This window comes from Cohnella sp. WQ 127256, from assembly GCF_024519285.1.
Taxonomy (GTDB): domain Bacteria; phylum Bacillota; class Bacilli; order Paenibacillales; family Paenibacillaceae; genus Cohnella.
In genome coordinates, this window is record NZ_JAMZCY010000005.1 from 287714 (window position 1) to 403056 (window position 115343).

Annotated in this window: 99 protein-coding genes and 2 tRNA genes (2 of these 101 running past the window's edge); 85 read left to right on the forward strand and 16 right to left on the reverse strand. The window is 45.6% G+C overall.

Annotation, left to right across the window (positions count from 1 at the left end; genetic code table 11):
* The 4 genes from M1K58_RS16365 to M1K58_RS16380 all read left to right on the forward strand — a co-directional run.
* A protein-coding gene (locus M1K58_RS16365; RefSeq protein WP_256759924.1) for an ABC transporter ATP-binding protein crosses the window boundary here: on the forward strand, nt 1-1372 show its 3' portion. 431 nt of this gene lie to the left of the window's left edge; the window shows 1372 of its 1803 coding nt (coding positions 432-1803); its start codon lies off the left edge, out of view; its stop codon occupies nt 1370-1372.
* A 75-nt stretch (nt 1373-1447) separates the two neighbouring features.
* Nucleotides 1448-2188, forward strand: a complete 741-nt coding sequence (locus tag M1K58_RS16370) for a hypothetical protein (RefSeq protein WP_256759925.1) — start codon at nt 1448-1450, stop codon at nt 2186-2188.
* Nucleotides 2189-2324: 136 nt separating this feature from the next.
* Nucleotides 2325-3668, forward strand: coding sequence for a DRTGG domain-containing protein (locus tag M1K58_RS16375; RefSeq protein WP_256759926.1), 1344 nt, complete (start codon nt 2325-2327; stop codon nt 3666-3668).
* Nucleotides 3669-3688: 20 nt separating this feature from the next.
* A complete protein-coding gene (locus M1K58_RS16380) occupies nt 3689-5248 on the forward strand; it encodes a response regulator (protein WP_256759927.1) in 1560 nt (519 codons plus the stop codon).
* Nucleotides 5249-5293: 45 nt separating this feature from the next.
* Here the strand turns inward: M1K58_RS16380 and M1K58_RS16385 are convergent, their stop codons facing one another.
* Together M1K58_RS16385 and M1K58_RS16390 are read right to left on the reverse strand one after the other, a co-directional pair.
* The gene (locus M1K58_RS16385) at nt 5294-8056 is read right to left on the reverse strand and encodes a glycoside hydrolase family 15 protein (RefSeq protein ID WP_256759928.1); all 2763 of its coding nucleotides are present in this window, start codon (nt 8054-8056) and stop codon (nt 5294-5296) included.
* A gap of 23 nt (nt 8057-8079) precedes the next feature.
* Nucleotides 8080-10986 carry a glycoside hydrolase family 66 protein gene (locus tag M1K58_RS16390; protein WP_256759929.1) on the reverse strand — a complete coding sequence of 969 codons (2907 nt, stop codon included), beginning with the start codon at nt 10984-10986 and terminating at the stop codon, nt 8080-8082.
* A gap of 262 nt (nt 10987-11248) precedes the next feature.
* Between M1K58_RS16390 and M1K58_RS16395 the strand changes: the two genes are divergently transcribed.
* The 6 genes from M1K58_RS16395 to M1K58_RS16420 all read left to right on the forward strand — a co-directional run bounded on the left by M1K58_RS16395 (nt 11249) and on the right by M1K58_RS16420 (nt 19499).
* On the forward strand, nt 11249-13063 hold the full coding sequence (locus M1K58_RS16395) for a sensor histidine kinase (RefSeq protein WP_256759930.1): 1815 nt from the start codon (nt 11249-11251) through the stop codon (nt 13061-13063).
* The gene (locus M1K58_RS16400; RefSeq protein ID WP_256759931.1) at nt 13060-14337 is read left to right on the forward strand and encodes an extracellular solute-binding protein; all 1278 of its coding nucleotides are present in this window, start codon (nt 13060-13062) and stop codon (nt 14335-14337) included. Before M1K58_RS16395 ends, M1K58_RS16400 begins: the two co-directional genes overlap by 4 nt.
* 223 nt (nt 14338-14560) lie before the next feature.
* Nucleotides 14561-15895 (forward strand): extracellular solute-binding protein, encoded by a 1335-nt coding sequence (locus tag M1K58_RS16405; RefSeq protein ID WP_256759932.1) that lies wholly within the window; start codon nt 14561-14563, stop codon nt 15893-15895.
* Between the two features lie 88 nt (nt 15896-15983).
* Nucleotides 15984-16880, forward strand: a complete 897-nt coding sequence (locus tag M1K58_RS16410) for a carbohydrate ABC transporter permease (RefSeq protein WP_256759933.1) — start codon at nt 15984-15986, stop codon at nt 16878-16880.
* A 13-nt stretch (nt 16881-16893) separates the two neighbouring features.
* Complete coding sequence (locus M1K58_RS16415) at nt 16894-17721, forward strand: carbohydrate ABC transporter permease (RefSeq protein WP_256759934.1); 828 nt, start codon at nt 16894-16896, stop codon at nt 17719-17721.
* Nucleotides 17718-19499 carry a glycoside hydrolase family 66 protein gene (locus tag M1K58_RS16420; RefSeq protein WP_256759935.1) on the forward strand — a complete coding sequence of 594 codons (1782 nt, stop codon included), beginning with the start codon at nt 17718-17720 and terminating at the stop codon, nt 19497-19499. Before M1K58_RS16415 ends, M1K58_RS16420 begins: the two co-directional genes overlap by 4 nt.
* Before the next feature lie 4 nt (nt 19500-19503).
* Here M1K58_RS16420 and M1K58_RS16425 read toward each other — a convergent pair whose 3' ends face one another.
* The 3 genes from M1K58_RS16425 to M1K58_RS16435 form a co-directional block, all read right to left on the reverse strand.
* On the reverse strand, nt 19504-19800 hold the full coding sequence (locus M1K58_RS16425) for a YtpI family protein (protein WP_256759936.1): 297 nt from the start codon (nt 19798-19800) through the stop codon (nt 19504-19506).
* 94 nt (nt 19801-19894) lie between these two features.
* Entirely contained in the window at nt 19895-20392 is a 498-nt protein-coding gene (locus M1K58_RS16430; RefSeq protein WP_256759937.1) for a sporulation membrane protein YtrI, read from the reverse strand.
* Between the two features lie 6 nt (nt 20393-20398).
* On the reverse strand, nt 20399-20725 hold the full coding sequence (locus M1K58_RS16435) for a YtrH family sporulation protein (protein WP_256759938.1): 327 nt from the start codon (nt 20723-20725) through the stop codon (nt 20399-20401).
* A gap of 114 nt (nt 20726-20839) precedes the next feature.
* Here M1K58_RS16435 and M1K58_RS16440 point away from each other — a divergent pair, with 114 nt between their 5' ends.
* From M1K58_RS16440 to M1K58_RS16490, 11 genes are all read left to right on the forward strand, one after another.
* A complete protein-coding gene (locus M1K58_RS16440; RefSeq protein ID WP_256759939.1) occupies nt 20840-24418 on the forward strand; it encodes a DNA polymerase III subunit alpha in 3579 nt (1192 codons plus the stop codon).
* A gap of 162 nt (nt 24419-24580) precedes the next feature.
* Complete coding sequence (locus tag M1K58_RS16445) at nt 24581-26086, forward strand: spore germination protein (protein ID WP_256759940.1); 1506 nt, start codon at nt 24581-24583, stop codon at nt 26084-26086.
* A complete protein-coding gene (locus M1K58_RS16450; protein ID WP_256759941.1) occupies nt 26083-27291 on the forward strand; it encodes a Ger(x)C family spore germination protein in 1209 nt (402 codons plus the stop codon). Before M1K58_RS16445 ends, M1K58_RS16450 begins: the two co-directional genes overlap by 4 nt.
* Entirely contained in the window at nt 27288-27515 is a 228-nt protein-coding gene (locus M1K58_RS16455) for a hypothetical protein (protein ID WP_256759942.1), read from the forward strand. The genes M1K58_RS16450 and M1K58_RS16455 overlap by 4 nt, the downstream gene beginning before the upstream one ends.
* A 15-nt stretch (nt 27516-27530) precedes the next feature.
* Nucleotides 27531-28622: a GerAB/ArcD/ProY family transporter gene (locus tag M1K58_RS16460; protein WP_256759943.1), complete on the forward strand. Its 1092-nt coding sequence runs from the start codon at nt 27531-27533 to the stop codon at nt 28620-28622.
* Nucleotides 28623-28783: 161 nt separating this feature from the next.
* Nucleotides 28784-28972 carry a glutamate decarboxylase gene (locus M1K58_RS16465; RefSeq protein ID WP_256759944.1) on the forward strand — a complete coding sequence of 63 codons (189 nt, stop codon included), beginning with the start codon at nt 28784-28786 and terminating at the stop codon, nt 28970-28972.
* A 56-nt stretch (nt 28973-29028) separates the two neighbouring features.
* Nucleotides 29029-29895, forward strand: a complete 867-nt coding sequence (gene accD / locus M1K58_RS16470) for an acetyl-CoA carboxylase, carboxyltransferase subunit beta (protein ID WP_256759945.1) — start codon at nt 29029-29031, stop codon at nt 29893-29895.
* A complete protein-coding gene (locus tag M1K58_RS16475) occupies nt 29885-30850 on the forward strand; it encodes an acetyl-CoA carboxylase carboxyltransferase subunit alpha (RefSeq protein WP_256759946.1) in 966 nt (321 codons plus the stop codon). The genes accD and M1K58_RS16475 overlap by 11 nt, the downstream gene beginning before the upstream one ends.
* Before the next feature lie 47 nt (nt 30851-30897).
* Nucleotides 30898-32652: a pyruvate kinase gene (gene pyk, locus M1K58_RS16480; protein WP_256759947.1), complete on the forward strand. Its 1755-nt coding sequence runs from the start codon at nt 30898-30900 to the stop codon at nt 32650-32652.
* Nucleotides 32653-32745: 93 nt separating this feature from the next.
* Entirely contained in the window at nt 32746-33222 is a 477-nt protein-coding gene (locus M1K58_RS16485; RefSeq protein WP_256759948.1) for an acyl-CoA thioesterase, read from the forward strand.
* A gap of 20 nt (nt 33223-33242) precedes the next feature.
* Complete coding sequence (locus M1K58_RS16490) at nt 33243-33647, forward strand: FxsA family protein (protein ID WP_256759949.1); 405 nt, start codon at nt 33243-33245, stop codon at nt 33645-33647.
* Between the two features lie 7 nt (nt 33648-33654).
* Here the strand turns inward: M1K58_RS16490 and ytvI are convergent, their stop codons facing one another.
* Complete coding sequence (gene ytvI / locus M1K58_RS16495) at nt 33655-34770, reverse strand: sporulation integral membrane protein YtvI (protein ID WP_256759950.1); 1116 nt, start codon at nt 34768-34770, stop codon at nt 33655-33657.
* Between the two features lie 157 nt (nt 34771-34927).
* Here ytvI and ppk1 point away from each other — a divergent pair, with 157 nt between their 5' ends.
* Nucleotides 34928-37012 (forward strand): polyphosphate kinase 1, encoded by a 2085-nt coding sequence (ppk1, locus tag M1K58_RS16500; protein ID WP_256759951.1) that lies wholly within the window; start codon nt 34928-34930, stop codon nt 37010-37012.
* Nucleotides 37013-37031: 19 nt separating this feature from the next.
* On the opposite strand, the gene M1K58_RS16505 is transcribed toward ppk1, so the two are convergent.
* Nucleotides 37032-38573, reverse strand: a complete 1542-nt coding sequence (locus M1K58_RS16505; protein ID WP_256759952.1) for a Ppx/GppA phosphatase family protein — start codon at nt 38571-38573, stop codon at nt 37032-37034.
* 339 nt (nt 38574-38912) lie between these two features.
* Between M1K58_RS16505 and citZ the strand changes: the two genes are divergently transcribed.
* From citZ to M1K58_RS16540, 7 genes are all read left to right on the forward strand, one after another.
* On the forward strand, nt 38913-40028 hold the full coding sequence (gene citZ / locus M1K58_RS16510) for a citrate synthase (RefSeq protein ID WP_256759953.1): 1116 nt from the start codon (nt 38913-38915) through the stop codon (nt 40026-40028).
* A 106-nt stretch (nt 40029-40134) separates the two neighbouring features.
* Nucleotides 40135-41427, forward strand: coding sequence for an NADP-dependent isocitrate dehydrogenase (icd, locus tag M1K58_RS16515; protein WP_256759954.1), 1293 nt, complete (start codon nt 40135-40137; stop codon nt 41425-41427).
* 492 nt (nt 41428-41919) lie between these two features.
* On the forward strand, nt 41920-42864 hold the full coding sequence (gene mdh / locus M1K58_RS16520) for a malate dehydrogenase (RefSeq protein ID WP_256759955.1): 945 nt from the start codon (nt 41920-41922) through the stop codon (nt 42862-42864).
* 188 nt (nt 42865-43052) lie between these two features.
* Nucleotides 43053-43481, forward strand: coding sequence for a hypothetical protein (locus M1K58_RS16525; RefSeq protein WP_256759956.1), 429 nt, complete (start codon nt 43053-43055; stop codon nt 43479-43481).
* Nucleotides 43482-43616: 135 nt separating this feature from the next.
* Nucleotides 43617-44834, forward strand: a complete 1218-nt coding sequence (locus M1K58_RS16530; protein ID WP_256759957.1) for an MDR family MFS transporter — start codon at nt 43617-43619, stop codon at nt 44832-44834.
* A 71-nt stretch (nt 44835-44905) separates the two neighbouring features.
* On the forward strand, nt 44906-45544 hold the full coding sequence (locus tag M1K58_RS16535) for a hypothetical protein (RefSeq protein ID WP_256759958.1): 639 nt from the start codon (nt 44906-44908) through the stop codon (nt 45542-45544).
* A gap of 158 nt (nt 45545-45702) precedes the next feature.
* On the forward strand, nt 45703-46476 hold the full coding sequence (locus tag M1K58_RS16540) for a hypothetical protein (RefSeq protein ID WP_256759959.1): 774 nt from the start codon (nt 45703-45705) through the stop codon (nt 46474-46476).
* Nucleotides 46477-46610: 134 nt separating this feature from the next.
* On the opposite strand, the gene yfbR is transcribed toward M1K58_RS16540, so the two are convergent.
* Complete coding sequence (yfbR, locus tag M1K58_RS16545) at nt 46611-47219, reverse strand: 5'-deoxynucleotidase (RefSeq protein WP_256759960.1); 609 nt, start codon at nt 47217-47219, stop codon at nt 46611-46613.
* Nucleotides 47220-47306: 87 nt separating this feature from the next.
* Here yfbR and M1K58_RS16550 point away from each other — a divergent pair, with 87 nt between their 5' ends.
* From M1K58_RS16550 to M1K58_RS16565, 4 genes are all read left to right on the forward strand, one after another.
* Nucleotides 47307-48851, forward strand: coding sequence for a fumarate hydratase (locus tag M1K58_RS16550; RefSeq protein ID WP_306220486.1), 1545 nt, complete (start codon nt 47307-47309; stop codon nt 48849-48851).
* A 24-nt stretch (nt 48852-48875) separates the two neighbouring features.
* On the forward strand, nt 48876-50675 hold the full coding sequence (pnpS, locus tag M1K58_RS16555) for a two-component system histidine kinase PnpS (protein ID WP_256759961.1): 1800 nt from the start codon (nt 48876-48878) through the stop codon (nt 50673-50675).
* Between the two features lie 125 nt (nt 50676-50800).
* Entirely contained in the window at nt 50801-51529 is a 729-nt protein-coding gene (locus tag M1K58_RS16560; protein WP_256759962.1) for a response regulator transcription factor, read from the forward strand.
* Between the two features lie 87 nt (nt 51530-51616).
* The gene (locus M1K58_RS16565) at nt 51617-51892 is read left to right on the forward strand and encodes a hypothetical protein (RefSeq protein WP_256759963.1); all 276 of its coding nucleotides are present in this window, start codon (nt 51617-51619) and stop codon (nt 51890-51892) included.
* Here the strand turns inward: M1K58_RS16565 and M1K58_RS16570 are convergent.
* Nucleotides 51859-52557, reverse strand: a complete 699-nt coding sequence (locus tag M1K58_RS16570; protein WP_256759964.1) for a DNA-binding response regulator — start codon at nt 52555-52557, stop codon at nt 51859-51861. The genes M1K58_RS16565 and M1K58_RS16570 overlap by 34 nt on opposite strands.
* A gap of 149 nt (nt 52558-52706) precedes the next feature.
* Between M1K58_RS16570 and M1K58_RS16575 the strand changes: the two genes are divergently transcribed.
* Nucleotides 52707-53390 (forward strand): hypothetical protein, encoded by a 684-nt coding sequence (locus M1K58_RS16575; protein ID WP_256759965.1) that lies wholly within the window; start codon nt 52707-52709, stop codon nt 53388-53390.
* Here M1K58_RS16575 and M1K58_RS16580 read toward each other — a convergent pair.
* A complete protein-coding gene (locus M1K58_RS16580; RefSeq protein WP_256759966.1) occupies nt 53332-54204 on the reverse strand; it encodes an AraC family transcriptional regulator in 873 nt (290 codons plus the stop codon). The genes M1K58_RS16575 and M1K58_RS16580 overlap by 59 nt on opposite strands.
* A 180-nt stretch (nt 54205-54384) precedes the next feature.
* Between M1K58_RS16580 and M1K58_RS16585 the strand changes: the two genes are divergently transcribed.
* The 23 genes from M1K58_RS16585 to M1K58_RS16695 all read left to right on the forward strand — a co-directional run bounded on the left by M1K58_RS16585 (nt 54385) and on the right by M1K58_RS16695 (nt 80132).
* Nucleotides 54385-55437, forward strand: coding sequence for a Gfo/Idh/MocA family protein (locus M1K58_RS16585; protein WP_372339182.1), 1053 nt, complete (start codon nt 54385-54387; stop codon nt 55435-55437).
* Nucleotides 55438-55580: 143 nt separating this feature from the next.
* Nucleotides 55581-56543, forward strand: a complete 963-nt coding sequence (locus M1K58_RS16590; RefSeq protein WP_256759968.1) for a sugar phosphate isomerase/epimerase family protein — start codon at nt 55581-55583, stop codon at nt 56541-56543.
* 23 nt (nt 56544-56566) lie between these two features.
* Nucleotides 56567-57703, forward strand: coding sequence for a Gfo/Idh/MocA family protein (locus M1K58_RS16595; RefSeq protein ID WP_256760321.1), 1137 nt, complete (start codon nt 56567-56569; stop codon nt 57701-57703).
* 433 nt (nt 57704-58136) lie between these two features.
* On the forward strand, nt 58137-58556 hold the full coding sequence (locus M1K58_RS16600) for a hypothetical protein (protein WP_256759969.1): 420 nt from the start codon (nt 58137-58139) through the stop codon (nt 58554-58556).
* A 183-nt stretch (nt 58557-58739) separates the two neighbouring features.
* Nucleotides 58740-59921, forward strand: a complete 1182-nt coding sequence (locus M1K58_RS16605; RefSeq protein ID WP_256759970.1) for a methyl-accepting chemotaxis protein — start codon at nt 58740-58742, stop codon at nt 59919-59921.
* Nucleotides 59922-60026: 105 nt separating this feature from the next.
* Nucleotides 60027-61439 carry a stalk domain-containing protein gene (locus M1K58_RS16610; RefSeq protein ID WP_256759971.1) on the forward strand — a complete coding sequence of 471 codons (1413 nt, stop codon included), beginning with the start codon at nt 60027-60029 and terminating at the stop codon, nt 61437-61439.
* A gap of 23 nt (nt 61440-61462) precedes the next feature.
* Nucleotides 61463-62320: a phosphate ABC transporter substrate-binding protein gene (locus M1K58_RS16615; protein WP_256759972.1), complete on the forward strand. Its 858-nt coding sequence runs from the start codon at nt 61463-61465 to the stop codon at nt 62318-62320.
* Nucleotides 62321-62412: 92 nt separating this feature from the next.
* Complete coding sequence (gene pstC, locus M1K58_RS16620; protein WP_372339177.1) at nt 62413-63381, forward strand: phosphate ABC transporter permease subunit PstC; 969 nt, start codon at nt 62413-62415, stop codon at nt 63379-63381.
* A complete protein-coding gene (gene pstA / locus M1K58_RS16625; protein WP_372339178.1) occupies nt 63378-64274 on the forward strand; it encodes a phosphate ABC transporter permease PstA in 897 nt (298 codons plus the stop codon). Before pstC (M1K58_RS16620) ends, pstA (M1K58_RS16625) begins: the two co-directional genes overlap by 4 nt.
* Before the next feature lie 208 nt (nt 64275-64482).
* On the forward strand, nt 64483-65397 hold the full coding sequence (locus M1K58_RS16630) for a phosphate ABC transporter substrate-binding protein PstS family protein (protein ID WP_256759973.1): 915 nt from the start codon (nt 64483-64485) through the stop codon (nt 65395-65397).
* Between the two features lie 74 nt (nt 65398-65471).
* Nucleotides 65472-66374, forward strand: a complete 903-nt coding sequence (gene pstC / locus M1K58_RS16635; RefSeq protein ID WP_256759974.1) for a phosphate ABC transporter permease subunit PstC — start codon at nt 65472-65474, stop codon at nt 66372-66374.
* Entirely contained in the window at nt 66371-67258 is an 888-nt protein-coding gene (pstA, locus tag M1K58_RS16640) for a phosphate ABC transporter permease PstA (protein WP_256759975.1), read from the forward strand. The genes pstC (M1K58_RS16635) and pstA (M1K58_RS16640) overlap by 4 nt, the downstream gene beginning before the upstream one ends.
* Nucleotides 67259-67285: 27 nt before the next feature.
* Complete coding sequence (pstB, locus tag M1K58_RS16645) at nt 67286-68029, forward strand: phosphate ABC transporter ATP-binding protein PstB (RefSeq protein WP_256760324.1); 744 nt, start codon at nt 67286-67288, stop codon at nt 68027-68029.
* A 35-nt stretch (nt 68030-68064) separates the two neighbouring features.
* On the forward strand, nt 68065-68820 hold the full coding sequence (pstB, locus tag M1K58_RS16650; RefSeq protein ID WP_256759976.1) for a phosphate ABC transporter ATP-binding protein PstB: 756 nt from the start codon (nt 68065-68067) through the stop codon (nt 68818-68820).
* A gap of 24 nt (nt 68821-68844) precedes the next feature.
* Complete coding sequence (gene phoU / locus M1K58_RS16655; RefSeq protein ID WP_256760325.1) at nt 68845-69504, forward strand: phosphate signaling complex protein PhoU; 660 nt, start codon at nt 68845-68847, stop codon at nt 69502-69504.
* Nucleotides 69505-69760: 256 nt separating this feature from the next.
* Nucleotides 69761-70423 carry a DNA-binding response regulator gene (locus tag M1K58_RS16660; RefSeq protein ID WP_256759977.1) on the forward strand — a complete coding sequence of 221 codons (663 nt, stop codon included), beginning with the start codon at nt 69761-69763 and terminating at the stop codon, nt 70421-70423.
* A gap of 350 nt (nt 70424-70773) precedes the next feature.
* Nucleotides 70774-73065: a GGDEF domain-containing protein gene (locus M1K58_RS16665; RefSeq protein ID WP_256759978.1), complete on the forward strand. Its 2292-nt coding sequence runs from the start codon at nt 70774-70776 to the stop codon at nt 73063-73065.
* Between the two features lie 84 nt (nt 73066-73149).
* Nucleotides 73150-74379: an EAL domain-containing protein gene (locus M1K58_RS16670; RefSeq protein WP_256759979.1), complete on the forward strand. Its 1230-nt coding sequence runs from the start codon at nt 73150-73152 to the stop codon at nt 74377-74379.
* Nucleotides 74380-74545: 166 nt separating this feature from the next.
* The gene (gene polA / locus M1K58_RS16675; protein ID WP_256760326.1) at nt 74546-77206 is read left to right on the forward strand and encodes a DNA polymerase I; all 2661 of its coding nucleotides are present in this window, start codon (nt 74546-74548) and stop codon (nt 77204-77206) included.
* Nucleotides 77207-77220: 14 nt separating this feature from the next.
* Entirely contained in the window at nt 77221-78135 is a 915-nt protein-coding gene (mutM, locus tag M1K58_RS16680) for a DNA-formamidopyrimidine glycosylase (protein WP_256759980.1), read from the forward strand.
* Between the two features lie 123 nt (nt 78136-78258).
* Entirely contained in the window at nt 78259-78957 is a 699-nt protein-coding gene (gene ytaF / locus M1K58_RS16685; RefSeq protein WP_256760327.1) for a sporulation membrane protein YtaF, read from the forward strand.
* 12 nt (nt 78958-78969) lie between these two features.
* Entirely contained in the window at nt 78970-79566 is a 597-nt protein-coding gene (gene coaE, locus M1K58_RS16690; protein ID WP_256759981.1) for a dephospho-CoA kinase, read from the forward strand.
* Nucleotides 79563-80132 carry a lytic transglycosylase domain-containing protein gene (locus M1K58_RS16695; RefSeq protein WP_256759982.1) on the forward strand — a complete coding sequence of 190 codons (570 nt, stop codon included), beginning with the start codon at nt 79563-79565 and terminating at the stop codon, nt 80130-80132. The genes coaE and M1K58_RS16695 overlap by 4 nt, the downstream gene beginning before the upstream one ends.
* 71 nt (nt 80133-80203) lie before the next feature.
* On the opposite strand, the gene M1K58_RS16700 is transcribed toward M1K58_RS16695, so the two are convergent.
* Nucleotides 80204-80422: an alpha/beta-type small acid-soluble spore protein gene (locus M1K58_RS16700; protein WP_256759983.1), complete on the reverse strand. Its 219-nt coding sequence runs from the start codon at nt 80420-80422 to the stop codon at nt 80204-80206.
* Between the two features lie 111 nt (nt 80423-80533).
* On the opposite strand from M1K58_RS16700, the gene nrdR reads away from it, so the two are divergent.
* The 3 genes from nrdR (at nt 80534) to M1K58_RS16715 (ending at nt 81358) form a co-directional block, all read left to right on the forward strand.
* Nucleotides 80534-80995 carry a transcriptional regulator NrdR gene (nrdR, locus tag M1K58_RS16705; protein ID WP_256759984.1) on the forward strand — a complete coding sequence of 154 codons (462 nt, stop codon included), beginning with the start codon at nt 80534-80536 and terminating at the stop codon, nt 80993-80995.
* Nucleotides 80996-81191: 196 nt separating this feature from the next.
* Nucleotides 81192-81267: transfer RNA gene (locus M1K58_RS16710), tRNA-Ala, on the forward strand.
* Nucleotides 81268-81282: 15 nt separating this feature from the next.
* Nucleotides 81283-81358 (forward strand) — tRNA-Lys (locus M1K58_RS16715).
* A gap of 381 nt (nt 81359-81739) precedes the next feature.
* On the opposite strand, the gene M1K58_RS16720 is transcribed toward M1K58_RS16715, so the two are convergent.
* Nucleotides 81740-82630: an AraC family transcriptional regulator gene (locus M1K58_RS16720; RefSeq protein WP_256759985.1), complete on the reverse strand. Its 891-nt coding sequence runs from the start codon at nt 82628-82630 to the stop codon at nt 81740-81742.
* A gap of 135 nt (nt 82631-82765) precedes the next feature.
* Here M1K58_RS16720 and M1K58_RS16725 point away from each other — a divergent pair, with 135 nt between their 5' ends.
* The 8 genes from M1K58_RS16725 (at nt 82766) to M1K58_RS16760 (ending at nt 92364) form a co-directional block, all read left to right on the forward strand.
* A complete protein-coding gene (locus tag M1K58_RS16725) occupies nt 82766-84745 on the forward strand; it encodes a glycoside hydrolase family 127 protein (RefSeq protein WP_256759986.1) in 1980 nt (659 codons plus the stop codon).
* Between the two features lie 169 nt (nt 84746-84914).
* Nucleotides 84915-86333, forward strand: coding sequence for an ABC transporter substrate-binding protein (locus M1K58_RS16730; protein WP_256760328.1), 1419 nt, complete (start codon nt 84915-84917; stop codon nt 86331-86333).
* A 74-nt stretch (nt 86334-86407) separates the two neighbouring features.
* Nucleotides 86408-87331, forward strand: coding sequence for a carbohydrate ABC transporter permease (locus M1K58_RS16735; RefSeq protein ID WP_256759987.1), 924 nt, complete (start codon nt 86408-86410; stop codon nt 87329-87331).
* Nucleotides 87328-88197, forward strand: coding sequence for a carbohydrate ABC transporter permease (locus tag M1K58_RS16740; protein ID WP_256759988.1), 870 nt, complete (start codon nt 87328-87330; stop codon nt 88195-88197). The genes M1K58_RS16735 and M1K58_RS16740 overlap by 4 nt, the downstream gene beginning before the upstream one ends.
* Before the next feature lie 271 nt (nt 88198-88468).
* On the forward strand, nt 88469-89191 hold the full coding sequence (locus tag M1K58_RS16745) for a response regulator transcription factor (protein ID WP_256759989.1): 723 nt from the start codon (nt 88469-88471) through the stop codon (nt 89189-89191).
* Between the two features lie 4 nt (nt 89192-89195).
* On the forward strand, nt 89196-90578 hold the full coding sequence (locus M1K58_RS16750) for a sensor histidine kinase (RefSeq protein WP_256759990.1): 1383 nt from the start codon (nt 89196-89198) through the stop codon (nt 90576-90578).
* Nucleotides 90579-90667: 89 nt separating this feature from the next.
* Nucleotides 90668-91195, forward strand: coding sequence for a hypothetical protein (locus M1K58_RS16755; protein WP_256759991.1), 528 nt, complete (start codon nt 90668-90670; stop codon nt 91193-91195).
* Nucleotides 91196-91236: 41 nt separating this feature from the next.
* A complete protein-coding gene (locus tag M1K58_RS16760; protein WP_256759992.1) occupies nt 91237-92364 on the forward strand; it encodes an FtsW/RodA/SpoVE family cell cycle protein in 1128 nt (375 codons plus the stop codon).
* 132 nt (nt 92365-92496) lie between these two features.
* Here the strand turns inward: M1K58_RS16760 and mbcS are convergent, their stop codons facing one another.
* Nucleotides 92497-94089 carry an acyl-CoA synthetase MbcS gene (mbcS, locus tag M1K58_RS16765; RefSeq protein ID WP_372339179.1) on the reverse strand — a complete coding sequence of 531 codons (1593 nt, stop codon included), beginning with the start codon at nt 94087-94089 and terminating at the stop codon, nt 92497-92499.
* A 235-nt stretch (nt 94090-94324) separates the two neighbouring features.
* Here mbcS and M1K58_RS16770 point away from each other — a divergent pair, with 235 nt between their 5' ends.
* The 8 genes from M1K58_RS16770 (at nt 94325) to M1K58_RS16805 (ending at nt 101139) form a co-directional block, all read left to right on the forward strand.
* Nucleotides 94325-94714 (forward strand): iron chaperone, encoded by a 390-nt coding sequence (locus M1K58_RS16770; RefSeq protein ID WP_256759993.1) that lies wholly within the window; start codon nt 94325-94327, stop codon nt 94712-94714.
* 66 nt (nt 94715-94780) lie between these two features.
* The gene (locus tag M1K58_RS16775; protein WP_256759994.1) at nt 94781-95632 is read left to right on the forward strand and encodes an SDR family NAD(P)-dependent oxidoreductase; all 852 of its coding nucleotides are present in this window, start codon (nt 94781-94783) and stop codon (nt 95630-95632) included.
* A gap of 11 nt (nt 95633-95643) precedes the next feature.
* Nucleotides 95644-97191 (forward strand): AMP-binding protein, encoded by a 1548-nt coding sequence (locus M1K58_RS16780; RefSeq protein ID WP_256760330.1) that lies wholly within the window; start codon nt 95644-95646, stop codon nt 97189-97191.
* A gap of 155 nt (nt 97192-97346) precedes the next feature.
* Entirely contained in the window at nt 97347-98366 is a 1020-nt protein-coding gene (locus M1K58_RS16785; RefSeq protein ID WP_256759995.1) for an ABC transporter substrate-binding protein, read from the forward strand.
* Between the two features lie 19 nt (nt 98367-98385).
* Nucleotides 98386-99372, forward strand: coding sequence for a FecCD family ABC transporter permease (locus M1K58_RS16790; protein ID WP_256759996.1), 987 nt, complete (start codon nt 98386-98388; stop codon nt 99370-99372).
* Nucleotide 99373: 1 nt separating this feature from the next.
* The gene (locus M1K58_RS16795; protein WP_256759997.1) at nt 99374-100153 is read left to right on the forward strand and encodes an ABC transporter ATP-binding protein; all 780 of its coding nucleotides are present in this window, start codon (nt 99374-99376) and stop codon (nt 100151-100153) included.
* 44 nt (nt 100154-100197) lie between these two features.
* Complete coding sequence (locus tag M1K58_RS16800; protein ID WP_256759998.1) at nt 100198-100695, forward strand: HugZ family pyridoxamine 5'-phosphate oxidase; 498 nt, start codon at nt 100198-100200, stop codon at nt 100693-100695.
* A gap of 24 nt (nt 100696-100719) precedes the next feature.
* Nucleotides 100720-101139 carry a DinB family protein gene (locus tag M1K58_RS16805; protein ID WP_256759999.1) on the forward strand — a complete coding sequence of 140 codons (420 nt, stop codon included), beginning with the start codon at nt 100720-100722 and terminating at the stop codon, nt 101137-101139.
* A gap of 66 nt (nt 101140-101205) precedes the next feature.
* On the opposite strand, the gene M1K58_RS16810 is transcribed toward M1K58_RS16805, so the two are convergent.
* The gene (locus M1K58_RS16810; protein WP_256760000.1) at nt 101206-102789 is read right to left on the reverse strand and encodes a catalase; all 1584 of its coding nucleotides are present in this window, start codon (nt 102787-102789) and stop codon (nt 101206-101208) included.
* 243 nt (nt 102790-103032) lie between these two features.
* Between M1K58_RS16810 and M1K58_RS16815 the strand changes: the two genes are divergently transcribed.
* The 4 genes from M1K58_RS16815 (at nt 103033) to M1K58_RS16830 (ending at nt 107802) form a co-directional block, all read left to right on the forward strand.
* A complete protein-coding gene (locus M1K58_RS16815) occupies nt 103033-103512 on the forward strand; it encodes a hypothetical protein (RefSeq protein WP_256760001.1) in 480 nt (159 codons plus the stop codon).
* A gap of 556 nt (nt 103513-104068) precedes the next feature.
* On the forward strand, nt 104069-104959 hold the full coding sequence (gene rarD, locus M1K58_RS16820; RefSeq protein ID WP_256760002.1) for an EamA family transporter RarD: 891 nt from the start codon (nt 104069-104071) through the stop codon (nt 104957-104959).
* 51 nt (nt 104960-105010) lie between these two features.
* Nucleotides 105011-106210: an MFS transporter gene (locus M1K58_RS16825; protein ID WP_256760331.1), complete on the forward strand. Its 1200-nt coding sequence runs from the start codon at nt 105011-105013 to the stop codon at nt 106208-106210.
* A gap of 203 nt (nt 106211-106413) precedes the next feature.
* Entirely contained in the window at nt 106414-107802 is a 1389-nt protein-coding gene (locus tag M1K58_RS16830) for a cobyrinic acid a,c-diamide synthase CobB (RefSeq protein WP_256760003.1), read from the forward strand.
* A gap of 61 nt (nt 107803-107863) precedes the next feature.
* On the opposite strand, the gene M1K58_RS16835 is transcribed toward M1K58_RS16830, so the two are convergent.
* Nucleotides 107864-108811 carry an aldo/keto reductase family protein gene (locus M1K58_RS16835; RefSeq protein ID WP_256760004.1) on the reverse strand — a complete coding sequence of 316 codons (948 nt, stop codon included), beginning with the start codon at nt 108809-108811 and terminating at the stop codon, nt 107864-107866.
* 89 nt (nt 108812-108900) lie between these two features.
* The gene (locus M1K58_RS16840; protein ID WP_256760005.1) at nt 108901-109239 is read right to left on the reverse strand and encodes a L,D-transpeptidase; all 339 of its coding nucleotides are present in this window, start codon (nt 109237-109239) and stop codon (nt 108901-108903) included.
* 78 nt (nt 109240-109317) lie between these two features.
* On the opposite strand from M1K58_RS16840, the gene M1K58_RS16845 reads away from it, so the two are divergent.
* The 5 genes from M1K58_RS16845 to M1K58_RS16865 all read left to right on the forward strand — a co-directional run.
* Nucleotides 109318-110592: a M48 family metallopeptidase gene (locus M1K58_RS16845; protein ID WP_256760006.1), complete on the forward strand. Its 1275-nt coding sequence runs from the start codon at nt 109318-109320 to the stop codon at nt 110590-110592.
* Nucleotides 110558-111343, forward strand: coding sequence for an alpha/beta hydrolase family protein (locus M1K58_RS16850; RefSeq protein WP_256760007.1), 786 nt, complete (start codon nt 110558-110560; stop codon nt 111341-111343). Before M1K58_RS16845 ends, M1K58_RS16850 begins: the two co-directional genes overlap by 35 nt.
* A gap of 55 nt (nt 111344-111398) precedes the next feature.
* Nucleotides 111399-113744, forward strand: a complete 2346-nt coding sequence (locus M1K58_RS16855; RefSeq protein ID WP_256760332.1) for a glycosyl hydrolase family 65 domain-containing protein — start codon at nt 111399-111401, stop codon at nt 113742-113744.
* The gene (gene pgmB / locus M1K58_RS16860) at nt 113737-114369 is read left to right on the forward strand and encodes a beta-phosphoglucomutase (protein WP_372339180.1); all 633 of its coding nucleotides are present in this window, start codon (nt 113737-113739) and stop codon (nt 114367-114369) included. Before M1K58_RS16855 ends, pgmB begins: the two co-directional genes overlap by 8 nt.
* Before the next feature lie 69 nt (nt 114370-114438).
* Nucleotides 114439-115343: the 5' portion of an aldose 1-epimerase gene (locus tag M1K58_RS16865; RefSeq protein WP_256760008.1), read on the forward strand. Its footprint extends 88 nt past the window's final position; 905 of the gene's 993 nt are visible here — the first part of the coding sequence; the start codon lies at nt 114439-114441; the stop codon falls past the right edge of the window.

Here is a 115343-nt window from a genome sequence, read left to right on the forward strand (position 1 = left end):
TCAGGCCAAAGTGCTCCGCGACGTCGAGGCAATTGAATTCCTGTCTAAACAATTCATGTTATCGGTGTTTCCTGCCATTATAAGTGTGATAGTTGCTATCGCGATTACTTCCTCTCGCAACTTGACCGTAATGGGCTTCTTCGTTCTAACGATTCCCACAGCGCTCTGTATTATTTATTTTTTCCGTAAAAAGATCCGTCACACAAATATGGAATTCCGTAAGCAAATCGAGACGATGTCTGGTCAAGTATCTGAGATGGTCGGAATGATGCCCGTCACGAGAGCTCACGGGCTTGAGCAAACGGAAATCAAGAAGATGGATAATACGCTAAGCCATCTGCGAAGCAAGGGATATAAGCTGGACATTGTCGAGGCGTATTTCGGTTCATCTGCGTGGGTCACCTTCCAATTGTTCCAAGTGTTATGTCTGGGTTTCACAGTCTGGCTAGCGCTAAAAGGGAAAATACCGGTTGGAGATATCGTTCTGTATCAATCGTTCTTCGCGATGATCTTGAATTCGATCTCGCAGCTGATCAACGTTTATCCGAATATCGCCAAAGGATTCGAGTCGATCTATTCCGTAACGGAAATATTGCTGTCAAAGGATATGGAGGCTTACCAAGGGAAGAGAAAGATAGAATCCGTGAAGGGTAGCTTCAAGTTCGATAACGTTCGATTCGGTTATGCGAATTCAGACCGGCATGTGCTTTCGAACTTTAACCTTGAGGTTAAGGCAGGTGAGAGTATCGCGCTCGTCGGGGCTTCAGGAGCTGGGAAATCGACGGTGCTTAACCTAGTCATAGGCTTCAATAAGCCGATTAAGGGACAAGTAATCATTGACGGAATTTCTATGGATGAGATGGATATGGCATCTTATCGCAAGCACATTGCGGTTGTCCACCAGAGCACGGTATTGTTCTCCGGTACGATTCGGGAAAATATTACGTATGGTTTACCGACGGTCAGCGACCGGCAGCTGGATGAAGTTGTACGGATGACTTACCTGGAAGATGTAATAGCCCAATTGCCCGAAGGACTGGATACGAAGATCGGTGAGCATGGGGGGAGACTATCTGGGGGTCAACGGCAACGGATTGCTATCGCACGTGCGCTTATTCGGAATCCCAAAGTCATTCTATTGGATGAAGCCACTTCTGCACTAGATAATGAATCTGAGCATCATGTTCAACAAGCGATGAAGAAGCTGATTGAAGGTCGGACGACCTTCATTGTTGCGCATAGACTTTCCACAATCCGTGATGCGGATCGAATTGTCGTTATGAAGATGGGGCAATGTGTGGAAATTGGTACTTATGAAGAGCTGATGGCGATGAAGGGTGAATTTTATCAATTAAAAATGTTACAAAATTAGAGGAAATTAACATTATTCGTCGAACAATTGGGGTGGAGTAAAATATCCTAAGTTGTTTCGAGGAGGAAATTGAAAATGTCCGAACAGGATTCGAATCAGCAGGATCTACATAAGGATGAAGTTCATGAGCAAGTTGAACATCAGACGGCAGCAACGGCTACAGAAGGTACACAAGCTCCACCGTTCTCAACATCGTTAACACAATCGAATGCAGCACCGGCAGCGTCTTCGTCACCGTTAAGCGGTATTGATGTGCAGAAGCTGCTAGGACTCATCAAGAATCCATCATCAGCTTTACAGCTGCAACCCTTAACGGAATGGATTTACGGTGCTATCGGCGCTGCGGTTGGGGTGCTAGGGTTCTTCTTCTGGATTTGGGCCGCTCAGGAGCAGCTTGCGAATGATTTATTTGGTAATATTGGAAATCTCATATTTCTGAGTGTAATCAGCTTTGCATTACCGGGCAAATCCTTAGTTATCGGGATATTTTCTATCGCCTTACTAGTGGGCTCCCTGACCTTAATCGGTAATCGGCTAGGGGCAAGGAAACGTAACTGGATGGAAGCTGTTACGTATCAGGGGAGCACACAGCTACAGTTTGGAGTGGGTTGGATCGTCTGTGGGGTTGTCGCTTTCCTCTCCTTACAGCTCTCCATGCTGATTGGAGTGATCCTACTGCTGATTTGTCTGTTAGTCGTCGTCACACAGGCTGAAGATCTTCATGAAGTTAGCAGGGAGCGCAGATTTTTGTTTATTGTGTACTCTGTCGCGGCTTACTCGTTCCTCCTCTTCCTTGTTTATTCCATCATTACGTAAAGAGACAACAAATAGAGGCAGCTCCGTTTCAAGTGAACGGAGCTGGCCTCTATTTTTTATGGAAATGGAGAGTCTAGTGTACTGATTTTTGGTATGCTATGGAATAGAGAAGAACACAGAGAGGGTGGGTAGGGACATGCCGGGTAAGGATATTAACGCGAACGAATTGACGAAACATGAACAGCTTCTCCAATACATTCGCGAGTTGCCTATTGGGACGAAAGTGCCAGTACGTCAAATGGCCAAAGACCGCGGAGTGTCCGACGGAACCGCTTATCGAGCACTTAAGGATGCCGAGCAGTTAGGCTTGGTTAGCACGAAGGAGCGGATCGGAACCGTCCGAGTCGATAAAAAGCGGCGAAGCCACCCGGAGCAATTAACTTTCGCGGAATTGCTTGAGATCGTGCAAGGGAGCTTACTGGGTGGAGAAGAAGGCTTAGATAAGACGCTGCATAAATTAGTAATCGGAGCGATGGAGCTTGGGGAGATGAGCGCATACATCGATCCAGGAAGCTTGCTAATTGTAGGTAACCGAGAAAATGCTCATCGCATTGCAATAGAGCAAGGCGCAGGGGTTCTCATTACTGGGGGATTCGGAACAAGCGAGGAAGTTCGTGAATTGGCCAATGTGAGAGCACTTCCGATCCTAACCTGCCGTCACGATACCTTTACGGTTGCCTCTATGATTAACCGTGCGATCTATGATCGACTGATCAAACGGAAGATAATGATTATTGCAGATCTTCTTGAACCTTCTACACGTGAAGGGTTATTGAAGCAATCTTCAGAGGTTGCCGATTTTATTAAATTAAGTGAAGTGACAGGGAATAGTCGATTTCCAGTTACTGACGAGTGGAATCGTGTTGTGGGGATGATTACCTCTAAGGATGTGATGGGGTCGTCTCCGAGCCAAACATTGGATAAGCTAATGACTCGACGGCCGATGACGGTAACGTTGAATACTCCTGTCGCCTCTGCGGCCCATCGCATGGTATCGGAAGGGATCGAGTTGCTACCGGTAGTTGATCGTCAACGTAAGCTTGTAGGTGCGATTAGTAGAGGGGAAGTTCTTCGGGCGATGCAATTTGCCAATCGGCCTGCACATTTAGGAGAAACCTTCGACGCTCTCATGTGGGGAGGGTTTACAGAGCAGCGTGACTCCGAAGGGCGATTATTTTTTTCAGGCTTAGCAACACCACAGATGTCGGGGCCATTAGGGACGATTTCCGAAGGCGTACTTACATCATTAATGCAGCAAGCGGCGAGCAGAGCGGTAGAGGATCTACGGAGGAGAGAGCATGTGCTAGATAATATGACCACGTATTTTTTACGTACGGTTCCCGTGGACGCTAGCATTTCCATTGTTCCTCATGTTATAGAAGCAAGTAGAAGGTACGTAAAGGTTGAAGTTCAAGCGATACAAGAAGGAGACGTTGTCGCGAAGGCGATGCTGACAGCTCAGACGATTGACCCATCCTAAGAGGAAAGGGGAAGAATCCAATGAGGTACAAAGTATTAATCGTTGACGATGAGCCTATGATACGGCTTGGTATATCCTCCTGCATCCGTTGGGAGGAAGAGGGGCTTGAGCTAGTTGGGGAAGCATCTAATGGGGAAGCTGCCATGTTGATGGTGAAGCAGCAAGAGATTCATATTCTCATTACTGATATCAAAATGCCATTGATGGATGGATTAGAATTAACACGACAAGTGAGTCAGCGATACCCAGATATTAAAGTCATTCTGATTAGTAGCTACAGTGACTTTGAATTTGCAAGAGAAGCGGTGAAGCTTGGAGTCGTCGTTGATTATTTACTAAAGCCGACGATGGAGCCGGAGCAGCTGCAGCGTATTCTTAAAGAGTGTCAGAGGCGTCTCGATCAATCGCTTGTTCGTGAGAATGAAGCTCTTATGTACCAGCAAGAAATAGAGAAGACGAAACAGATCGACTTGGAGATCAGTCTTAGAAAGCTTATGAATGGCGACAAGGTTGTAATGCCATGGGTTCCTGATTGGCTCAAGCAGCCTCTTGTTGTGGCCATATGGAAACGCGATAACTCATCTATTCAGATCGACTCGGCAAGAGAGAGTCTAAAGCAGTGGTGTTCGATAGCGATTAACTTTAACACGCAGGATGACGAATTTGTTCTTATAGTCGCAGATAACAAGGGAAGCGGATCAACGGCTATGGTAACCTATCAACGTCGATTGTTGTTAGAAGGAGCATCATTCACGGTTGGTTTAAGTCCACCATTTCATCAAATCCAGGAGCTTACGAACGCATATCAATGGGCGATCCTAGCGTTGGAAAAATCATTTTTCGATGGCAAAGGGAACTGTTATATTGGGAAAATTCCGGTGAAGGAAATTAAAACTTCAGGATTACACGACCTTATTGAACAGCAGAGCTGGATGGATCTACGTGAGCGATTCTCTCAATGCTTAGCAGTTGCTAACCATGGGGAGAGCAGAGAGGCCTTGGAGAAAATCATTTCAATATGGGGTACCAGAACGGTGTCCAAGCAGGAGATTATGTTACAGGCAGAGGGCATATTAATGATGATGTGGTCTTGGAATTTCAAACAAAATAAAGAAGAAATGATTAGTGTCATGCTTGATAAACTTCAGGAAGTCAGGCGAATATCGACATTAATGGAGTTAGGCAGGTTTATTGTGAAAGAATTCGGATACCTTGAGGAAGCCAATAAACTGCCTATTGTCGTTTCAGATTCGGGGAGTACACATGCGATTCAATTGGCCATCTCGTATATTCAGCAACATTATAGGGTAGAAATCTCTCTTCAGGACGTGGCAGATCACGTTCACATGAGCAAAAATTATTTCAGCGAACAGTTTAAGCGACTCACCGGGTTAAATTTTATCGATTTCGTTATTCAGCTTCGCATTCATTACGCGAAACAATTATTGAAGACCACGAGCTTACGGGTATACGATATTGGGGCACAAGCCGGATTTAACAGCTCGAAGCATTTCTTAAAGCAGTTTAAACGGGAAGTTGGCTGTACACCAGCGGATTATCGCCAAGAAAAAAGGGATTGAACAGAGCGCATGCTCCTGAACAATCCCTTTTTCTTGATTCGACTTCTATTCTACGTTGCCATAATACCAGGCGTCACCGGAAGTCATCACCCGATAATTCACTTTAATGGAGTCGTCTTCCGTCCAAGCGAGCGTGGTAGGATTCTGACGAGTAAGGGCGATTTCTAAGTTCGCCCAGTCTCCAGTTGCGATGCTGCTGCTTGCCAAAGCACTTAATGGAATGACCATCTCCATATCACCTGTAGCCGTATCCCATTGGGGAATGGTGACTCCGGTAATATTGTTCGTCCATGTCCAAGTGCCACTCTGGACATCAAATCTTGATAGATTCGTGCCATCGCTCCAACGCCCAACTAAATATTGGAATGGACGGTCGAGCGTTGATCCATACATTGCAGTGGATTTTGTTGGCGATGCTCCGTTCTTGAAATCCTCAGCATATACCATCATTCCGAATCGTGGTGCTGTATTGTAAGCAGGGAGACTGCCACCGCGATTTTTGATTCGGATATATAAGTTGGTGGCGTCGTTGCTCAAGTACACCTTATCAATATCCGTCTCAGCGGAAGATGACACGCTGTCATTCAACTGGTCGTGGTAGTAAGGAACATTGCTCCATTGGGTTAAGTCGCTAGAAACCGTTGTTGTGACGTTGATCGTCTTGTAAACACCGGCATTGAATAAGGGAGGTATGATGCGAACATCGGCCTTCCCTTCGTACTGTAAAGCCCCAAGGATGAGCCAAGCCGCTGTCACAGGTTCAACCATGGTGCTCGGAAGTGGCTTTAAGCTGATTCGCGACACGGATTCTCCTTGTGCCATATAACCTACCGCTGTACGAGAGACAATCCATTGGAGGTAATTGAGCGCCGACGCGTTTTCTCCTCGGTACAGATGATGCAATGCTGCATAAGTGCTCATCTGCGGCCAAGTGGGCTCATCGCTTAACGCTTCATTTCCAGCCGGACTGAAGGGTGCAGTGTAGTAAAACGTATCTCCGTTATAACGGGCGATTCCATAGCTGTCATGCTCCAACTCTGTTTTAATTTTGGCAATATGACTGCTTGCACGGGAAGATTTGGAATCGATAACCCCGTAGAGCATAAGAGCGGCCGATGAGCCATCGACTAGCGTTCTTGCAGCTCCTGTAGTGGTCACGGCACGATTGTAGTAATTATTAGTTGCGTTCCATAATCCTTTAGGATTCCAAGAGTCATCTCTTTGAATGCTGGACCTTATTTTGCTGGCCGCACCATTGTAGTCATCTGCAAGACTATTTAACCCTTTTGCCCGAGCCATATGCTGCGCCGCATCCAAGCCTGCAACATATAACGCTTGTGTGAACGCATTATATTCGATGTCCTCCTCCCAGATGCTGGCATCCTCCTCACCGAATTCATAGGGATCGGAGCCTAGATTAGACCAAACGAAGTCAGCGGACTTTTTATACTTCGCCCATATATTGTTTAAGAAGGTTGTGCTTCCTGTCTTCTTGTAGTGCAAATAGGCGCCGATCAGGAATATGCCAATGGAATCATGCTCCGGCTCCACGAAAGAAACATAGTTATTGGTCCACAAATCGAAGGTTGTTTTGAAGCTGCCGTCCGATTGCTGACGGTCCTGCAGCCAATACCAATATTTCTCCCCTTCATCGACGAACCCCGCTTGGTCGAGAATCATGGCGGTTACTGCAGAATCGCGTGCCCATACTTTATAGCCGTAGGCGATCGGGTTCGTTGTTGCAGGCATAGCGCCAGAAGTAGGCTGAATGGAATTCTTAATCGTGATTAACCCACGTTTGTAAGTCGCATCGATCCCGTCGTCAGCGAAGTTTACGGTTTGCTTACCGGTTCCGGTCAGCCAATTGCTATATGCAGTTGCCGTCTCAGTGAACCAATAAGCTGCCGTTTGCGCGCGAGCCGTATCGATGGCACTTTGGGCGTTCAATAGCGTGTCGCGAACGGTTGCGACGAAGGAGCGCGTTACAGAACTATTGGCGGGTATGATGAATTTGTCCTGGAAAGCGACGCTCAAATCGACAGCGGTCTTACTACCATTACTTTTGACCGTACCATTGTTATCGAACGTGTACCATGAAGCTACGTCTGTTTCTGTGAGTACGGACTCCGTATCGTCAGCGACCTGATAGCCATCCATTGCTTGGAGGGCCCCAAGAGCGATATGGTATTGTCCAGAATTACTCATGTTGACGAACAGCGTGTTCCGTCCGGAATCATACGAGCCGGTAATCGTCTGATTGGTACCGCCTTTGGTTTTGTTGTTGACGTGAATTTGTTCAAGCAGGTTGTATTCGATAGGGGAGCCAGAAGGATTCGTAAACGTGAATGTGGCAATCGTGAAATTCTGATTCGGAACCATGGCGAAGTCTTTGGTTACGGTGACAGGCATGCTCGTACCGCTATAATCCAAATACTTAGTCCGCAATATCCCGTCATCGTCGTAATAAGCTTCCGAGTTAAAATGATGGGGTTGATTGTATTTCGTTGAACTGGTCTCATTTCGGAAAAAGCTAGAGTAATCAACGATCTGGTTCGTTGCATAATCGTTGCTGATTCGCATTTCTCCGATACGAGGGCCATAGGTGCCCGTATCGTTCTGAGACAGCTTGCTTGCCATCCAAATATTAACGGCGTTCATCCAGTTGTTCATATATAGACTCGTTACCGACTGACTTGTAGGCGAGGTAGCAGTGGCGGACGCGGGCACTGCACCGACAATGAGGCCAAACAGCAGGATAAAGGTGATGAATAACGAGACTCGGGCTTGCGTTTTAGAATGAATACTCATTATAAAAACCTCCTCGGATTGGGTTAACTTATAGTTATCTCAAAATCAGTGCCTTCCCAGCGATCAGTACCGGTTTCCATTATGCCATTGTTGTTGTCGTCCCATAGGAAGGTGAAATCAACGGTTCCTGATGTAAACGGACCAACGGAAATTTCATAATCTAGATTAGCGTTGCTAGAGCCGTTATGAACGAGCATGGTATCGGACAAGCTAGTCCAGCCGTTCACTCCCCAGTGAACCCAACCCTGCTGTCCTGCCCGGAATACGATCCGGTAGCCCGCAGGGACGGAAGTGATCTGGCGATCGAATTGCCAGATGTACGCCTTGTCCAAATCCAGATGGTCCAGATTTATAGCTCCTGTATTGCTCGCATTTTGCCAAAGGACGACACTATGGGAGCCTTGCTTCAGATTGACAGTCAACTCAGCATAAGCCCAGGTTGCCCATCCTCCAGTGGCCTTAAATTGTACAGTTGCCGCAAATTTTCCATCGACATAGACGTCTCGGGTAGCGTTGCTGCCGCCATTTGCATAACGGAAACGCAACACTTGATCGTCGTTGCTAGTCGTCTTGACGATGAAAGAAACGCCGTCGTTTGTGCTAGAGAACTGATCAACAAATCCAGTTCCAGTATAGCCGGCATGATCGTTGTTAGTGGATACGTTTGATTTGATAGCCGTTTCTGCTTCATAGATGTCGTTGGTGGGAAGGGTGGACGTCTTCTTCATATAGATCATATCCCAGTATTTCAAATCCGGAATCGTGAAGGAAACATATTTCCCTTTACTGTCCGTGCCAGATGTGAAGGTAAGCTCCTGTGTGCTGCCGTGATTTAGATCGGGAGAAGCAACATAAACATTGGAGATAGACTCTTCGTTCGCGATATAAACCTTAGTCGCCAGATTGGTCTTGAAGGTTGGCTGAGAGGCACTGTTACGCCATTGGTTATCATTGTTTAGCAAGTTAATTAAATGGACGATATTGTAGTCGGGTGTCCGTTTCTGAATTTGCCATACGCTATTTCCGGTTCCATCCCCACTTGTCGTGACACCGGTTATGTCGAGGAATTGACTTCCGGCATCGTTAGAGATGACATTGGAATCAAAGAGTAGATTCTCGTAAGCCGTAATAAAGTTGTAGTGATCCTTCATCGCGGTTTTGAGTGAGCTACGCAAGCTCTTGCTGCGGTTAGGATAGTATTCGTGAGCAAGCATCTGACTATCTTCACCAAGCTCAAGATGTGTTGCTCCGCTTGCCGCCATCATCGCGTCTGCGATTCGAATCGAGTGATCGTCAAACGTACCAAGCGTTAAGCTATCTAGGTTGATACTCCCTGTATTTCCACTATCGTAGCTGAGCTTCACCGAATGGGTACCTTGGGTTAGATAGACTTGGTGCCAAATATCATGCGACCAGGTGTCCCAATTAGCTAAAGTGGGAAAGTTCAGTTCTGTGTTTAAGACGCTATCTACATAGAGATTTCGTTTGGCGGCGCTACCCGTCGCGTTGGAATATCGGAAGGCGAGGGAATAGTAACCATCCTCCGGGGCGTTGATACTGAAGGTAACCGCGTCGCCCGAAGCCGTGAACTGATCGACGAAGCCAGAACCGGTATAACCAGTATGGTTCGTGTTCGTAGACACGCTCGTTAAGGTGCCACCTTCCGCCTCGTAACGGGGCCCAATATTTTCCCCATAATTCATGTAGGCTGCAAGCACTACTGCTTTGCCACCGCTATTAGTGCGAAGGCTATCAATGTAATCCTTTAATTGCATATAACTATTCGACAAATACCAGAGCTCGCTGTAAACAAAATCTACATCAGCATTTGTACTAACATCATTGACTCCCCAGCCGTTAACGGTTCCATCTACGATGTTGTAGGTCAAGTAATCGCGGTTCGCGTTGTTAGCTGTTAAGGTGCTCTTAGCAGAATCGATGAATGGCGTGAAGCGACTATCCAGACTGATTGCATTACCGTTGTAATCGTAAACATTATTGCGTTGGCCCATCTGATCCACATGAATACCGTCAAATGAGGCAGTATTGATTGCATCCATATATTCGTTGAAAATATAGCTTTGCCAGTTGGCATTCTGAGGATCAAATAAATAAAGATACGTGCTACCGTTGCCGAAATCGACATCATATTGGTTGCTATGAAGGTTATCCTCATAGATTCCCCAGTTGGGGTTTATGCCGTAAGTTGAATAGTTCTCTCTTGAAGCATAGATCATGGCATAAGCCATCGCTTTAGCGTTCTGATTATGAACAGCGGAAATCTGATTCTGAATCGTTGACCAGGAGATTTGTCTGTTAAACAAATCCTGCCATGAGGCATCCACTGTTCCACCCGTACGCTTAAACAGCTTGTCGTGTCTCCACATCCAGTCATAAAATTGCCAGGAATTAATATGGTAATCTTGGGCGAGTTCATTGACCTTAGCCGTGCTTGCCCCTGAGGATTCAGAGGAGGTCATCTCGCTAATAAATCCATATCTCGGATATTTGGTGAAATCGCTAGATACATCGATCGCAGTGGCACCCGATCCAGCGGCTCCAGCGTCGACTCGGACGAAATATCCGCGGAAATCGGTAGAAGGAGCCGTCCAAGTAAAGTTCACGTTGCTAGATTGGCCATTAATCAGTGTGATAGATTGCGAGGCTGTATGGACCTGGGTTTCAAGAGAGAAGATGGTTAGAACCACATTGCCACTCCAAGAGGATCCCGTTACATTGTTCATCGCTGCTGTAATGGTTACCGTATTGCCGGTGTTATAGATGGATTTGTCCGTATAAACTCGTGCTACGATTCCGCTTGAAGCCGCATGAACATGACTGATTAACCCATTAATCGGTAATATACTAATCATCATTACGGATAAAAACAGCAAGCTAGTACGATAGAGTATTCGGTTGTTTGTCATCATTACACCTTCCTTTTCGGATTTTAACTGCAGTCGAAGATATGACCCAGTGCGGCGTGAGATCCTATCGCCTTCTCTCTCAATTATTAATGTAAGCACTTTCATTCTACTGCGATTAATCATTTACGTAGATGTCTTTTATTCAGATTTGGTGCAACATTTTCCTTTTATTTGCAACCTATGAAAATGTTTGCTAGGACTGTGTTATACTAAATCCAATTCTACGATATTGCATATTATTTGGATTGTGCGGTGAGCGAATAACATGAGGAATATCCGAACGTTATTTTTCCGTCATTTGTCCGTGAAATTAATTATGACGATATTACTGTTGCTCGTTTTTTCCATATCATTAACAAGCTCGTTCTACTACTGGTCTTCATCCGCGATTATTGCCAAAAACGTACGAATATCTACGAAACAATCGGCCAAACAATCAGCCGATTATTTGTCATTGATTCTGAGGGTAGGCAACGATATCGGACAGCAAATTTTCCTGGATGCGAAAATACAGGAAGCGATCCAAGCAGAGTTAAGGGGTAATCTAGGTGTTAAGCAGAAGTTCGCGATGAACGAAACGGTGAATCAAATTCTGAACAACATTATGTATACGAGCTCATTCATACGTAGCATCTATCTATTGAAGGAAGAGGGAAGTAGCTGGGGGAGTGGATTACTGAATTTCTCCAAAGTTAAACGATATACATTAAATGAACATAAGTGGTATATGGACGTTGTAAATGATCGAGTAGGAAATTACTGGCAAGCCTTGCATTACGACCCCTTCAGTGGGGGCGGGGAAAATACGGAGCTCGTGCTTACTCTAGTCAAGCCTCTGCGAAATCTTGAGACACGGGAAACGTTAGGTGTAATTATGATTAATATGAACGGGAATCTATTGCTAGAGGCCATTCAAAGAATAAAGCTCGGGAAAACCGGGACATTTTTCGTCATCAATCCCGAAGGTAACATCATGATGGATTCCGAGTCGGACAATTGGGATCGGCCTATTGCTGATTCGATGCGTAATCGCTTATTATCTGCCTCGGGTTCCGAGGAGCAGGAATTTGAAACAGATATTGCGGGGGTACGAAGCTATGTCATCGCAAGGAAAATAGACAATGAGTGGATAATCGTCGGTACCGTCCCCTTGCAAGAGGTCGTGAGTGATATCCAGCAAATTCAAAATAAAATATGGCTTTACTCCACTTTGTTCCTCATCGTCGCAATTCTGATTGGTTGGCTCTTTTCCAGTCGCATCACCTCTCCCTTGAAGCATCTCATGAGACAGATGAGTCAGATCGAGAAAAGTAACTTCAAGGCTCGTACTCATGTCCGTTCACAGGATGAGATTGGGCAGCTGAGTCACCGTTTCAACAAGATGGCTGGGGAAATTGAAACGCTTATCGAACGAGTAAATATCGAAGAGTCACAGAAAAGAGAAGCAGAGATAAGAGCGCTTCGCCACCAGATCAACCCCCATTTTCTATATAACACGCTGTCTAGCATTCGCTGGATGGTGAAGTTCGGTAAGAGTGAGGAAGCCTACGAAGGTATTTCTTCTCTCGTCAAGCTAATGGAGGCGAGTATGGAGAAGAAAGGGGTCTTCAGCACAATTGGAGACGAATTATCTCTTCTTGATAAATACATCACCATCCAGCAGTTTCGTTACGGTTCCCACATTAGACTATTTGTGCATTGTGACGAAGGCCTGCTTGAGATGAAAATTCCGCGAATGCTCATGCAGCCTATCGTGGAAAATGCAATCTTTCACGGCATTTCTCCAAAGGAAAATGGGGGTGAAATTCATTTGCGTATCCAACTGAAGGAATATCCGCTGCATACATTGGAAATCTCGATTGAAGACGATGGATTAGGTATTCCACCGGATAAGATAAACAGCTTATTGCAATCCTCTCCGGATCCGAAGTCAGGGATGTTCGGTATTGGCTTAAACCACGTACATGAAATGATCCAGCTCTATTATGGTCTGCAAAGCGGGGTAACATTAGAGAGCGAATGGGGTGCAGGTACGAAAGTGAGGATGAAATTAGTGATGAAGGAGCCGATGCAACGATGAAGAAATTAATCGTGCTTCTACTAGTTATTCTACTTGCGAGCTCCTGTACAAAAACGACCCTGTTGACTAACGGCGATGAGGCTGCAAAGTCTGACACAAAGGCTGACTCGAAGATCACATTACAAATTTGGCACACCTATAGCGATATGGAAACGGAGGTGTTCGAGAACAAGGTGATCCCCTTGTTTGAATCGACTCATCCTAGAATTAAGATTCAAGCCGTCCGCAAGGATTACACACCGCAGCTGAAGGATCATATCTTTGCATCGGTGGCGGATAATAAGCAGCCCGATATGATGCGTATGGACATCATATGGGTTCCCGAGTTCGCTAGAAATGGATCGCTCGCGGATCTATCAGAAATGAATGGATTTTCCGATATCCGTGATAGCTTCATAGGCGCATTGATCAAAACAAATCTATACCGTAACAAGTATTATGGTCTTCCCGTGAATGCCAACACGAAAGTAGCGATCTATAATAAACGGCTGCTTAAGGAAGCTGGTTTGACCCATCCACCGAACACATTTGATGAGCTTATACGCGCTTTAGATCGTCTGCATGAGAAAAATAAAGACATCAAGGGCATTGGAATTTGCTGCTCCAGCGGATGGGGGACGCTCCCTTATTTCTGGACCTTCGGCGGCAAGCTTATGGATGATAACTATACGCGCGCTAGCGGATATCTGGATCATCCGGATAGTCTGGCTGCAATCGCCAAGATCCAGAGGTTGTATCGCGATGGGGTGATTAGTCCTTCCATTACGGGAGGGGAGCCAGGAAGCTGGGACGGCGTATTGCAGGGAAAAATCCTCATGATTGAGGAGGCACATTGGTTCTATACTGTAAATTCCATTGGTGCGAATAAGGATTTACTAAACGATATGGTCATTGGATTGTTTCCTGATGATGTCCATACCGGAACATCCATCATTGGGGGGGAGAACCTGGTATTATTTAAGAATTCGAAGCACGTGCAGGAATCTTGGGAATTTATGAAATGGATGGTGTCGGAGGAGCCTCAGCAGCTCATGGCTGAAACCGGATTGATTCCTACGATTAAGCACATGCAGGATGCGAATCAAAATCCATTGTTTACTTCTTATCTGCAGCAATTAGATCGTGCCCAGCCCCGTCCTCCGGTATCGACCTGGACAGATATTGATAACAGCTATGCTCGGATGATTGAGCAAATCTTAACCGAGGAATTACCTTTAGAAGACGCTGTGCGTGAGGCAGTTGTAGAAATTGACAAATTGCTTATGAATCAATGACTCTCCTCTGGAGGGTCGTTTTTTTTCGGCGAATACCGGAACAAATGCGACCTCTGTGCAGCTAACCGAACAACCCATTGTTGTTTCGGGTAAAAGAGATACCAAACCCGTAAATCGGGTTATCGGGAAATGACTATTCCTCCTGTAAAATCAGCGTTGATAAATCATCTATCGCGCATGCACAACTACCGCTTGCAGCGCAAACCTTAAGGGGGAAAGCCGATTGAAAAACTCATGGGCACCAAGATTATTTATTTTCTTGTTAATTGTAACCGTTTTCTTCACGGCCTGTAGCAACTCCAACTCCAATGGCAATGCGGCCGAGACGACAACGACGAAGCCTTCCGCTTCTCCTTCAAAGTCCAGCACCGAGCCGGAGCCGGAGCCAGCCAAGCAGGTGACAATTGAATTCTGGCACGCGTACGGTGAAGGTGAAGAGAAAGTACTACTGGACGAAGTCATTCCTTCATTTACGGAGAAATACCCCAATATCAAAATTAATCCGACGAGAATGCCTACTGAAAACCTGAAGCAACAGGTAATCACGGCGGTTGTTGGCGGAGTGGCACCAGACGTTATGCGTATGGACTTAATCTGGGTTGCTGAATTTGCGGATCAGAAGGCTTTGCTCCCGCTCGATAAGATGTTTGAGTTCGATACGATCAAAGCTGAGCTGTTCCCTGGGCCGATGCAAACCAATTATTACGATGGTCAGTATTATGGTGTTCCTTTAGATACAAATACGAAGGTCAATATCTATAACAAGGCTGAAATGAATGCACTTGGCACTACGGAGCCTCCACGGACGATCGATGAATTCGTGGAGCTGGCAAGAAAAGCTAAAGCAGCAGAAAAAACCCTAATCACGATAGGGGGTACGAACAACTGGGATATGCTACCGTGGTTCTGGACTCTAGGTGGACGGATTACAGATGATACGTTCCAGAATGCAGAAGGCTTCTTTAACAGCGAGGCAAGTGTGAAGGCAATGGAAACCGTTCTATCTTGGTACGATGAAGGCTTAATTTCTCCGCCGATATTAGGAGGAGAGCCAGGAACGTGGGAAGGGCTTGAGCAGGGTAAATACGTGAGCATTAATGACGGACCGTGGTTTTTTGGAATAAAAGGTGAGGCGGTCAAGGACGTAATGATACCTGCCAAGATGCCTTATGGACCGGATGGCGAAAGTCACTCCATTGTCGGTGGGCAGGATATGGTCATGTTCGCGGGGGCCAAAAATCCGGATGAGGCGTGGACGTTCACCCAATTCATGCTGTCTGAAGAAATTCAAACGCTAATGGCGGTTAAAGCGGGGGTCATGCCAACGAATATGAAATCCGCTAAGTCCGAGCAATTACAAGGCGTTTATTATTTGCCGGCATACGTGGCGGAATTGGAAACCGCGTTTGCTAGGACACCTTCTGCTCAGTGGGGACAAATCGAAGTGTTGATCGGAGATGCTTTCGAGAAAATCATTCGTAAGGCCAGTCCTGTCAAAGAGGCGCTAGATCAAGCGGCCAAGGAAATTGATGTCCTGCTGAAGCAGAAAAACCTCTAGCACCAGATGATCTATGGTGTGACAGCCGTCGCATACGCGGCGGCTGGTCTTAGTTCTGAGGATCAGAAAGTTTCAAAGGAGTGTTCGCGTGAAGAAGGCATTGAAGCAATATGTGGAAGTGTCGCCCTATTTATTAGCTGGATTCGTGCTTACGATCGTGTTCGTCTTTTATCCGATCCTGCGCGGGGTGTACATGAGCTTCTTTGATTATGCACTCTTGCATCCCGCTGATAGTCGTTTTATTGGGCTAGATAACTATGTGAAGGCATTCCACGATCCGAAATTTTATTTGGCATTGCGTAATACGTTGATTTTCTCCTTAGTGACGGTACCAGGACAATGGTTGTTCGGGATCGTGGCGGCAATGTTAATCAATTTACGATTTCTTCGGTTTAAGGTCGTTTTCCGTCTTGTGTACTACATTCCCGTTATTACATCTTGGGTTGTTGTTGCGTATTTGTTCAAATACTTGTTCGCGGATGGAGCGGGCGGTTTAATCAATTATTTATTAGTGGAGAAATTGCATCTGGTGTCGAGTCCGATTAATTGGCTCTCTCATACGTGGACGGCAAGCGCAGTGATCTGGTTGCTCAGCATCTGGAAGGGTGTTGGCTATGTGATGGTGTTATATTTGGCCGCACTTCAATCCATTCCCAAATCCTTATACGAAGCTGCAGAGATTGATGGGGCTAAGAGCGTTCAGAACTTTATCCATATTACGCTGCCTCTAATGAAGCCGATGACACTCTTCGTACTTGTAAACCTCATTATCGGATCATTTAACGTTTTTATTCAGGTGTATTTAATTACTGACGGGGGACCTCTTGGTTCGACGGAAGTATTCACTAGCTATCTGTTCAAGCATGCCTTTAAGTTTCTGGATTTCGGATATGCTTCGGCTTTAGGATTGATTCTTGGTCTGCTGATCTTGGCCTTCACTTGGGGGTTCCAGCGCAATCTCGGACAGGAAAAAGTAGAGTACTAAAGGAGAATACAAGATGAAGCTGCTGACTAGATCAATTGCTTATTTGCTGCTGCTGTCTGGAATCGTCATCGTCATAACCCCATTTGTGTATATGGTTTTGACCTCATTGTTTCTAGAAATATATGAGTTACCTAAGCCTGAGAAATTGCTGACAGCTACCAAGAGCTTCGCTAACTACGAAATGGTATGGAACCTGAACCATTTTCAACAATATTTTCTCAATAGCTTCTTTATCGCCTCAGTGACGACAGTATTATCTATTTCTCTGACAGCAATTACGGCGTACGCCTTTGCTCGCTTTCTTTTCCCAGGAAAGGAACTCATTTTCAAAATTTTCATCTTCTCGATGTTTGTTCCTGGCATTCTCAACATTATTCCGCAGTTTCTCGTCATTAAAGGGCTCGCATTGGTCGATACGTATAGCGGTCTAATCCTGTTATATATCGGTTCTGGTGTCGTTGGAGGAGCCTTCTTCCTGCGAGGCTTCTTTGAGAGGATTCCGCAGGAGCTGGAGGAGTCCATAGTTATCGATGGTGGTGGTAGGTGGACAATTTTCCGAGCGATTTATTTGCCGCTTTCGTTACCTGCATTGGGGACATTAGCCATATTCTCCTTCTCGGGGACATGGGATGAGTTTGTTGTGGCATTGACCCTCATCAAGACAGAAGCACACCGGACATTGCCTATTGCCCTGCAATTATTCAGAGGGCAGTATGCTACGCATTACGGCAAATTTTTCGCTGCATCCATTATTGCGATCGTCCCGATCCTCATCATCTTCTTTGTTTTTCAAAAACAGTTTGTGCAGCCTGATCTGTCGGAAGGAGGAGTGAAAGGGTGAGAAATCATACGCTAGAAGCCATCCCCACCAAAGCCCAATTTAGACCAGGTGAATCGATAGCGGTACAAGTACGGCTCTGCGGTGAACCGGTGCATGAAGAGGTATGCTATCGCTGGGTTGTCTATGAAGAACATCGGCTTATTCGCGAGGGGGCAGGTAGGTTACAGCGGAGGAATGATCTTGAATCGGAAGCCTTGATCGAATTGTCGCCAATATCCGAGGGCTCTGGGGCTTATGGTTTATTCGTCATGTTAACGATGGATAATGGGTCGGTCGTCAGAGCGGAAACGGCATTCGACGTTGCGGAGCATTGGCGCGAAGCACCGCGTTATGGCTTTCTAACTGACTTTGAACCGGAGGAAGCCGGACAACTGGAAGATGTGACCTTCATGAATCGGCATCATATTAACCTTGTTCAATTTTATGATTGGATGTATCGGCATGACCGTTTACTGGCAGATGAGGACATATTCGTCGATCCGCTTGGTAGGTCTATTTCTTTTGCCGTAGTAAAGGAGAAAATATTGGCTCTGCGTGAGCATGGAATTGCTTCAATGGCTTATGCAGCAGTGTATGGAAGTTTACCTGACTATGCGGAGAATCACCCAGATCAGCTACTCTATCAAAATGACGGCGAGCCGTATTCTTTGGGTAAATATTTCTACATCATGGATATTTCCGAGCGTTCGGATTGGACGAAGCATATTATTGACCAGTTTGTGAAAGCGGTTGAAGGGATGGGCTTCGACGGGCTTCAACTTGATCAGTACGGTTTCCCGAAAAAGGCGATTCGTCGAAAAGGGGAGCATACGGATGTTGTCGCGCTAAAGGAGCTATACCCACGGTTCATCGATCTTGTACGAGAAGCTGTGACGAAACAATTCGGTGAGGATCAGGTTGGGGTTGTTTTCAATAATGTGAGCCATTATCCGACGCATACAACGGCTACGTCCAGTCAAGATGTCATGTATATCGAGGTATGGGACCCCGCATATCGGTTTTGTGATCTTAAGAGAATAATTGATGAAGCAAGAAAATGGTCTGGCAAGCAGGTCGTTCTGGCTGCTTATTTGCCTGCATTTCATCCCGATCATCCAAGTGAGTCCGAGCATGCAGAAATAGGTGCGATATTCACTCTTGCAACTATTTTTGCGAGCGGAGGCTATCAGATCTTATTGGGTGAACATAACAAGCTACTGGCAGATTCGTATTTCCCGAAGTATGGAACAATGTCGGATCGGTTTAAGGTCACAATGACGAAATACTATAATTTTATCGTGATGTACCGTAATCTGCTCTATGATCTTGCGCTAGATGATGTTTCTATGGCTTATTCCTGTGGCATTAATACAGAAGTGGTGTTTGCTAAGGAGGGGGTTACTTGCTCTCCGCATGGAGAGCAAGGGACAATCTGGACAATCATTAAGGAGAAGCCAGGTTATCTCATTGTTCATCTCATTAACTTAGTTGAGCTTAGTCATAACTGCTGGCATCAAGCACAAACGCAGTTACCGTCTTTGGTGTCAGATGTAGAAATTAAAGTGGAATATTGGGAAGAAATCGAGAGCGTCTTCTGGGCAACCCCGGACGAGGATACCATTAAGCCGACGAGGCTTAACTACGAGGTGGTTCCGAAGGAGGAAGGGTGCGGCATGTATGCGCAATTTACCCTTCCGCATGTGAGTTGTTGGACGATGGTCGTTATGAAGCTCAAGCAAGGCGTTCCAGCGGCTACGTTCTACTCGAATGTGAATTCGGTCTTGAGTGATGAGAAATGAGAATTTAACGTAGTAGACGAGTGAAATGCGAGTGATTGCGAATACCAGCGAACAGGTTAAACAAACCGAGTAAGAAAAATAAGGCGCCAACAATAATCTTTACGGTTGAACCCGTGAATACGATCAACAGGATACCTGCAGCGAAAATCAGCATCAGCCCCATACTAATGTTCATTCGCGAGGCGTACAATCCGCGTAACTTACCGTCACTTGAGCGGCGGGAGCGAAAGCTATTCAGGGCCGATAGACAGCAGGTTACGATAACTAGGGCGCCGAATATCCATAGCAGTGTATTAATCATGCCAATAAGCAGCTCCTTCTGTAAAGTTCATAATGCCACTTATTGTACCATAAATGAAGGGGGACGCGCTCGCTCGGAGGAGCTTGCGTTTCTCTTACTTTCGCAGATGATTTTTGGCTTCCACCCAAACCTGAAGCACGCCGTCGACGACAAGCATTGTTCTTAATGTGACTGTATAATCTTTGCCCTCGATACGGTCATAGATTTTCGTTTCCAGAAGCTTTCTCGCAAACTCGGCATCCGTGTTGATCAAATAAATGCTTTGTCCTAAGAACGTGTTTAAATCCTTCTTAAGCCTCTTCTTCAGTTCCTTTTCCGTCAAAATGTCGATATTCTCGGATTCTCCTTGTTTATAATAGAAGATTGTTACGATACTACTAATGACGTTCTCTTTGCGTACTTGCTGGGCAAGCTCTAAGTCCTTTTTCACAGTCTCGATTTGATCTTGGAGCTTATAGTTCTCAAGAATGACCTGATTCACGATGTTATTTTCTAAAGCGTGATAGACAGCGCTACCTACGATCATTCCGCATACAAAAAAAGCAGTCAGCTGCATAAACTTCTGAAATCGTTGGAATGAAGGCAATCGCATCGTAACTCAACCTCCGTTTCGACACATCCATTGGATCAGCTCCGTACCCATATGAGCGCCTAAGAAAGCAAATAGAATGTAACCAATTTGTTGAATGGCAGGGGATAGAACGCCTTCTAAGATATGCGACTCAATGACCCGAATCGGGTCGATGGTTCCGCCAACCGCAGCGACTAGCGCCCATATCTTCAGGTTGCCTGCGACCTGAAGCATTTTCACTTTAGGTGGGGTCATGAGGAATACCGAACCCATACCTGCCAGCAGTGCACCGCCGAGCACGACACCAAATGCGATGAAGAAGCAAAAAGCCGCCTTCGTATAAAATTCGTCCATCTTCATTCCCCCACTGTGCGATTTGTTCGCTTCACTATCATATCTATGGGACTGGCATATCCCCTTATGATACAATTAATAAAAGAGAGTTTTAGCGGAAAAGAAGGGATAACCATGTGCGACTTCGTTCATCTTCATGTTCATAGTGAATACAGCCTGCTAGACGGCGCAGCTCGCATTAAGGAGATGGCAGCTAAAGCGGCGGAGCTTGGCATGACATCGCTTGCCCTTACGGATCACGGTGTCATGTATGGTGCTATTCCTTTCTATAAAGCGTGCCTGGAGCACGGGATTAAACCGATTATTGGAATGGAAGCTTATATTACTGCAGGGTCCCGTCACGATAAGCAATCTCGCAAGGAGCAACCTACCTACCATTTGACGTTGCTTGCCAAAAATGAGACAGGCTATCGAAACTTAATGAAGCTAACCTCAATTGGACATTTGGAAGGGTTCTATTATCGTCCCCGAATTGATTTTGAGTCTTTAACGGCTCATTCAGAGGGGCTCATCTGCTTAAGTGGATGTATGAGTAGTGAATTATCCCGTCAGCTTATGGATGACAATTATGTCGAGGCGAAGGCGACGGCTACACGGTATCGTGATTTGTTCGGTGCGGACTATTATTTGGAAATTCAGGATCACGGCATTCTGGAACAGAAGAAGATTACAGCAAGCGTTATTCAACTGTCGGAAGAGCTAGGAATCCCACTAGCAGCAACGAATGATTCGCATTACATTTGCGAGGATGATCATTCCTTACAAGATGTGCTTCTATGTATTGGAACCGGCAAGACGGTTGACGATCCAGATCGGTTTAAGATTTCTACGAACCAGTTGTTCCTGAAGAGCGGAGAAGAGATGGCCGCCTTGTTCCGCCATGTGCCTGAGGCGATTGCGAATACGGTGAAAATCGCCGACAGCTGCAAACTAGAGCTTGAATTTGGAAAGCATATCTTGCCGTCATTCTCACCCTTACCCGAGAAAAGCTCAGCCGCGCAATATTTGAGTGAGCTATGCGATAAGGGTTTACAGGAACGATTTGCAGGGCTTCTGGAGTGGCAAGATGATCGTTTCCGTCAAGCCGCAGAGGATCGGCTTCAATATGAGCTTCAGGTTATCGGACAGATGGGGTTCAACGATTATTTTCTCATCGTCTGGGACTTTATTCGCTTTGCTCATGAGAACAGTATCGTTACCGGACCTGGACGGGGGTCAGCTGCGGGGAGCTTAGTCGCCTATGTGTTGAAAATAACTGATGTTGATCCCCTTAAGCATAAGCTTTTGTTCGAACGGTTTCTGAATCCGGAGCGGGTGAGCATGCCCGATATCGATATCGATTTCAGCGATGAGCGTCGAGATGAGGTCATCCGTTATGTTGTAGAGAAGTATGGCTCAGAGCATGTCGCGCAGATCATTACGTTCGGAACACTCGCGGCACGCGCAGCGATTCGTGACGTGGGTAGAGTGATGAACCTACCTTACGGGGAAGTGGACAAGACTGCTAAGCTTATTCCAGGAATGCCAGGAATGTCGATCGAACGGGCGATGAGGGAAAGCTCAGAGTTCAAAGCGTTAGCGGAAGGCACATCTGGAGCAGCTGAGCTTATTGCCATGGCTAGAAGGGTTGAGGGCATGCCTCGGCATGCGTCTACACATGCTGCTGGTGTTGTCATTTCATCCGACCCGCTTACAGATTACGTCCCCTTGCAGGAAGGGACGGATGGTGTACCTTTAACTCAATATTCCATGGAAAATCTAGAAGCCGTAGGGCTACTCAAGATGGACTTTCTTGGATTACGCACATTGTCTATTATTGAACGTTCGTTAGCCACGATTAAGGAACAGACTGGAAGTGGTCTTCGTTGGGAGGAAGTGTCTTACGAAGACAGCGCGACCTATGAGCTGATGGGACGAGGAGATACGACTGGGATATTCCAGCTAGAGTCTTCGGGTATGCGGCGGGTGCTCAAGGAGCTGAAGCCGTCCTCGTTCGAAGATATCGTCTCAGCTGTTGCGTTATATCGGCCAGGACCGATGGAGTTTATCCCGCAATTCATTCGGGCAAAGCACGGCTTGGTTGAAGTGGAATATCCGCACAGTAACCTCGAGCCGATTTTATCCGATACGTACGGGATTATCGTCTATCAGGAGCAGATCATGCAGATCGCATCCACAATGGCAGGTTTTACGTTAGGACAAGCTGATCTATTACGGCGAGCAGTGAGTAAGAAGAAACGGGAAGTGCTTGATGAGCAACGGAAGTTTTTCGTTGCGGGGAGCTTGATGCAAGGTTATTCAGAAGAAGAAGCGAATAGCGTGTATGACCTGATCGTGCGGTTCGCTGATTATGGCTTTTGTCGGGCGCATGCTGCAGCTTATGCGGTATTGGCCTTCCAAACGGCATATCTCAAAGCGCATTATCCGGTAGCTTTCATGGCTTCGATGCTTACGGCAGTTGTCGGTAACCAACGTAAAACAGCGGAATACGTGGACGAGTGCCGACGGATGGGAATAGCGGTAATGAAGCCGGATGTTAACGAGAGCGGGGTATTATTTACTCCCATTCAGGTTGCTAGCGAGGGGATCCCGGGTGCTATACGTTTCGGTCTTGCTGGCGTAAAGAACGTAGGTACGCAAGCGATCGATAGCGTGTTACGGGAACGGCAAGGGAGTCCCTTCGAGAGCTTGAGTGATTTCTGTAGACGAGTTGATCCACGAGTATGTAACAAGCGGGTCATTGAATCCCTTGTGCAGGCGGGGGCGCTGGAATCGATGCCAGGACACCGTTCTCAGCAGCTTGCTGCATTGGAGCCAACGCTTGCGGCTGCAGCGATATGGCGCAAGGAGAGAGAAGAGCTACAGATCGAGCTATTCGACTTCGCGGAATCACCGAATTGGAATGTGGACTTGCCGACCGTGCCTCCGTACACGCAGACCCAGATGCTAGAGCTTGAAAGGGAGCTAATGGGGCTCTACTTGTCCGGTCATCCACTCGATGCTTTCGATGAGCTGATGGACGAATTGAGGCTGGATAGACTAGTCGATATTGCTGATGCAGTAGAAGGAGCGACCGTATTCACAGCAGGGATGGTCGTATCCCTTAAGCCTTTCGTCACGCGTAAAGGACAATCAATGGCTTTTCTGGAGATTGAGGATCGAATTATGGGGACGGAGCTAGTCGCATTCCCGACAGTGTGGGCAAAGGCAGCAGCTATCGCTAAGAAAGGCTCATTAGTTTTCGTTCGGGCTAAGGTTCAGCAAGGGGACGAGGATTACAAGCTGCTTGCGGACGATATTTTGCCGCTCGATGCGACTGACTTAAAGCTACAAGTGGAGCGACTTCGTCGCTTGGGCCAAACGACTCGTTCTAGTGGAGGCTATGCTAGTCGGACAGGGGCTGGAGCCTCAACGTTAAAGGAACCGTCGCCTCCTACATTGCCACCAACGCCGCAAAGTAGTAGCATACAGCGAGTCTATATTCGCATCGATGCTCCTCATGAGAAGCCAGCTACCCTTATCCGACTAAAGCTTCTTCTCAAGACATACCCTGGCGAGCTTGTCACCGTTCTTCATTATGAGCGAGAACGCCGAACTGTCGCACTGAGCGACGAATACAAGGTTAACCCTGCACCGGAACTAATCACCGAGCTAGAGAAGCTACTAGGCACGGGAAGCGTCCGACTTAAGTGAAATCCAATTCCTATAACCCCACACTAAAGAGTTCGTTCCAGCGATGGACGCTCTGGAGTGTGGGGTATTTTCATATTAAAGCCTATCTTGATTAAATAATTCCAAATTGTAAAAAATGAGTGGTAATGATCGTGCTAAAACATTCATTGGAAGGAAAACGAAATGTCTACAATAAACGCAACCGAGCAGCTCAATGAACGTCTTGACTGGTTAAATCAACAACTGGCTACTAGCTCCGATTTAGTGGTTCAGCCATTCGCCGCAGCTCCTGATCAACAATGTGCGATTATTTATTTCCGAGGCATGATTGATCAGAAAACCGTTCAGGAAGAGATCCTTGGTGGCATTTTATCCTTAGATGCTTCGGATGCTTTACATTTTCGTACGCAAATCTTTGATCTGAAACAGCTATCCGTTGTCGAGTTGAAAGTCATTCATGATATCCATATAGGCTTGACCGCGATACTGGATGGACATGTTCTGCTCTTAGTAGATGGGGATAAGAGAATGATTGATTTTCCGATCACCTCCTATGAGAACAGACCGATCGAGGAAGCGCCGAATGAGGCGGTTTTACGAGGACCGCGCGAGTCTTTCATAGAGAATATTGAGATTAATATGACCATGGTCCGCAGATTGCTCAAAACCAAATCCTTCAAGACTGAAGCGATGAGAATCGGGAAGGTCACGCAAACAAAGGTCGTGATTGGTTACATTGAAGGAATTTGCAAGCAAGAGCTAATTGACGAAGTGAAATTGCGATTATCAAGTATCCAGATCGACAGCATTTTGGGGAGTAGTTATTTGGAGGAGTTTATTGAGGATTCCCCTTACTCTCCTTTTCCTCAGCTTCAATATACGGAACGGCCTGATGTGGTTGCAGCTTCGTTATTAGAAGGTAGGATAGTTATCCTTGTGGATGGAACACCGATTTCGTTGCTGGCACCAGTTACGTTATTTATGCTACTGCAAGCAGCGGAAGATTATTATCAACGGTATGTCGCTGCAACCTGGATTCGTTGGATCCGCTATGTTTTTCTCTTTATTTCCTTATTACTGCCTTCGACTTATATTGCTGTCACGACATTTCATCCCGAGATGATTCCGCCTAGCTTACTCATTAGTATTGCTTCCTCACGGGAAGTGGTGCCTCTTCCGGCACTTATCGAAGCTTTTATGATGGAGATTGCCTTCGAAGCCCTAAGGGAGGCAGCGGTGAGAATTCCAAAAGCGATTGGTCAAGCGGTCTCGATTATTGGAGCACTTATTATTGGGACTGCAGCGGTTGAAGCGGGAATCGTATCCGCGTTTATGGTTATTATTGTGTCGTTAACAGGGATTGCCTCTTTCATTGTCCCCCACTACGACCTTGGATTGGCTTTAAGGCTACTCAGGTTTCCGATCATGGTATTAGCTGGCGTATTTGGATTGTTTGGAATTGCGTGTGGCTTGATATTGGTTTACTTACACTTGATCAACTTGCGTTCCTTCGGAACACCGTATTTAAGTCCGATTGCTCCCCTAAATAAAAGCGACCTGAAGGACGTTTTCTGGAGAGCTCCTTGGTGGAAAATGAACAAACGACCGGGCGTAGCAAGTAACAATCTGAAGAGGCAAGGAACGGATAATCGTAAATGGGCTCAAGCTAAAGAGGGGGAGCAGGATTGAAGTTCGGTTACATTGTACGTAGATGTCTGCTCCTAACGCTCGCTCTAGCTTCTTTTTTCGCGATATCAGGATGTTGGTCGTCAGTTGAAATCAATAAGCGCTTCTTTGTAAATATGATAATTCTGGATAAAGCAGAGCAGGGTATTGAATTGACGCTAGCGATTCCGCTGACGAACCGATTAATTCCAGGTATGGTGGGGGGAGCAGGCTCGGGCACAGGAAATAAGGAGGCACACATGTTTATTGCCAAGAAAGCCAGGAATATTGGTGAAGCTTATCGAAAGATTCAATCTGACATCTCTCGGAAAATCAGCTTCGGGCAAGTACGCGTCATCGTGGTTGGGCATGAGCTGGCTGCTGAGGGGATGAGTTCAGTCCTGGATTTTCTGGCTCGCGATCCAACGATTCATATTAATGTAGATCTGTTTGTCACACAAGGAAAGGCAAAAGAGATTACTGCTGTTGTCCCTATGTCTGAGAGATTTACGACCGACATCTTGGCATCATTCGTTGAAAAAAACATAGTCATTACAACGACAGCTGCGGACTTCTTAAAGTCCAATTACGTTGGGGGCGATATTGTCGTCCCTATGCTGGTATTTAAGAAGCCTCAAGCGGAGATGCAGAAGGAGAAAGTACCCATCTGGATGGGAACAGGTGGAGCAGCTATTTTTAAGCAGGGGAAGATGGTAGGACAACTAAGCACCAAAGAAATGCGTGGAGGATTATGGATTCTTGGTCAGCTAACAGATTCTGAAATCTCGGTTGATTCACCAACGGATGGAAAGAGTATTAGTTTAATTATTCATCATTTACATACCCGAATCAATCCAAGGAGGTCAGGTGAAGCCTTTACCTTCACTGTTCGAGTGAAAGCAGAAGCTGAAGTGATATCGTCGGAGTCAGATATTGATCTTATTGATTTGGAAAAGCTGAAAACCGTACAACAAATCCTAAATGCTAAGGTGGAGGAAAGGATCTCACAGGCTATTGAGAAGACGAAACAATTCAAATCGGATGCTTTTGGGTTTGGGAAATACATGGACTGGCAATATCCTCGGGAATGGAAGCAAATGAAGCCTCAATGGCGTGATCTCTATAGCAGTGTAAAGATTGAGGTCCAATCGGACGTTATGGTTAAACGTTTGGGCACGACTCAACAGCCTGCTCGAATAATCCTTCCGAATAGGGAGGGTAACAAATGAGTGTTATCGGCATTCTATTCGGCTGTATCGTTTACCTCGAAGTCCGATACTTACGACAGAAGCACCGCAAGCGGCGCACTTATGTCATTGTAGTCAGCACGGCAGTTATCCTGTTTTTTGGCTTGGAGCTCTTATTTTATATGAGAGAGCAATGGACAATCACCATTGCGATTGAACGATTGTTTGGTCCTATCGATCGGATGATCATGCGAGTTGAGAAGTGAAAGGAGGGGGGATGTATGAAGGGGAAGGTGTCGCAATCACAGGTATATATGTTATTTACTCAATATTTGTTTACGACCACGATTGGCTTTCATATGTCGCCCCTAATTCAAATGTCACAATATAATGCCTGGGTCTCGATATTATTAGGCGCGGCTGTAGGGCTTGCCATGACATACGGTTCATTCCGGTTAGCGATGAGAAGACCCGATCGATTTTTAGGAGAATATGGAAAGGGCATCGTGGGGAGGTGGCTACATTTCCCTCTGATCCTCTTTATGATCTTCGTATTTTTGTTCCTTGCAGCTTATATTTTGCGGCAATTATTGGATCTCATTATTCAAGTGTATTTACCGAATACCCCGATTTGGGCTGCTGCCACGCTATTCGGGATTTGTTTGGTGTATGCGGTTCACTCCGGGATTGAAACCATTTTTCGTGCTGCACAAGGGATGTTCTTTTTAAGCATCGTGTCTATCCTATTAGTCCCTCTTTTTATTCATAAGCAAATCGATAAGGACATGGCCATTGCTTTAATCACTCATTTCGATCTCCGGCAAGTCATGAGTGGAGGCTATATTATGGCATCCCTATTTGGAGAGTTAACCTTCATTGCTTTTCTCTTCCCTTATTTTGCAAGCAAGAAGAAGACAATGAAATCGATTGGAGGGGCAACTCTCACCTCTATCATTATCATTTTGGCGAACCTGATTCCGACAATTCTAATCTTCGGATCCGATTTGACAGCCAACTTAACGTATCCAGAGCTTGAACTACTGCGATATGCCAACCCGCGTTCTTTCCTTGCACATTTTGATCCTGCACTCATCGCGGTTTGGATCACGAGTATATTTATTAAAATCAGTTTGTTTATATTTGTAGCGATTAGCGCTTTAACACAATCCTTTGCATTGAAGGATCATAAGCCTTTCGCTTTTTCTATGACTGCTGCAGTCACAATCTGGTCTGTGATCATAGTTGAATCGACTCCTGAGCTTAATCGAATATTTGTGAACGGAGAAATAACCCTCATTTTGGCGGCTGGTGCCATACCGTTGCTCTATTTACTCGTAGATGTATTTCGATCTTTTGGTAAGAAACAAGCGTGAGTAGTGATGTTAAATCAGCAGGTAAAACGTAAATAGGAGCATAGGTTGATAGGGAAACTGATGTTGTTTTGTTGCTAGTCTTGCGACATCTGTGCTATGATTTCTTTATTGCTTTAATTATCAATTCCATCGTATGACTACGAAATTGGGGGTACCGCTTCATGTGGACGGTCATCTACATCGCACCGACCGCTAAGATCGCCGAACGAATTCAGAAGCGTCTAACTGATGAAGGATTTCTCGTACAGGTACGCCCCATTAACCTTACCAAACCGCAGTACGAAATATTGGTCCCATCCGGCGAAGTGCGGGAAGTGCAAGAGGTACTAGGTAGCATATTGCACCCGTAATTCAGAACGATACCCATAGCTTGTCGGTCGTCATTTATTGCTTGTGAGGTGTCGCTGTGTTTAAGGATTTATTTCAGAAGAAAAAATATGCCGTCGTTCCTTCGGAGCGTACCAAAAGGGAAATTCCAGAAGGTCTAATGAATCGTTGCCCGAAATGCGGACAAATTCAGTTCAGCAAAGAACTGGAGAAGAACTTGAAAGTTTGTTCTAGCTGTGGGCACCATTTCCGTCTAAACGCCTGGGAGCGCATCGCAATGACGCTCGATGAGGGGCGTCTTTTTGAGATTGATGAAAATATGATTGCCGAAGATCCACTAAAGTTTCCAGGATACGAATCAAAGCTGGAGCAGCAGAAGGCTAATTCCGGATTAAAGGATGCTGTCATTACCGGAGAAGGCGAAATCGGTGGATTTCCTGTCGTTATCGGAGTGATGAGCTTTGACTTTTTCAGTGGAAGCATGGGTTCTGTTGTCGGTGAGAAGGTCACACGGGCAATCGAGCTGGCAACAGAGAAACAATTGCCATTGATCCTTTTCTCGACATCGGGTGGAGCTAGAATGCAAGAGAGTATTCTTAGCTTAATGCAGATGGCCAAAACTAGTGCAGCGCTTGCCAGGTTCAATGAACAGGGAGGGTTATATATCTCCATATTTACTGATCCTACACTAGGTGGCGTATCCGCGAGTTTTGCCAGCCTCGGAGATTTTATTTTAGCTGAACCAGGAGCGATTGTTGGTTTCGCAGGGCGTATCGTAATCGAGCAGACGATTCGTCAGAAGCTTCCCGACAATTTCCAAACGGCTGAATTTAACATGAAGCATGGCCAATTGGATAAAGTTGTGCATCGTAAGGACATGAAAACGTTGCTAACTAAGCTGCTTGACATGCATGCTGGGAAAGGAGAGCCGGTCGATGTCCAGTGAACTACCCTTTGAGAAGCCGCTCACCGAACTACGTAAGAAGATAGATGAGCTCAAACATTTCGGAGAAGAGAAGGAAATTGATTTTACGGACGAAATCGGTCGGCTTGAAGAACGTTTTAAGCAGCTTGAAGTAGAGATTTATGACAATATGAGCGCGCCGCAGATTATGAACATGGCCCGTCATCATCAACGTCCGACTTCTCTTGAATACATAAATTTGATCTTTTCAGATTTTATCGAGCTGCACGGAGACCGGGTATTCGCCGATGACTTGGCGATCGTCGGAGGATTGGCCAAGCTGAACGGCATACCGGTTACGGTAGTCGGTCATCAGCGCGGCAAGGATACGAAGGACAACATTCAACGGTTTTTCGGAAGCCCCCATCCGGAGGGCTTCCGCAAGGCGTTGCGTTTCATGAAGCAAGCGAATAAGTTCGGACGCCCGATCATTACGTTCATCGACACAAAGGGTGCTTATCCCGGCAATACGGCCGAAGAACGAAACCAATCGGAAGCAATCGCCCGCAATCTAATGGAGATGGCAAACTTCGGCGTTCCGATCATCTGCGTCGTCATCGGAGAGGGCGGCAGCGGCGGCGCGTTGGCGCTTGGCGTTGGAAACCGCGTGCTGATGCTGGAAAATGCGATCTATTCGGCGATTTCACCCAACGGAGCCGCTTCTATTCTGTGGAAGGACGCCTCTAAGGCGGACGAAGCAGCGGAAGCGATGAAGATCACCGCGAAGGACTTGCTAGAGTTCGGCATTATCGAGGATATTATCTCTGAGCCGCAAGGTGGTGCTCATCGTGATAAGGCGATGCAAGCGGATGGGATCAAAGAAGCATTATGGCGCCATTTACAGCAATTGCTAGAGATGACTCCAGACCAACTGCGGGAAGATCGGTACCAAAAGTTCCGTAAAGTCGGACGTTTCGGTACCGCAGAGCTTGAATAGCTCTTTATAAATAAGATCATGGATGGATAAACGGAGGAAATGAAATTATGCGTAAAACAAAAATTGTTTGTACGATCGGTCCGGCAAGTGAATCACTAGAAAACACGAAAAAATTAATTGAGGCAGGAATGAACGTTGCTCGTCTGAACTTCTCTCATGGAGATTTCGAAGAGCATGGCAATCGTATCAAAACAATTCGCCAAGCTTGCCAAGAATTGAACAAAACAGTAGCGATTCTCCTCGATACTAAAGGTCCGGAAATCCGCCTAGGTAAATTGGCAGAAGAGCCTTTGGAGCTTATTCAAGGGGAATATGTCACCTTGACTACGGAAGAAATTCTAGGTGATATTAATCGCGTTCCAATCACTTATAAAGAATTGCCTGATGATGTTGAAATCGGTTCGACAATTCTAATCGATGATGGTTTGATCGGTCTGACGGTTGTTGACATTCAAGGTACCGAAATCAAATGTCTTATCGTTAACAATGGTCAGATCAAAACGAAAAAAGGCGTTAACGTTCCTGGCGTTGCGATCTCCATGCCTGGACTTACAGAAAAAGATATCGGCGACATCAAATTCGGTATCGAAGTCGGCGTAGATTTCATTGCCGCTTCTTTCGTTCGTCGCGCTAGCGATGTGCTTGAGATTCGTGAGCTTCTTGAACGCTACGATGCACGTCACATCCAAATCATCTCTAAAATCGAGAATCAACAAGGTGTTGATAACCTGGATGAAATCCTTGAGGTTTCTGACGGACTTATGGTTGCACGTGGTGACCTCGGCGTAGAAATTCCAGCTGAAGAAGTCCCACTTGTACAAAAGCTTATGATCGAAAAATGTAATCGTGCGGGTAAGCCTGTCATTACCGCTACGCAAATGCTTGATTCGATGCAACGTAATCCGCGTCCAACTCGCGCTGAAGCTTCAGACGTAGCGAACGCGATTTTCGACGGTACGGATGCGATCATGCTATCGGGTGAGACAGCTGCTGGTAAATACCCTACGGAATCTGTACTAACGATGGCTCGTATCGCAGAACGTGCAGAATCAGCACTTCACTATCGCGAGATTTTCACGAAACAAGCGAACGCTCAACAAACATCCGTTACAGAAGCAATCAGCCAAGCAGTTGCTAATTCCGCATTGGATTTGGAAGCGAAAGCTATCGTTACTTCCACCGAGAGCGGTTATACTGCGCGTATGATCTCTAAATATAAACCGAAATCCCAAATTATCGCGGTAACACCAGTCGATCAAGTGTTGCGTCGTTTGCAGCTTGTATGGGGTGTCCACCCTGTTAAAGGTGTGACTGCTACAACAACAGACGAAATGTTCGAAATTGCTGTTAAAGGCGCAATGGACTCCGGTCTTGTTCGTCTTGGCGATACGATCATTATTACTGCAGGTGTTCCGGTTGGTCGTTCGGGTACGACAAACCTAATCAAGATTCACAATGTCGGTGAGTTGATCGCTCAAGGACAAGGAATCGGTTCACAAAGCGCGACGGGTAAAGTTGTTATCGCGACTAGCCCAGAAGAAGCCATTCGTAAGATGACTCCAGGAGCAATCTTGGTTGCACCATCGACAGATAAAGATTATATGCCTGCTATCGAGAAAGCAGCGGCAGTCATTACTGAATGTGGCGGCATTACATGCCATACTGCTGTTGTTGGTCTTAACCTAGGTATTCCGGTTATTATCGGTGTTAACGATGCTCTTAAATTGATCGAAGACGACATGGAAGTAACGCTTTATGCCGAGCATGGCGTTATCTACTCAGGACAAGCTAAAGTAATGTAATGATAAGACCATCTGATGGATAAGAAGGAATTCCCTGCAGCTTTGCTGTGGGGAATTTTTGTATCTGTTCATTAGGAGAATGGAGGGAATAGGATGGGAAAATGGTTTATGCATCCCTTACGGGTAAGGTACCAGGAGACAGACCAGATGGGAGTCGTCTACCACGCGAATTATTTGAATTGGTTTGAGATTGGAAGGACGGAATGGGTACGGCAAGCGGGAATTACGTACAAAGAGATGGAGGCTAGGGGTTTGATGCTGCCGGTCACGGACGTGGAAGCTTCATTCAAACAGCCAGCACTTTATGATGATTGGATTACGATATGCACGCAAGTGGCGGAGATGACGAGTGTTCGCGTTCGTTTCGATTCAAGAGTGATTAGCGGTAATTTGACGGAGAGTTTGGGATACAGCTACGAAGGGGATATCCCGCCGGGGATTTTACTTGTGCAAGGCGGGACTAGGCATGTATGGGTGAATAAGGAATGGAAGCCGGTTCGTTTCGCGCGAGAAGCTCCAGACTGGTATGATAAGATGGTACAACTCGCAGGTCCATCTTCAACGAACTGATTTGAGTAGGAGGGATAACTATGCAAAGAAAGTTGTTTCCTATGCTGATCATTGTGATGCTTATCGAGATATGGGGCATCTATATGGTGGGGAAGTGGATTGGTGGCTTATTAACATTCGGCATACTGATCGCAACAGGCGTGCTGGGTACTTGGTTTATTAAGACGGAAGGCCGAAGAGTATGGCAGCAAGCACAACAGCAGATGCAAGCTGGACAAGTCCCAGGGCACACCTTGCTGGAGGGCTTATGCGTACTCATCGGTGGGATATTGCTTATTGTACCGGGATTTATTTCGGATATCTTAGGAATCACGTTGCTTCTCCCCATCACTCGACCCTTATATCGCATTTATATGTATCGTTGGCTCGAACGTAAAGTTCGCAGTGGCAAATTCACGATTCGCCGAGGACCAAACGGACATTAGGACGAAGTTATCGCCTGCCGTATTTAATGTATTTTCCAATATCGCGAAATACATTAGCACGCTGGCAGGCGGTAATAACGACAAGAGTAATGGGGCCAAGGATAAGACCAAAAATTCCGAATAGTTTAAGCCCAACGAACATCGCAATTAGGGTAGGCAGCGGATCCAATCCTACACTCGAGGCAAGCACCTTAGGCTCGATGAATTGCCTAGCAATCAATATGATCCCGTATAAGATCGCAAGTCCGGTCCCAAGCTGCCAATCCCCGCTAAGAAAGGTATATGCGATCCAAGGGACCATGGCCGCACCTACACCTAAGTAAGGTAATAAGTCTATGAAGCCTATGAAAAGACCGATCGATAAGGCATTTTCCACTCGGAGTATTAATAATCCAAGGATGACTACAACTGTCGTAATAGAGATCATGATGAATTGTGCCCTCAAGTAACCAAATAGGGCGTATTGCAAACCTTTCCACACCGACCCTGCTCTTCGTACCATCGTGTTTGGAAACCATGCCTGCAAACGGAGCATATAGCGGTTCCAATCCTTGCTAATGAAGAAGGATGCAAGTAAAACAACGATTGTAATCGTAGCGACGAAGGGCAATGAATAGAGAATGCTCACGATTCCGTTAAAGAAGAGACTAATTAGACCGGTACCTGCATGCGTAATCGCTTGCGCTGTGTCTGAGAGGCTGTTGTTAATGGTCTCTTTATAGTTGGGATTTTGGATATAGAATTCATTGATCCGATCAATCAAATTTTGAATATCCGGTCTGGACAATAGATTGTTAAATGACTGTTCCACCCATATCACTATGTTCTGCAACGAGCCAGAAAGATTCATTATTTCTTCAACTAATCGCATCACCAGTGCCGATAGGATTGTGATCATGATGGAAGTGAACAGCAATAGGGTAAAGCTGACCGCTAGCCATCGTGGAAAGCGCGCACGACGGTGTAACAAGTTCACAAGTGGATTTAGGGCATAAGCAAGCAGCCAACCTAGTAGGAATGGATAAATAAGTGGGAAAGATAACCACAACAATATAACGACACCGAATAAAAATGCTGAGATGAGAAGAAGACGCATGATTTGACCGCCGATTTTCCGATCCACAACAATCAACCTCTTTTCAGTGCGGCTTTCATTTAACATCAATTTAACGTTTCGTTAACGTCTAGTTTACAATTGACCAACATAATGGAAGAGACAAGTTCTACAAGTCGATTATTGTAAGTTCCAGTCGCTTGCATGAGGAATAGGGGGAAGCAAAGTGTCTAGCGCCAAAAAGTACATTAATCGGGATTTAAGTTGGTTAGAGTTCAATAGACGTGTGCTTGAGGAAGCCGAGGATGCGGGAACACCTCTGCTAGAGCGATTCCAGTTTCTGTCCATTGTGCAAAGCAACCTAGATGAGTTTATGAGCGTTAGGGTCGCAGGATTACAAGCTCAGAGTAAAACTGGTTATTTAAAAACAGATTTTACGGGCTATACCCCTCAAGGCTTAATTAAACGTCTGATGAAACGGACAACACGAATGGTTCGGGATCAGTATCGGACGTACCGTGAGCTCTTGCGTTTACTTACGAAGGAAGGTGTTACACTTACGACCTTTCGTGATTTAAACGAGGAGCAGCAAGCGTCGATGACGGATTATTTTAAGCGAATTATATATCCTGTACTTACTCCGATGGCGGTTGATCAGAGCCGTCCTTTTCCTTTATTGCATAGTAAAGAGCTTTATTTAGCTGTAATACTGAAGCAAGAGGAGATGAGCTTGGAAGAGGATGAGAAGAAAACCTTCTGCGCCATTGTTCAAGTGCCCTCCATTCTTGCCCGTACAGTTGTTGTTCCAGGACGCAGAAACAGCAGAAAGCTGTCTTACTTACTGTTGGAAGACCTAATTAAGGAGCACATTGGCCTGTTGTTTAGCGGATATCGGAATGAGGCCGTTCATGCTTTCCGTGTTACACGTAATTCAGATTTGGCATTAAACGAAGAAGGCGTGGAGGATTTACTTCAGGAAATTGAGAAGGAGCTGCGCCGACGTCGGCGTGGTCTGCCAGTCAGACTTGAAGTGGAGAAAGGGATCCATCCGGACGCGTTAGAGCTCTTGAGTGAAGAGCTGGAGCTTGAGGATGATATGTTCGATGAAATTGATGGACCCTTGGATCTTGGGTTTCTTTCGAAATTCGTGGGAATGCTGCCGAATTATGATCATCTCAGATACGCTAAGTACGAGCCTGTCTATCCTGCTGAATTCGACGAAGCGGAGGATATGCTATCTGTTCTTCGAGAGAAGGATGTTCTAGTCTATCATCCTTATGAATCATTCGAGGTCGTTAATGATTTTATCTTGGAGGCTGCGGCGGATCCGAACGTCATGGCAATCAAAATGACGTTATATCGAGTGAGCGTTAACTCGGTGCTCATTCAAGCGTTGGCGAGTGCCGCTGAGTCGGGTAAGCAAGTTACCGTAGTTGTAGAGATCAAGGCTCGGTTCGATGAAGCTCGTAACATTGCGTGGGCACGTCAGCTTGAGAAAGCGGGCTGTCACGTCGTATACGGCTTAGTTGGCCTAAAGACGCATGCTAAGATCACATTAGTCGTGCGCAGAGAAGCAGACACATTACGAAGGTACGTTCATGTTGGAACGGGGAATTATAATGAAAATACAGCTCGCTTATATACGGATGTAGGGTTGTTTACTAGCCATCCGGATATTGGAGCGGACGCTACCGCTTTATTCAATGAGATGACAGGTTATTCGACTCCCCATCAATGGTCCTCGTTTGCTGTTGCACCCATTGGCTTAAAGCCGAAGCTATTCGAGTTGATAGATAGAGAAATTGGGCATGCATTAGCAGGACGTCAGGCTAGAATAGTAGCGAAGATGAATTCGCTATCGAATCAATCGATGATCGATAAGCTTTACGAAGCTTCACAAGCGGGAGTAACGATCGAGCTGATCGTACGAGGAGTATGCTGCTTACGGCCAGGAGTGCCAGGATTGAGTGATAATATTAGGGTCATTAGTATCGTGGACCGTTATCTTGAGCATGCGAGAATACTTTCTGTAGCTGGAGGTGGAGAGGCTGAGGTTTATCTTTCAAGCGCAGATTGGATGACACGTAATTTAAGTCGGCGTGTAGAATTAATGTGTCCCGTGTATGATCAGGGACTTCGCCTCATGCTAATGAATGTGCTGCACATGAACTTACAAGATAATGTTAAAGCGCATGAGCTGCAATCGACCGGCACCTATCAGCGGGTCACAAACCAGAACCTTCCGCTGCGCAGTCAATTTGAAGCAGCGGATATTCCGCTCTGGAAATCGATTGCAACAGCGATAAAGTAAGGTGAAAAAGAATTGGGACTTATCTTATTCGGACAGAAAGTTCGGGGGTAACGCCCCAATTCTTTTTGATTTCTTTGGCTATATTCTCTACTTCCATCTGCTCAACGGGAAGCGGATGTCCGACGTCAGCAATCAATTGTAGCTTATTCCCGATCATGGATAGCTCTAGTGAGGTTATCGCTTGGGATTCACTTCTATCCAATGCGGCTGCAAGCTGTAATAAAGAGCCGAGCTTGGTAATAATCTCGAAGTCGCCTTCAAGGAGCATGGACCGATAAGGAGCAATTTTTCGTCTTAAAGGATTCACTCCACGATAGGAGGCAATAGCTGCGGTCAAAACCATATCTCGGTGGGATAATCCGTTCCAATTCGTATGTAACAGCATGTAAAAGGTGTGATCTGCGCTGTCATTGAAGTCTATGACAGACCCAATTCTAAACAATCGTGCAGCAGCTTCCAATAAGCGGCGAGAATTCCCTACCATCTTGGTGTTGGAAGAAAGCTGGTCGTATAAGGTTAAGGCTAATCGGCGTACTTGCAGAAGGTGCTCATCAGGCGCAACTGGATATAAAGCGGTTAGATTGCGTATGCTTTCTTCCAGTACTCCATCTTCAGAGCTCGATTGGAGATTAGGAAGACAGGTTTCGTAGAACAGTCCGTCACGTAAGCCTGTACCACATACAACTAACCTGGAGGTCTGACTTTGTTGCATCACTCCGAGGAGTACGGCTAGTCCTGGGACGATAACGTCACCACGGTCTTTAGATAACCCAGGGAGCTTTCGTCTTTGGTCAACGGGAATGTCAGCCAAGCTACTGAGCGTTGAAGAGAGCTCAGGAATTTCTAGCTCATATCCGTGCAGATGAGGGAAGGGGTAATTCGATTCACGTTGCCGCAGCTTGGCTAATGCGCGAACCGTACCGCCTAAGCCAATCAGAGGCAATCCTGGAAAATCGGAAATCCACTTTTCTTTACTTAGTAGACGGCAAACCTCTGATTGAATATCCAATTGAACAGACGGTAATACAGGTCCATCACCGAGCGCATATTTCGTGGAAATATTGACGCAACCGATAGGGAAGGAGACGGCGGATACGATCTTCCTATTTTGGATTAAGGTGATTTCAGTGCTTCCTCCACCGATATCGACGATATAACAGTCCGCAAGAGTAAGGCTATTGAGCATGGCTAAACTGCCAATGCGAGCCTCATCTTCGCCAGACAATATTTCTACAGTTATTCCGGTAGAGGTAAATAGTCGATCAATAATGCTGTCTCGGTTTATAGCTTGCCGAATCGCTGCAGTTGCAACTGCGCGAATGCTCCCAGCTCCATGCTTTTGGCAGATGTGCTTAAAGTGATTAAGCACTTCAACGAGCTCATCGACGGCTTCTGCCGGCAATGCACCTTCTGCATTCATTCGTTGACTTAGTCGAGCCGGCCAGCGACCTTGATCGACAACACGATAAGCTCCGTTATCCGACATCTGGTACACAGAAAGTCTCACGGTGTTGGATCCAATATCGATAATTCCTGTCATTTGATTTAATCTTGTGGGCATGAAGTTAACCTCCAGCAGTGCGAACGTTTCGTATCATTGTATCACAAAATACTTCTTCGAATAATTAAGACGTTCAAGCAAATGTATAATGTTACCAAAGTTATCAAGAACGAAATGTTATGGTGTCGATAAAACAATTTAATACCCCAATCGGTTCCATTCCCCTTAAAAATCGATTATCATTAGAAAAGGTCAAAAATAGTTAAGTTATTCGTGGTTTGCGATCATTTCTGAGCCGAGAGAGCTTAATGCTCTTGCGCAGACTTATCTTGACATCATTCGGTAGCTCGTCAGACAAGCCGATTGATCTGAATTTTTCGGACAAAGGAGAGAGAAAATATGACAGCAACTAAAGGTCTTGAAGGTATCGTAGCGGCGAAATCGTCGATTAGCTCCATTATTGACGGAATCTTGACATACCAAGGCATCAACATCGATGAGCTAGCGGAGCAAGCATCATTCGAAGAAGTCGCATACTTACTATGGCATGGTAAGCTTCCTACTCAGGCGGAGTTGGACGGGCTTATTGCTGAATTTGGACAATATGCTTCTATACCTGAGGAAGTTATCGCAGGCTTGCGTTTATATCCGAAAGGAAGCAATTCAATGGCTGCGCTGCGTACAGCAGTATCCAGTCTTGCGTTGTATGATAGTGAAGCTAATGATATGAGCAACGAAGCGAATTACCGTAAAGCCGTTCGACTGCAGGCACAATTGCCAACAGTAGTCGCTGCTTTTGCACGTATTCGTGAAGGTAAAGAGCCGATTGCACCGAAAAAGGGTGTAGGCATCGCTCAAAACTTCCTATACATGTTAACTGGTGAAGAGCCAGCACAAGTCGCTATCGAAGCGATGGACAAGGCACTCGTACTACATGCTGACCATGAGCTTAACGCTTCAACGTTCGCGGCTCGTGTAACGATTGCAACTCTTTCTGATATTTATTCCGGTGTAACATCGGCGATCGGTGCTTTGAAAGGCCCATTGCACGGTGGTGCAAATGAAGCGGTAATGGTTATGCTTGATGAAATCGGTTCGTTAGCAAATGTAGAGCCGTACATTCAAAACAAGCTAAACAATAAAGAAAAAGTAATGGGCTTTGGTCACCGCGTATATAAAAATGGTGATCCTCGTGCGAAGCATTTGATGCAAATGTCCCGTCAGCTTGGTGAGTTGAAGGGTGACATGACATTGTATGAGATGTCCATCAAGATCGACGATCTCATTACTAGTCAAAAGGGTTTGAAGCCGAACGTAGATTTCTACTCTGCTTCTTGCTATACCATGCTCGGAATTCCGCGCGATCTGTTCACGCCAATCTTCGCGATTAGCCGCGTATCCGGCTGGACTGCACATATATTGGAGCAATATCAAGATAATCGTTTAATCCGTCCACGTGCTGAGTACGTTGGACCATTAGACCAGCATTACGTACCAATCGGCAAGCGCGGCTAAATGAAAAGTTGTTGCCGGCGGATTGACTCCATTGCCATGTTGCAGGGGCGATTCGCCGGTTCTTTGCGAGAAAAAAACAAATATAAATCTAAAGGAGTCAACAAAAATGAAACTCGAAAAATTCGCAGCACCTACTTCCGGTGAAAAAATTACAGTAGAAAACGGTATTCTTAACGTTCCTAACAACCCGATCATCCCTTTTATCGAAGGTGACGGTACTGGCCGTGATATCTGGAAAGCTTCCAAGCGCGTTCTTGACGCAGCTGTTGAGAAAGCTTATAAAGGCGAAAAGAAAATCGAATGGTACGAAGTATTTGCTGGCGAAAAAGCATTCAACGAATACGGCGAGTGGTTGCCTGCTGATACTTTGACTGCTATCCGTGAAATGATTATTGCAATTAAAGGACCTTTGACAACGCCTATCGGCGGCGGTATCCGTTCATTGAATGTAGCGCTTCGTCAAGAGCTTGATCTATATGTTTGCTTGCGTCCTGTACGTTACTTCGATGGCGTGCCATCCCCGGTTAAACGCCCTGAGCTTGTAGATATGGTTATTTTCCGTGAAAATACAGAAGATATCTATGCAGGTATCGAGTATCAATCCGGTTCAGCTGAAGTTAAAAAAGTACTTGAGTTCCTTCAGAAGGAAATGGGCGTTAACAAAATCCGTTTCCCTGAAACTTCTGGTATCGGTATTAAACCCGTTTCCGAAGAGGGTTCCAAACGTCTCGTTCGCGCGGCTATCGAATATGCAATCAAACACGGCCGTAAGTCCGTTACACTCGTTCATAAAGGTAACATCATGAAATATACAGAAGGCGCGTTCAAAAACTGGGGTTATGAAGTGGCTGAACAAGAATTCGGAGATAAAGTATTCACATGGTCCGAATACGACATCATTAAAGCAGAAAAAGGCGAAGAAGCAGCTAATGCAGCTCAAAAAGCAGCTCTTGATTCCGGTAAAATCCTTGTTAAAGACGCTATCGCTGATATCGCATTGCAACAAGTTCTTACTCGCCCAACTGACTTCGATGTAATCGCAACATTGAACCTGAACGGTGACTACCTGTCTGATGCACTAGCTGCACAAGTTGGTGGTATCGGTATCGCTCCAGGCGCTAACATCAACTACTTGACTGGACATGCTATCTTCGAAGCTACTCATGGTACTGCTCCTAAATACGCTGACAAAGACGTTGTAAACCCAGGTTCCGTAATCTTGTCTGGTGTTATGATGCTTGAGCACCTTGGCTGGTTGGAAGCTGCAAATCTTATCTACAGCGGTTTGGAAAAATCCATCAACAAAAAAGTTGTAACTTACGACTTTGCTCGTTTGATGGAAGGCGCTACTGAAGTTAAGTGTTCTGCGTTTGCTGACGAACTCATTAAGAACTTCTAGAAATTCTTACTTCCCCTCGCCGGGGAGGCTTAATATTTAACCTCTTTGTCCCCGTCGCGGGGAGGGCTCAATCCCCCTAAGTCCCCCTTTGCTAAAGGGGGATCCCAAGGGCCTGCTGCCCTCTGGACACCCGCCTTCGTGGAGGGAGGGGCCGACGAGCGGTAGGAGAGGGGCTTGTGCGTGGTGGGCGCACGAATTTCCGATTGATGGAGCCGCCACTTCGTTAGGCGATTCCATCCCCGGAAATTCGACTGCTTGCTGCGAGGGTTTGGCTGGCGAGCTTGCTCCGCGCTCTTAGGCGATAGTGAGGAAGATCAAGAGCCGAGCTGCTCCGCGCTCTTTAAGGTCAAGGGCCGAGCTGCTCCGCGCTCTAAGGTCGAGGGCCGAGCTGCTTCGCGCTCTGTTTGAAAGCTGGAACGCTTGAATAGGTCATAATTGATGTTAAACCCAGCGGCGAATAGCGCTGGGTTTAGTACAAGGAGGATGTATATAATGGCGATTAAACGTGCGAAAATTACGGTTGTCGGTGCAGGATTTACTGGTGCGACTACAGCGCTGATGTTAGCTCAGAAGGAATTGGGAGATGTCGTTCTACTGGACATTCCTCAATTGGAGAACCCTACTAAGGGTAAAGCGCTTGATATGATGGAATCTACGCCTGTACAAGGAATTGATTCTAACATTGTAGGCACTTCTGATTATGCGGATTCTGCTCATTCGGATGTTGTTATCATTACTGCAGGTATCGCGCGTAAGCCTGGTATGAGCCGTGATGATCTTGTGAACACGAATGCTGGAATTGTAAAATCCGTATGTGAGAACATCAAGGCAACTAGCCCGAATTGCTATGTTATCATCCTCTCCAATCCAGTTGATGCGATGACTTATGTAGCGAATAAAGTACTTGGATTCCCGAAAAACCGTGTCATCGGTCAATCTGGGGTTCTAGATACTGCTCGTTACAATACGTTCCTCGCGCAAGAGCTTAACGTATCTGTTGAAGATGTACGAGGTGTTGTTATGGGTGGTCATGGTGACGATATGGTTCCACTAGTTCGTTACACTTCGATCGGGGGTATTCCCGTTGAGAAGCTTCTTCCTAAAGAGCGTATCGATGCAATCGTACAACGCGCACGTGTTGGTGGTGGCGAGATCGTTAACTTGCTAGGAAACGGTAGTGCTTACTATGCACCTGCTGCATCCCTCGTTCAAATGACAGAAGCGATTCTTAAAGATAAGAAACGTATTCTTCCTGTTATTGCGCTTCTTGAAGGCGAATATGGCTATAACAACTTGTTTATGGGCGTTCTTGCTGTATTGGGTGGCGATGGAATTGAGAAGGTTCTCGAAATCGACCTGACGGCCGATGAGAAAGCTGCACTTGAGAAATCTGCTCAATCCGTACGCAATGTGATTCAAATCGTTGAGAACGCATAGTTTTAGTTTTCAACTTACAGGAGAGCCTGAGGGCTCTCTTTTTTTTGCGCTAGCTGAAATGTGACATTTCACACAGCAAAATCATGAAGGATCGGTGTTAATTGGTTCTTTAATGTTTTGTTCGTCCCTTATTTTGTGTATACTGATGAGGGTTGTCATAGTTCGAATATTATTGGAGGGAACGTTAAATGTTAAAAGTGATGTTGTTTTTGCACATAGTCGGTGCGGTTGGCATGGGGATATATGCGATCTTGCCGTTTGTTGTCGGTAAATTCAAACAATTATCAGGTAGTGCGCAAGAAGGATTGGCAAGTGGTCTCATTGCAGGAGGAAGAATTGGTCAATATGCTTTAGTTCTACAGCTTCTTTCTGGTGGATATTTGATTTCCAATATGGGAGACTATTCGGTTGCTTGGATGATAACAATTATTATTATTTTCTTGGCTCTTGGAGCTTTGTCAGGAATCATTCAAGCTCCGCTTAAACGGATTGCTGCTGCATCTGCTAAGGGAGAGAACGCTAGCGCTTCGATTTCCAAGGTACAGACGATGAGCGCGATCATCTTCATCTTGTTTCTTGTCATCATCTGGTTAATGGCAGCACCTTGGTATAAATAATTCGATTCATTGAAAAATATTAAGCAAAAGCCCTTGCCCACAATAATGTGGCAAGGGCTTTTGCTTAATATTTTACGACAGACATGTGCTATAATTCATAAATTACATTTCAAATTGTGCGCTTAGAGGAATAATATGAAAAATAAAGCTCTAGATTTACTAAACCGATATGATAGTGGAATTTGGATTCGTGTACTCGGTTCAGCACTAACGACCATTACCAGCTTCATGATCCGTCCTTTTCTTGTACTTTATCTTTACGATCAACTGGAAGGGTCAATTATCCTGCCGATGATTATCGTAGGTTTGCAGCCCCTTTGTGGCTTGTTCGTAAGCTGGTTCGGTGGGGGCTGGAGTGATCGCTATGGAAGGAAACCGTTAATTTTAATCGCGTTATTTCTCCAAATGTTGTGTATGGTTGGTTATATTTTCGCCGATCAGGTGTGGCAGTATGCCTTGATCTCGATTATTAACGGAATTGGATTTGCATTGTATATGCCGGCAGCCAATGCCCAAATTACGGATATGGTAACCGAAGAGAAACGAGCTGAAGTGTTTGCATTGATGCATACAGCGTTTAATGTCGGGGCTGCTGTGGGACCCGTTCTTGGCTTACTTATGTTTAGCTGGAATCCGTCCGCTGTATTTCTTATTTCCGCTATATCCTTTATACTCTATGGTCTACTAGTCTGGTTTAAACTTCCAGAAACCGCACCGTTGATTAAGGGGGATAAGCAATCCGCATTATCTTCAGCTCATCCAAAACCTAAGTTTTCGTGGGCAAAGCATAAAACGCTAGTATTAATGACTCTATTAAGCCTGCCAGTGGGGCTGTTATACGCACAAGTGGAATCAACCTTTCCGCTGCATCTCCAAACGAATTTTGAACAGTATCGCACGGTACTTGCTGCGCTTCTTACCTTTAATGGAATCATGGTGATCGCTTTGCAAATCTGGATCGCCAAGCGTACGGAAATGATGCCGTCGTATAGGATCATAGGTGGTTCGTATATATTGTTTGCTATCGTTTCCATGGGCTATGGTTATTCGAGTATTATTTTGTGGCTGTTTGTTGCTGAATTTATTTTTACGATCGGAGAGATGATCTTTGGTCCACATATGCAGAAGGCCGTTTCCGTCATGGCACCAAAGGAGCAACGGGGTTTTTATTTTTCTGTGTATGGGACTAGCCAGTTACTATCTCGCGGTCTTGGTCCTATCTTAGGAGGATTGCTGCTCAATTGGAGTAATGGGGAAGTATTGTTTACGGTTTTAGCGGTGTTAATGGCTATTGCTGGGTTTGCCCAGTATCGTGTCGTAAGGAGTTATTCAGCTAAGGCATTAATTGATTAAAATGAAAAACAGAAAGATAAGAAGTGGAACATTTTAGGACTGGAGTACGTTTCAAGGTGGGGGGGATTTTTGTGTTAAAACGTTTTACGATGATTCTTATGAGCTGTATGTTTATTTTGGGTACGTGGATGATTGTAAAACCTGAGAAAGCTTATGCCTGTTCTTGTGCGATGCCTGCTTCTGTGAGTGACGAGATGGACCGGAAAACGGCAATATTTTCTGGGAAAGTCTTGAGTGTGGTTAATCCTGAACAAAAGGAAATTATGTCTAGCGCAGATCCCGTTACGATCACATTTGAAGTGGATACCGTGTGGAAGGGTCAATTAGAGGAGAACACAATCGTGCAAACGGCTGAAAGCTCAGCAAGTTGTGGTTATGATGGATTTGCTGAGAGCTCGGAATACATTGTGTATGCTTATGGGGAGCCAGATAAGCTAGAAACGGGTATGTGTGAAAGAACAAAGCTATTAGACGATGCTAGTGAAGATCTAACAGCACTCGGTAAAGGATATGCACCTAACAAGACGACAGGGAGTCAAGGAAGCTCGGAACCAAGTGAAACAGACGGTTCAAGCGGCACTCCAGTCGCTGGGGATAACAGCAATTCAATCGTGAGTTCTGAAAGTTCATACATCATTCCGCTAGTGGGCCTTGTTATTATTATAGCTTTTGTGTTCATGTTATTTACCTTCAGAAGAAGGAAGTCATAACAATTCTCGAAAAGGTTATGTTTTTACATTGACAGTAAATGTAAATCCTGATAATCTCGTGGTAAGAACATAAAGGCAATGTAACCTTCGGGTTCAACCTCGCTGAGAAGTGAGGTTGGGCCCTTTTTTGCATTTCCTAAAATCAGAGGAGGATTCTTATGTCGAGGAAAGATTTGTTGCTTCAGAGGCTCGATGAAATTGGCTTGTCGCTCGAACGAAATGGTGGAGCTCATTTATTGTTAGGGCTAGGTTCTGTTGGCGTAGAGATGGATAGGATTGATGAGTACTCAGATTTGGATTTCTATGTCATTGTGATGCCGGGTCAGAAATCACGATATTTGGATCAGTTGGATTGGCTTGAGGAGGTGCATCCTTTAGCTTATTCTTTTAGAAATGCGAGTGTAGGTTATAAAATTTTATTCGAGGATGGCATTTACGGGGAATATGCGATATTCGAGGAAAGTGAGATGGCGAGTAGCTCGTATTCAGAAGGTAGAATCGTATGGAAGGAACCCTCATACACGAATGTGGGTATTTCGAAATCATCGAAACAGGAACCTAGCTTAAGAAAGGCTTCCTTGGAACATCCTCTGAATGAAGCTTTAACAAATCTATATGTGGGACTTGGTCGTTATGCTAGGGGAGAAAAGTTATCTGGGATGCGTTTTGTGCAAGGGTATGCAGTGGACAGTATCCTATCTGTGCTCCACCTTCTGGAGCAAGAGGTGGAATACTTTCCAGATCAATTCGGGAATGAGAGGCGATTAGAGAAGAGGCATCCACAGTTTGCAGAGAGAATTGGAGATATGCTTCAGGGATACGATCATGTTCCCGAATCTGCGCTTTGTATTTTGAACTACTTGGAAGACGTTTATCCTGTAAATAAAAGACTAAGTGACGAGATACGGACCTTGGTTAATCAATTCCAGTAGTCGAAATTTGATTTCCCCGGAAATGTGGCCTTGTTCGGACTGACTAATAAGGCCACATTTCCTTAACACAACTACATGCGATGGACAGAGTATTTGTATGTTTCAATTCCCTTAGCTTTATTTTGCTTACAGCTTCAAAGTGGCAAGTCTTCTTGCTCGATTTCGGCTAGCTCGTCAATCGTTCTCTCGAAACCAGGAGCCAGATGAGTGAGGAACCATTCGACCTCAGGCATGTCCAGCTTTCTTAGCTTTTCTTCGCTTTGGCGACGTGCGGTTGCGAATTCACGATTTCCTGCTGACATTTCACTTATGCATTTCAAATAAGCATCGAGTAGATCGGCAGCTTTCAATATTTTATCCAACTCAGGATTTACAGGTTTGCGATTCAGTAATGGGCGATAGCTTTCTCTAAGCTCTAAAGGTACGGTCGCCAGTAGTCGTTCGGCAGCAAGAGCCTCAATTTCGCGGAAATTAGCTAAAATATGTGGATTATGATGTTTGACGGGTGTCGGAATATCTCCCGTAAACACTTCTGTGGCATCATGGAATAAAGCATAGGTAACTACTTCATCCGGATTGATATCGCGCTTGAATATTTCCCGTGCAATACTACCTAGAGCATGGGCGATGAGTGCGACATGATACGAGTGCTCTGCAACATTTTCCGGAGTGGTGCTCCGCATAAGACTCCATCGTTCGATATATTGTAACCGATACAAGTATGCTAAATAATGATTTGCCATGAATAGGACTCCTTTTCTCTCACCGCTTGCCTATATGATATTATATAATGGATAAGGAACAACGAACAGAGAGGGGATTTAGCATTCATGATATCAGCATTTGAACAGAGCATGTACAAACTTATAGTAGAAACCTCTACTAATCTTCCCGCGGATGTACGCCGTACAATAGCCGCTGCACGTGAGGCGGAAGATCGCGCTACACGCGCTGGACTATCCCTATCCACTATAGCCTTGAATATCGAGATGGCGGAGAGTAACGTTTCCCCCATTTGCCAAGATACCGGTATGCCGACTTTCGTCGTACATACTCCTGTAGGTGCTAATCAAATCATTATGAAACAAGAGATTAAGAATGCAATTGCTAGAGCGACCAAAGATGGCAAGCTCCGGACGAATTCAGTAGATTCTTTGACAGGGTCCAACACGGGCGACAATCTTGGGCCTGGAACACCGGTCATTCACTTTGAGCAGTGGGAACGTGATGAAATCGATGTTCGTTTAATTCTCAAGGGCGGTGGATGTGAAAATAAAAACATTCAATATAGCTTGCCATGTGAGATTGAAGGCTTAGGTAAAGCGGGTCGAGATCTCGATGGAATCCGCAAATGCGTTCTTCATTCGGTATATCAAGCCCAAGGACAAGGCTGTAGTGCAGGCTTCATTGGTGTTGGAATCGGCGGAGACAGAACGACAGGTTATGAGCTGGCTAAACAGCAGCTGTTCCGCCAGGTTGAAGATGTTAATCCCATTCCGGAGCTTCAGCAGCTTGAGGAATATATTTTGGATAAGGCGAATCAGCTTGGCATTGGCACAATGGGATTCGGTGGTAATGTGACGCTTCTCGGTTGTAAAGTGGGCGTTAATAATCGCTTGCCAGCTAGCTTCTTTGTTTCTGTTGCTTACAATTGCTGGGCATACCGTCGTCAAGGTGTGTTATTAGATGGTTCCACGCACGAGATTGAAAGCTGGATTTATGAGGGTGGCTCAGCAGTTTCAATGGCGGAAGCCGCAGTAGATTCATCTGAAGAAGCTGCTGAAGTTGCCAAGCCTAAAGAAATTGTTCTTCAAATGCCATTGTCAGAGGAAGACGTTCGTGCATTGAAGGTTGGAGACGTCGTTATCCTTAATGGTGAAATGCATACCGGACGTGATGCTCTTCATAAGCATTTGATGGACCACGATGCTCCGATTGATTTGAATGGCGGGGTTATCTACCATTGCGGACCAGTTATGCTTAAAGATGATGCGGGCTGGCATGTTAAAGGAGCAGGACCAACAACAAGCATCCGTGAAGAGCCTTACCAAGGTGACATTATGAAAAAGTTCGGTCTTCGTGCAGTTATCGGTAAAGGTGGCATGGGTCCGAAAACACTTGCTGCTCTGCAAGAACATGGCGGCGTCTATTTGAATGCAGTAGGTGGAGCAGCCCAATACTATGCGGAGTGCATCAAGAACGTTAATGGAGTGGACTTCTCGGAGTTCGGAATTCCGGAAGCGATGTGGCATTTGCAGGTTGAAGGCTTTGCGGCGATTGTAACGATGGATTCGCATGGTAACAGCTTGCATGCCGACGTAGATAAGGATTCCAAAGAAAAGCTTGCGCAGTTCAAAGATCCTGTATTTGTATAGAACTAAAGGAGCCATTATCCATCCATGTCTAAATTCCGCTTAAAATTAACTGGCCTGTTCATGATAATGATTGGTATTTCCGTGCTTGCTGCCGGATTATTGATGGGCAATTCCTATCAGAAAAATCATCAAGAAGCTTTACGTGATCATATGATTCGGGAATTGCATGTCTTGAACGCTGCGGCACCTTGGCCACATATGGATGATGAAGCTGAGCAAAGCTCATATTTACAAAGGCAAGCGAAACGATTTAATGAAATCGCAGGCATGCGAGTGACCTATATTAATTTAGATGGCCGGGTCATGGGAGACTCCGATCATGATCCAGCGACGATGGACAATCATCATGATCGCAAGGAAATACAGCAAGCACTTCTTGAAGGTACGGGAAGTAGTATTCGTCATAGTGATACTTTGATGCAAAATATGATGTATGTGGCGATTAAGGTAAACTCGGAGACGAATGATGCGAAGCAAGGCATCATTCGATTAGCCATGAGTTTAGGTGATATTGAGAGTAGCTTGAACAATATGTGGCTCGCCTTAATATTCGGGTTATTCCTGTTGTTCGCAGTTGCTGGAGTTGTGAGTTATCGCGTTGCGCTTAGTGTTACTCGTCCGTTGGAGCGAATGACGTCTGCTGCTAAAAGGATGGCCAACATGGATTATGCCATTCGTGTTCCTGAAGGCGGCAGGGACGAAATGGGCGAGCTTGCACGCGCACTTAATGCAATGGCTGGGAGCCTTCAAGAGCAGCTGGATGAAATTCGTCAAAATGGGACAAGGCTACAAAGTGTCGTGGATAATATCTTAAGTGGAGTTGTTATGATTTCCCACGATGGAATTATTACTTTGTACAATCGCGAGGCAGAGCAGTTGCTCGGAAGTACTGTTCGAGAGCGAGTTGGGCGGAGCTATACGGAAATTCGTCAGCATTTCGAGCTCGTCGCGCTTATACGGGAAGCTATAAATAATCCAGTATCCGTTCATGAAGAGCTAACGGTTTATTATCCAGAAGAGCGTCTACTCGAAATCAACATTGTTCCAATGACAATGAGTGGGGAAGATGAGCTCGGAATACTGCTTGTTCTTCAGGACGTGTCTGCTATTCGCCGATTAGAGCGAATGCGGAGTGAGTTCGTCGCCAACGTGTCGCATGAGCTCAAGACGCCGGTTGCTGCTGTCAAAGGCTTTGCAGAAACATTGTTGGCAGGAGCCATGAATGATCCTGAAACGGCGAAATCCTTCCTTACGATTATCCAAGACGAGAGTGATCGGTTAAATCGTTTGATTGGAGATATTCTAGAGTTATCCAAAATTGAATCAAGACGCTCGCCCCTACAATTCACGCCTATTGATTTGCCGATGTTCTTGGGGCGGATGACGGAATTGCTATCTGCTGAAGCAGCCAAAAAAGAAATTTTATTGGACGTTCAGGTGGATGAAGGTTTATTCCTTGAAGCGGATGAGGATCGTCTTGGTCAAATATTGATGAATCTCATTCAAAACGGGATTAATTATACCCCTGAAGGTGGTAAGGTCAAAGTTCGAGCGGAAATCATTGAGGCGGATGATGATGAGGAAGAACTTGTGAGGATTATCGTATCCGATACGGGGATTGGTATTCCGAAGAAAGATATTCCACGGGTGTTCGAGCGGTTCTATCGAGTGGATAAGGCTCGTTCACGTAGTTCAGGCGGTACAGGTTTAGGATTGTCTATTGTTAAACATTTGACCGAGCTGCATCATGGGACAATCAGAGTAGAAAGCACGGTAGGCGTAGGTTCGCAGTTTATTTTGGAGTTACCGCTGCTGCAGCCGTAAGGTGTGAATTGACGATTTTACGCTGCGTTAACAATTACATGATGTTGCGTTTACAGTGGTATGATAAAACTAACAAGAAGAGCCAAATAGGCAGGACTGTCTGCTAGACCGGAGGAACTCATGTCATGTCGGACAAAGTACTGATTATCGAAGATGAACCGACACTTGCTCGTCTCGTAACATATAATCTCTCACAAGAGGGGTATGAGACGGAAGTTGTGGGGAACGGTGCGGAAGGACTTCATAAGGCGATCCATGATCATTACGCCATTATTTTTCTGGATTTGATGCTGCCTGGTATGAATGGATTTGAAGTACTGCAAAAGCTGCGTCAAAATGGAGTCAAAACGCCTGTCATAATTCTGACTGCGAGAAATGCAGAGGAAGAAGTGGTGCAGGGGCTTAAGCTCGGTGCAGACGATTATATTACAAAGCCTTTCGGGGTGGCAGAATTGCTTGCCCGAACATCTGCTGTTCTCAGGCGGTCGCGCAATGAAGAGAGTATGCCTTCTAAAGCTTCAGCTGGAGATAAAGTCATTACAATCGGTGATCTTCAGATTTTCCCTGACAAATATGAGGTGTTTTCCAACGGGCAATGGATCACGTTACGCCCTAAGGAGTTTGAGGTGCTACTCTATTTAGCGGAAAGACCGGGGATTGTGATCACTCGGGATGATCTGATGAACGTCGTATGGGGCTTCGATTATATTGGGGGCCAACGTACGGTAGATGTACATGTTAGCTCACTTCGTAAGAAGCTTGAGCTTAACCAACAAACGGTACAAATCGACTCGATTCGCGGAGTCGGCTACAAGTTATTCATTAACCGTAAGACAAGCTCACCTAGCCGATAGGACTTATAACAGCTCACCCAGCAAATTGTTGGGTGAGCTGTTGTTTGTGTAGTGATATATTGCGAGGGCAGTGAACTGGCGAACCCAGTGACCCCGGCGAGCTCGGCAAACCCAGCGTACCCAGCGTACCCAGCGTACCCAGCGTACCCAGCGTACCCAGCGTACCCAGCAGACCCAGCAGACCCAGCAGACCCAGCAGACCCAGCAGACCCAGCAGACCCAGCAGATCCAGCAGACCCAGCAGGCCCAGCAGACCCAGCAGACCCAGCGTACTGGCGGACGAACCCGGTGAACTGTCGAATCCAGCGTGCTCAGCGAACTGACGGAACCTATTCGATGAAGAAGTCCGATTGGTTTACTTGATATCTTACAATTCTTGATGTGCCAGTTTGAAGAGGCGTCATTAATCCTTTGAGTACTAGGGAACGGAGGTGCTTTGCAGCGGTTTTCCTATGTATTCCTAAAGTAGTAGAAGTGAGTGAAGGGGTTAAAGGTTGTTCTATCATGCAGCCCAATCTATAGATTGTTTTCTCGATTGAAGATGTTTGGATGCTCTGTATAGGTTGAGACCCGCTTAATTTCCCGAGAAGTTGTTGTATGATTTGTTGGCAGCGACGCGGCTTTTCCATAATATCATCAAATGAAAACCGTAGAACGATCCAACCATCAATGACAAGATGATTTTGACGCATGAGGTGATCTGCGAACTGTGAGCGGTTTACATCACGCCAATGTGTTCCATAGCTATCGATTTCAATACAGATTCTATAGCCCTCGGTAATAAAGGCAAAATCGAGGTATCTCCATCCATCTTTGAAATCTTTGACTTCAAATTCAGCATGCAAACTTGTGAAATGACCAAAGGATGGCCACCACACATTTGAAATAAACATTTTCTCAGCATGATTGGATACTTCCGTTAATCTTCTCTTACGTTCACCTTTACTCGATTTCCTCTGATTGTCCATCCATGCTGTATATGACGTTTCGAAACCCTCATTACCTCTAACTGATTCATATGCATTCATTAACTGTTCCACCTTATCAATAGGATAAAATACAAAAGCCGCCCAATCCGGAATTGCTTCCAGAGAGAGCGGCGTGTGCTTCACGACCGATGATTAATTTGTTTATATGGAGAAATTAGCATAGTTTTTCGAGAATTACAAGAAAAAAATTGAAAAAAAACCAGTATTACAGATTTATTGTGCTTGGTGAAGGCCAAAAAAGTGCCTTGGCGGAGCGAGAAGTTGAGTTTGTTGGGAGCGAAGGCCAAAAAAGTGCCTTGGCGGAGCGGGAAGTTGAGTTTGGCGGGAGCGAAGGCCAAAAAAGTGCCTTGGCGGAGCGGGAAGTTGAGTTTGTTGGGAGCGAAGGCCAAAAAAGTGCCTTGTCGGAGCGGGAAGTTGGGTTTGGCGGGAGCGAAGGCCAAAAAAGTGCCTTGGCGGAGCGGGAAGTTGGGTTTGGCGGGAGCGAAGGCCAAAAAAGTGCCTTGGCGGAGCGGGAAGTTGGTTTGTGCGGAAGCGAAGGCCAAAAAAGTGCCTTGGCGGAGCGGGAAGTTGAGTTTGTTGGGAGCGAAGGCCAAAAAAGTGCCTTGGCGGAGCGGGAAGTTAAGTTTGTTGGGAGCGAAGGCCAAAAAAGTGCCTTGGAGGAGCGGGAAGTTGAGTTTGTTGGGAGCGAAGGCCAAAAAAGTGCCTTGGCGGAGAGGAAGTTGAGTTTGTTGGGAGCGGAGGCTAAAAAAGTGCCTCCGCCTTCGCGCGTAGCTGCTACCGCGTCAGAGAGAGGGGGAGTTGGCTTCCCTCTCCTTAATTGCGTCCCCAGGCAAGCATCTTGCGTTGGAATTCTTTTGGCGAGCAGCCATTGAAGCGTTTGAACATTTTGTAGAAGTGGGCCATGTTCGCCATACCGATCTGGTCGCCGATTTCGGTGACGCTCATGTCACGGGTGAGTAGGAGCTGCTCCGCTCGTTTGATTTTGCGAAAATTAACATATTCTGTAAAGGAAAGACCCATAATTTTTTTGAAAAATTTTACGAAGTAGTAGTAGCTCATGTTGGCAAGCCCGCATGCATCCTCTACCGTAATCCGATCTTCAATATGAGACTCGACAAAGTCTAATACTGGCTTAAGTCGAATTCGTTCTACTCGATCTTGGTCGGCTAACAAACCGCGGTTGTCGTTACGAATAAGAATGAGCAGCAGCTTCTTAATCAGCATATTAACTGCTAGCTCGTAACCGCTTTCCTTATTAATAGCTTCTTGATGAATTTCACGAATGCATTCTGAAGCCGCATCACGGGCTTCCATGTTCTCACGAAAAATATAGTTCATAGCGCTGAGAGGTACTTTAGTTTCATTAAAATATTGCAGATAAGGAATAGTGCTTTGATCGAAGTAAGTTTTGAGATCAAATTGTAGAACGATATAGTTTAATAGGCCGCCTGGGTTATGATCACGATGTAGCTGCGAGTTGCCAAGAATAACGATATCTCCAGCTTGCATCGAGTAAGTCTCATCGCTAAGATCTACATTTAGCTGTCCGCTCTGAACAAGTAGCAATTCGCACTCGGGGTGATAGTGCCAACCAATATTACTACCTGAGCCACCTCGCGTCGTCTGCCAGATTTTCAGAGACAGCAGCGGATTCTCGTACTCAATCATTTCTCTGACTGCTTGCATGGGTGGACCCCCCTTAGCTAAGAACCTATGTTAATAATTTCTCAAATGAATGACAAAATCGCATACTATCCTTGCACCTGAGCGAATGGGAATTCTGACAAAGTATGATAAACTTAATTGTAGAATGAATACTGAAAACCTGCAAGGAGGACAAGCATTTTGGCAAATGTTAATGTAGGAATGATCGGATGTGGCGGGATTGCAATGGGTAAACATTTACCAGCACTCGCCAAAATCCAAGAAGCGCAAGTGGTAGCTTTCTTCGATGTAGCACCAGACCGAGCACATGACGCCAAAAATAAATTCGGCACTCATGATGCTAGGGTTTACCACGATGTATATGATCTATTGCGTGACCAGGATGTTCATGTCGTTCATGTTTGTACGCCTAATGATACTCATGCCGAAATCTCTATTGCTGCGCTCGAAGCAGGTAAACATGTACTCTGTGAAAAACCAATGGCCAAGACGGCAGACGATGCCCGACGTATGCTTGAAGCATCCGAAAGAACGGGGAAAAAGCTGAGTATTGCTTATCAGAACCGATTCCGTGCGGATAGTCGCTGGCTTCATCAAGCTTGTCGTGCAGGTGATTTGGGTGAAATCTATATCGCCAAAGCTCATGCGGTTCGTCGTCGTGCAGTTCCGACATGGGGTGTGTTTCTTGATTTGGAGAAGCAAGGCGGAGGTCCACTGATCGACATCGGTACTCATGCGTTGGATTTAGCTCTTTGGATGATGGATAACTACGAGCCGAGAACGGTTCTTGGAACGTCATACCGCAAACTTGCGGAGCAAGGAAGCCAAGCGAATTTGTGGGGACCATGGGATCCATCCAATTTCACCGTCGAGGACTCTGCATTTGCCATGATTACAATGAAGAGTGGGGCAACGGTGTGGTTAGAGTCCAGCTGGGCACTTAACACGCTGGATGTAGATGAGGCTAAAGTATCTTTATGCGGGACGAAAGCAGGCGCAGATATGAAGAGGGGCTTGCGTATGAATGGCGAAGAGCATGGTCGCCTATATACACAGGAAATCCAAATGTCTGGTGATTTTGGCGGAAGTCCACCTACGGATGATGCAGCAGAGCAGGAAGCTCGCGCTTGGATTGAAGCGATCTTGCATGATCGGGAGCCTGTCGTTACAGCCAAGCAAGCTTTAGTTGTTCAAGAAATCCTAGAAGCGATATACGAATCTGCAAACAAAGGGCAAGCCATAAGCTTCGTATAATTGTAGTAAATTGTTCGTATATTTGGAGTTAGTAAATGGATACGTTTTCATGTAAAATAGATAAGGAACTTTAATGAACGCGTGTACATGTCACGTGTGTCCAGTAATCATATGATCCCATGGAAAGGTTTGGTGGATAACAAGTGAAATCAGGAGTATTTATCGTATTGTTTAGCCAGCAATCATTCGAAGAGGCATTGGATACCGCAAAAGCGGCAGGGCTGCAGTCCGTAGAAATAGGAACAGGTGCTTTTCCTGGAACAGCGCATGTCAATGCGAAGGAAATAGTGAACGACGATGCTGCAATCCGTCGTATTCGCGATGCAGTTGATTCTCGTGGTTTATCCATTAGTGCACTAAGCTGTCACGGTAATCCGCTTCACCCAGATGCTGCAGTAGCTAAGTCAGATCATGATGACTTCGTGGCTACTGTACAATTGGCGGAGAAGCTTGGTGTAGATACTGTTATCACTTTCTCAGGCTGCCCTGGAGAGTCTCCAAACTCCAAGTACCCATCCTGGGTAACCTGCCCATGGCCACCTGATTTCATTACCGTGCTAGAATGGCAATGGAATGAAATCGCGATTCCTTATTGGAAGGAACAATCTGCATTCCTTCGAAAGCATAACGTTAGAGTTGCGATTGAAGCGCATCCTGGCTTCCTCGTCTACAATACGGAAACAGCATTGCGCCTTCGCGAAGAAGCTGGAGACAATATCGGAGTGAACTTCGATCCGTCCCACTTGTTCTGGCAAGGTATGGATCCGATCGAGTGCGTTAAAGCACTTGGTAAGACCATTTATCATGTTCATGCGAAGGATACGAAGATCGACAAACGTAATACGGCTATTAACGGTGTTCTCGATAATAAGAATTATGGCGATATTCTAAATCGTTCATGGGTATTCCGTACGGTTGGCTATGGCCATGATGACGAGTTCTGGAAAGATCTTGTAAGTACGCTTCGTCTTGTAGGCTATGATGGAACGATCAGCATAGAGCATGAGGATGGCTTAATGAGCGTTAATGAAGGTTTTACTAAAGCTGCTAACTTCCTCAACTCCCTCATATTGAAGGAGAGCGCGGGTGAAATGTGGTGGGCTTAAGTAATAAAAAGGTAAATGTTGGTATGGTTGGGTACAAGTTTATGGGTAAAGCTCACAGCCATGCATATAAAGATGTAGGCATGTTTTTCGATCTGGATGCGGATGTCGTTATGAAGGCAATATGTGGTCGTGACGAGAATGGCGTCAAGGAAGCGGCGGATAAGTTTGGTTGGGAATCATATGAAACCGACTGGCGGAAAATGATCGCACGCGAAGATATCGATTTCGTAGATATCAATGCCCCAAGTGATGCTCATAAAGAGATTGCTCTCGCCGCTATCGCTGCAGGAAAACATGTTTTCTGTGAAAAGCCGTTAGCACTGAGTTTGGCTGACGGTCGAGAAATGCTGGCTGCTGCCGAGAAAGCAGGAGTTAAGCATGCGGTCTGTTTTAACTACCGCTTCTTACCCGCAGTACAATTAGCCAAACAAATTATTGATGAAGGCCGATTAGGTGAAATTCATCATTATCGTGCCACTTACTTACAGGATTGGTTAGTTGATCCGAATACGCCGCTTGCTTGGCGACTGAAGAAAGAAGTTGCAGGCTCGGGCGCACATGGTGATATCAATGCACACAGTATTGACCTTGCACGGTTCTTAATCGGGGAATTTGATCGTGTAGTTGGACATAACCGCACGTTCGTTAAGGAGCGTCCATTGGCCACACATTCGTCGGGACTGTCAGGCTCCGGATCAGCGACGGAGAAGGGGGAGGTTTCAGTTGATGATGCAACGGGCTTCCTTGCGGATTTCAAGAATGGGGCAATGGGGATGTTCATCGCTTCCCGATTCGCTGCTGGTCGCAAAAACCATAACACTTTCGAAATCCACGGCAGTAAAGGCTCGATTCGCTGGGATCTAGAGAAGCTTAACGAGCTAGAAGTATACTTCCGCGAGGACGAGCCTAATTTGGCGGGCTTCCGTCGTATCCTTGCTACGGAGCCGACACACAAGTATGCCGGAAACTGGTGGCCAACGGGTCATATTATCGGCTACGAGCATGCTTTCGTTCACATTATTTATGAATTTATTCAGCATATGACGACTGACTCTCCCTTCACGCCAACGTTCCTCGACGGTGTGAAATGCCAAGAGGTGCTTGAAGCGGTTGACTTGTCAATCGAACGGGGCGCTTGGGTAAATGTTGACGAAGTTTAGCTTAGTAACAAAAAAGTAATATCTCAAGGGTGCTGTATTTGAAGGTCTACGTAGACTTTCTGATACAACACCCTTTTTTCGATTCGGAGCCTTAAGCAACTTTGTTTGCAGCATTTTCGTCTTAATTGTAATCCATATTTCAGAAATGAGGACAGGATGTGGCGAAGCAAAGAGTACTTATCATAGGTGGAGCACTCATGCTCATTGTTGTTATTGTATTCATTGCGACGAAAGACAAATCGGTATGAATATGGATTCAAATTATCGTATAACGATAGTTATGGTATAGCAGTTGGGAGAGTCGTATTTTACCGTATAGCTTTAAATCACCGAAGTTAATAGGGGATAACTGGCTGATGAGCGGTGGGTTTTCTTATGTGGATCTAACCCAATTATTTGCTAGCTGATCATCCATTAGAGAGAAGGCATAATTGTGAAAATAAAAAGACGTCCAGCAATTATCGTGCTAGTCGCCGCAATAGCCCTAAGCATAATCGTGCTTGTAGGTGTAAATGTAGTAAAGAATACAATAAGTATATTTAACCTCAGTCAATTTCAAAGCTTTACTGTAACGATTTCTAATGAATCCGATTATGATATTGTTTCAGTGGAGACGGGGATTATTAATGGGACCTCCAAAGATACTCGCCTAGAGAAAATAAAGAGCGGTAATAAGAAGAAAATCAAGCCGAATTTAAGTTTAAGTGGTGAGGGTGCAATTTATATGGAATATACGGATTCAAGAGGAAGCACCACACAGAAAACAGTATGCGGCTACACAGAATATTTGTCGGGAAATTCTAAAGTAACCATACATAATAGTAAAGTCACCGTAAAAGAAAATTGTATGTGACTAGAGCAACAAATGCGGAATATCGAACCTCTTTCTGATTTTTGGAAAGAGGTTTGTTGTTGTCGCGGTAAACATCTTCAAAGTTTACATTGCATTAATAAATGTCGAACAAATAGATAACATAAATTTGGTATTTTCAATAGAGTAATATATTTCCTATTTTATATAGAACGAGGTGCTCCTATGGTAAGCGTTCCTGTTCTAAGTAGGCCCGGCATTGATCTTCCTCAGGAAGTCAAGAAGACGGAATCCCCGTTTTCACGTCATGTAGGTCATTTAATAACGGATATCTTCCAACCTATAGTCGTCAAAGATTGGATGAAGAGCTGTCCGGTCATTACTCCGAATCAGCAAAGTGATGAGCTATTAAAACGATTTCGCGAAAAAAACGAGCTCGAATGTATTGTCGTATGCGATGAACAACATCGTCCATTAGGGTTAATTATGAAAAGTCGGTTTTTTAGATTAGTGGGCTCCTTGTATGGGGCATCCTTATTCGGACACAAGCCTGCTTCAAATTTGATGGATTCGCAGCCCTTATGCGCGGAAATCACGATTGACCCGCAGGAGCTCATTGACCGTGCTTTATCTCGTGCAGAAGAAACTTTCTACGATGCTGTTCTTCTAACGGATAACGGAAAGTTCGTGGGTGTTCTCACTATGAATGACCTATTAAATGTGTCCCGGTTACTGCAACGTGAAGCTGTGAACCGTCAAATACGCACCATTCGAGATACGGAGAACATGATTACGAATATGCATGAATCGATTGCGAATGTGACGGATGCAACGAAAGAAACGCAATCTTGCAGCGAACGAATTGCTGAAATTACGGATCAAGGCAGAGATGAACTGGGAGATATGCTGCGTCTATTTACGCTTTGGTCTTCTAATGCATCTAAGCAAGAGGAAGCCGTTCTTCAGTTAAAGGAACGTACTACAGCAGTAGATGGAATTAGTCGGTTAATTTCTGATCTGGCGGAACAATGTAATCTGTTAGCCGTGAACGCGACGATTGAAGCCGCTAGAGCAGGAGAGCAAGGGAAAGGCTTCGGTGTCGTTGCCAATGAAATTCGTATCCTTGCGGATCAAACGAAGCGATCAACGACTCAAATCTCCAGCTTGATCAAATCGATGGCAGAAGCGGTGAATGGCGCAGTTAACCTTGTAGGAGAAGGCAAGAAGGGAGCGGACAAGGGATTCTCCCAAGTGAAGAAGACAGAGGATACTTTTGCACAGCTATGGAGTTCATCTGAACTTAATCATGATGCAACGTCGAGACTCATGGACGCTTCCCGCGAAGCCAAGGATATATCGGATGAGGTCCGGAAGGAGTTTCATAAGCTCGTCAATCAAATGGGCTAATATTTAACATTTTGATAATAAATCTAGAACAGCTGCTTTACAAAAGAATAATATACTCAGTTTAGGAAGAAGAATTTACCACAATTAGAAGGGTGATCATAATCGATGTTGCTAAAAAAAGCGTCTATTGTTTCTGTGTTAGCGTTAGCAGTTGGAGTTTCTGCCGTGGGTGCGGCATCCGCAGCAACCGTAACGAAAGCGAGCGCTGTACAGGTTTCAGATTCGACTTACATCGTCAATGGAATATCGGTTAACCTCAAAACATTTTTTGAAAAAAACAAAACGATTGTATCTGTTCGGGACTTAGGAGTTAGCCTGGGTGCAAGTTTTCAAGTGACTAAGGATACGATTCAATTGAAGTTGAACAGTCACACGGTTGAACTTAAGCTAAACAGTAATGTGATCAACGTTGACGGAGCTGAGCAACAATTGACGGTTCCAGTTAAGAGTGTTGCAGGCACTACATATGTGGAATTAAAAGCAAGCGTCGAGGCATTAGGTGCACATTTTGCTAAGGATGCGTCTGGCACAACTTGGATTGATGCGAACTTACTTGCTAATGTAGATCAAATCCAATGGGTAGATGCGACTAGATTCATAGCGTCTCAAGAAAATGAATCAGGCCGTGCAGACTTTCTAGTCGATGCTCAAACGGGTAAATATAAGCAGCTTCGGATTTCGGAAGGCGCATCAGAGTTGGTTGTTGCTCCAAATGGAGAAAAAGCAGCTTACACTAGCGCTAGCGGAGAAATCTATGTCATTAGCTTCGGTGCTTATAATGCAGCTCAAGTAAGCGAAGATAACAGCATCAAAACAGAATTAGTCTGGTCGGCAGATAGCTCTAGCATTTATTTCCTACAAGGAGATAAAGGTAGCGTAATCGCTAAGCTGGATCCGAGAACTAAAGGGATTACAAAAATCGTTGACGATAAAGTGGATTACAAAGCAAATCTTGAAGTATCTACGGACGGGAAGTCGTTCACTTATACGGTTACGAAGCCAGGAGCAGTTGTTGCAGATAGCTCGAAGCCGGTAGAAAGCGACGATGTTGCAATAGACATGAAGGGTACGGAGCCACAAATCTACCTATTCACAGTTGATCCTTCCGTTAAGGACAATAAGGCTGTTAAGCTGACGTCAACTGCGGATGATAAAGTGTTCATTCATGCTTCCCCGGATACATCGAGTGTTTCATACGTGAGCATTAGCAATGATGATGACGCTAAATCCATTCTTAACACTGTGGGTAAAGACGCTGTTGTCAAAACGTTGTTCAAAGAGAAGGACGTTTATCAAGCTACTCTTTCCGGCGGAAAATGGTATTTGTTAACGGAAGGTAGCGGGACGAATAACTTCGTCTACTCCCTTGATCCAGCAACAGGAGCTGCTGTACAACTGTACACATTATCCGATAGTGTAACTGAAATTGTGGTTAAAGAAGGCGCACCTTTCGCTGTTATTAACAACGGTCGCGTATTCCTAGATATTAACGGTCATTGGAAGCCAACATCCCTATAAGAGATTTGAGAGGAGAAATAAGTATGAAATTATTCAAAACATTATCAGTGGCAGCTATGGCGATCGCACTAGTTGCAACTTCCATTACAGGATCCACGGCAAGTGCTGCAAGCTCTCTAAAGGGTAAAATTGTCGTAAACGGATCATCCGCACTTCTTCCATTAACGCTACAAGCAGCCAATGAATTTAAGAAGCTGAACCCGAAGGTAAAAATTTCAGCCTCAGCTGCTGGTTCCATTACGGGTCCTCAATCTGTACGTAAAGGGATTGCGGACATCGGCGCAGTAGATTGGGACGCTTCCCAGGATGTACCAGGCTTCAAAAAATTCGATGGTCAAGTGGCACACAAAGTAGCGGTTATTCCTTTCGCGGCTGTCGTAAACAAGAATGTAACTGCCGACAACTTAACTACAAAGCAACTGCAAGACATTTTCTCCGGTAAAGTGAAGAACTGGAAAGATGTTGGCGGCGAGGATGCGGATATTATCGTTGTCAACCGTGCATTTGGCTCGGGTACTCGTGTTAACTTTCAAATGAAGGCTTTACAAGGCACGGACTTCATTAGCAAAGGCGACAATTACAAAGAAGTAAAATCAAGCGGTGACATGAAAACAGCTGTTGAAACAACACCGAATGCGATCGGATATATGGATCTGGTCTATGTAACGAGCAAGATGAAAGCTGTAAAAATCAACAACATCGCACCAACAGAAGCGAATGTGATTAACGGAACTTATAAAGTATGGGGCTATGGATACTACATGACTAAAGGCGAGCCGGATGGTGCGGTTAAAGCGTTCATCGAGTATATCCAAAGCAGTAAGTTTCAAAATGGTTCATTGAAAAAGCTGAAATTCATCCCGATTTCTGCAATTAAGTAAGCAAACGGACTCCAATAACAAAACATGGGGAAGAAACCAGCATAGCGAATACCACGCGAAGCTGGTTTCTTCATGGGAGGAATAATACCCTTATGCAACTGGAAACTTCAGTTCAAAGTCTGAAAATGGGTACAGAGGAAAGTGAGCTCGGAGGCAGTATCAAAGCCGGCTCGGGAAGAATGCTTGATCGTAAAAACAGACTTTTGTTTTACAACCGTTCTTTCAAAATCGCATGTATCGCCAGTGCTTCATTTGTCTGCCTTGTATTGTTTAGCATCCTCTTCTTTATGTTCCGTACGGGGGTATTAACATTCAGGGATGTTCCGATGGCGACCTTCTTCTTTTCCACGGATTGGTCACCTGAGAATGAGAGCTACGGCGCTTTCGTGTTTATCTTTGGCACGTTTGCTCTTACCCTTCTGACTCTATTAATCTCTGTACCGCTATCCATTATTATCGCAGTGTTTATGGCTGAAGTCGCTCCGAAGTGGATGAGAAACCTACTACGTCCTGTACTTGACCTGCTTGTCGGAATTCCTTCGGTCGTATACGGATTCCTTGGATTAACGATCTTGATTCCATTACTTAGGAATATTACGGGTACGAATATGGGAGACGGAATATTAGCAGCAGCTATCGTTCTGACGATAATGGTACTCCCGACGATAAGCCGAATCAGTGATGATGCGATTAGCGTAGTCCCGAGAAAATATAGGGATGCTTCCTATGCGCTTGGGGCGACCAGATTCCAGACCATATTCAAGGTAACGATACCAGCAGCCCGTAGTGGAATTATGTATGGAGTTATCCTAGGCATGGCTCGTGCGATAGGTGAGACGATGGCCGTTGTTATGGTTATTGGGAATACACCGCAATTAGCAGATGCCCTATTCAAACCGACATCGGTATTAACGAGTAACATCGTTATGCAAATATCGAACGTTCCATTCGATTCAACTTGGAATAACGCGCTTTATATGATGGGCTTCCTATTACTTGTGATTTCACTCCTTATGATCGTGCTCGTACGCTTGCTACAACAGAAAGGAGCACATCGATGAAATCGGCTACTACTGGAACCCGAGGAATGTTCACCTCGGATAGAGGAATGAATAACTTCAACAATAGGATGTTTACCTTCTTCGTATGGGGCATATCGGCTTGTATTATTTTATTTATTTGTGCGTTGCTTTATTTAATCCTGCAAAAAGGATTGCCTAGCCTCACCTGGGATTTCATTATGGGATTGCCGAGCGAGATGGAAGAAGGAGGGGGAATCGGACCCGCATTATTCAACTCCTTCTATATGTTACTGATCTCTCTTCTGATCGCGGTACCTTTAGGGATGATGGCAGGGATCTATTTGGCTGAATTTGCACCGGAAAATAAAGTGATCAGCTTCGTAAGAATTTGTGTAGAAGGCTTAGCATCCGTGCCATCGATTATTTTCGGTTTGTTCGGAATCGCCTTGTTCGTCGAAATGTTCCAGGTCGGTCTTACGATTATTGGGGGAGCTGTAAGCTTAGCCTTCCTTAATCTGCCCGTTATGACTCGTGTGACGGAAGAAGCCATCCGGGCTGTTCCTCAAGATATGAAGCAGGCTTCATTCGCGTTAGGAGCGACTCATCTGCAGACGATTCGCCGTGCGTTAATTCCTACTGCTGTAAGTGGAATTGTAACAGGAATTTGTTTGGTAGCGGGACGTGCATTCGGGGAAAGTGCTGTTATTATTCTTACCGCCGGTGTTACAACCTCCGGTGAAATGTGGGATTTCAATCTGCTATCGCCAGGTGAAACCCTAGCCGTACATCTGTGGTACGTACAATCAGAAGCTATAGTGCCGGATGCGGTATCGATATCGGATAAGTCGGCCGCTGTTCTCGTATTTATTATTCTGATGTTTAATATTCTGTTCCGCATTCCTCTGTGGATCAAGGAACGTAAAAGTCGTTAATCACATCCTCTTGTGAAACAAAATGAAGAAAGAATGCTGCAGCGAGCTATCCTCGTTGTGGTATTTTTCTGTTTTCTGTTATGAAAATTAACAGATAGCTTGATATTTTACACTGCGTTAACAAAAGTAGAACATTGGTTTAACATCAACCTTCTACAATATGAACTGTAAGCAAAAAAAAACGAGGCTTGGAAGGGGATCTACAAAAATGAAGAAGATGTTATTAACTACGATGGTGTTGGTACTCGCGTTTGCTCTGGCCGCGTGCGGTCAAAAAAATAATGATGGGAATAATGCTTCAAGCGGTGCACCAAGTGGAGGCGCAGCAGCTGAATTGAAAGGTTCAATTCTGGCATCTGGCTCATCCGCATTGCTACCACTTGTTGAACAGGCTTCTAAGAAATTCATGGATAGTAACAAAGGTGTTTCCATTCAAGTACAAGCTGGCGGAAGCGGAACAGGCTTAACTCAAGTATCTGAAGGACAATCAGATATCGGCAACTCCGATGTATTCGCGGAAGAGAAGCTGGATGCAGATAAAGCAGCTGCACTTGTTGATCACCAGGTAGCGGTTGTTGGAATGGCAGCAGTTGTTAACCCAGATGTCACAATTGATAATCTTACAAAACAACAATTAGTTGATATTTTCACAGGCAAAGTTACGAACTGGAAAGACTTTGGTGGCGGCGATCAAAAAATTCAAATCATTAACCGTCCATCCAGCTCCGGTACTCGTGCAACTTTCGAAAAATATGCACTAGGTGAAAAATCGGTAGATTTGCCAGGTGCGATTCAAGAGGATTCATCCGGTACGGTTAGGAAGCTTGTTGGCGAAACACCAGGAGCGATTGGCTACTTGGCACTGTCTTACCTAGACGATTCCGTCAAAACTGTGAAATACGAAGGTGTAGATGCAAGCGTAGATAATGTTGCTAACGGAACCTATCCAGTATGGGCATATGAGCACATGTATACAAAAGGTGAGCCTAACGAAGTATCTAAAGCATTCCTTGAGTTCATGTTGAGCGATGAAGTTCAAAATGGAGACGTTGTTGAGCTTGGATACATCCCAGCTAGTAAAATGGAAGTTAAGCGTGACGTTAACGGCAATATTACAAAATAATTAGGTTCCATATCCTACGCCAATCGAGAGGCAGAAACCTTGCCTCTTGATTGACTGTGTAAAGGGAGAGAGTTATGGCACAGTCGCTAGAACGCCAAAAAGCAAAGCCGCATCTGGTCGAGGAATGGGTAGGTAAGATATATACCCTTATCTGTATTTTGTTCCTCATTATTACTATCGTTTCCCTTGTCTATTTTGTTGCTTCTAAAGGGCTCAGTACCTTTTTCGTAAATCACGTTAACGTGGCCGATCTATTAACAGGGTTGAAATGGTCTCCTGACGGAGAGCCAGCACTTTATGGGGCGTTGCCTTTCATATTTGGTTCATTTAGTACTTCTTTACTAGCTGCGCTGATTGCAGCTCCGCTTAGTTTTTGTGCAGCAGTATTTATGATCGAAATTGCTCCCAAATTCGGACGCAAATTTTTACAGCCAGTCATTGAATTGCTGGCAGGTATTCCTTCTGTTGTGTATGGGTTTGTGGGCTTAAGTGTTATTGTTCCCTTTTTCCGAGATGTATTTCCCGGTCAAGGAGTCGGTATCGCAGCCGGAGCCCTCGTTCTATCGATTATGATTCTCCCTACGATTACGACAATAGCTACCGACGCGTTAGCCGCACTACCTAAAGGTCTGAAAGAAGGATCTTATGCGTTAGGTGCAACTCGTTGGCAGACCATATATCGAATTGTCCTACCTACTACACTGCCTGCACTAATGACAGGTATTGTACTCGGTATTGCACGTGCATTCGGTGAAGCATTAGCCGTGCAAATGGTTATCGGTAATGCACCTCATATTCCACGGTCCCTGTTCGAATCGGCTTCAACCTTGACAAGTGCGATTACGTTGAACATGGGGAACACGGCTACGGGAACGGTGGCCAATAATGCACTATGGTCTCTAGCTCTTATTCTCATGCTGATGACGTTCGTCTTTGTCTTCATTGTACGTTGGCTGGAAGGGAGATCGAAAATATGAAAGCAAAAACGGCGGATAAATTGGCAACCTCGATCATCGTCGCTGTCGCAGCCTTTATTGTCTTAATATTAGCAGGTTTGCTTGGTTACATTCTCTTCAGGGGATTAGGACATATCAGCTTCGATTTTCTTACTTCTGCTCCGGAGACTATCCGCAAGGGTGGGGGAATCGGGCCGCAGTTATTTAACTCGATCTTCCTACTTGTCTTGACCATGATCATTACGATCCCGATTGGCTTAGGCGCTGGGATTTACATGAGCGAGTATGCTCCACCGAATCGGATAACGAATTCCATTCGATTAATCGTTGAGGTGTTATCATCCGTTCCTTCCATTATTGTGGGTTTATTCGGACTTCTTATCCTCGTTAATATGTTTGGACTTGGCTTCTCGTTATTCTCAGGTGCTCTAGCGCTTACTGTATTTAACCTTCCTTTGATGGTTCGAATTACGGAGCAAGCCCTCAAGGGTGTTCCTCGGGAACAGAAGGAAGCAAGCCTTGCATTAGGACTTTCCAAGTGGAAAACAATTACATCAGTCATGCTGCCGATCGCTCTACCGGTCATACTTACAGGTACGATTCTTGCTGCAGGACGGGTTTTCGGCGAAGCAGCTGCGCTCTTATTCACAGCTGGGATGAGCTCTCCGCGGCTTGATTTTACGGATTGGAATCCATTCAGCCCCTTCTCACCATTAAATCCGTTCCGCCCAGCGGAAACGTTAGCCGTTCATATTTGGAAAATCAACTCGGAAGGGTTGGCGCCGGACGCAGCACAAATTGCTGCAGGAGCATCAGCAGTTCTCGTCATTACCGTGTTGCTATTTAATTTTGCGGCGAGATGGCTTGGTCGTTATATGCATCGTAAATTTACTGCAATCAAATAGGGGGAATATCACGTGCAACCTATCGCAATGTCTGCTAAAGACCTGAGTGTTTCGTACGGCGATAGCCCAGCCGTTAGGAAGGTTTCACTCGATTTTGCTGCTAAGCAGGTAACAGCCTTAATTGGTCCTTCTGGTTGTGGGAAATCTACTTTCCTACGGAGTCTGAATCGAATGAACGATCTCATACCTAACTGTGTAGTTACGGGAGAAATCTGGATCCGGGATCAGGATGTGAACAGTCCGTCGACAGACGTTGTATCACTGCGTCAGAAAATCGGTATGGTCTGGCAACGCCCGAATCCTTTTCATAAATCGATATATGAGAATATTGCGTTTGGCCCGCGTTATCATGGAGTAAAAAATAAGAAGAAGCTAGATGAGATCGTCGAGGAGTCCTTAAAGAAGGCTGCGCTATGGGAAGAGACCAAAGATCGACTCCATAACTCGGCACTAGCGCTCTCCGGCGGACAGCAGCAACGCTTATGCATTGCCAGGTCGATTGCTGTTAAGCCAGAACTTATCCTTATGGATGAGCCCGCTTCGGCATTAGATCCCGTCTCCACCTCTAAGATTGAGGAACTGATCGCAGAGCTGAAGCAAGATTATTGTATCGTCATCGTAACTCATAACATGCATCAAGCCGCTCGCGTCTCCGATAAGACAGCATTTTTCCTTAACGGAGAAGTTGTTGAGCATGACTTAACCCATAACATTTTTACCAACCCGCAAAAACCGGCGACGAACGATTACATCACAGGGCGGTTCGGATAATAACAAGACATTCATTAGAAGAGGGAGATATGGCCATGAACTCCATTATCGAGATCAATGATTTGGACTTATTTTATGGAGAATTTCACGCGTTAAAGCATGTGAGTATGGAAATTCCACAGAAGGCGATAACGGCGTTCATTGGTCCTTCAGGATGCGGAAAGTCTACATTGTTAAGAACGTTTAACCGGATGAATGATATGATCCCTGGCACACGTATTGAAGGAACTGTAGCGATAGCCGGAACGGATATTTATTCTAACGAAGTTGATGTTGAAACCTTGCGTAAACGTGTAGGAATGGTTTTCCAGCAGCCCAACCCGTTTCCCAAATCGATCTATGATAACATTGCTTATGGCCCTCGCTTACATGGAATTTCCGATCGCAAGAAGCTGGATGAAATCGTAGAAACAAGTCTCCGCTCTGCGGCCTTGTGGAATGAAGTGAAGGATCACCTGAAGCGTTCCGCATTCAGTATTTCGGGTGGACAGCAGCAACGCTTGTGTATTGCTCGCGCCTTAGCCGTTGAGCCTGATATTTTACTTATGGACGAGGCGACATCTGCACTTGATCCGATTTCTACATTGAAAATTGAAGAGCTGGCACAAGAGCTTAAAGATCGTTACACGATTGTTATGGTCACGCACAATATGCATCAAGCCGCTCGGGTATCTCAACAAACCGTCTTCTTCCTTAACGGAGAAGTCGTAGAATATTCGGAGACGGAGCAGTTGTTCTCCAATCCGACTGACCAGCGTACAGAAGATTACATTAGTGGACGGTTCGGTTGATTCCGGGGGAGGATGAATAGAATGATGGTTAAACGGCTAGAGTTCGATCATGGCTTAGAAGAGATGACAGATCTGCTTGTAGAAATGGGTAATAGGGTAGAAAAAGCACTTGTGGAGTCTATGAATGCATTGAAGAACGGCGATGTAGAAACGAGTAAGAAGATTGTAAAGTCGGATACTGAGCTGAACGAGATGGAATACAAAATAAGTGAAATCGGTGCTAAGCTGATCGCCACGCAGCAGCCCGTTGCGAAAGATTTGCGTCGCATTCTTATTGCTTTCAAAATCTCTTCCGACTTGGAACGCATGGGCGACTTGTCCGTGGATATTGCCAAAGTCGTGATCCGTTTGGATGGACAGCCATTGATCAAGCCTCTGCTCGATTTGCCGAGGATGGCTGAGCTTGTTGCGCTCATGATTCAAGAGTCGTTGCAATCTTATGTGGACGAAAATGTTGATCTCGCTTATAAGAGTGCCAAAGACGATGATCAGGTGGATGCCCTTTATTCTCAAATTCTTCGTGAGCTATTTTCAATTATGGTGGAGAATCCGAAGACGGTCGGCCAAGCCATGCTCCTTAGCTTCGTAGGTCGTTATATTGAACGGATTGCGGATCACGCAACTAACATCGCAGAAAGCGTTGTTTACTTGATGACGGGCAAGCGTCCGGATTTGAATCAGTAAGTAAATCTTAATGGCAGTGTCAGAAGAGAGTATTGTGTGGTAGAGCTCTCGGAGGATATAACGAGTGTTAAAAGTGAGATTGGAATAGTGTACGATAGCGTGGGGAATTGAATTTTCGTGACAAATCATCCTGCCTGCTGTATTTTATACGTAAGTAAATATGTAATTGGCGAGTGAAGCACACCGCGTTTTCCCTGAAAGGGGAGATCGCGGTTTTTTTTGTTTTCAGTCGCAGTGGAGGAGAGAGGATGAGGATATGTTCGAGGATAAATATGAGATGTGGATGCACAAGCAAAGAAAGTTACGGCAAGGTGAGTCGCTCCGAAAATTAAACGAAGACCACGGGCACAATGGGAAGCTATTCATTCAAGAAATAGGGTGGCCGGCAGTAGGGAATTTAGATTGTCTTCAAGCTGAGTATGAAATTCCTAACACTCGTAATAGCTCTTATTACCTTGACTTCGCCTACATCAGGGCACCGTACCTTATTAATTGGGAAGTAGATGATTTCAGCTCACATGCTAAGAATATCACTCGTCGTGGCTTCGATTATGATAGGGATCGGCAAAATCAACTTGTTCATGACGAATGGAGGGTATACCGTTTCACGCTGGATGCCATTAAGGAACGACCTCTTCAATGTAGGCAATTCATACTACAGATCTTAGGGAAGTTGTATGGCGGCATACTTCAGGACACACAGCCCTTAACTCTGAAGCAGAGGGAGATCATGCGATTAGCAATTCGACTACAGAGACCATTCACTCCATTGGACGTATGTGTTCAGTTGGGGATACAAGGGCAGCATGCCCGTAAATTACTGCATGAATTAGTCGGGATGCAGTTCCTTGCTGCTGAATCTGGAAGCATTCGTATTCGAAAATTCTCTCTTGGACCGAAAGTTCCTACCTGGATATAAAATAGTGTTGTGGCATCACTCTATTGGGTGGATAGTGACACGTTTGCACCCGAATAGCGCTACGCCATAACGCTATCGGTTCACGAATCGTGTTTTGGGGAGGAAACTGGAGGAATAGCGTTATGACATCATCTTATTTACTTTTGACTAGTGGGAGGATGGCTTAATTCTCGCGGGGATGAGGTCGGATACGTAAACGGGATGTCCCATTTTAACACCCAACGCTATTTTACATTCCACTAACAAAAGTAACCATTAGAGAATATGTAACCGTGTTACTGTGATAGAAATGGAATATCTTTTTCCAAGCAAACACTTCCGGAATTCATCGGTTGGGGGCAAATGGGCAAATGATAATGAAGAGGACCAACGGGTGGCTAAATCCTGATCTTGTAGCCAAATGGATGAGCTATGAGGACTTTCCACGACGGTGCGGTTTATTCATAGTTCGGTGGGAGGGTGATCAAGCCGCGGAGGTAACACCCGCAGTTGTTAATGCTCCTCATCGAATCCGTCGTTCCTTACAAGCTATTGCTTTACGATTTGCCAAGCTGTCAAATAGTGTTCGAGGTTGGACATTGTCTGGTTCGAGCCTTGTTATTCTTGTGTCTTTTGCCAAACAAGATGCAAGAGACGGCTATGATGAGGACGAGATATTAGCGGGAAGAATGTTGTTTATGCTACGGGATTTGTCGACAAGGGTGTTAACCGATATGCGGCACTCGACAAGCTTAGAGTTTGGGAGCAGCATTCGTACTGGGTTTGGATGGATTACGGATCATTCCGATAATCGTCCGATGCAAGGGAGCATGCAATCGCCAGCTACTATACCTATGGAAAATGCGCTCCTTAGTGCTTACGAAAAGGCTTGGCAGCATATGTTCATGGTTAGTAATCCGACTATTCGATTGCCATTATCAGATTTTCCAACGATTCCCGTGGAAAATGATTTCAATGTACGGTATTTACCGATTGTCTCCTTGCAGGACGGCTCACTGTACGGTTATGAAGCTATTCCCGTAGATTCCCATAATGGAAAACGTATTAATCTAAAAACTTTTTATGATAATGCAGATCAAGCAGGGAAACTATTTGAGTCCGATCGGCGCTTCCGTGAAGCAGCTATTCGTGGTTTTCCATCGCGTAATGGGGACGTGAAGCTGTTTTTACCTGTTCCCGCCAAAATCATTTTCGACCCTAGATTGTATCCGGGTAGCACGTTACGGAGAATAGAAGCGGCAAACCTGAGACCGGAGCATGTTGTACTTGTGATGGTAGGCGGCGAGGAAGAAGAGAGAACAACAATTAAAGCAGCACTTGGCCATTATCGTAATCAAGGCTTCCATATTGCGCTTTCGGGTATTACTCCAAATCTTCCATCGTTACGTCGAATGGTAGACATGCATCCAGATTATGCCCAAATGAATGTGGATTGGGTGAGCAAGGAAGGAATCGATCCCGTTGAAGAGAGCCTGCTACAAGCTTTAATCAACCTCACTCGTAAAGAGCAAATCGTATTGATCGCAAACAGCTTGAACAGTGAAGAGGCTCTTCCAGCGCTAGTAGCATGCGGAATAAATTATGCGCAAGGCGAGTGGATAGGCAACGCGAATGAGGATTCGGCTCCGTTAGCTCCACATGTTCAAAACGTAATTCGAACCCAAGTGAATAAACGTTATAAGGGTGCGTCCGGAACATTGGCAGAATTAATTGTTTCGGTGAAGCAATTTGACAGAGATACCCCGGTCTCAGAAGTATCTCGATACTTCGAACTGCATCGGGAAGCACAAGGTACAGTTATCGAGGACAATGGGAAGCCAATTGGCCTAGTGATGAAAGAGAAGCTCCATCAATTGCTTTCCGGCCAATTCGGATTACCTCTGTATTGGAATCGACCTGTAGGCAAAATCATGGACACTCACCCTATGGTTCTAGAGGAGTCCATTACGATAGATCAAGCTTCACATATGGCCATTGCACGTGAGCCAGATAAGCTATACGATGCGGTCATTATTACCCGGAATGGACTTGTGGCAGGGATTACGTTTATTCGTTCGATGCTGGAATGGATAACGCAAACCCGCATGACCGATGCACAGTGGGCCAATCCGTTGTCCGGATTACCAGGTAACGAGCCTATCCGCCGTGAGCTCAACCGGAGGCTTACGGAGGGGAGATCCTTCGCGGTGATTTATGCGGATTTGGACCATTTCAAGTGGTATAACGATCAGTTTGGATTTCATAGGGGAGACGATGTGATCCGCTTCACGGGGGAGATCCTGCTAGAAACCGTTGGAGCGCAGTCGAATGTGGAAAATTTCGTAGGTCATATTGGCGGTGATGATTTTATCGTCATTTCCTTTGATGACGACCCTATAGTGATGGCTCAAGAGATTATTAAGCGGTTCGAGGAAGGGATCACAGCCTACAGAGGGAAACATAGGGGGCCTGTACTTGATCGATCCGGTCAACCCCTGGAAGCTGCAGGGCTGTCTATTTCCTTATCCGTACTGCTTTGTCATTCAAGTGTGGGGTGGACACCGGAAACCTTATCGGAAAGAGCAGCTCTGCTCAAGAAGCAGGCCAAGCAGGTGAATGGCAACTCGCTTGTCTGGGAAACCATCTCCGATAACAATCCATGACACGCCTCTATGGTGGGGTTAACTACTTCCTAACATAAAAATGAAACAATATCGAAGATCCTGTGGAAGATGGTGTTCAATCAAATGAGAACTTCTTGGTTTGGGATGGAGCTAATGATCGAGCGAAGCGAACATCATAAATATTTCGGAATTATTGGGATTGATCTGTCCGAGTGTAGGAGTGGGTTCTCATCTGAATTCCAAGATGAGGGCTTTAGTTGGACGAACTGGATTAACCTGTCAATGGGACGCGACGATCTTTGGTTTGGAGATGTCGTTGGGGATCATCTGTGGCTATATGCGGGAATACCGACGGCGCTTGGCGAAGCTGGGAGTGAAACTTACTTACGTGGCTTAGCTAAGCGAGTTAAGGAAGCTATGATTACACAGACTGGTGTAACAGGCAATTTGTCGCTTCATTCCACTAGACATCGGGAAAGAGGAATTGGTTATGCTCCGTTAGGGTGCTTGAAAACGAGGCCAATTAAAGACGTTATCTACGAGGGCGTACTTACAGCAACAGGCCAAATTAAAGAATCACTATCGGGGGATTTGGACTGGGAGTTACGCTTCGAGCTAGATCGATTATTATCTGAAAGCAGCATTAAGAGCGTATATCAACCGATAATGCGGCTCGGGGACGGAAAAGTGTTCGGGTATGAATCACTTACGAGATGTCCGGAAGGTAGCTTGTTCGACGGCCCACTATCCTTGTTTCAATTTGCTGAAAGAAACAATATGGCTTATGCTCTGGATCGCCTAGCAAGAGAAAAGGCGATTCGTCATTGTCCTTCATTAAGTATGGTTCAGAAAATATTTATTAACGTTACAATGGGCATTATTAATGATCCTCACTTCGTGTCTGGTCAGACAGTGCAGTGGTTGAATGAACGAGGAATAAATCCGGGTCAAGTCGTATTCGAGTTAACAGAGCGAAGCTCAATCGACGACTTTGATGCGGCGAAGAAAATATTAGCGCATTATCGCAGTCAAGGCTATGAGATTGCGATTGACGATGCTGGAGCGGGATATTCATCGCTACAATCGATCGTTGAATTAAGTCCTGATTACATTAAAGTGGATCGTTCACTCGTGCGGATGGCAGATAAAGACGAGATGAAGAAACATATGCTCAGAACCTTCGTCAGATTCGCCAAGAAAATGAATATTCGCACAGTTGCGGAAGGGATCGAGAGACCTGAGGAGCTTCGCCTCCTTCGCGCTATGGGATTTGATTTCGCACAAGGCTATTTGATTGGTCGACCAAGCGAGTTTCCTGCGGCCGCATTGATGGGAGCTTTTCCTAAAGCTTAACAGCTTAGGGAAGGCTCTTTTTTCTGACCTATCAGGAAACAATAAAATTTTCGATACTAATTGAATATGACCGGAGATCACGATGAGATGCGACACAAATAGCAGTATGTTATGATGATCGTATGAATAATGTCGGTGAGGTGAGTGCACGTATATGAGTAATGAAATGGACAAGCTGGTCTTAATTGACGGCAATAGTATTATTAATCGCGCTTTCTATGCGATACCCCCATTGACGAGTAGCAACGGACTACATACGAATGCAGTGCTTGGATTTACAACGATGCTGCTTAGAGTGTTAGAGGAAGAGAAACCAAGCCATGTGCTCGTCGCATTCGACGCAGGGAAGATCACTTTTCGACATGAAGGTTACGCAGAATATAAGGGAGGGCGCCAGAAAACACCATCTGAGCTCTCAGAACAATTCCCACTTCTTAAGGAGCTTCTTCAAGCATTCTCCATTTCGCAATTCGAGCTTGCTGGCTACGAAGCTGATGATATCATCGGAACGATGGCTAGGCTTGCGGATGAGCAGGGGAAGTCTGCTATTGTCATCTCTGGAGACAAGGATATGCTTCAACTGACTTCAGAACAGGTAAGTGTATGGATTACTCGTAAAGGGGTTAGCGAGGTAGAGCGCTATACTCCGGGTGAGATTGGCGAGAAGTATGGACTCACTCCTGCACAGATTATTGACCTTAAAGGACTTATGGGAGATGCAAGCGATAATATCCCCGGCGTTCCTGGTGTAGGTGAGAAAACAGCACTAAAGCTGCTGCACGAATACGGTACTGTAGAAAATGTGTTGGAGCATATCGGCGATATTAAAGGTAAGCTTCAAGAAAATATTCAAGCCCACATGGACGATGCCCGGATGAGCAAGAAGCTAGCAACGATCTTTCGTGAGGTTCCACTTGAGCATTCCCTAAACGATGTCGCGTGGAACGGGTACGACTCCTCGACACTTGCGGCAGCGATGCGCAAGCTGGAATTTAAAAGCCTCGCAGAAAGATTAAATCTGGACGGGGTAGACGAAGCGGCTGAAGCAGAAAGTGCAGAGACGGCTTCCCACTATGATGTCATTAGAGTGGAGAAGGATGGCTGGGATCGCTTAAACGGAGCGTTAGCCCAAGCTGAAGCCGTACTTGTAGAAGCCTCCGGCGAAAATCCACATCATGGGGAAGGCATCGGACTCGCAATTGTTGCAGGTACCGATTGTTATGTCATCCCCTATCGTTTATTGTCCTCGCAAGAAGCAGCCCCACTCAGAGCATGGCTCGAAAATGGGGAAGCTCCAAAGATTAGCTATGACTTACATCGCGTAGAGCTTGTGTTAGCTCGAGCTGGCTATTCGCTGAATGGGCCATCCTTTGATGTGCAGCTCGCAGCCTATTTACTTGATCCAACAGAAGCGGATCCCTCTCTTCATGGGCTACTTCAGCGCTATCATTTGGCTCCGATATTATCGGATGAGGCCGTATATGGCAGAGGTGCCAAATTCAATGTCCCAGAAGATGAAGTGCTGGCGAAGCATCTAGCGGCTAAAGCCGACGCTATTCGCAGACTAAAGCCCTATCTTGCGGAGCAGCTTGAGAATCTCGGAATGCATCGCCTATATTATGAGCTGGAACAGCCTCTCTCAGGTGTGCTAGCGGGTATGGAGAAGCAAGGGATCTCAGTTAACGCGGATACGCTCAAGGAGCTTGGAACAGAGTTCCAGCGCCGGATCGAAGAGATAACGAAAGCCGTTTATGATTCAGCGGGCTTCGAGTTCAATATTGGCTCTCCCAAGCAATTAGGAGAGGTTTTATTCGACAGACTGGATCTCCCGGTTATTAAGAAAACGAAAACCGGTTATTCAACCGATGCGGAGGTATTAGAGAAGCTAGAACCGTATCACGAAATTGTTCGCTTGATCCTGCATTATCGTCAATTGACGAAATTGCAATCGACATACATTGAAGGCTTACTGAAGGAAATTCGGTCAGAGAACGGAAAGATCCATACGTATTACAGGCAAACCATTGCAGCAACGGGGAGGCTTTCGAGTCAATTCCCGAACCTTCAGAATATCCCGATCCGCATGGAAGAAGGTCGCCAAATTCGTAAAGCCTTCGTTCCTTCTGAGCCGGGTTGGAGTATTCTTGCTGCCGATTACTCGCAGATCGAATTACGAGTGCTCGCGCATATTTCCGGGGATGAAGGGTTAAAGGAAGCTTTCCTAAACAATATGGACATTCATACGAAAACAGCGATGGACGTCTTCGGCGTACAGGCTGATCAAGTGGATAGCAATATGCGTCGTCAAGCCAAAGCGGTTAATTTCGGAATCGTGTACGGGATTAGCGACTATGGCCTATCACAAAATTTGAACATTACACGTAAGGAAGCAGCCGAGTTTATCGAGCAATATTTTCATGCGTTTCCGGGTGTACGTCGTTACATGGTTACGATTGTTGAACAAGCGAAGAAGGATGGGTACGTGACAACGCTTCTTGAACGCCGTCGTTACTTACCTGAAATCACCCATTCCAACTTTAATCTTCGTTCCTTCGCCGAACGTACAGCAATGAATACACCGATTCAGGGAACGGCAGCTGATATTATTAAGCTCGCTATGATGCGGATGAACGAAGCACTACTAGAGCGCGGACTGCGAAGCAGAATGCTGCTACAGGTACACGATGAATTGGTATTCGAGGTGCCGAATGAGGAACTGGAGCTCATGAAGAGCTTGGTACCGGAAGTGATGAAAACTGCGCTTGAGCTTGATGTCCCATTGCTCGCGGAAGTGAGTATCGGCAGCAACTGGTACGAAGCCAAGTAGGAAGAGGGATTGTCATGCCAGAATTACCAGAGGTTGAAACCGTCCGTCGGACGCTAAAACAGCTCATTACGGGGAAGATAATAAAACATGTTACGGTGAATTTGCCGCGTATTTTGCAGAAGCCAGATGATCCGCTTGCATTTGCTGCGGAGCTCGAGGGTAGAACTTTTCAAACGGTTGAACGCCGAGGCAAGTTTTTAAGGCTTGTGATGGATGGGCTTATTCTCGTGTCACATTTGCGGATGGAAGGTCGTTATGGGTTATTTGATAAGGATGAGCCGGTAGAGATTCATACGCATGTTATTTTCCATTTCACAGATGGAACGGAATTGCGCTACAAGGATGTCCGTCAGTTTGGGACGATGCACCTATTTTCCCCTGGTGAAGAATTTCAGGTTGCACCGCTGAATAAACTAGGATTGGAGCCTCTGGAGGAAGGATTCACGCTAGAAACCTTCCGACATGCGCTCGGTAAACGGTCGACGAAGATTAAACCTCTGCTGCTCAATCAGGAAGTCGTCGTCGGATTAGGTAACATCTATGTGGATGAAGCGCTACATACAGCGGGCATACATCCAGAGACAGCGGCGAATGATCTAAAGAAGAAGGATCAAGAGCTTCTTCACCAGGCGATCGTTGCCACTTTGTCTGCTGCCGTGGAAGCTGGAGGTTCCTCCATTAAGTCGTATGTGAACGGCCAAGGAGAGATGGGGCTGTTCCAGCATAGCTTGAAGGCATATGGTAGAACCGGTGAGCCTTGCTTGAAATGCGGAACTCTAATTGAGAAATCAGTTGTAGGTGGACGAGGTACGCATGTTTGTCCGAAGTGCCAGAAGCAACCTCGCAATGGGGGAGCTTCTAGTACGGGCAACACGACCAAATCGCGAAATCATACCGTCAAGCAGCGGCTAGATGGAGCTAATAAATAGGCATTCGCACATAAAAAATCGAGTGAGCGGGGCATTCAAGCCACTCCTTGCATAGGATGAACAGAACCCGACTTCCGGAAACGGGGTAGGGAAAGCATCCATGCAGGGGGAAATTTGCTTATGATGGCACCTGTCGCTTCGCTCCTCTTATTATCTTTTGCGGTGAGCCTCGACGGTTTTGGCGTTGGCATTACTTATGGTGTTAGAAAAATTAAAATTCCGGTGTCCTCAATCTTCATTATTTCATTATGCTCAGGATTAATTATTCTACTATCTATGATGGTAGGTGTTGCTTTATCAGGCTGGATCCCCCCTCAGGGTGCATCGGCTGTAGGCTCCATCATACTTATCGGAATAGGCACGGTTGCTCTTATCCAATTTATGCGTAGCGGTGAACAAGAAGGTCGAGACCGCCTCTCACCTGATGGTGAAAGCGGGACAATACAGACGATGGAAGAGGAAGAGTCGCATTCTGCAGTTCCTGTTGTTAAAATGGAACTTAAGGTGTTCGGGTTTATTATCCAAATCCTTCGTACCCCTTCGGCAGCCGATAGGGATCGATCGGGAACAATTAGCGCGGGAGAGGCATTTTTCCTAGGTGCGGCTTTATCTCTTGATGCATTTGGTGCAGGAATCGGCGCAGCATTAGTAGGCTTTCCACCTTTGCTAACAGCACTCCTTATTGCAGCTTCCAGCGGATTGTTTCTCTGGTCAGGAACTCGGGTTGGATTCTTGGCATCGGGTTGGCGCTGGGTTAGGCAGTTATCTATGCTACCTGGTATTATTTTAATCGCAATGGGTATTTTCAAATTGTTTCTATAAGGAAGATGTTTCATGAATATGGGCTTAACAGGCGGTATCGCCACAGGCAAGAGCACGATCGCCAAGCTGCTAGCGGAGCGCGGCGCGATATTGATTGATTTGGACGCGATTGCCCGGGAAGTTGTTGAACCTGGGCAGCCGTCTTTGCTCGCCATTGCTGAGCGATTCGGACAAGCCATTCTTCAAAGCGATGGTACGCTAGACCGCAAGAAGCTAGGATCAATCGTCTTTACGGATCCCATGGAGCGTAAGGCGTTGGAAGCCATTACGCATCCAGCAATCAGAGCAGTGATGAAAGAACGAATGGCCTATCACGAAAGTAACACACCACACAAACTCGTCGTTGTTGATGTTCCTCTCTTGTATGAGTCAAAGCTGGAGTCCTATTTTGAGCAGGTTATGGTCGTCTATGTTCCTCGTGAGGTTCAGCTGCAACGCTTGCTGGAGCGGGACAAGCTTACGGTTGAAGAAGCTCTTAAGCGTCTAGAAGCGCAAATGAACATCGAGGATAAGAAGACAAGGGCGGACATATGTATTGATAATAGCGGCAGCCTCGTGCAAACAGAAGAGCAAATCGATCGCTATTGGCGGGGAAAGGGACTTGAATGAGAAAGCGGCTGAAACGCAAAAGAATAATTCTTCCTCTGGTAGTCATCATTCTTGGTGCTCTATTCGTACAATCGGAATGGCTCGGGCGATGGATTTATCCCATTTCGTTCACAGATGAGATCAAGCAGAATGCCTTGAATTACGAGTTGGACCCTCTTCTAATCGCAGCTGTTATCAGAGTCGAGTCGAATTATAGATTGAATGCGGTATCACCCAAAGGTGCTGTAGGGATTATGCAAATCATGCCGGACACTGCAGCTTGGATATTGAAGCAGGGCGATTTCGGCAGCATAACGGTTAGTGATGCAGGTCAGAAGGCACATGCAGGAATAGCGCTAGGATCATGGTATATTAAGGAGCTTAATCGTCAATTCGATGGCGATATGATTAAGTCTCTAGCGGCTTATAATGCAGGTCCTGGAAAGGTGCGTCAGTGGTTGGATAAAGGGGTTTGGAACGGAGAGGAACAAACTTTACGCGATATTCCTTATGGAGAGACTAGACATTACGTCCAACGTGTGATGTATTATTATAAGAAGTATCAAAGTATTTATGAAACTCTGTAACGCGATAAGGGGAAGCCTTGAAGCTTAACGCTTCAAAGCTTCCCGAAATGGAGTGCCTTCGTTATGTTTAGTTATTTACCGGCTAATTGTTGTTCAGCCAATTGTACTAAACGACGAGTGATGTTACCACCGATTGAACCGTTATCCTTTGTAGTCATGTTTCCCTGATATCCATCTTGTGGGATGGCGATACCAAGCTCTTGTGCTGCTTCATACTTCAGTTGATCAAGTGCGTTAGTTGCTTGGGGGACGAGCAATTGATTGCTTCTGCTACCTTGTCCTTGTGCCATTTGTTGTTCACCTCCTTGCGGTTGGTAAATGTATTATGTGCTTAATTCTGCAGTTCATGTAAGGTAAGGTTTGGAAATATAAAAAAATTTCAAAGGAGCTGATCTAACGCCATGAAATGCCCATATTGCGACTATAGCGGAACCAAGGTATTGGATTCACGACCGGCCAATGACAATAAATCGATCCGTCGGCGTAGAGAATGCGAGAAGTGTAGTCGTAGATTCACAACCTTCGAGACCGTTGAGGAAACCCCACTGATGGTCATTAAGAAGGATGGAAGTCGTGAGGAATTCAGCCGGGATAAAGTTCTTCGCGGTTTGCTTCGTTCATGCGAGAAGCGTCCAGTATCAGTTGCACAGCTTGAAGTGATTGTCTCTGATGTAGAAAGAGAAATCCGTAACACAGCACAAGCAGAGGTGGAGAGCCGAATTATCGGTGAGGTGCTTATGGAGCACATCTATACCGTTGATGAGGTCGCCTATGTTCGTTTTGCGTCGGTTTATCGGCAATTCAAGGACATTAATATGTTTCTGAAAGAGCTTAATACGCTTATGAGCAAGCATGGGATTTAGTGAGAGGCGGCTTGGGGAGGCGAGGGAAGTTATTTTCCGTCTAGACGATCAGGCTGACGAGCCGTACGTTGTTCTCCCTATGACGTATAGACAAGGGGAAAGTTATAGGGTCATAAGGTGATTTCAATACGCTATTTCGTGGAATGCGTTGACATCATTGGTGTAACTGTGATAAACTCATTATTGTCGTCTTCTTGGGCCTTTAGCTCAGCTGGGAGAGCGCTTCGCTGGCAGCGAAGAGGTCAGCGGTTCGATCCCGCTAAGGTCCACCAATATTGTCTTCATTCGGGTTCTTAGCTCAGCTGGCAGAGCAGTTGACTCTTAATCATCTGGTCGAGGGTTCGAATCCCTCAGAACCCACCATATTTTAATTTCATGGAACGGCAGAGATGCCGTTTTTTTTGTTTTTAGCGCGCCTAGACAGTTGATGAAAGATCAATCGAGGTAAGAGCCAAGTCGCCTCGTAGCTGACGGGTAACTGGAGGAGAGATTCTAAGGTTATGAGGAAATATATTCAATAGGTAGATTGTTGAATCTAGAACAGATTGAGAATAAGTTCCAACACTCCTCATTTGCTGACCCGCTAGGGTCCACCATACTTAACCTTCAGAACGGCAGAGATGCCGTTTTTTGTTATGCGTGCCCAGGAGCACGCATCTTCTAGCCAGTGAAAGTCCGGTCGTGGGATGCGAGCATGTTGGAGGAAGAATTCAGAATCATTTCGAATCGGCTAAGATTGGTTCTTTAGACGTGCCCCATAATCTTCTTGCGGAAGTTCAGCGGCGATATTCCTTCCTTGCCGGAGAAGCAGAATGTGAAGTAAGAGCCATGCTGAAACCCTACCTCCTCTGCGATGCGCGTAATCGACCACTGCGTGTGAGCTAACAGCTTTTTCGCTTGCTCAAGTCGATATTGAAGCAAGTAATCCATCGGAGTCATTCCATACACCTTCAACATGCATTTGGCCAAGTAATTGGGATGGTAGTTCAATTCCTTCTGGAGAAAAGCGTTCGTCACCTTGCCCGTATAATTCTGCCTGATGCACAGCTCGACCTTCTCCGCCAGTTGGAATGCGGTGCCGTCGGACGCCTGGGCCAACTCGCGATCGAGATGCTGGATGAACAGCTGGAACAAGCTCTGCCGTTTCCAGTTGCGCAGCGACCTCGCCTCGTCTTCCAATTGGAAGAATTGTCCCAGTATATCCATCGCCTTAGCAGTGAGCTTCGCATGCTTCGGAATGAAGACGGAGCATACCTCGCTATGATTCAGATAGGCGTTCTGCTTATGCGTCGCGATCAGCGCGGCTTGATTATCCAAGCATTTGCCCATGCTACCGCATTCTTCCCATGCCCCGAAAGTGTTGAAATGAATCCAGATGATCTCCGTATCGGTCTTGCAGGGTTCGGTACCGTAATGGCTGGCGTCCGGCCTAAGAACGAACGATTCTCCGGTCTCGATCGTCCACTCTCCAGCCCCCTCTCCGAGATGCAGCGCCCCCTTCGTAACGACGACCAAATCGAATGCTCCGATGTTATTCCGATTAATATGCCTCTCTCCTTCACCGAAGAAAGCACGGCCGCAATCGATGAAATAGGGAATAGGTGGAGAGATAAAATGCAAGATGGGAGAGCTCATTTGGGCTACCTCCTATTGGTTGTAATTTCTAAAAAAGTGGTTGTAAATCATTATATTAATGCCATGATATCACATGTATTATGATTAATATAGCGCTTTCATCGAAGGTTGGATTTATAAAATAAAGGGGCATACATGATGAGTAATATATCCATCTCAACACCCGTTCAGTTGAAGAACGTGATAATCCAGGATGAGTTCTGGTCCCCTTATATTTCATTGGTTCGCGATGTCGTCGTACCTTACCAGTGGAAGGCGCTTAATGACCGAATCGAAGGCACTGAGCCGAGTCACGCCATCCGGAATTTCAAAATCGCGGCCGGATTGGAGCAGGGCGAATTCTACGGCATGGTGTTCCAAGACAGCGACGTGGCCAAGTGGCTGGAAGCCGTCGGTTATCTTTTGGAGCGAATGCCTGATCCCGATCTGGAAAAGGTAGCGGACGAAGTCGTCGATCTGATCGCTCAGGCGCAACATGCGGACGGATACTTGAATACTTATTTTACGCTCAAAGAGCCAGCAGGCAGATGGACGAACCTCGCGGAGTGCCACGAGCTCTACTGCGCGGGTCATCTAATTGAAGCGGCGGTCGCCTATGAGAAGGCAACGGGGAAGGGCAAGATTCTGGAAGTGGCATGCAAGCTGGCCGACTGCATTGATGCGGCGTTCGGGCCGGAGGATGGGAAGATCAAAGGTTACGATGGGCACCAAGAGGTCGAGCTGGCGCTAATGAAGCTCTACAGAGCCACCTTGAACGATCGATATATGAATCTGGCGAAATTCTTCTTGGACGAGAGAGGGCAGAGTCCCCACTTCTACGACTTAGAGTTCGATCGCCGGAATGGCGAGATTCATTTCGAAGCGCTGAAGATGGCCAAGGACAAAGCTTACAGCCAAGCGCACGTCCCGATTCGAATGCAGCAGACGGCCGAAGGTCACGCGGTGCGGGTCGTATATATGTGCACGGGTATGGCCGACGTCGCTGCCGCGACCGAAGACGAGGAGCTGCTGAAGGCTTGTCGGGCGCTCTGGAATAACATCGTGAACAAGCGGATGTACATTACAGGATCGATCGGCTCGATGGCTTACGGTGAGTCGTTCACGCTCGATTACGATTTGCCGAACGATACGGCTTACTCCGAGACGTGCGCATCGATCGGTCTCATCTTCTTCGCCCAACGCATGCTTCAGATCGAGCCGAGAAGTGAATACGCGGACGTCATGGAGAGAGCGCTCTATAACACCGTTATCGGCGGAATGTCTCGCGACGGACAGCACTTCTTCTACGTGAATCCGTTGGAAGTTTGGCCTGAAGCGAGCGGTAAGAATCGGAATTTCGATCACGTGAAGATGGAACGACAGCGATGGTTCGGTTGCGCTTGCTGCCCGCCTAATATCGCTAGGCTGCTCGCCTCTCTCGGCAGCTATATTTACTCGATCCAAGGGTATATCCTTTATGCTCACTTATATATCGGGAGTCAAGTCACGTTGGAGGTGGATGGCAGCTCCGTTCAACTCATCCAGCAATCCGAGCTGCCTTGGAACGGTAACATCAGATTCGAGCTGAAGATGGATCAACCCAAAATCTTCGCCTTAGCTCTGCGAATACCTAGCTGGTGCGGGTCCTGGGAGGTCAGGGTTAACGGACATCCGGTAGCGGAATCCGCTATGCACCTGATTAACGGTTATCTTCATCTCGAACGGGAATGGAACGCCAGCGATATCGTCCATCTGGTTCTGCCGATGAACGTTAATTTGATGAAAGGCAATCCAGATATTCGAGAGACCGTAGGCATGGTCGCCATTCAGCGAGGGCCGATGGTGTACTGTCTGGAGGAAGCCGACAATGGTAAAGGGCTGCATAAGCTACTCATCCGTCCTGGCTTCGAAGATCAAGCTAGCTTCGATTCAAGCTTGTTAGGCGGACTGCTTACCATCGACGTGTCCGCTTATCGGATCCAAGACGAGGGCTGGACAAATCGACTGTATCGCGTGAATGTCGAGGATCGTTTGGAACCGACGACCGCCCGATTCATCCCTTACTTTGCTTGGGCGAACCGGGGAATCGGTGAGATGAGAGTGTGGATTAGGGAAAATACGGTTTTACCCTCATGAGGTGCAAGTATAGATTATCATTGCTGACTCTGGTCAGGGAGGGAAGGGAATGGAGCAAGCGTTCCTCAGTTTTACCGTCTCATAGACAGATGAAATATTCCCCGTCAGCGAGGGAGGAATTAAGGAAAGACGACGAATTATATATGATGGAGGGGTTAATGTGAAAGCAATGAAAAAGGGAATGATGCTTAGCGTGGTTATGATCTTGATCTTAGCCATGATCGTTGGATGCGGTTCCAATAATAACAAGAATACGAACGCGTCGCCATCGGAAGGAAAAGCTTCAACAGCACCGGAGACGACGACTGAACCAGAAAAGACTTCAAAAACGGAGAAGGTTAAGATTACTTATTCGATGTGGGGAAGTGCGGAAGAAGGAAGTAAAACCCAGGAGGCGGCAGACAAGTTTAATGCCACCCAAGACAGAATCGAAGTCGAAGTACAAGCGATTCCTTGGGAGAACTACATGACCAAGTTGAATACGCAGGCAACGGCAGGACAATTGCCGGATACAGGGATATTAAAGGAAGACGGCGTCATTCAGTGGTCTTCCGACGGCATGCTGAACGATGTAAGTTCCATGTATGAGGGAAGCGACAGCAAGCCGCTGGATAGCCTGGCCTACAAATATCAAGGCAAAACCGTAGCTTATGCTGCGGCCAATGAAATTCTCCTCTTATACTACAACAAAGACATGTTCGACAAAGCGAACGTTCCCTATCCTCCATCCGTGCTTGAAAAAGCTTGGACGTGGGACGAATTCGTAGCAGCAGCTAAGAAGCTGACGAATGACAAGAACGGCAAACATCCTGGCGAAGATGGCTTTGATTCGCAGGGTATCGTTCAGTATGGCGCATCCGTTGAGAATCTGGCATGGCAATTGGAAACTTGGGCGCTCAGTAATGGCGGCGGTTTTTATAATAATGACGGTACAGAGGTAAGAATTGGGGAAGATGCCAGTACGGAAGCGATTCAGAAAGTCGCTGATCTGTACTTGAAAGATCATGTTGCCCCGTTGTCCGTCGGACAGACCGATGACGGCATTCAGCGCACCATCATTGCGGGAACGGTTGCCATGGCCACCAACGGCCAGTGGAACGTAGGAACGAGCTTGAATGCGGCGAAGGAAGCAGGCCTGAAATACGGCGTAGCCGTATTGCCTTACATGAAGGAAAAGGTAACCCTCAATACGGGCGGTGCCAATGTCGTGTTCTCCCAAACCAAGCATCCGCAAGAAGCGATGGAATGGCTCAAATGGTACACGGCCGAAGAAAACAACTGGGGACTCATTTCATCGGGCATTTGGATGCCAATTCTGGAGAAGTGGTATACGGATGAAACTCTCACCCATAAATGGGTCGACAATCCGAACTTCCCTCCGTATGACGAATACAAGTCTGCGGTAGTCGATTATGCGCAATCCTCCGCGGCGAGACCCGCTTCCTGGTTCTTTACGAATAATACGACGGACTTTAACACCCTACTCGGATCGAGTCTGGGGGATGTGTGGACCGGAAAGACGACCGCCAAGGACGCCATTGCCAAAAATCTCGAAGCTCTGAAAGCAGCTAATAAAGGCGACAAGTAACGGATGAGAAGGATGACCGCTAAGAAAAGCGCAAGCGGCGGTCATCCTTCAAACAATGAGGTGGGGAGCGAGATATGGAAACCTATAATAAACCGCCGCAACGCCGTTCCCGATTTCTTTCAAGCGAGGCAAGCGTTGCTTATATATGCTTGATTCCGGCCTTCTTCGGACTGATCTTCCTGACCTATCTGCCTCTTGCGGGAGTGCTGGGAATCAGCATGACGAATTGGACAGGCTTAAAAAACCCCGAGTTCGTCGGCTTCAGTAATTATATCAAGCTATTCACTACCGATCCTTATATTAAAGATTCTATTATAGCGACAATCTATTTCGCCTTTTTATCCGTAGCCGGAAGCATGATTTATTCGCTTTTCATCGCGATGCTGTTGAACCGTAAAATTCCGGCAAGAGGGTTTTTCAGAGCCGTATTTTATGTGCCGTTCGTTTTGCCGGCTGTCGCCATATATGTAGGATGGTCCTGGCTATACGAGGCGAATTTCGGTTTCTTCAACTATCTACTCTCCAAAGTGGGATTGAACAAAATTCTCTTTATCGCGGATTCCAGTTACGTAGTTCCTTCCCTTTCCTTGATTGCGGTCTGGCTTTCGGGGAACTTGATCGTTATTTTTTTGGCCGGGCTTCAGAACGTTCCGAGCATCTATCATGAAGCGGCCGAGATGGATGGCGCAAGCGGATGGAATCGCTTCTGGCATATCACCCTGCCAAGTATGACGCCGATCATCTTTTACAACCTGTTGCTGAGCCTGATCGCCAACCTCCAAGTCGTAACGCCGGCCCTTGCTCTGACCAATGGCGGCCCGGGTAACTCTTCCCGATTCATGACTTATCTGATGTATGATCAAGCTTTCGTCAATTACAAGCTGGGCTATGCCTGTGCGACGACCTTTATTATTTTCGCCATTCTTGCCGTCTTCACCGTCGTTTTGTTCAAGACGTCGAATCGGTGGATCTTTTCCGAAGGGGGCGACGACAAATGAGCGAACTAACTTACGTCAGGCTAAAGAGCAAGAAACGCAGCGAACGAACGATGAACGTGATTACGCTTCTGGTCGTCCTTTTATTTGCTTTTATCGTGCTCTTTCCGATTTGGTGGATATTCCGAACGTCATTGATGACGAATCCCGAGATCTACAAATATCCGCCTTCTCTAATACCGGAAAATTGGTTGTTTTCCAATTATGAAAAAACTTTAAAGATATTCAAGTTTTGGAAATATCTATGGAATACGATGGTAATTATCGTTCCTTCCTGTTTGGCGGGAACCTTCACGGCCACCTTGTGCGGATATGCCTTCGCAAGGTTGCGGTTTCGGGGCAAACAGCTGATCTGGACCCTTTGCGTCGGTTCTATGCTCTTGCCTGTCATGGTTACTCTCATTCCGCTGTACATCGGATGGACGCGGGGTCTGGGGCTCCATGACAGCTATCTGCCATTGATACTGCCTTATTTCTGCGGCGGCGGCGCTTTTAATATCTTTTTAATCCGACAATTCATCCTCTCCATACCGAGAGAACTTGACCAGGCGGCAACAATCGACGGCGCCGGATATTTCCGCATCTTGTTCAGCATTATTATGCCGGCGATCAAGCCTGCCATGATCGTCGTCGCTTTGTTCATCTTCATCGGCTTATGGAACGATTTGCTCCAACAGATGATTTACATTAATTCGAGCGACAAATACACCATCGCGTTAGGGCTTACCAATTTCAGAGGTCAATTAAAGTCGGATTGGTCGCTGACGATGGCAGCCACATGCCTGTCCTTTGCTCCGGGCGTCCTATTTTACCTGATCGGTCAAAAGTATTTCGTAGAGGGAATCACGATGACCGGAATAAAAAATTAGCTGGTCGAGGGTTTGAATCCCTTAGAATCCACCCTATTTTAATTTCATGAACGGCAGAGATGCCGTTTTTTAAATAGCGCATTGCGCTAACGGATACGATTGCTTAATAAAACAGCGGTAGTCTAGGACTTCATTTTCTGGTCCATAGCTACCGCTGTTTCTATTATGGGGTGAGTCTAAATGTATTGGGAACGGTATTTCAACCCGTTCAGACAAACGGGTTATAATAGATGCACTTAGAAGATGAACTAAAGCTTTAAGGAGGCATCGAATGAATCCTGCGCAACGTAATCATGTCCTCATCGTCGAAGACGACGATCATATAAGGCGTTTTGTGGCGATTAATTTGCGTACAAACGGATTTCAAGTTACCGAAGCTGCTTTAGGGGAAGCGGCTTTGAAGAGCTTTATAAACAACCGTCCAGATGTTGTCGTACTGGATATCATGCTCCCCGATATGGACGGATTCGAAATATGCAAGAAACTTAGAGACGTCGATACTAACATCGTCATTATATTTCTAACCGCGCGAGGCCAGGATGTGGAAAAAATTAGAGGGCTCGAGCTTGGCGCCGACGACTATATTGTCAAACCCTTTAATCCGCTGGAACTCGTAGCAAGAATAAAGACCGTTTTACGGCGCACGAATAATGCAGCGAAGCCAGAGAACCTAGAAAAAATGCAGAGAAATGAACTCCTTTCTGGGACAATCCGGATCGATCTTGATTCTAATAAAGTATTTAAGGCGGGCAACTGCATTGAGTTGACGCCTAAAGAATATCAAATGATCAAAGTGTTTCTGGAAAACCCCGATAAAGCATTATCAAGAAACGATCTCTTGAACCTTGTATGGGGCGAGGATTTCGTCGGTGATACGAAAACGGTGGACGTCCACGTTCGCAGATTGAGGGAAAAGTTCGAAGACAATAGCTCTAAGCCACAACTGATCGAAACCGTGTGGGGGCTGGGATATCGTTGGAGGAAGGACGGTTGACGGATTGGGAATCCAGAAAAGATTAGTAGGAAGCTATCTGGCGGTCATTGCTATTACCGTTGCGATATTGGAGATATTTCTTATTTTTTCGGTGAGGTCCTATTACTATAGCAACGTTGAACGAGCGTTGATAAGCCAAGCGGAGTTATCCGCGTCCTTTTTCCATCAATATTTTGACGCGGAAGACTTAGAGAAGCAATCCGAACGGTTATTAAGGGGGTTTTCTCAACATTCCGCGGCACAAGTCCAGATCATTAGTGCAACTGGTCAACTTCTTCAAGATTCTACAGGTATGCGGGTCGGTTATGTTATGACGGATTATCCGGACGTGCAAGAAGCCAGCAATGGAGAAGTCGGAATCTGGCAGGGGCATGAGCCTTCCACCGAAGAGTCCGTTTTAGCTGTATCTTATCCTTTGCAAAGCATAGATAGCAACGTGGGCGTAGTGAGGTACGTAACTTCTCTGACGGAAACGAAGAAAACCGTCGACCATATTTCAGAGCTCTTGATTGCTGTTGGTATTCTCGTCGTTGTCATTGTAACTGTTGTTGGCGTCCTCCTATCAAGAACCATTACGGGTCCAGTATCGGATCTTAAATATGCGGCTCGGAAAATGGCGGAGGGAGACTTCTCTGCGCGAGCCAAAAAACGATATCAGGATGAGCTTGGTACGTTAGCGGATACATTAAACGCGATGGCGACCAAAATCCAGCGAGATGAAGCGCTTAAAAACGATTTTATATCATCGGTGTCGCATGAACTTCGAACTCCATTAACCTCGATCAAAGGATGGGCCGTAACGTTACATTCGAATCACGGAGAAGATCAAACCATGCTCGAAGACGGATTACGGATTATCGAGATGGAAACTGATAGGTTAACCCGACTGGTTGATGAATTGCTCGATTTCTCGAAATGGGATAACGGACAAATCGAGTTATACCGGGTTTCACTCTATTTGCCGGATTTTCTTCTGAACATAGGCAAGCAATTGGCGCCTAGAGCTGCCCGGTTAAATATTTCGTTAGAAGTAAACATCGGGGATAAGCTGCCATCCATTCATGCCGACGAAAACCGAATGAGACAAGTGTTAATAAACCTCATTGACAATGCGCTTAAGTTTACCAGCGATAATGGAACCGTAAAAATCATTGCCCGATCGGTTGAAGATGGGGTCATGATTATCGTCGAAGATACGGGGTCTGGGATTGCTGCGCATGACATCGATCATGTCTTTCAAAAGTCATACAAGGGTAATGTCGGCGCCCATGGGAGCGGCTTGGGGTTATCCATTTCGGAGCAAATCATTAAACGGCATGGCGGGTCTTTATCGATAGAAAGCCGCATAGGGGTAGGGACGAAAGTGGTGATCCATCTCCCTACGTGACCAAGCCATTATTTTAACCTTTTCATAACCCTTTAGGATTCATTTATCGATAGAATATAAGGATGAGTCGAAGAGACGAGGAGCAGATCATGAGAACGATAAGTAAGCACGCAAGAGCTGGATTACTTGTAGCTGCGTTATTGTGCCTTAGCGGGTGTAGAGTTCCTGTCACTCCAAATGATTTAATTAATCCGCCTTCCTCTGAAATAGGTTTGTCCGAGAAAAATTGGGACGCAATTCAGAATTTGCTGCCGGAAGGAGCTCAGTTGGTTCCTCAAACGATCGGACAAGGAAACGGCATTGCATTCGGTGACCTAGATGGTGACGGTATAGATGAAGCATTGATTGTCTATAAAGAGAATCCCCTCCACGGAAAAATGCATAAGGCTGCTCTACTCAAGCAGAAGAGTGCTCAGTGGCAAATCGTTTGGGATGCCAAGGGCTTCGGTTACGGTCTGGATTATTCAAAAATTACCGATATCAACCAGGATGGCTTGCCAGAGGTTGTTCTTGGTTGGTCATTAGGCAATGCGGGGACGGGAATGGATGTCTACGCTTGGCGTGAGGGTACTTTAATGCTGCAATCGAAAGAGGAATATCGCGGCAATCCTAATTAGGAATTGCCTACAATTTAAAGAATGATTTTAGAGGGAACAGCATGACCTTAATTCGAAAATTCAATAAGCTGGATAAATTAACGCTATTTTTCTTGGCATGTCTGATCACCATTGGCACGGTTGCGATTTATGAAGCAACTTACGGAACAAAGCTAGAGGGTTTGCACAAAAGCAATCTTTTGCTATTCGCTGCTTTTAGCGTTCCGCTGCTGCTTTTAGCGTTTTTCGATTATCGCTTTCTAGTGAACAAATTATCTTATCTGTTGTATGGAATCGGGATCGTTTCACTCGTTTACGTTAACTTTAAGGGAGAGAATCTAAATGGCTCGACTCGTTGGTTAAGCATTGGTTCTTTTCAATTTCAACCCTCCGAATTAGCCAAGTTGTTCACGATCTTGTTAGTTGCCCATATGCTTCATAAGCGAGCGGGAAAGAAGCTTCGCTTGATCAAGGATGTTTTACCCGTTACGGTTACTGTTCTTGTTCCATTTTTTCTAATCCTTAAGCAGCCTGATTTAGGAACTGCGCTAGTGTTTGTGGGCATTTTGCTTGGGATGTTGTGGATGGGAAATATCCGCGCTATGTATATGATTTTGCTCGTGGGCATTGTCGGTGTACTGGTTGGTTTAATCATTTATTTCTATCATGCGGATTATGATCTGCTTACCCGATTCGTGAAGCCTCATCAATTAGCGAGAATACAGACCTTTCTGGATCCAGCTAGCGATCCCGATAAATCATGGCATGTCATTAATGCAATTAACGCGGTCGGTGCAGGCGGGTTGAGCGGAGGCTCTGGCTATTTTTCAGAGCATGGATTTATTCCTTACGTCTATTCCGATTCCATTTACGTAATCATTGGCGAAAGATATGGATTTTTGGGATCCGCAGTGCTTTTATTGCTTTATTTTCTATTGATTTATCGAATGGTTATAACGATCATGGAGTGTAAGAGGCATGCGGGGTGTTATGTTGTTGTTGGAGTTATTAGCATGCTTGTGTTTCAAATCTTCGTAAATATCGGAATGCATATCGGCTTGCTTCCATTGACCGGAATTTCTTTACCGTTCATCAGTTATGGAGGCAGCTCACTTCTTATCAATATGGTTGCGATCGGATTGGTTTTAAGCGTAAAAATTCATATTAATGTTGAAGATCATACGGAATGAAATAATGCGCGAAGGAAACGCATTCTCTCCGCTGAACTGGATCACGAAAGAGGGTCACTTTGAAAAAAGTGATCTCTCTCGGGTCACAATTCATGCTGGAAAGTGTATGGGCGCTTTTTTATGACGATATGCTTATTTTTGTGCCGTACGATCCTCCTGCTCCCGTAGCTCTATTCTCCGTATTTTACCGGAGGATGTTTTCGGGAGATCCGTGATAAATTCAATTTTTCGTGGATATTTATACGGGGCAGTCCATTGCTTCACATGAGATTGGAGCTCCTTAACAAGCTCTGGAGAACCCGTTGATTCATCCTTAAGTACGATAAAAGCTTTAACGATATGACCGCGAATTTCATCAGGGCTTGCAACGACAGCACATTCTTTGACGGAGGGATGCTTCATAAGCGCATCTTCTACTTCAAAGGGACCTATCGTATAGCCTGAGCTGATAATGATATCGTCTCCGCGGCCCTCGAACCAGAAATAGCCATCCTCATCCTTCCGAGCCCGGTCACCAGTTATGAAGTAATTCCCGTGTGTGCTTTGTTCTTTACGACCGGGATCCTTGTAATAGGTCTGGAACAATGCAGGCATGCTCAAATGAACAGCAATATCACCAACGACACCTGCAGGTAGCGGGCTACCTTCATCATCTATGACCTCTACAACGCCCGAAGCAATGGGCTTACCCATGGAGCCAGCCCGAAACGGAGTATCCTTGAGTGTTCCGATAATCAGTGTGCTCTCTGTTTGTCCATAGCCGTCACGGATAGTGATATTAAAGTTGCGCTGGAAGGTGTTGATAACTTCTTGATTTAAGGGCTCCCCTGCAGATACTGCACAGCGTATTCGAGACAAGTCATACTGATGCAATTGTTCGCTCTTCGCCATTAATCGATATTCCGTTGGGGTGCAGCACAACACTTGGATACGATGATCCTGTAGCAGTTGCAAATATCTATCCGGCTGGAACGATCCATTGTACACGAAGCCTGTTGCTCCATTCCCAAGCACGGTTAAGAACGGGCTCCAGATCCATTTTTGCCAGCCTGGTGCTGCAGTGGCCCAGATCGTGTCCGATTCGCGAATATCTAGCCAGAGGGAAGTAACGATGCGTAAGTGAGCAAACGCCCAGCCATGAGTATGAGCGACAGCCTTAGGGTTGCCGGTTGTCCCAGAGGTATAGGCTAAAATTGCGATATCGTCACTCCGGCTGTTTACTGCAGTGAAGGTAGCGGGCTGATCTAACATTAATTTCTCAAGATTAAGCCACTCCGAATGGGGATTGTCTACACTTCCAGTAACGGAAAGACGGAAGTCCAAAGCAGGCATTTCTTCCGTAATGTTATCTACTTCATGCGTGCCTCCGGACCAAGCAATAACTGCTCTTGCCTCGGCATGTCGGAGACGGTAGGACAAATCCTTAGCTCTGAGCATTTCTGAAGAGGGGATAACGGCAAGTCCCAGCTTCAGACAAGCTAGATAGATGACATAAGTGGTTATGCTCCGTGGAACCATAACGAGTACACGGTCCCCCTGACGAAGACCAAGTCCCGATAAGCCTCCAGCGAGCTGATTAGCCTGTTTGCGTAACTCTCCGTATGTAATCTCCGTACAGCTTCCTTGTTCATTTAACCATTTAAGTGCAACCTTATCGGAAGGATGCGGTTCCATTTCCGAGGTGATATTGTAGTATTCTGGTGCGATCCATTGCTGACTGACCAAGATGAACATCTCCTAAATACCGTTTGATGGATATATCGTTAAGATAAGTATAGCATGACTCCTAGTACCAGCTTCTAACGAGGCCTTTTCACTTAGAGAATGTTCTGTGCCAATTTTGCTAGTCAATAGTATTTTGTGCATAAGTTAACGGAGTTATTTTTTATTGTTTGTTGTTTGTCAGGAAAGTAATATGATGATTAAAGATAACAATTTAGGTCATTAAAGGAGATCTCTCATGGAAGAAAACAAAGTCACTTATGAATCCATCGATGATTATATCTCAGGCTTTCCCCTAAAGATTCAGGAAACGCTTCAAATGTTAAGAAAAGTAATCAAAGAGTCAGCCCCTGACGCCAAGGAAAAGATTAGTTATCAAATGCCAACTTTTGCGATGAAAAGAAATCTAGTACATTTTGCGGCATACAACAAGCATATTGGATTTTATCCGGGTGCGAGTGGAATTGCTGCATTTCAACAGGAGTTAAGTGCATACAAAGGGGCAAAAGGGTCCGTACAATTTCCAATTGATAAGCCGCTGCCGTTTGAATTAATAAGCAGTATCGTTAAATTCAGAGTGGCTGAGGATTTAGAAAAAGCAAAAGGCAAATTGAAAAAGAAGAAATAGTATAGCTACATCCTATGGTCATAATCGGCTTCAGGCTTCATGTCTTTGGATAGGAAGGAGTTATACATGAATATGCATACCTATGGCTTGTTGGAAAAGATATTATTTCCCCCTACGTCTATTAATGTGAAGAAGCTTAGAAGACAAATAGAAGGAAAGGTAATACTCATAACCGGAGCAAGCTCAGGGATTGGGGAACAAGCAGCTTATCTACTGGCAGATTTCAATGTGCATCTCATTCTAGTGGCTCGAACAGAGGATAAGCTGAAATCGCTGAAGCAGGAAATAGAACAAAAAGCTGCCCAAGTCAGTATTGTTCGAGCGGACCTTAGGATTATCGAAGATATGGAGAGGGTAATTGCCTTTATACAGCAGTTGCCAACTGGGTTGGATATTATCGTAAGTAATGCGGGTCTTTCGATTAGTCGCTCGATTCACGATTCCTTAGACCGTTATCACGATTTTACTAGGACGATGGCGATTAATTATTTTGCTCCGGTTCAATTGTTACTCTCCGCTATTCCCCTACTGCAAAAAAATCAAGGACATGTGATCAACATCTCTACGGTAAATGTCTTATTATTACCGATTCCCCACTGGGCAGCGTATCAGGCATCTAAGTCCGCATTCGACACCTGGTTTCGTTCTACTGCGCCTGAGCTCAATGAAATGGGGATAACGACCACTTCGATCTACCTTCCTTTAGTCAAAACACCAATGATCCTACCGACACCAGCTTATCAAGATCTACCAGCCATGAGTTCTAGTCATGTTGCCCAAATCATCTGTAAATCCATGTACACACAAAAGCGAATCCATAAGCCGTGGTGGATCATTTTTGGACAATGGACATCTATAATGTTCAGAGGGATATGGGAGTTATGGACTCCGGTACGGTTGCGAAAAAGGAGGAAATAACATTGAATATCATGAGCACGTTGGCTGTCTTATACAAAATCAAATTGCTGTCTCCCGTCGGCTTAGTTCGATTCCTGCACGCAGTATGGAAATATGGTATCAATGTAATGGCCTTGCTAAGCTTTGCAGCCAAAACCTATCGCAATGAGGTCGCTATAGTAGATGAGCATGAGACATTAAGTTATTCCCAATTGCAGTCGCAATCGGAAAAGCTGGCATTTCTGTTACAGCAGCAATATGGTGTTCGAAGCGGTTACAAAGTAGGCTTTATGTGTAAAAATCATGCGAATTTGGTGAAATCCATATTTGCAGCCTCTTTGCTCGGAGCCGATATCTATTTGCTTAATGCTGAAATGAGCAACAGTCAATTGGACAGTCTATTAGGTCGCTACGATTTTCATTTCATTGTTTATGATGGACAATTATCTTCGCTGATCGAGCAATCCTCCTATTCGAAGCTTAAGCTCCTTAGTTATCATGATCATTTGCCTTCTATCAGTAGCTTAGTGGCCTCCAAAGTGGAGGTCAATTTGAAGTTACAGCGGACCTCATCAAGCAAGTTGATCCTATTAACAGGGGGGACGACTGGCAAGTCTAAAGCAGCTGCACATAAACCATCGATGTTCAGATATGTAAACCCGTTTATCGCTATGATCACTCGGTTGAATCTTTTACACTATCGTACGGCCTATATTGCGACACCTATTTATCATGGTTACGGTGTGGCTGTATGCTTGTTATTTATCGCCATGGGAAAAAAAATAGTCGTACGCGAAGGGTTCGATGCAGCAAAAGCATGTGATTTCATTCATAAGCACCAAGTTGAGGTCGTAACCGTAGTACCGTTAATGATTCATAAAATGCTGGAGCATGATGCGGAGTGTTTAACCTCTCTGACCTGCATCGCCTCAGGTAGCGCAGAACTAAATCCGAAATTAGTGGAGAAGACGAGAAGTAAGTTAGGGGATATTATTTACAATCTATATGGCACCTCGGAAGCCGGGTTGAATATGATCGCAACACCCCAAGACTTGAAAATGGCAGAGAATACAATCGGTAAGAAAATAACAGGAGTCCGATTAAAAATTGTCGATGATCACAAAAATGAGGTTGAGCTCGGTAAAGTCGGTCAATTTTGCATCAAAAATAAAGGGCTCCGTAAAAATAGTCACCATGCATGGATCGAGGTAGGGGATTTGGGTTACCGAGATCATCAAGGCTATTATTATTTGTGTGGAAGAGTAGATGACATGGTTGTTTCGGCCGGAGTCAATGTTTATCCGATTGAAGTTGAACAGGCGCTCATCAAGCACCCAGAGGTTGAAGATGTAGCGGTGATAGGAGTCAGGGACGAACATTTCGGGCAACGGTTGAAGGCATTCGTTCTTCTAGCTAACCATGCAAGCGCAACACAAGAGGAGCTATTGGATTGGTTGCGCAATAGAGTTGCGAGATTTCAGATGCCTAGAGAAATCATCTTTGTTGAGAATATGCCTTATACTTCTCTAGGTAAGCACGATAAAAAGTACTTGAGAGAGTCCCAAAGCGGCACGTTATAAGCTGTTTAGAAGCGCATAGTATCCTTACAAGAAGAAATTAAGGGTTGTAGTTAGGATATAGGTGTGATAATATCTTCAAAGCGAATGATAATGATTATCAACTTCAATATAATGATAATCGTTATCGGACATACATAACCTCGGGGGGATTTAGCTTGAAAAAGTTTTCAGCACTACTAATTATTGGGGCACTTCTAGTTATGACAGCATGTTCATCCAATTCAGAGAAAAACAACTCTAGTTCTTCACCAGTCGCTAGTAACTCGAATAGCACTGAGTCACCTACACCTACTAGCAGCGATGCAGACAATGCATCAACCGAGTATAGCTTAGAAAATGACGGAGTCGATCAAGCAGCCTTCACTGAAGCATTAAGCCAATTCCCAGCAGAGGTGCCGGAGAAAATCGTTACAACATCTGTACCTTTGACTGAAATGCTCCACTTACTAGGAATCACACCGGTTGGCGTTCCTACTTCAACTAACCCGATTCCAGCAGACTTTGATTCCATTCCTAAGATCGGATCACCGATGGCACCGGATTTGGAAGTTGTAACGAATCTTGAGCCAGATTTGCTTCTAGGTTCAGAAGCACTTCGTAGTACACTGGACAAAAACCTAGAAGGCATCAAGGTGGAAAAAGCGTACTTACGTACAGACTCATTTGAGGATCTGAAGCTTAGCTTTAAAGTGCTAGGCACTTATTTTAAGAAGACAGATGAGATGAATAAGGTATTGAGCACTATCCTGGATAAAGAAAATGCACTGGCGAAACAAGCTGAAGGTAAGAAATTGCCGACTGTTATGTTGATGATCGGAACATCGGATTCTTTCATGGTTATGAGTGAGACCTCTTACCTAGGAAGTCTGGTTAAGAAGCTAAATGCGGATAATATCGCTACATCCGTGCTAAAGGTCAAAGACACGTATTCTCCGATTAACATGGAGAACGTTGTAGCTGCAGACCCAGATATCATTCTTGTACTTGCTTCAGGCGATCATGGCGCATCCCAAGACAAGTTTGAGAAAGAAGTAGCAAAGGATGCTGCATGGAAAAATCTATCCGCATATAAAAACAATAAAATTCAAATTTTAGACTATAGTATCTTTGGTGTAACTTCAATTAGCAATGTAGACAAAGCATTAACACAAATTGCAGAATATTTCTACGAATAATTAAAGGCGGTAACAGGATATGAGTACACATCGAAGCCGATCCATTGTCATCATCACGTTTATACTTGTAACTGTTGCCGCGTTGATCGCAATTGGATTAGGCAGTGTGTTCATCTCGATTCCTGAAATCTTCCAAACCATTTTCGGGTCGTCGACGAAAGCCGTGCATTCCACGATTATTTTCGATATTCGATTACCACGGGTGCTACTGGCACTAATTATCGGGGCAAATATTGCGATTTCAGGTGCGCTACTGCAAGCTGTAATGGGTAATCCGTTGGCAGATCCGGGTTTGACAGGGGTAACGAGTGGGGCGGCTGCTTGCGTACTTCTCATTATGCTGGCAATGCCAGAGTATACTCAGTTCATACCGGCTGCTGCTTTTATCGGGGGATTAATCGCTGCTTTCATTGTTTACGCGTTAGCCTGGAGACGTTCAGGAATATCACCAATCACCATCATTCTATCTGGCGTCGCTGTGAATGCGTTGTGCGGAGGGGTTATCGGATTCCTAACGATCATGTACAGTGATAGACTCCCAGCAGCAGTCCAATGGCTAAATGGGAGTCTGGCGTCCAAAGGAATGAACGCATTAACGATGGTGTATCCGTATGCGATCGTGGGTTGGATTTTGGCGTTCTTCGCCATCCGCAAGGCGAATATTATTAGACTTGGTGATCAGGTTGCATCTAACCTAGGTGAGAATGTGAATCGAATTCGCATCTTACTATCGTTGTTAGCGGTATTCTTGTCAGCGATCTCTGTGGCCGCCATTGGAATGATCGGATTCGTTGGTCTTATCGTCCCTCATATGGCAAGATTGCTAGTGGGTTCGGATTACAAATATATGATGCCAATGAGCATGGCGCTTGGAGCACTCGTCCTATTAATTGCGGATACGGGTGGAAGAACCTTATTTTCTCCAATAGATATTCCCGCTGGTATTTTAATGGCTGTTGTCGGTGCACCATACTTTCTGTACTTGATGAGAAGGAGGATGTTCTAATATGTTTACTGTCGATTCCATATCCATTCGGTATGAACAGAAGAGCGTAATTAACAATTTCTCTTTTTCCGTCAAGCAAGGGGAAGTGGTATCCATTATTGGGCCAAACGGGTCTGGTAAGTCGACGCTTCTCAAAGCGGTATCACGTCTGATCCCTTATGAAGGGAACGTCATGCTAGAAGGCGTCAATTTGAAATCAATGAACTCTAAGCAGATTGCCCGTAATATGTGCATGCTTAGTCAGAAAAACCAAGCTCCGAATGATATGACGGTCGTGGATCTTGTTTCTTATGGCAGGTATCCACACAAACGGTGGTTTGAGAAATTAAACAATGAAGATATGGATATCGTCCATTGGGCACTTGAGAAGACACATCTAACAGAATATAAGGATCGAGCTGTCGCGTCCTTATCCGGTGGTGAATCGCAGCGTGCGTGGATTGCTATGGCGCTTGCCCAGCGGCCTAAGATTTTGTTGCTTGATGAGCCGACAACTTATCTAGACATTTCCCATCAGCATGAGGTGCTAGAGCTCGTTCGTGAGCTGAATCGGGATATGGGGATGACCGTTGTCATGGTGCTACATGATCTTAACCAAGCTTCTCGTTATAGCGATAACATCGTTGTCGTGCAAGGCGGAGTCAAAGCGATGGATGGAACTCCTAACGAGGTCATGACGGCGGATATGATTCGGAACGTGTACCGGATGGATGCAGAAATTCAGTACGTTCCTACGGAGAAGAAGCCACGCATACATTTGCTGAGTACTGCAGCTGTATGATAGTCTAATCATCAAAATAAACATACTCTTTGGGGGATTTTATAATGAAAAAGCCAGTAGATGTGGAACAAAATAAAGAAAATTACTTGCAGTTTATTGCAAATCGCAAAACTGTAATTTTGAGCTTGATTGATGACGAGGGTAAACCTTTTATTAGTTATGCTCCTTTCGTTAAGAAGGAAGGCAAGCTCTTTATCTACATTAGCAAGATCGCTGATCATTATCGTTATATGGAAAGTAACGAATTTGTGGACGTGCTTCTTATTGCTGACGAATCAGCAACGAAAAATAATTTCGCAACAGAGCGGGCACGTTTGAACTGTACTTCAATCAATATCGGCAATGATGGACATGATGATATCTTTGAATTGTTCAATGCTGCGCACGGTGCTCCTATGATGGATTTATTGCGTGGATTGGACTTTTCCTTGTTCGAGCTGACTCCTGTGAGTGGACGCTACGTAGTTGGCTTCGGCTTGGCATTCGACATTGACGTGGACGCGAATTTATTTAGTCATGTTGTTATAGATAAGAAGAGCTAAACGGGATAGAGGAGCTGAATCGATATGACATTTGAAACAGTGCTACCGATATGGCAGGCTATTCAAGAACGGTTTCATAAAACCGTTAAAGCATTGCCAGAACAGGATCTGAGCTTACAGATGGGTTCCTCAACGATAGGGTCCTTGATTAAGCATAATGCGGAAGTAGAATTTATGTTTGCTGAGTGGTTCTTCGGCAAAAGTAAGTCAGAGGCTATCGAAACTTCTGATACTAACTTAGAGCAGTTGGTTCAATTGCTGACGGCTTCAAATGCAAATTTGATCGAAGCAATGAAAGAGCTTCCGGAGGATGCATGGCATCAACGTATGGAGTCGTCTATCGGAACATCAACACCACTGGAAGCCTTAGGTAGACTTATGTATCATACGGGCATTCATTCGGGACAAATTTCTCTTATTCAGAAAACACTCAAAGCCAAGTGATTCCTTAATTCTTAAAATCCTGACCTCGGTATAGTATCCGAAGTCAGGATTTTTCACTTTCTTTTATTAATAGGGATCAGCTTCGTGACTAATCTTTACAGCTTTATCAGGTGCTTGATCCCCGTCTTTGTTACCAAGTGGAATTTGACTTGATCCTCCTTGAGGTGCAGCCTCTAAGCCCTCTCTTAACCGACGACCATATTGTTCATCTGCTTCTGAAGCAAGAGCGATCATTCTCTCTTGGATACGCCCATCGCAGCGCGAGAGATCCCCCACAAGGTTTAAGATCAATTCATCACGTTCCCAATCCTTGAACTGACGATACGTTTCGCCGGCTTGCTTCGTATTGTTAGACCGATCAATGGACTCACGCACGAGTCTACCTTCGATAAGAGGTGTATATTCCTTACCAGCCTGTTCCGCTTCAACTAACCCGCCTAGAAGTGATGGCTCATAGTTAATGTGAGGATTATGGCTAGGTGATCGATCTACATAATACTCCATTTGACCGGCGCTTTGATTAGTCGCGACCCGCTTTTTCGGAGCGTTGATCGGTAATTGTAAATAGTTTGCCCCTACGCGATGACGCTGTGTATCGGAATAAGAGAATGTCCGACCTTGAAGCATTTTATCATCTGAGAAATCAAGTCCGTCAACCAATACACCTGTACCGAATGCGGCTTGTTCCACCTCTGCAAAATAATTGACCGGATTTTTGTTCAGGATCATTTTACCGACGGGCAACCATGGGAACTGTTCTTCGGGCCATAGCTTCGTATCATCTAGCGGGTCGAAATCCAACTCAGGATGTGCATCATCACTCATAATTTGTACGAGTAGCTCCCATTCCGGATAATCATTTCGTTCAATGGCTTGATATAAATCCTGTGTTCCATGGTTAAAATTTGAGGCTTGGATTTCGCTAGCTTCCTTTTGTGTTAAATTTCTAATGCCTTGCTTCGGCTCCCAATGATATTTCACGAGCACCGCTTCACCTTCGTTATTTACCCACTTATATGTATTAACGCCAGACCCCTGCATCATACGATAGTTGGCTGGAATACCCCATGGGGAATAAACGAATGTGACCATATGAAAGGACTCCGGCGAGCTTGCGCAAAAGTCAAAAAATCGTTCAGCATCTTGAATATTTGTAACAGGATCTGGCTTAAAAGCGTGAATCATATCAGGGAATTTGATCGCATCACGGATAAAAAATATTTTCAAATTGTTTCCGACTAAATCCCAATTCCCGTCTTCTGTATAAAATTTTACAGCAAAACCACGGGGATCTCGTAACGTTTCCGGAGAATGACCACCATGGATAACGGAGGAGAAGCGGACGAACACAGGGGTTTGCTTTCCTTTTTCCTGAAACAACTTAGCTCGCGTATATTTGGATACGGGTTCGCTCCCTACGGATCCATAGGCTTCGAAATAGCCATGAGCCCCAGCACCGCGTGCATGAACGACACGCTCTGGTATACGTTCACGATCAAAGTGGCTAATCTTCTCGATGAAATCGTAGTTTTCTAAAGTGGCAGGTCCACGATTCCCAACCGTTCTGATGTTCTGATTGTTAGTAACAGGGTGGCCTTGTCGATTGGTAAGGACATTACTATCCTCGGATGGATCATTTACATGGTTCATATTTTTCCTCCTCAGGTAAATTTACTTGGTCAATGTATAGGTTTGCATTCTTTTATGTAAAATATTCCTTTTGTCTTTAAGGTTGACAATGAAAGTGTAAGACATGGGAATATCATGGAATCGTCCGACATAAATTTGTAAGGAACTCTTTTATGTTTGTCCGAGTAGATCAAGCTTCATATATTCTGACCCGATAGTCGGGTCTTTTTTTGTAATTTACACATATCCTATGGGGGAATCGAAATGGCAGACATTAATACCCTTACAGGTTTTTTTGAAGTGTTTCGTCTGCCCATCATTATGAGTCTCATTGGCGGACTGATTGGTCATTTTGTTAAAAATGGAATCGTAGAGCTGCCGAAGATCGTTATTGAATATGATGAAGAGCACATTGTATTGTCACGAAATCGTTTGCTTTCGTGGCTTCAACGAATTTATCATTTTATCATCTTTATTTTAGGCTACAGACAAAAAAGCAATGAGACCAAGAGAGTGTTTTTCGATTTGGGGTTTTTAGGGGACTTACTCATCGCAATAGGGACTGGGATAGTCGCTAAAACGGCTTTAGGACTTGCCGAAACAGATAATGACTTTGCGGTTATCAGTAGCTCCTTGTTGGCAGGGTTCGCGGGGCTATCCTATTTAAAGGGCAAGGCGAATGAAGAATTATCAAAAACAGTTCCCGAAGAGGTTATCGGAAGCGATGATAGTACTCCGCAGTAAACCAATGTGTGAGGGAGCTCATCTTTTTCGTCAGAGATATAAACTTAGGTAAGCATGAAGGGAGTGTGTTCCATCATAAGGAAAACTGTCAAGGTTACCTCAGAGGAAATGCTGGAGCTGAAGAAGTTAGCTGAAGTCATGAAAAATCCTCAGCTACCCATGTCGCAACGACGGATCGCGAAGTCACAATACGAGTCGATCATTAAGTTTGCTAAGTACCAGAATCGTACAGCGGTATCATTTTTATAACTTTATTCTCGATAAGGGCTGTTTTAGAAGGTCATTTCAGACTTTCTAGGGCAGCCCTTTAGCTATGTATTTTAGTCATTTAAGGGTCTTGCATTAACAGAATTTATCTTCGCATCCGAAAAACACGAAGAGGAGGAGTGCAGTGCAGTGTTGCACAATCATCCGATAAGTAAATGGTTTTATGGGGGCTCTATTTGTTTATTAAGGCAAAACGACAGTGCCTACTAATTCCCATATTCAGCTTGGGCCAAAGGTGGTATAATTCCGTTCATACTGCTTAATGGATGGAACGGAGTGTGCGGACAGCATGAGGAATGGTTTAATTAACGCAGTAATTGCGTATACGATCTGGGGGCTTCTTCCTTTATATTGGAAATGGTTCGACACGATGCCTGCGGGAGAAATATTGTCCCATCGGATAATATGGTCATTCGTGTTCGTTATAGGGCTAATTACGATACAGAAACGGTGGAAAGAGCTCAAGGGCGTTTTAAGAGGTTGGAACACGATTCTCCCGTTAATTGCTAGCGGCATACTCATCACCGTTAATTGGCTGATCTTCATCTGGGCGGTGAACAATGGGCATGTCATCGAGACAAGTCTAGGCTATTACTTGATGCCATTGTTTAATGTTGTGCTTGCGATACTATTTTTGCGTGAGAGACCCAATGGCGGTCAGTGGGTAGCTATTGCATTAGCAGGGCTCGGTGTAATGTTTGTAGCTATCGATTATGGACGTTTCCCATGGGTATCGGTTTCATTGGCGGTGAGCTTTGGTTTATATGGACTGATCAAGAAGAAGGTAAAACTCGAAGCTTCATTTGGGCTGATTACGGAAACTGCGGTCGTCCTGCCTATCGCTCTCATTTACTGGAGTTATCTCGGGGCGTCTAATCTAGATACGGCGTGGTCATTACCAACATCTTCCTTGATTTTATTATTGTTATCAGGCGCAGCGACGGCGCTACCCTTGTTGCTCTTCGCTAAAGCAGCAAGACAGCTACCGCTGTCTATGCTAGGCTTTGTACAATATATTGGCCCTTCGATTACGCTAGTTTTAAGTGTGCTCGTCTTTAAAGAAACTGTCTCCCCAGTGCTGTTGATCAGCTTCTCCTTGATCTGGGCTGCTCTAGTTGTCTATACGATTGCTTCAGTTCGTGAGGCTCGCCGCACCGTTCAAGTGGCCAATGTGAAGTAAGGAGGATGTCGCTTGCAGGCAGATCGATTAAAAAGGAACTATATTATATTAATGTTTATCGTGTTCGGTGGGTTTCTCATATTCGGATTTTCCGAAAACATTAAAGGTCCAGCGATCCCCAGAATGCAGTCTGAATTTCGTTTGAATGAGACGCAATTGGGAATGCTGCTTGCTTTTAATTCCTTAGGCTATCTGGTCGCTTGCTCGTTTACGGGGGTGCTGTCGAACCGCATCGGGATCAAATGGACAGGAATCCTAGCGTTCTCCTCGATGGCGGTTGCCGGTGTATTGATGTATATGTCGGCAAGCTACGCCTTTCTTTCCGCGTCTTATTTTCTAATGTACATAGGAAACGGCATGCTAGAAATCGGATTAGCGATAATGGCGGCACGAATTTTCACTAAGAATACGGGTACGATGATGAATTTATCCCATTTCTTCTACGGGCTTAGCTCTGCGGTTGCTCCAATTATCGCATCTGCTATGATGGGGTGGGATGTATTCGGAGGTCAACTCGGATGGCGTGGCATGTATCTTGTTATGCTTTCTTTATCCCTGCTGCCTATTATTCCATCTTTGATGGCTAAGTTTCCTGGGGATGATCATGATCATGGAGAACGGATAACGTTAAAAAGCTTCATTAGAGATCCTGCCGCGTGGATGATCGTAGCCGTACTCTCCTTTGGGGTCGTATCGGAGCTTGCGGTCGGAGGATGGCTAGTCAACTTTCTAGAAAAGGCATATGGCTGGTCTACGGATGCTGCCTCCAGTATGTTATCCTTGTTCTTCTTGTTTTTCATGCTCGCGAGATTGTTTCTTGGCCCGATTACGGATAAGATCGGCTATACGCTCTCCATTTTTATTTTCTCTGCGTTCTCTGGTTTGTGCAGCTTAGCTGCGATAATTGTTGGAGAACAAGGTGCAATCTTATTCGCGATTGCGGGAATCGGGATTGCTCCGATCTATCCTACGGTTATGGCGCTTCTCGCGAAACGTTACCCAAGAGGAACAGATACCGCCATTACCTTCACTGTCACACTCATGGGTATTGCTAGCGTGATTGGAAATTTACTCATCGGAGTCATCATAGACGGAGTTCAAAAGCTGTTTGGTGCTAGTAGAGGAGCCGAGGGAAGTCTGTTGCTTGGTTTGCAGGCAGGCTACGGCTTTATCGCGATCATGGCCTTATTATGCTCAGTGTGCTGTATAGGATTACTCCTGTATCTTCGAAGGAAAAATGAAGTTGTTTAATCGGGGCAGTGTTCGGAGCTAAGAAGCATTTCTAACACTCTTCTAGTGTTGGATTTGCTTTTTTTTTTGAGGATTCAGAAAGTATAATATTCGCTAATCTTATCTGAATCGTCTCCGACATAAACGTTATCCTGCCATCCCCAAGGACGGAGTTAGTCGTTTATGCTTGTGAAATCGTTTAAGTCATAGAGGAGGACCGTGAGATGAATGAACGTAAAATTGTGATCGCTGGAACCGGAAGTGGAGTGGGCAAGACTACGCTGACAATCGGGCTCATGGCGGCTCTCAAGCGTGCTGGGCACCTGGTTCAAGGCTTCAAGTGTGGACCTGACTATATTGATCCAACCTATCATACTGCAGTTACTGGTCGTATTTCTCGTAATCTCGATAGCTATATGCTTCCACACGATACGGTCAAAGAAATCTATGTTAAGGCCAGCCGGGATGCGGATATATCCGTTATTGAAGGGGTCATGGGATTTTACGATGGCAAAAGCCCGATTAGCAATGAAGGAAGCACTGCCGAGATCAGTATGCTTCTGGAAGCTCCTGTATTGCTCGTCGTTAATTGCCAGAGCATGGCGCGGAGTGCAGCGGCTGTAGTTAAAGGGTTCCAATACATGGATCCTCGGGTACGTATTGTTGGGGTCATTGCGAACAAGGTAGGGAGTGAAGGTCACTATCGGATTGTACGTGAGGCTATAGAGCTAGAGTGTGGCATACCGGTTGTGGGTTACTTGAAGCGGGAAGATCAGATTGCCATTCCGGAAAGACATCTTGGCCTTGTTCCGTCTATAGAGAGAGGACAGCTTCAACCCTTCTTCGATCAATTGGGCGAGTTGATCTCCTCCACAGTGGACTTGGAACGGATATGGGATCTGTCGGAGTCGCCGAAGGTGGAAGCTCCAGAATCTGAAATATTCCGCGCACGGAATGGTCAGCGGACGAATCAAGTTAGGATCGCGATTGCGAAAGATGCAGCATTCAACTTTTACTATCAAGAGAATATCGAGATGCTTGAAGCACAGGGAGCAGAAATTGTTTATTTTTCACCACTCGCGGGGGAACGATTACCAGAGAATGTGCAGGGCTTATACCTTGGTGGAGGATTTCCGGAGGAATTTGCTGAAGAGCTTGCTGCGAATGAAACCGTTAAGCAGTCGATCAAGCAGGCGATTCAATCGGGGCTTCCGACGCTGGCGGAGTGTGGAGGATACATGTATTTAACTAGGGCTATTGAGGATACGACAGGTCGCCAATATGCGATGCTTGGCTTGATTCCAGGAATCGTGCGTATGCAGACTAAGCTTGCGGCGCTAGGGTATCGGGATATTATCGGCACAGAAGGCAACTTCCTACTAGGATCCTCTGATACGGCGAAGGGTCATGAGTATCACTATTCCATCTTTATCCCAGATTCCGACTGCGATATTATTCCTGCTTACGAAACCTCCGGTCTCAGAGGGAAGAAGCAGGAAGGCTATCAAAGCAAAGATGGCCATCTGATTGCAGGGTACACGCATATTCATTTTGCATCTGAGCCTGGTTTGGTGGAGCGTTGGATTACTAGGTGCCTTGCTCATCAACAGTAGAGAAAACAAACCCTGCTCCTCCGCAGTTTTCATAGCAGCGGAGGAACAGGGCTTGTTTAAATTATTGGACTGAAGTTAGAACTTCTTCAATAGAGGCAAGTGTTTCTTCCGATAGCTTAACGCCAACTGCCTTAACATTTTCTTCAACCTGCTCTGGTCGACTTGCTCCGACTAGCGCACTAGCAACATTAGGCTGGCGGAGAATCCAAGCAAGTGCAAGCTGTCCAGTCGAAAGATCCAACTCTCGAGCGATAGCGGAGAGCTTCTTCACGGCAGCGATTTTCTCGTTTGTGAATTCACCCTTTACCCATTCTAGCTTAGCAGCACGGCTATCTGCAGGGATGGAAGCTAGCGAATCATATTTTCCTGTCAGTAGACCTTGTGCAAGAGGGGAGAAAACAACCTGAGAGATACCTTTCGCTTCGCCGAGGGGTATAATTTCCTTCTCTATGTATCGGTTGAGTAGGTTATATACCGGTTGGTTGACGACGATCCGGTCAAGCAAATATCGATCTGCCGTACCGAGTGCATCCTCCATCTGTGCAGCGGTCCATTCGCTTACCCCAACATAAAGGACTTTACCTTGTCTGACAAAATCGTCTATCGTGCGCAAGGTCTCATCTATCGGAGTTTCCGTATCGTATCGATGACAGTAAAAGAGATCGACGTAATCAACCTCTAATCGTTTGAGGCTAGCGTTGATTTGTTCGGTGACATGCTTACGGGAAAGTCCTTTATCATTAGGTCCATCTCCCATCTGGAAGAATGCCTTCGTAGCCAATACATAACTTTCTCTTGGATAGTCACGAAGAATCTTCCCGATAACCTTCTCCGCTGCTCCACGCTCGTATACATTAGCTGTATCAAAGAAGTTAACTCCAAGCTCATAGGCTTTGTGGATGGCGGAAGTGGCACGCTCTTGTTCGACATATCCTCCGTAAGTCAGCCAACTCCCAAGACTGATTTCACTCACTTTAAGGCCACTCCGGCCTAGTCGGCGGTAGTTCATCGTATGATCATCCTTTCTGATGTGAAATAGGTTATGAAGAATATTTTACCGTAGCCTTCACCTTGGGGAAAGGGGTAAAGGAAGCTTACTTAATCTCGAATCGTAACTCTAGTTCGGATCGGAACGATTGCGGCAAGCTGTAACACATCTTCATTGTACATCCGGATGCAACCGTGGCTAACAAGCCTACCAATCGAAGAAGGGTCATTAGTACCGTGTATCCCATAGTGAGGTCTTGATAAACCCATCCAGAATGCTCCGTAGGGCCCCCCAGGATTAGCTTGTTTATTTACAATCATATAATTTCCGGTGGGCGTTTTTGTTAATACTTTACCTATGCCCACAGGATAGGATCTCACAACGATATCCCCGTCCAGTAAATACAGGTTACGGTCTGATAAATCGACTATGATTCGATACAACGGCATATTTTCACCCTCAATCTTTTGTAGTTAGGTTGGGAAATGTTATGATCAAACCATCCGAAACATAAGGAGAATGTCTTCATGCAGCCACGAAAGGGATCTGCCTTGTTGCGAAATATCATTCTATTCGTCTGCTATGGGATCATCATGGCCCTATATGTTTGGTATACATCACCTAATCGAGTTCCAGAAGCGTATCAGGGTACGGCAGCAGATCCTGCGACTTTCTACACTGCAAACCAATTACACGATAGTGAGCAACTGAACGCGGCGCGGAATTGGATTTTCTTCATGAGTGGGCCTTGGGAATGGTTAATCTACTTCATCCTTCTGACAAGCGGTTTGGCGAGACAGTGGAGACAGTTACTTGAGAGCTATCGCTGGCCCATTTACATACGTTTTCCCCTCTATGTTCTGTTTGTGAACGCTGCGGCCTTCTTGCTCTATTTTCCATTACGGGTTGTTAGCTTTAAGCTATCGAAGGCTTATGGTATTTCGACACAACCCGTCCTGAGTTGGCTTAGGGATAAGCTCGTTGAGTTTAGTGTTGGTTATGTGACGATGTTGATCGTATCCGCGTTTGCCTTCTGGATGATCTCTCGGGGAGGGAGATGGTGGCTAAAGCTTTGGCTCATCTCTGTCCCGTTTACCTTATTCATGATGTATGTTCAGCCTGTCATAATAGACCCGCTGTATAATAAATTTTCTACCTTGTCGGATCAGAGATTGGAACAGCAAATACTTGATCTTGCCGACAAAGCGGATATCCCTGCTCATCGCGTATATGAAGTTGCTATGTCCGATAAGACAAATGCGATGAACGCATACGTCAATGGTATTGGCTCCTCATTGCGTATCGTGTTGTGGGATACGACGTTAAAGAAGTTAACCGAGCAGGAAATTCTGCTCATTATGGCCCATGAAATGGGTCACTATGTGATGAATCATCTCGAGTGGAGTGCAGTCGGTGCAGTCGGGTCTTCCTTAGTTCTCATGGTCATCGGCGGTTGGCTATTCCAATTTATAGTTAGAAAACGAGGGGAGCAGTGGGGGATTCGTTCCTTGTCAGACATGACGGCTTTGCCCCTCATTCTCCTTATCCTTTCGATTCTATCGTTCGTATCGCTCCCAGTATCAAATTACATTTCTCGGCAAGCAGAAGCTTCTGCGGATCACTATGCGATGGAGTTGATTGGGAGTGCGGAAGGCTCAATAACCATGAATCAGAAAATGTCTGTTGTCGTGCTCAGCGATGTGAATCCCCCACTTCTCGTAAAGTGGTTCCGAGACAGTCATCCCTCAGACATGGAAAGGATAATCGATGCAGAGCAATTTGATCGGGAAAGAGGTAAATGAACTCGATGTTTTTTTTCTAGCCGGATTAGCAACAGCGCCTCATTTTATGGAAAACTTAAGGCATGTCTTGATAGATAAGCTGCAACGAGGGTTCTCGAATGAATCATTGGGACAGCCAGTATATTCGGAGCAATTATTTCCTTATGGCGACTGGGGGAGAAGAGTCATCCCACAGCTGTGGGAAATCAGGTCAGATATGCGGCTTGGTGTGAGTAGGATCGCACGTTCTATCGGAGGAAACCGTGCTTTAAACTCTATTCGATCTGCAAGGCCCTTATCCTGCGATCGACCTAGAATGTTGCTATTAATTGGACACAGTGGGGGAGGCATTGCCGCAGTCCATGCCGCGCAGCTTCTGCTGGATAGTGAACGCTATTCGGCATGCCTCGTAGTTATGATCGGCTCTCCCAAATGCCGAATCCCGGAGAGCTTACGTCCATCCGTGCTTTCGATCAGTGCCGCAGGTCGGACCAAGGGGACCTCCACAACCCCATCTCGTTCTCCAGATATCGTCTCTCGTCTTGGTACGTTTGGCGGGTGGGCTGTCGGTAACAAGGAAGATGTCGTGAACAGAAGGCTTCCATCCTGGTTAAGAGACAAACATGCTCCAGCTACTCGGATAAGCGTGCCTATTATCGGTGGGCACGCGGATTATTTTCGCGAAAGGGTACCCTTTGTCAATCAGGAGGGAAGGTCAAATCTTGATCTTACCTTGGAAGCAATCCTTACCTGGTTAATTCAATGGAATTAAGCATCATTTCGGTAATATCGCTCATTTCAGCATATTCGGGATATCTTCATAATTGATGGTATATTTCGAAGCTGAAGGTGAGGGTGTCCGTATGGGCTGGATTGTTGAAGAAGCAGGGTTTGATCCGGAACGGGTCACAACGAATGGGAATAAGTTTATGCTCGGGAATGGGGCAATAGGTTATCGGGGAACATTGGAGGAATTTACGAAGGATCAGCTTACGGCATGCACTTTTGCCGGCTTATATGATAAAGTCGGCGACCAATGGAGAGAACCCATCAATGCGCCAAACGGGCTATCGACTCGATTCATTGTCGACGGCGAGCAACTAAGCTTATTTTCTTCAGAGTACGAATCTCATCATCAGTCGCTTAACATTGAGAATGCGACTTTCCAGCGCTCAACCGTTTATGTTGCTTCTGGGGATAACCGAATTACAGTGAAGTCCCAGCGTTTCGTTAGTATGAAGCATCTCGACCTTATCTTGATGAGAGTACAATTTCATAGCTCGGAGGATTGCGAGGTAACGGTTCAAACCGGTATCGACGGTGACGTATGGGATATTAATGGTCCTCATCTAGAAAATTACGAGTCGTTGAAGCGTGATGGTGTGATCGGATTATCTGCGGTGACACATGAACTTCATAAGACGGTTTGTGTTGCTGAAGGCATCGTATGGGAAGAGAATCAGTTCCCGGAGAACGATGTAAGAGGTGCAGATACGATTTATAGAAGCATCCCGATTTCTTGTAAAGCCGGAACAACGTATTCTTTCGTGAAATATGTTGCTGTCATCTCCGGGGAACAAGGCGATAGTCCGATGGAATCGGCCCTGTCCAGCGTAAAGGCTGCGATGAACACTAGCTATGAGTATCAATTAGACCGGCACGAGCTGTTATGGAAGCGAAGATGGGAACTAACGGATGTCGTTATCGAGGGGGACAAGGAAGCGCAATTTGCTTTACGTTATAGTATCTATCAATTACAGATTATCGCTCCAACGCATTCAGAGAGAGTATCTATTCCAGCTCGCGGATTATCCGGTCAAGTATACAAGGGTGCTGTGTTCTGGGATACGGAGATGTTCATGCTGCCCTTCTTCCTCTATACCCAGCCGGATATTGCCAGAAATTTAGTTATGTATCGGGTCCATACATTAGAAGGCGCTCGTAGAAAAGCAGCGGAATACGGTTATCGAGGAGCTTATTACGCATGGGAGAGTCAGGATTCGGGTGACGATGCATGCACGTTGTTCAATATTACGGATGTGTTCACGAATCGGCCAATGCGTACTTATTTCCGTGATAAGCAAGTTCATATTAGTGCAGACGCAGCATATGGGATATGGCAATATTATGAGTTTACTGGGGATGAAACTGTCCTCCTGGACGGTGGAGCGGAGGTAATTTTGGAATGCGCCCGCTTTTACTATTCCTACTCCTATTATAAGGAAGAGAAACGGAGATACGAAGTTCTCGACGTCACAGGCCCTGACGAGTATCACGAACGAGTTAACAATAACGCTTTTACGAACGCATTAGTTAAAATGACCTTAGAAATGGCGCTCAAATGCTTGGACATCCTTAAAATGAACCATCGCAAAGCGTACGATGCGCTCATCGAAAGGTTGGATTTCGCAGAGGATCAGCACAATCTGAGCAGAATGCTTCAGGGTCTCTACATGCCTCAACCTGATCCGCTAACATCGGTTATCGAACAGTTCGACGGGTATATGAGACTTGAGGACGTGGATCAGAAGACGCTGAAGTCAAGAATTTTGAATAAAAACGAATATTTGGGTGGTGGCAATGGACTTGCTACGACAACTCAAATTCTGAAGCAAGCGGATGTTGTGCTTATGCTCCATTTGTTTAAGAATTTATATTCCCAAGAGGTAAAGAAGGCAAACTGGGAATATTACGAGCCCAGAACCGAGCATGGCTCCAGCCTTAGTTCGTGCATTTACGCTCTGGTTGCCTCTGACATTGGCTACGCGGATTGGGCGTATCGCTATTTCATGAGAACTGCAACGATTGATTTGACAGGGGAGTCTAAGCAATACGTCGGAACGTTATATATTGGCGGGACCCATCCTGCGGCCAACGGGGGAGCTTGGATGGCGGTCATCCTTGGCTTTGCCGGTATCCATATGGATCAAGGGAGGGTTTGTCTCAATCCTTCATTGCCTGGAGGCTGGGATTCCATTACATTTGCGATTCAGATCAAGGGACAACGATTCCGCTTGTCCATTAACGACATTGAAGCAAGCATTCACTCTGAGATCGGTAATCATTCCGCCCAAGCGTTCGTCATCGGTACAGAGGAGCGGACGTTAGAGCCAGGAAACGGACTTTCTTCACGATATATCGGGAAGGAAAGAGGTGATGGGCTTGTTGGATAACATCAAAGGAGCATTATTCGATCTAGACGGGGTTCTTGTGGATACAGCCAAATATCATTATTTGGCTTGGAAGAGGCTGGCGGAGCAATGGGGCTTCGAGTTTACGGAAGCGGATAACGAGAGATTGAAAGGTGTAAGTCGGATGAGATCACTTGAGATCATTATCGAAATTGGTGGTCTCACGCTTTCTGAGGAGGAGAAGCTGAGGAAGGCGGAGGAAAAAAATGAATGGTATTTACAATATATTCACCAGATGGATCATTCCGAGCTCCTTCCAGGAGCGAAGGAGTATTTGTTGCAATTGAAGGCAAAGGGTGTAAGGATCGCTTTGGGATCGGCGAGCAAGAATGCGGTGTTCATTCTGGAGAAAGTGGGTATTGCCGATCTGTTCGATGCGATCATCGATGGTACGAAGGTATCGAAGGCGAAGCCGGATCCAGAAGTGTTCGAGGCTGGCTGCAGAGAGCTTGGACTTAAGCCTAGTGAGTGTGTCGTATTCGAGGATGCAGAAGCTGGAATCAAGGCCGCTATCGCAGCAGGCGTGTATGTCATCGGTATCGGTAACCCTGCCATCCTGAGCGAGGCAAATCGTGTCGTTGGCGGTCTAAATGACTTGGTAAGTTGAACATGTGTTGACGAGTCCTCTCGCGGGCTTATATACTCGAAAAGACAATAGATTCGCGGAGGAATAAAGATGACTATACATTATGCGAAACAAGGAACTTATGAGACCGTACCAGCAATCTACTTAAAGCATGGCGCTTATTCAGCTATTTTGTTACCTGGAATCGGAGGGAACCTGATTTCATTCCGGGATGATGATCGTGATTTTCGGTTTATACGAGAGCCTGAAGGTACAGAATGGTCCTCTTTTGTTGAGGAGGCTATGCTACACGGTATTCCTGTGCTCTTCCCACCGAACCGATACGATGCCGGAACATTTGAATTTGAGGGTCGGACCTATAAGTTTCCCATAAACGAAGAACATACCGGTAATCACATTCATGGTTTTGTATACAAATCGGAATGGGAAGTAGTTAGCTACGGAAGCACGGATCAGGAAAGCTCGGTGACGGTTAGATTAATTTTCGATGAGCGGCATCCGGGATTCGAATTTTATCCGCACAAGGTGACTTTGTCTCAAACCTTCTCGATATCGAGTGAAGGACTTAAACAGGAATTCGTTGCCACTAACGACAGCGATAAAGCAATTCCTTTCATGCTCGGATTCCATACTAGTGTGAACGCTCCGTTCGCTTCAGGGAGCAGTAAGGAAGATGTAGAAGTAGGAATCACGATTGGAGAACGGTGGGAGCTTGATGAACGTATGCTTCCGACTGGTCAAAAGCAACCTCTTAGTGATGGGGAATTGCTATTGAAAAGGGGAGATGGTGATCCCTACTTCACATCTCTAGATAATCACTATACTGCTGAGGATATTGGCGGTTTTAATGCAATGACAATATATGATCGACGGTTAGATACTCATTTTGTCTATGAGGTCGGTGAAGCTTACAAGCATTGGATGGTGTATAACGCTGTTGCCAATGGCAGCTTCTTCTGTCCTGAGCCGCAAACTGGGATGGTCAACGCTCCTAA

Coding starts and splice junctions, on each gene's coding strand:
- M1K58_RS16380 (WP_256759927.1), top strand. CDS start 3,689: ATGAGGTACAAAGTATTAATCGTTGACGATGAGCCTATGATACGGCTT.
- M1K58_RS16740 (WP_256759988.1), top strand. CDS start 87,328: ATGAGCGAACTAACTTACGTCAGGCTAAAGAGCAAGAAACGCAGCGAA.
- M1K58_RS16775 (WP_256759994.1), top strand. CDS start 94,781: ATGAATATGCATACCTATGGCTTGTTGGAAAAGATATTATTTCCCCCT.
- pnpS (WP_256759961.1), top strand. CDS start 48,876: ATGTCTAAATTCCGCTTAAAATTAACTGGCCTGTTCATGATAATGATT.
- M1K58_RS16375 (WP_256759926.1), top strand. CDS start 2,325: ATGCCGGGTAAGGATATTAACGCGAACGAATTGACGAAACATGAACAG.
- M1K58_RS16795 (WP_256759997.1), top strand. CDS start 99,374: ATGTTTACTGTCGATTCCATATCCATTCGGTATGAACAGAAGAGCGTA.
- pstA (WP_372339178.1), top strand. CDS start 63,378: ATGAAATCGGCTACTACTGGAACCCGAGGAATGTTCACCTCGGATAGA.
- pstC (WP_256759974.1), top strand. CDS start 65,472: ATGGCACAGTCGCTAGAACGCCAAAAAGCAAAGCCGCATCTGGTCGAG.
- M1K58_RS16805 (WP_256759999.1), top strand. CDS start 100,720: ATGACATTTGAAACAGTGCTACCGATATGGCAGGCTATTCAAGAACGG.
- M1K58_RS16455 (WP_256759942.1), top strand. CDS start 27,288: ATGAGTGTTATCGGCATTCTATTCGGCTGTATCGTTTACCTCGAAGTC.
- M1K58_RS16490 (WP_256759949.1), top strand. CDS start 33,243: ATGCAAAGAAAGTTGTTTCCTATGCTGATCATTGTGATGCTTATCGAG.
- M1K58_RS16525 (WP_256759956.1), top strand. CDS start 43,053: ATGTTAAAAGTGATGTTGTTTTTGCACATAGTCGGTGCGGTTGGCATG.
- M1K58_RS16390 (WP_256759929.1), bottom strand. CDS start 10,986: ATGATGACAAACAACCGAATACTCTATCGTACTAGCTTGCTGTTTTTA.
- M1K58_RS16760 (WP_256759992.1), top strand. CDS start 91,237: ATGACCTTAATTCGAAAATTCAATAAGCTGGATAAATTAACGCTATTT.
- nrdR (WP_256759984.1), top strand. CDS start 80,534: ATGAAATGCCCATATTGCGACTATAGCGGAACCAAGGTATTGGATTCA.
- M1K58_RS16780 (WP_256760330.1), top strand. CDS start 95,644: ATGAGCACGTTGGCTGTCTTATACAAAATCAAATTGCTGTCTCCCGTC.
- M1K58_RS16835 (WP_256760004.1), bottom strand. CDS start 108,811: ATGAACTACCGCCGACTAGGCCGGAGTGGCCTTAAAGTGAGTGAAATC.
- M1K58_RS16840 (WP_256760005.1), bottom strand. CDS start 109,239: ATGCCGTTGTATCGAATCATAGTCGATTTATCAGACCGTAACCTGTAT.
- M1K58_RS16845 (WP_256760006.1), top strand. CDS start 109,318: ATGCAGCCACGAAAGGGATCTGCCTTGTTGCGAAATATCATTCTATTC.
- M1K58_RS16790 (WP_256759996.1), top strand. CDS start 98,386: ATGAGTACACATCGAAGCCGATCCATTGTCATCATCACGTTTATACTT.
- M1K58_RS16550 (WP_306220486.1), top strand. CDS start 47,307: ATGATATCAGCATTTGAACAGAGCATGTACAAACTTATAGTAGAAACC.
- M1K58_RS16595 (WP_256760321.1), top strand. CDS start 56,567: ATGGTTGGGTACAAGTTTATGGGTAAAGCTCACAGCCATGCATATAAA.
- M1K58_RS16610 (WP_256759971.1), top strand. CDS start 60,027: ATGTTGCTAAAAAAAGCGTCTATTGTTTCTGTGTTAGCGTTAGCAGTT.
- M1K58_RS16585 (WP_372339182.1), top strand. CDS start 54,385: ATGATCGGATGTGGCGGGATTGCAATGGGTAAACATTTACCAGCACTC.
- M1K58_RS16385 (WP_256759928.1), bottom strand. CDS start 8,056: ATGAGTATTCATTCTAAAACGCAAGCCCGAGTCTCGTTATTCATCACC.
- M1K58_RS16560 (WP_256759962.1), top strand. CDS start 50,801: ATGTCGGACAAAGTACTGATTATCGAAGATGAACCGACACTTGCTCGT.
- M1K58_RS16425 (WP_256759936.1), bottom strand. CDS start 19,800: ATGATTAATACACTGCTATGGATATTCGGCGCCCTAGTTATCGTAACC.
- citZ (WP_256759953.1), top strand. CDS start 38,913: ATGACAGCAACTAAAGGTCTTGAAGGTATCGTAGCGGCGAAATCGTCG.
- M1K58_RS16660 (WP_256759977.1), top strand. CDS start 69,761: ATGTTCGAGGATAAATATGAGATGTGGATGCACAAGCAAAGAAAGTTA.
- M1K58_RS16700 (WP_256759983.1), bottom strand. CDS start 80,422: ATGGCACAAGGACAAGGTAGCAGAAGCAATCAATTGCTCGTCCCCCAA.
- M1K58_RS16415 (WP_256759934.1), top strand. CDS start 16,894: ATGAAGCTGCTGACTAGATCAATTGCTTATTTGCTGCTGCTGTCTGGA.
- M1K58_RS16825 (WP_256760331.1), top strand. CDS start 105,011: ATGTTTATCGTGTTCGGTGGGTTTCTCATATTCGGATTTTCCGAAAAC.
- M1K58_RS16665 (WP_256759978.1), top strand. CDS start 70,774: ATGATAATGAAGAGGACCAACGGGTGGCTAAATCCTGATCTTGTAGCC.
- M1K58_RS16730 (WP_256760328.1), top strand. CDS start 84,915: ATGAAAAAGGGAATGATGCTTAGCGTGGTTATGATCTTGATCTTAGCC.
- M1K58_RS16530 (WP_256759957.1), top strand. CDS start 43,617: ATGAAAAATAAAGCTCTAGATTTACTAAACCGATATGATAGTGGAATT.
- mutM (WP_256759980.1), top strand. CDS start 77,221: ATGCCAGAATTACCAGAGGTTGAAACCGTCCGTCGGACGCTAAAACAG.
- M1K58_RS16460 (WP_256759943.1), top strand. CDS start 27,531: ATGAAGGGGAAGGTGTCGCAATCACAGGTATATATGTTATTTACTCAA.
- M1K58_RS16725 (WP_256759986.1), top strand. CDS start 82,766: ATGATGAGTAATATATCCATCTCAACACCCGTTCAGTTGAAGAACGTG.
- M1K58_RS16670 (WP_256759979.1), top strand. CDS start 73,150: ATGAGAACTTCTTGGTTTGGGATGGAGCTAATGATCGAGCGAAGCGAA.
- M1K58_RS16445 (WP_256759940.1), top strand. CDS start 24,581: ATGTCTACAATAAACGCAACCGAGCAGCTCAATGAACGTCTTGACTGG.
- M1K58_RS16435 (WP_256759938.1), bottom strand. CDS start 20,725: ATGGACGAATTTTATACGAAGGCGGCTTTTTGCTTCTTCATCGCATTT.
- mdh (WP_256759955.1), top strand. CDS start 41,920: ATGGCGATTAAACGTGCGAAAATTACGGTTGTCGGTGCAGGATTTACT.
- M1K58_RS16370 (WP_256759925.1), top strand. CDS start 1,448: ATGTCCGAACAGGATTCGAATCAGCAGGATCTACATAAGGATGAAGTT.
- M1K58_RS16735 (WP_256759987.1), top strand. CDS start 86,408: ATGGAAACCTATAATAAACCGCCGCAACGCCGTTCCCGATTTCTTTCA.
- M1K58_RS16810 (WP_256760000.1), bottom strand. CDS start 102,789: ATGAACCATGTAAATGATCCATCCGAGGATAGTAATGTCCTTACCAAT.
- M1K58_RS16745 (WP_256759989.1), top strand. CDS start 88,469: ATGAATCCTGCGCAACGTAATCATGTCCTCATCGTCGAAGACGACGAT.
- phoU (WP_256760325.1), top strand. CDS start 68,845: ATGGTTAAACGGCTAGAGTTCGATCATGGCTTAGAAGAGATGACAGAT.
- pstA (WP_256759975.1), top strand. CDS start 66,371: ATGAAAGCAAAAACGGCGGATAAATTGGCAACCTCGATCATCGTCGCT.
- M1K58_RS16400 (WP_256759931.1), top strand. CDS start 13,060: ATGAAGAAATTAATCGTGCTTCTACTAGTTATTCTACTTGCGAGCTCC.
- M1K58_RS16855 (WP_256760332.1), top strand. CDS start 111,399: ATGGTATATTTCGAAGCTGAAGGTGAGGGTGTCCGTATGGGCTGGATT.
- M1K58_RS16720 (WP_256759985.1), bottom strand. CDS start 82,630: ATGAGCTCTCCCATCTTGCATTTTATCTCTCCACCTATTCCCTATTTC.
- M1K58_RS16615 (WP_256759972.1), top strand. CDS start 61,463: ATGAAATTATTCAAAACATTATCAGTGGCAGCTATGGCGATCGCACTA.
- M1K58_RS16800 (WP_256759998.1), top strand. CDS start 100,198: ATGAAAAAGCCAGTAGATGTGGAACAAAATAAAGAAAATTACTTGCAG.
- M1K58_RS16695 (WP_256759982.1), top strand. CDS start 79,563: ATGAGAAAGCGGCTGAAACGCAAAAGAATAATTCTTCCTCTGGTAGTC.
- M1K58_RS16505 (WP_256759952.1), bottom strand. CDS start 38,573: ATGCCCACAAGATTAAATCAAATGACAGGAATTATCGATATTGGATCC.
- icd (WP_256759954.1), top strand. CDS start 40,135: ATGAAACTCGAAAAATTCGCAGCACCTACTTCCGGTGAAAAAATTACA.
- M1K58_RS16475 (WP_256759946.1), top strand. CDS start 29,885: ATGTCCAGTGAACTACCCTTTGAGAAGCCGCTCACCGAACTACGTAAG.
- pyk (WP_256759947.1), top strand. CDS start 30,898: ATGCGTAAAACAAAAATTGTTTGTACGATCGGTCCGGCAAGTGAATCA.
- M1K58_RS16540 (WP_256759959.1), top strand. CDS start 45,703: ATGTCGAGGAAAGATTTGTTGCTTCAGAGGCTCGATGAAATTGGCTTG.
- M1K58_RS16570 (WP_256759964.1), bottom strand. CDS start 52,557: ATGAATGCATATGAATCAGTTAGAGGTAATGAGGGTTTCGAAACGTCA.
- rarD (WP_256760002.1), top strand. CDS start 104,069: ATGAGGAATGGTTTAATTAACGCAGTAATTGCGTATACGATCTGGGGG.
- M1K58_RS16465 (WP_256759944.1), top strand. CDS start 28,784: ATGTGGACGGTCATCTACATCGCACCGACCGCTAAGATCGCCGAACGA.
- pstC (WP_372339177.1), top strand. CDS start 62,413: ATGCAACTGGAAACTTCAGTTCAAAGTCTGAAAATGGGTACAGAGGAA.
- pstB (WP_256760324.1), top strand. CDS start 67,286: ATGTCTGCTAAAGACCTGAGTGTTTCGTACGGCGATAGCCCAGCCGTT.
- M1K58_RS16395 (WP_256759930.1), top strand. CDS start 11,249: ATGAGGAATATCCGAACGTTATTTTTCCGTCATTTGTCCGTGAAATTA.
- M1K58_RS16485 (WP_256759948.1), top strand. CDS start 32,746: ATGGGAAAATGGTTTATGCATCCCTTACGGGTAAGGTACCAGGAGACA.
- coaE (WP_256759981.1), top strand. CDS start 78,970: ATGAATATGGGCTTAACAGGCGGTATCGCCACAGGCAAGAGCACGATC.
- M1K58_RS16630 (WP_256759973.1), top strand. CDS start 64,483: ATGAAGAAGATGTTATTAACTACGATGGTGTTGGTACTCGCGTTTGCT.
- M1K58_RS16440 (WP_256759939.1), top strand. CDS start 20,840: ATGTGCGACTTCGTTCATCTTCATGTTCATAGTGAATACAGCCTGCTA.
- yfbR (WP_256759960.1), bottom strand. CDS start 47,219: ATGGCAAATCATTATTTAGCATACTTGTATCGGTTACAATATATCGAA.
- ytaF (WP_256760327.1), top strand. CDS start 78,259: ATGGCACCTGTCGCTTCGCTCCTCTTATTATCTTTTGCGGTGAGCCTC.
- M1K58_RS16830 (WP_256760003.1), top strand. CDS start 106,414: ATGAATGAACGTAAAATTGTGATCGCTGGAACCGGAAGTGGAGTGGGC.
- M1K58_RS16605 (WP_256759970.1), top strand. CDS start 58,740: ATGGTAAGCGTTCCTGTTCTAAGTAGGCCCGGCATTGATCTTCCTCAG.
- M1K58_RS16580 (WP_256759966.1), bottom strand. CDS start 54,204: ATGCAAGCAGTCAGAGAAATGATTGAGTACGAGAATCCGCTGCTGTCT.
- M1K58_RS16815 (WP_256760001.1), top strand. CDS start 103,033: ATGGCAGACATTAATACCCTTACAGGTTTTTTTGAAGTGTTTCGTCTG.
- M1K58_RS16850 (WP_256760007.1), top strand. CDS start 110,558: ATGCAGAGCAATTTGATCGGGAAAGAGGTAAATGAACTCGATGTTTTT.
- M1K58_RS16770 (WP_256759993.1), top strand. CDS start 94,325: ATGGAAGAAAACAAAGTCACTTATGAATCCATCGATGATTATATCTCA.
- pstB (WP_256759976.1), top strand. CDS start 68,065: ATGAACTCCATTATCGAGATCAATGATTTGGACTTATTTTATGGAGAA.
- M1K58_RS16430 (WP_256759937.1), bottom strand. CDS start 20,392: ATGCGATTGCCTTCATTCCAACGATTTCAGAAGTTTATGCAGCTGACT.
- polA (WP_256760326.1), top strand. CDS start 74,546: ATGGACAAGCTGGTCTTAATTGACGGCAATAGTATTATTAATCGCGCT.
- M1K58_RS16755 (WP_256759991.1), top strand. CDS start 90,668: ATGAGAACGATAAGTAAGCACGCAAGAGCTGGATTACTTGTAGCTGCG.